Here is a 112,742-nt window from a genome sequence, read left to right on the forward strand (position 1 = left end):
GCCACACCGCGCTCGGCGGCATGTCACCAGCAGACCTCGTGCCCAACCTCCGTGGACAGAACAGCTAGCGGAGGCTGTTCAGGCGTAGGACCAGCCGGACCAGGCGGTGATCTCGATCAGGATGATCGGCCCGCGCGGCGGATCGGCTCGGTACTGGCTGTAGCGCATGCTCAGCGCGACGAGCGCACCGTCGCGGCCGTTGCCGTTGTCGAGGATGATCGCCCGGCCGTCGGCGCGGGCCCACCAGAGTTGCGTCCAGTCCTCGTCGTAGTGGTCGCACATGAGCGACACCAGCGGGTTCTCTGCGATGTTGCGCAGCCGCCGCAATGCGAGGGTGGTCTTCGGCTTCTGGTCGACGGCGATCACGATGCGGTCGGTGCCGGACGACGTCACGAGTGCGAACGTCACGGGGACCAGGTGCGGCTGACCGTCGGTGCCGGTCGTGGCAAGGTGGGCGACCCGAGCCGCCACCATCCGCTGCCTGCACGTTTCCGGCGTCAGCCGCACGACGCATCACCCCGGGGTCGAGGCTACCGGTGCGGCATCAGAGCAGCAGCGGTCCCGAGGTCGCGATGATCGGCACGACTCCGACCAGCACGAACGCCGGCAGGAAGCAGAGCCCCAGCGGCGCGGCGGCCCGAGCGCCCAAGGACCGGGCACGCGCCTCTCCGGCCCATCGGGCAGCATCGCGGGCGTCGGCGGCAACACGCTCCAGAACCGGCGACGGCGACGTTCCTCTCGTCATTGCCGCTGTGAGGGCTCTGGCCAGCGGCCGGACCGCCGGCTCGGCCGCGAGGCCGGACCAGGCCCGGTCCGGTTCGACGCCGACGCTGGCCGCCGCCGCGGCGTCGATGAGCGCGCGGCCGAGTGGTCCACCGATCGCCGCTCCGACGGACTCAGCAGCCGCCGCGGGCGGGCAACCGGCCGACAGCGCCGCCGTCATGAGGTCCGCAGCGAGCGGCAGCATCGCGACGATCCGTTCTCGGTCGCGCTTCCGAGACGCCGGTTCGAGCCGGCCCAGCCCGACCCAGGCCGCCGCAACGACGCCGGCACCGAGGACGAGTCCGGTCGCGTCGCCGAACACCAAGAACGCGGCGACGCCAGCAACCGTGGCCGCAAATCCACGACTCGTGTTGGAGACCGTGGCCGGGCCGGGAGCTTCGGGACCACCGACCCTCCCGTGGCCTTCCGCCCCGCCCCGTGGGCGCGAGCGGCCAGACCGACCGGGTTCTGTGGTACCCGCCCGCGACCTGGTCCAGCGCTGCTCACGTTGGCGCAGAACGGTACGGAGCCGGACCACTCCGGGCGCGGGCGCGAACGCCACGGCGGCTGCGAGCGCGGCGCACAGGATGGACAACAGCGTCACGGTCGGCTCACCGGCCTCGCCTCGGGCGCACGCGGAGACGACGCACGGCTCGCGGCCGCCGGCAAGCCGTGCCCAGCGCCGTCACGGCTCCCACGTCGACCTCGTCTGCCGCGACACCCGGTCGACCCAGAACAGCCCGGCCGCGACGAACAGCACGGCGAGCACCAGGCAGGCGAGCCCGTATGGCGTCCCGGTCAGGAAGCCGACCGCGGCGCCGTCACCCGCCGAGAACAGCAGCAATGTCACCGCTGGCAGGCACGCCATCAGCCGTGCCGTCGCCCGGACGGAGGCCAGCTGCGCATCGGACTCGCGCCGGACGGTCGCCTCGGCGCGTACCGAGTCGGCCACCGCGACGAGCGCCGAGGACGGTGCCGCACCCGTACGCTCCGACACCTCCCAGGCCGCCGCGACCGCGTGCAGCGCGCCAGCTCCCGGCAGTACGCCGGTGACTCGCAGGGCGTCCGAGGGATCGCCGCCGAGCGCAGCACGTCCCGCCGCGGGGCCGAACAGTTCGGGCCACTCGTCGGCGACCGCGCTCAGCGCCCGGGCAGGCGGAACACCCGAGGCGAGCTCACCCGCGAGCGCCACGCAGCCTTCTGCGACGTCGGATTCACGATGTCGCCGGGCCAGTCGCTGCCGCCGACGCCGCAGCCACACCCGTCCGAGCGGGACGGCGAGCAGACCGGCCACCAGCCCAGCCGATCCCGCGACCATGAGGCCGGTTGCCCCGGTCACGATCGCCCCGCCGATGAGTAGTACTCGCGGCGAGAGCCGCCGCAACGCACCCACAGGACGACCCGCGGGCCGGCCGAGCCGCGTCTCCAGCAATGACGGACGCCCGGCCCACACGACCGCCGCCAACCCGCCCAGCACGATCGCCAGCAGCCCCGTCACGGCTCCCACCCCCGCCCCGCGAGCAGATCGGCCAGCACACCGAACCCCGGACCGCGCGCCACCGCACCGTCGCCGTCCACCCGGAAGGCCGCCGCCGTCGCCAGCCCACCGCCACCCGGACCACCCTCGCCGCCGGCCGCACCCACCCCACCCGCACCGTCACCGCCGACCACGTCGACCTGCACCACTCGGCGCCGGCCGTCGTCGTCTCGGATGAGGTGAACCACGACATCGAGAGCCGCCCGTGCCTGTGCGTGCACCGCCGCCCGGCCCAGTCCGGCAGCCAGCCCGAGCGCCTCCAGCCGCGCCGGCACGTCCGCCGTCGAGTTGGCGTGCAGCGTGCCGCACCCGCCCTCGTGACCCGTGTTCAGCGCAGCCAGCAGGTCGACGACCTCGGCACCGCGGACCTCGCCGACAACGATCCGGTCGGGCCGCATCCGCAGCGCCTGCCGGACCAGCACGTCGAGTCCGATGCGACCGGCGCCTTCGACATTGGCCGCCCGTGCCTCGAGCCGGACCACGTGCGGGTGATCAGGACGCAACTCGCCGGCATCCTCGACGAGCACGATGCGCTCGCGTGGATCGCAGGCGCCGAGCAACGCCTCGAGCACCGTGGTCTTGCCGGAGCCCGTCCGACCCGTGATCAGGAACGCCAGCCGGGCCTGCACGAGCGCCGTCAGCCAGGGCTCCAGTGCGCCGGGGACCGTGCCCGCGGCGACGAGGTCGGCGAGGCTCAAGGCGCGCCCGGATGGGACCCGCAGCGAGATGACCGTGCCGTCCGGCGCGACCGGCGGGACGACGGCGTGCAGCCGCACGCCACCGGCCAACCGGGCGTCGACATACGGGACCGCATCGTCGAGCCGGCGGCCGGCCGAGGCGGCGAGCCGAACCGCGAGCCGCCGCACTGCGGTCTCGTCCCGGAACCGCGCGGGCTCGCGCCGCAAGCCGTCACCGTCGTCGATCCAGACCTCGTCCGGCGCATTGACGAGCACGTCCGTCACGCCGGGACGGCGCAGCAGCGGATCGAGCGGACCGGCGCCGATGATCTCGGCCCGCAGCGCCTCGGTGACCTCCAGCACCGCGGCGTCGCCGAGCACGGCGCCCTCGGAGCGCAGCAGTGCGGCGACCCGAGCGGGCGTTGGCGCCTCAGCGGCCTGCGCGAGGGTGCCCCGGATCCGGTCGAGCAGCGTTTCGTCGAACCTCATGCGCCGACCAGCCGATGGTCGCGCAGGAGCGATTCCAGTAGCCGGCCGCACCCTTGGACCAGTGGCCCCTTGTTGTCCAGGCCGGGCGATTCGCCGCGATCGAGCTGCGTGCCGAGCCGGTACTCGGCGGGCAGATGCTGGGCGAACGGCAGCCCGAGCGCCATCGCGACGTCCGGCCCACGCAGCCCGGAGGACGACGGTCCACGCGTCACCACACGCACGTCGGCGGCGAGCGTGGTGAGGCTCGCCGCGACCCGCGTGGCCGACGCGACCGCCCGCACCTCGGCCGGCACGACCAGGAGCACGGAAGCACACAGTCCGATGGCGTACTCGGCGGCAGCATCGGGCCAGCGCGGCAGATCGAGCACGACCAGGTCGGCGGCCCGTTTGGCGGCGGCCAGGACCACGTCAGCGGCGTCGGGCGCGAGCGTCAGCAGGTCGCCGCGATCCCAGGACAGGACGGCCAGCCCGTGGCGTCCGGGCAGTTCTGACCGCAGCGCCCGAGCGCCGAGCCGGCCCTTGCTGTCGGCGAGGTCGGGCCAGCGCAGGCCGGTGACGTCCTCGGCGCCGAGGACGAGGTCGAGGCCGCCGCCGAGGGGATCGAGGTCGGCCAGGATGACCGCCATCCCCTGCCGGCTTGCCGTCACCGCCAGGCCAGTGGCCAGCACGGATGCGCCAGCTCCGCCGCGACCACCCATGACGCCGACCACCAGCGCCTCCCCGTCGCCGCCCTCGGCCGCGTCGGCGAACCGGCCCGCCAGCCAGGGTTCGCCCGCCGGGAAGAACAGCACCTGTTCGGCCCCGATGGCGACGCCGCGCCGCCAGATACCGGCGTCGTCCTCGTGATCGCCGATCAGGATGACGCCCGGCCGACGTGGCAGCGACATCGCCGCGACCGCGTCGGCCTCGTCGTCGCCGACGACCACCAGTGGGACGTGTGACCAGCGTGATCGTGCAGATTCGGGGCGGTCGACGACCTCGAGCTCGACGGAAGCGGCGGCCGCGAGCCGCAGCAGATCGTCGAGGACGGCATCGTTGCGGGTGATGACCAGCGGCCGTGGTGGCGGCGGCACGTCGATCGGCCTGGCCGGGCGGCGGCGGGGGTGGGTGGCGGTGCGGGACACGGGGACCTCCGGGGATGGGTGCGGAACTCCCTTCCACCCTTGCTGTCGCGAGCGGTTCGTTCGCGGGCCGATTCGCCGAATGTGGACAACTCGGCGAATCCGCTGGGCTTGTGGACAACTGCTTGTCTGGGTGTGGGTCGCAGCCGCCGATCGGGAGGCCCTTGGCGCTGGTAACGGGCGGTGGGCGGTACGGCCGACAGCCGCAAGTCGACGGCGGACCGCTCAACGGCGCGGCCATCGATTGGGCGGAAGCCCCGCGCCCCGGCGCGTCGCGGCCAGCCAAGGGCGGGAACGGCGGCGGGCTGGGCGGGCTAGTGGGGTCGCCGACCGCGCCAACGCGTGTGGAGGTGGCGGACGACCTGACTCGTCCGGAGCACCGACGCCGCCAACGTCAGGTGCCCGGCGCCACCACCTCATGTGCCCGGCGCCCTCCAGCGCCCGGCCCAGCAGGCAACCGAGCGGCCGAGTGATCCGGAAACCGTCCCCCTCGCCCGAGGGTGGGTGACCGGCACCGGAAAAAAGACACGGCCCCTGCCGGGTGGGAGGCAGGAGCCGTGCGGACCCGGCCAGGGGGGCGGGCCGGGTCAAAAGGCGGCGGGGGGGTGCCGCCAGAACGCATCGTCCCCAACGGCGGCTGGGGCCAAACCCACGCGACGACTTTTAATCCGCGCCCGCCACGGAGTCGCCTGGGGCGCGGCTCCGGGCACACGCGGATATCCTCGTTACTCGTGGACAACGACGACCGCCCTCCGACCGCGGCGTTCTTCGACCTCGATAAGACGATCATCGCGAAGTCGAGCACGCTGGCCTTCTCCAAGAGCTTCTACCAGGGCGGTCTGATCAACCGTCGAGCTGTGCTGCGCAGCGCGTACGCCCAGTTCGTCTATCTGGTGGGCGGCGCCGACCACGACCAGATGGAGCGCATGCGCGAATACCTGTCCGGCCTGGTCACCGGCTGGGACGTGCAGGTGGTCAAGGACATCGTGGCCGAGACGCTGCACACGATCGTCGACCCGATCGTCTACGACGAGGCGGTCACGCTGATCGAGGAGCACCACCTGGCCGGCCGCGAGGTCGTCGTGGTGTCGTCGAGCGGCGCGGAGGTGGTCGAGCCGATCGGCGACATGCTGGGGGCCGACCGCGTCATCGCGACCCGCATGGTCGTGGGCGACGACGGGAAGTACACCGGCGAGATCGACTTCTACGCGTACGGCGACAACAAGGCCGAGGCGGTCCGCGAGCTGGCCAAGGACAAGGGCTACGACCTCAGCCGCAGCTACGCGTACACGGACTCGGCGACCGACCTGCCGATGCTGGAGGCGGTCGGCCACCCGTACGCCGTCAACCCCGACCGCGCGCTGCGCCGTGCCGCCGCCGACAACGGCTGGCCGGTGCTGGTGTTCTCGAAGCCGGTCGCGCTGCGCCAGCGGGCGTCGATCCGGGACGCGCCGAAGCCGGCCATCGCGGCGGCGGCGATCAGCGCGGGGGCGGCGGCCGCGGGGCTGGCCTGGTACGCCGTCCGGCGGCGCCGCTCCTGAGACCTGTGGATTGACGGAATCGGCTGGGACCTGCTGCCCCTCGGGCTAGACGAGAGCCGCGCGGCCGTCCTCCGTTGCCGCGGCGTCCCCCGCGGGTCCTCAGCACGCTGGACGTCAAGCAGTCGGCGAGCGCGATGACGGCCGGCGCGGCCGTGACGCCGCGTCGGCAAAGAAGGGCAGCGCCCGCCGAGCACCAGCGTGCACCACGGCCGCAAGTCCGCCGACGGCCCGCCTCCGGGCCGAGGCCCCCGCCGAAAGCCCGCCCGCCCCCGCCGCCCCGCAAGCGACCAGCCGACCACCGCGTCAGCACATCTCCCCGATCGACCGGCCAACGTGCGCCGAGGCGACCGATCAGCCGCCGAGTTCGTGGCCCTTCTCGCGGTAGTACGACGCCTCGTCGTCGCGGCCGAGCTCGTAGAGGACCTCGCCGAGACGGGCGATGGCGGGACCGTGGCCGGCGTCGGCGGCGCGGCGGTAGAACCGTTCCGCGGAGTCGTACTCCTGCCGCTCCACATAAGAGTCGGCCAGGAACATCCAGTTGGAGATGTTGCCGGCGGACGGGTCGGTGACCTGCGTGGAGTCGACTGTCTGGCCCGTACTAACCACCGGCTGCTGCGCCAGTGCCCGCGATCCGACCACGAGCGCCCCGGAGACGACACCACAGACGGCGAGGATCGTCGCCGACGCGGCGGTGGAGATCTCGACGTCCATGGCTATCGCCACGATCAGGGCAGCGAGCAGCACCACGACGCCGGCCAGAACGAACCACATGACGTATCTGAGCCGGTTCCCCCGGTTCACCATAATTTCCGATCATGGCCTCGATGAGCAGACCTCGCAAACGGAACGAACCGTGACCGCCGCGTGATGTCCCGATGACCAGGTAGCGGGACACAATCGGTTCATGCAGCCCGACGACGAGAGCGACGTGCCACTTGAGCTGGGCACTGTCGGTCCGACGCCCGTCGCCGACACCCCGGAGACGGACCGTCCGACGCCGCGATGGAGGGTCTGGAGCGGGCTGGGCGCGGCGCTGATCGTCGGCGCCGTCCTGGGCGTCGTCGCCAACAACGCGCGCAACGACGCCGCCGAGTACGCCGAGGTCGACCTGGTCCGCGGCTCGGTGGACGCCGAGTTCGGCTCGCCGCTGTCATCGAACTCGCAGCGGCTGTACGTCAACCTGATCAACACCGGCCCGCGTGAACTGGAGATCCTCTCCGTCGACGTCGAGGGGTTCACGTCGCTGGACGACCCCGAGGGCGGCGGATCCGTCACCGCGGCGCCGGGCGAGTGGGTCCGCGTCGGCGCGGTGGTCGAGGCGGACTGCGGCACCCGTCCGCCGGGAACGCTGCAGGTCCGCGTCCGCACGGCCTCCGGCGAGCAGACGGTCGTCGTGACCGGTCAGCCCGGCGACGACCAGCTGATCTGGGCCTGGCAGGGCGGATGTGAAACGGCCGACGGCACCGGCGTCTACGTCGGCGACACCCGGACCGTCTCGGCCGACGCGAGCGGTGCGCGCATCGTCCTGCCGGTGTCCAACGGCAGCGAGGAGCCGCTCACCGTCACCGCGCTGGAGACGACGACCCCCGGCTTCACGATGAGCACCGATCCGCTGCCGATCGACATCGGGGCCGGAGAGACCGTGCAGGTCGAAACCGTATGGACGGTGACCGACTGCGACGGCGCCGCACAGTTCGCCGAGGCGACCGTCGCCGTCAACATCCGCAACGAGAGCATGGACACCCGCGTCTCGCAGCCGCTGGGCAACCCGACACTGATCGAGCTGGTCCGCCTGGCGGTCCGCGTCTGCGAAACGTAAAGATCTGCCCGTTGCCCTATCGCGGAGCCCTCGCGATGGCCTAGAAACGAAGTATGGACCGCAAGGTCCACAGCACGGCGGAGGGAACCCACGCGGCGATCAACCCATGTACGGGCAGTCGTCCCCGGGAATGCCGGGGCGACGGACGAAAAGCACGCACTGGTAACCCGTCTCAGCTGTGTCAGCGGCGGCGCCCTACCTCACGCGGGGCGCCGCTCGCATGTGCGTGACGCCACTCCCGCGCGTCTGACACCACCGGGCCAACGCGGCGCCGCCGCTCGACATCGTTCGACCGCGACGCGCCTCCACCGCTGCACGCCGCCCGGCCCTGCGCGCGACCCATTCGGCCGGTCTGACGCCGCAAGCCGGGCCTGTCGCAGCCGCGCCGCCGCCGATCAGGTCAGCCCGCCTCGGACACCGCCGTCCGCACCCGTTCGGCCAGCGTGAGCCCCACCTCGGCGCCGCGCGCGTAGGCGTCCGCACACTGACGAATCCAGGCGCCGACGCCGTCGGGCGCGCCACTCGCGTACGCCTGTGCCACCGGTTCGTACGCCCGCTCCAACGCGCGATGCCCGGCCTCCGGCACGCTCACAGCCTTGGTGTCGACGCCCAGCGACACCAGGACGACGCGTTCGGCGGCCCGCGCGACTACGCCGTCCGCAGCGCCGAACGGACGCATCGCGAGCAGCTCACCGTGCACCAGCGCCGCGACCACGACGCCCGGCGCCTCGGTCGGTGCCGTCGCGAGCCGCAGCAACTGGTCCAGCCGTGCGGCGTCGACGGTGGCGAGTGGCCGGCCCAACTGCGACGCATCGGTGACGAGATCGCGCGCCGCCAGCATGTGCAACCGGGCCAGGGCCTGCCGTGGCGACCGTCCCCACACCTGGGCCAGTTCGGGCACGGCCGCCGTGACCCGCAGCGCGCCCTGCAGGACGGGATCGTCGACGGCCTCGGGGTCGCCGCCGTCGAGGGCCGCCGACGCCTGGGCGCCGTGGAGCGCGGACAGCGCCGCCACCCGTCCGGCGTCGCGGCGCATGACGGGATGCCGGAGCAGGGCGTCGACAGAGCTACGGGCCTGCGCGGCAGCCGCGCCGACGCCGGTCAGGGTGAGCACCCCCGCGAGCGGATCGTCCATGCCGTCAGCCTAGCCAGAAAACCCCATTGACAAAAATCTACTTTACATACAAGAATCTCTTCACATGAAGGACGTGCTGTACCTCGACGAGGTCGACAGAGCCGAAGCGCTGATGAAGCCGCAGCGCGTCGAAGTGCTGCGCCAGCTCGCCGAGCCGCACTCGTGCACCGAGGTCGCGAAGGCGCTCGGCCAGACGCCGCAGTGGGTCTATTACCACGTGAAGCGCCTGGTCGACGCCGGCCTGGCCACCCGCGTGAGCGAGCGTCGGGTGCGCGGCATCAACGAGGGCGTGTACCAGGCGACGGCGCGGTCGTACTGGCTGTCGCCGCGGCTGGTCGGCCGGCTCGGGCCACGCCGCGCCCGCGACGCGCTCAGCCTCGGCTACCTGCTCGACCTCATGGAGGACGTGCAGGACGACGTCGCGACCATCGCCGAGCTCGCCGGCAGCCCGGCCGCGCCGGAACTGCCGTCGATCGGCGTGTCCGGCGAGATCCGCGTGCGCCCCGACCGGCGCCAGGAGTTCCTCGCCGACCTCCAGTCCACCCTTCAGGACCTCTTCACCCGCTACGGCGGCGCCGAGGGCGACGAGTTCCGCCTCGCGGTCGCGCTGTACCCACGCCTCGTCAAGGAGACCCCACGATGACCCCGCCCACCCTGTTGCGCGCCCGCGCGCAGGCCCCGCTGGCCACGGTCCACCGCGCGCTCACCGACGCCGATGCCCTGCGCAGCTGGCTGGCCGAGCATGCTGACGTCGACCCCGTGCGGCAGCGGTACGTGTTCTGGGGCCGCTACACGCCCGACGGCGCCGACCCTCGGCAGCGCCTCGTCCACCTCGACGACACCACCATCCGGTTCATCTGGCCACTCGGCGACGAGGACACGACGACGGAGATCTCGCTGGCCGAGGACGGGCCGGACGCCACGCTCATCACGCTCACGCAGAGCCATGTGCCGCCGTGGAGCGTCGCCCTGGCCGAGACGCACATCCGCGGCATGCTCCCGACGTTCTGGGCGCTCTCGATCGCCAACCTCATCGACTTCGTCGAGGGCCGCGACCTCACCCCGAAGTGCGACTTCACCACGCTGCGCATGCGCGGCGAGGTGACCATCGGCGCGACGCCCGGCGAGGTCTACGACTCGCTGATCGATCCCGAGAAGTACCGCCAGTGGTTCGGCGCGAACGTCGACATCGAACAGCGTGTCGGCGGCCGGTTCGCGATGGGCAGCTTCGACCTCGACGACGAGCCGGCGATCATCGCCGAGCTGGAACCCGACCGCAAGGTGGTGCTCGAGTGGCCGTCGCTGGTCGCCACCTGGGAGCTCGAAGGCACCGACGGCGGCACTCGGCTGACGTTTGTGAACAGCGGCTTCGACGAGAAGCACCCGCCGTACGGCGGCTGGCTCGGCTGGCTCGGCGGCGTCGCGGCGCTGCGCCGCTATCACGAGGTGCGGCCTGACGTCATCTGGGTCGACATCCGCCTGCCCGGTCTCCCCGACGGCATGCTGGCGGACTGAGCCATGACCACCACCGACGTCGCGCCTCGGGCCGGTCGCCGCGAGTACGCCGGGCTGGCCGTCCTCACGCTGCCCACCACCCTCGTATCGCTGGACATGAGCGTGCTGTACCTGGCGCTGCCGCATCTCGGCGCCGACCTCGGCGCGAGCAGCCTGCAGCAGCTGTGGATCACCGACGTGTACGGGTTCATGGTCGCCGGGCTGCTGATCACGATGGGCACCATCGGCGACCGCATCGGCCGGCGCCGGCTGCTGCTCATCGGTGCCGCCGCGTTCACCGTCGCGTCGGTCGTGGCTGCCTACTCCACCAGCGCCGAGATGCTCATCGTCAGCCGCGCGCTCCTGGGTGTCGCCGGCGCGACTCTGATGCCGTCGACGCTGACCCTGATCAGCACGATGTTCCGCGACCCACGCCAGCACGGCATGGCCATCGCGATCTGGATGGCCTGCTTCATGGGCGGCCTGGCGCTCGGCCCGATCATCGGCGGCGTGTTGCTGGAGCATTTCTGGTGGGGTTCGGTGTTCCTGCTCGGCGTGCCGGTGATGCTGCTGCTCCTGGCCACCGGGCCGGCGGTGCTGCCGGAGTACCGCAACCCGGTGGGCGGGCGGCTCGACCCGGCCAGCGTGGCGCTCTGCCTGGGGACCGTGCTGCCGCTGGTCTACGGGCTGAAGGAGATCTCCCGCGACGGTGTCAGGGTGCTGCCCGCGGTGGCGGTCGTCGTCGGGCTGCTGGCCGGACGCTGGTTCGTCCGGCGACAGCGGCGACTGGCCGAGCCGATGCTCGACCTACGGTTGTTCGGCAATCGGACGTTCACCGCCGGGCTGACCATCTCGACGATCGCCGGGGTCATGGCCGGCAGCCAGCTGTTCGTCTACCTGTACCTCCAACTGGTGGCCGGCCTGTCGCCGCTCGACGCCGCGCTGTGGCTGCTGCCGTCGGCGCTGGTGACGATCGTCAGCCTGCAGGTCGCGCCGCTGCTGGCCCGGCGGTTCGCGCCGGCACGGGTCATGGCGGCCGGTCTGGTGCTCGTCGCCGCGGGATACGTCCTGCTCACCCGGGTCGATGGATCCGGCTCGCTCGGGCTGCTGATCACCGGTCTCGTGGTGACGGCGGTCGGCATCGGGCCGATGGCCGGGCTCAGCATGGGGCTGGCGCTCGGCTCCGTCCGGCCCGAGCAGGCCGGCTCCGCGGCGGCCATGTCCGAGACGGCGGGCGAGTTCGGCATCGCCGCCGGGGTCGCCGTCATGGGGGTCATCGGCACCGCGATCTACCGCCACGGCGCCGACGCCGACCAGCTGCCCGCGCCCGGCGGCGACCTGGCCGCCGGCGTACGCGACGCGCTGGCCGGCGCACTCAACGGCACGGCCACCGTGAGCGCGGTGATCGCCGTAGGCCTCGGCGTGCTCGCGCTGGCCGGCCTACGCCACGTCCGGCCGGTCGGCGCCGAGGAGTCGACGTGACCCCAGGCGGCGCGAGCCTGAGCGACCCTGCGCCCATTCAGCGGAGTACCGGCACGGGGCAATCGGCCGGACGACGCCAGGCTGGACCACCGGCGCACCCACGACAAGGCGCCGGTATGGGCCGAGCGACCGGACGACGCGAGCCCGAGCGGCCGGCACCCTTACGACAGAGCACCGGCACGGGTCAGCGACCCAGCCCGACGCGAACCCGAGCGACCGCCACGGGTCAGCGACCCAGCCCGACGCGAACCCGAGCGACCGCCACACGCACGACGAGGCACCGGCATGGGCCGAGCGACTGGACGACGCGCGGCCCGGGCGACCCGGCGGCCCCCGACGGGCCGCCGGCATGGAGTCAGCGACCCGGCGACGCGAGTCCGGGAGACCGGCGCCCACACGACGGAGCGCCGGCATGGGCAAGGGATCCTGCGACGCGAGCGCGGACCAGGGCAGCAGCGTGAGCACCACGGTGTGGTCGTCCGCGGCGTGGCTGACGGAGGCGACCGGCTGGCTCGACGACCGGCTCGCCGAGGCAGGCCGGGTCCGCACCGGTCCAGTGAGCCGGCCGCACCTGCGCCCATGGGGCACGGTCCTCACGGCGCCGACCGACCACGGCCCGGTCTGGCTCAAGGCGCCGGGCCCGGAGACGGCCTTCGAGGTGCCGTTGTACGGGCTGCTGGCGCGAGTCGTGCCTGACCACGTGCTGGTGCCGATCGCCGCCGACGCAGAGCACGGCAGGCTGCTGCTCCCCGACGGCGGCCCGCCCGTGGGCGACGGGCCGAAAGCCGAGGACCTGCCGGACGTGCTGGCGACGATCGTGCCGCAGTACGCCGCACTGCAGCGCGTCCTCGCCGGCCACGTCGACGACCTCGTCAGATTCGGCGTGGCCGACATGCGGCCGGCGACGTTGCCCGACCGGCTGGACGAGGCCGTCGATGCGATCGGGCGCTACCTCGGCCGGCACGCCTCCGACGACGACCGCGCCGCCCTGCGCCGGGTCGCCGCCGCCCGGCCAGCGGTCGTGGAGTGGTGCGATCGGCTGGCGGGCGGGGTTGCGCCGGCCAGCCTGGACCACAACGACCTGCACGTCTGGAACATCCTGACGACGCCGTCGGGCCGGCCTCGCTTCTACGACTGGGGCGACGCCGTCGTGGCGCACCCGTTCGCCAGCATGCTGGTGACGCTCGGCTTCCTGCGCTCCGAACTACGGCTCACCGACGACGACCCACGGCTGCTGCGGGTGCGCGACGCCTACCTCGCGGAGTTCGCCGACCTCGGCTCGCGGGCGGCGCTGGTGCCAGAGCTCGAACTGGCCTGCCGCGTCGGCTCCATCGCGCGGTCGTTGGTGTGGCTGCGGGCGGTCCGGACGGAGGACTTCGAGCAGGCCGGCGCATTCGGCCGGGCGCCGTTGGAGACACTGGCCGCACTGTTGGCGGAGTCGCCGTTCGACCTCGGCTGACGCAGCGATCCGGCCCACCAGACCACGTTCACCGGACGACTCCGGCCAGGACGTTGCGCACCTCGGCACCGGACCAGCCGAGGCCGGCCGAACCCTTCGGGGTCGCCGGTGACGCTCGCCAGGCGACCGCGCTGGACGGCCACGTCTGCCGCCGTCGATCGAGCCATGACGCACCTCCTCCGGGCGCAGGTCGGCTGGCCGGCACCGTCCGCAGCACGGGCGGCGACGGCCAGGCATGGACTTGCAAAGCGGCTGGACACCCAGCGCCGCTCGGCGGACCGGCGCGACCGCTCAGCGGACCGGTCCTCGCGGGCCGGCGACGCCCAGCCACGGGCTTGCTCAGCGGCTGGACACCCAGCCGCCGCGACGCTGCGGCCCCCAGCCGGGACGCGCCGGCGGCCAATCGCGCCGCTCAGCGGACCGGTCCTCGCGGCCCGGCGACGCCCAGCCACGGGCTTGCTCAGCGGCTGGACACCCAGCCGCCGCGACGCTGCGGCCCCCAGCCGGGACGCGCCGGCGGCCAATCGCGCCGCTCAGCGGACCGGTCCTCGCGGCCCGGCGACGCCCAGCCACGGGCTTGCTCAGCGGCTGGACACCCAGCCGCCGCGACGCTGCGGCCCCCAGCCGGGACGCGCCGGCGGCCAATCGCGCCGCTCAGCGGACCGGTCCTCGCGGCCCGGCGACGCCCAGCCACGGCGGCTCGGCTCGTCCGAACCCGCCTGACTCGAACCGTCGCGGCCGAAATCGTCCCAGCCACGGCGGCTCGACCCGTCCCAGCGACCACCGGGCGGACCCCAGCCACGACGACCGGGCGAACCCCAGCCGGAAGCTCCCCAGCCGGACCGCGGGCCGCCGTCGTGCCCGTACCAGTGCCGACGCCGTCCGGGCGGCCCGCCGAACAGGAACAGCAGTCCGAACACGAACAGCAGCCACGGCGCCGTCCAGACGATGAGGAACAGCAGCCCGCCGAACGCCATCATCGCCACGGGCGCCAGGAGCAGCAACCGGGGCAACGACCGCGGCCCACGCGCCCGCGGCTCCGGCGACGAACCGGCCCGGACGGCGATCGGCTGCGGCAGGTCGGTGAAGAGCTCGTCGAGGTCGTCGGCGTACCGCGCCGACCAGGCGCGGCCGGACCGCTCGTCGAACTCGTCCTTGGTGAGCCGGCCCGCGGCGAAGTGCTCGCCAAGGGCGGACACGGCGGCGTCGCGTTCGGCGTCGCCGACCCGGAAGGCCGGCCCGCTCATCGGGGGCCACCTTCCTGGTCGTCACCGTCGGCCAGGATGCCGTACAGCTTGCGCCGGGTGTCAGCCAGCACCTCGCGGGCGCGGGCCTGCTGGTCGGCGCTGCCCGTGGCCATGATCTGCCACAACGCCTGTGCCGTCTGGCCGACGAGCGGACGCAGCCCGGCCGCGTCGTCGTCCTCGGCGTTGGCCGACATCGACTCCCACGGCGCGTTGACCTCGGCCTCGTGCTCTTGGACGTACGTCTCGCCCTCGGAGGTCAGCCGGAACGTGCGCCGGCCGCTTGCCTCGTCGGCCTGGATGAGCCCCTCGTCCTCGAGCTGCTGCAGCGTCGGGTAGATCGAGCCGGGGCTCGGCTTCCATGCGCCGCCGCTGCGCTCGGCGATCTCCTGGATCATCTGGTAACCGTTCATCGGCCGGTCGGCCAGCACGCCCAGGATCGCCGCGCGGATGTCGCCACGGCGCGCCTTCGGGCCTCGCCGCGCCCAAGGCGGCCCACCCCACGGGCCACCGCCCCACGGCGGTCCACCCCAGGAGCCGCGGCCCCCTCCGAACATGTCCCATGGCCCGGAGCCGTGTCCTCCGCGTCGTCCGTGCATCGCCCTCACCCACTCTTCCGTTGAACGGTCGCGATACTTAGACGATATATCGCGATCGTTCAGGCGACAACCCCTTGGGCGGAGTTACGCTCACGAGGTGACGACCGACGAGTTCCATCTGCGCGCCAGTTCCTTCGGCGGGGTCGCCGACGTCTACGAACGCGCCCGGCCCGGCTACCCGGACGACGCGGTGCGCTGGCTGACCGGCGAGCGGCCCGTGCGGGTCCTCGACCTCGGCGCCGGGACCGGCAAGCTGACCAGGTCACTCGTCGCCGCCGGACACCAGGTCGTCGCGGTCGACCCGTCCGAGCCGATGCTCACCCAACTGCGGACGGCGCTCCCCGAGGTCGACGCGCGGGCCGGGACGGCGGAGCGGCTGCCGCTCGATGACGCGTCGGTCGACGTCGTGACGGCGGGCCAGGCGTACCACTGGTTCGACCCGGCGACGGCGCTACCCGAGATCGCCCGCGTGCTGCGTCCGGGCGGACGGCTCGGGCTGGTGTGGAACCTGCGCGACGACTCCGTCGGCTGGGTCGACGAGCTGTGGTCGATGTTCGGCGACCACGAGGGCCGCCGCGCCGACGACCCGCAGGTCATCCGGCCGTTCGGGCCGATCGAGCAGCGGACGTTCCGGCACGAGCAGCGACTGGACCGCGACGGCCTGCTCGGCCTCATCGCGTCGCGCTCGTATGTCGCGATCCTCGCCACGCCCGAACGCGAGACGCTGCTGGCCCGGGTCGGCGCACTCTACGACCGCGTCGCCGGCCCCGGCGGCGTCGTGCTGCCGTACCGGACGCACTGCTACCGCTCGACCCGCGCCTGACGGAGTTCGCGGCGGCCGCACCCACGCCGGACGAGGCATCCGGCACACCGCATCCGCGCCAAGACAACGCGACCTGCGGGGACATTCCACGCCGGACACGGACGGACGGGGTGGATTCGCGCGGCCCGGGTAGGTAAGGCTAGCCTCTGCTCATGCCCGCACCCGCCGTCGCCCGGCCGCCCGAGCCGTCCGGCAGCAGCACCGCCGCGACCGGCTCCGGCTCCGGCAGCACCGCCCGGGACGGCTCCGGCAGCACCGCCCGGGAGAGCGCCCGCGCCGCCGGCACGACCGGTTCCGGCAGCGCAGCGACCGGCACCGCCGATCCGACCAGCGCCGCCTCCACGACCGACGACGCCGCGAGGGCGGCCGCCGGGCTGGTGCGCACGACCCGCGGCCGCCTGCTGTGGCTGGGCGTCTGCGTGGTCGTGCTGGCCGTGACCTGCCTGGCCAGCATCGCGATCGGTGCGAAGTACATCCCGCTGGACGAGGTCGTGCGGGCGCTGTTCGACTCCGGAGACGCGAATAACCAGGTCATCGTCGGAGACATGCGGGTCAACCGGACGCTGCTCGGCGTGATCTGCGGCATCGCGCTCGGCCTGGCCGGCACGCTCATGCAGGCGCTCACCCGCAACCCGCTGGCCGACCCCGGCATCCTCGGCGTCAACGCCGGTGCCGCGTTCGCCGTCGTGCTCGGCGTGACGCTGTTCGGCTCGATGAGCCTGTACGGCTACATCTGGTTCGCGTTCGGCGGCGCGGCGCTGGCCAGCGTCGTCGTCTATGCGCTGGCCTCGCTGGGACGGGGGCAGGCGTCGCCGGTGCGGCTGGCGCTGTCCGGCATCGCGCTGGCGGCGGTGCTGCTCGGGTTCACCCAGGCGATGGTGATCATGGACCCGGAGGTGCTCGACGTCTACCGGTTCTGGCAGGTCGGGTCGCTGGCCGGGCGCGACGTCGAGACCGTCGGGTCGGTGCTGCCTTTCATCGTGGTCGGAGTGCTGCTGGCGCTGGGACTGGCCCGCACTCTGGACGCGATGGCGCTCGGCGACGACACCGCGGCGGCGCTCGGCGTGAACGTGCTGCTGGCCCGCGTGATCGGCGTGCTGGCGGTGACGCTGCTGTGCGGCGCGGCGACCGCGGCGATGGGCCCGGTCGCGTTCGTCGGGCTGATCGTGCCGCACATCGTGCGCGCGTTCACCGGACCCGACCAACGCTGGATCCTGCCGTTCTGTCTGGTCGTCTCGCCGATCCTGCTGCTGGCGTCGGACATCGTCGGCCGGGTGGTGCTGTCGACCGGCGAGCTGCAGGTCGGCATCGTCACGACGGTCATCGGCGGGCCGGTGCTGATCGCGCTGGTGCGCCGCCGCCGGATGGTGGCCTCGTGACCGCCCCGACGACGCCCGCCCCGGCCGACGCGGGCCGGGCGACCCGGCGGATCACGGTCGCGCCGACCGACCTGTCGCCCACCGGCTACGTGCTGCGCGGGCCGGGCGAGTTGTCCGTCCGCTTCGACCGCCGCGTCGTACTGATGTGCGGGCTACTCGTCGCGCTGCTGATCGCGGTGTTCCTGACGTCGCTTGCGGTCGGCGACTTCACCATCTCGCCGGGCGACGTGGTCCGGACGTTGTTCGGCAACCCGCCGGACCCGCTGGCCGACTTCATCGTCAACGGCCGCCGGCTGCCACGCGTGCTGGTGGCGTTCCTGGTCGGCGGCGCGCTGGGCGCGTCCGGCGCGGTGTTCCAGAGCCTCTCGCGCAACCCGCTGGGCAGCCCGGACGTGATCGGCTTCACCTCCGGCGCGTCGGCCGGCGCGGTGTTCGTAATCCTGGTGACGGGCGGCAGCATGCTGCAGGTCGCCGGCGGCGCCGTCATCGGCGGGCTGGCCACCGCGATCGCCGTCTACCTGCTGGCGTACAAGCGCGGCGTCCAGGGCTTCCGGCTGATCCTCGTCGGCATCGCCGCCGGCGCCATGCTGACGTCGGCGGTCCACTACATGTTGATGCGCGCGGAGCTGATCCAGGCGGCCAGCGCGCAGATCTGGCTCACCGGCTCGCTGAACACCCGGGCCTGGGACCACGTCATCGCCGTCGGCGTCGGCGTCGCGCTGGTCACGCCGATGCTCGCCGTCCTGTCGCGGCCGATGCGGCTGATCGAGATGGGCGACGAGGCGGCGACGGGCCTCGGTGTCAACGCGGAGCGGACGCGGCTGGGCATGCTGCTCGCCGCGACGGTGCTCGCGGCCATCGCCGTCGCGGCGGCGGGGCCGATCGCGTTCATCGCGCTGTCGGCACCACACCTGGCCCGGCGGCTGACCGGGGCGTCCGGCGCGGCGACCGGCGCGGCCGCGCTGATGGGCGCCGCACTGCTGGGCGTCAGTGACCTCGTCGCCCAATGGGTGCTGCCGACACCGCTGCCGGTCGGCGTGGTGACGGTGTGCATCGGCGGCGTGTACCTCGTCTGGCTCCTCGCGCGAGAAGGGCGGCGCAACCATGTCTGAACCCCGGCTGCACGGGAACGACCTCACGCTCGCGTACGACGAGCGGGTCATCTCCCGCGAGCTGTCCGTGTCGATCCCGGACGGGTCGTTCACGGTCATCGTCGGGCCGAACGCGTGTGGCAAGTCGACGCTGCTGCGCGCACTCGCCCGCATGCTCAAGCCGTCGGCCGGCGCCGTGCACCTGGACGGCCAGCTGATCACCCAGTACTCGACGAAGGAGGCGGCGCGCCGGCTCGGGCTGCTGCCGCAGTCGTCGATCGCGCCCGAGGGCATCACCGTCGCCGACCTCGTCTCGCGCGGCCGGTACCCGCACCAGCGGCTGTTCCGGCAGTGGTCCGCGGCCGACACCGAGGCGGTCGCGGACGCGATGGCGAACACCGGCATCACCGACCTGCGGCACCGCCGGGTGGACGAGTTGTCCGGCGGGCAGCGGCAGCGGGTCTGGCTGGCGATGGTGCTGGCGCAACAGACGCCGATCCTGCTGCTGGACGAGCCGACGACGTTCCTCGACATCGCGCACCAGATCGAGGTGCTCGACCTCTGCCACGACCTGCACGTGTCGCACGGCCGCACGCTGGTCGCCGTCCTGCACGACCTCAACCACGCCTGCCGCTACGCGACCCACCTGATCGCGATGCGCGACGGCGAGATCGTCGCCGAGGGCGCGCCGTCGGCCATTGTCGACGAGACGCTGGTGCGCGACGTGTTCGGGCTGGCCTGCCGCATCATCGACGACCCCGAGACCGGGACGCCGCTGGTCATCCCCGCCGCGAAGCAGCGGGTCGTCACCACCGCGTGAGCTCGGCGGCCGCTGAGCGGCCCGGGGGGTCGTCGCCGCCCCAGTAGGGTCCGGTGCATGGAGCAGCCGGTCATCGTCGTCGCCGTGGCGGTCGTCGCGGTGTCGCTGGCCGCCGTGCTGCTGACCCGGCTGGTTCGCTCGCGGCTGGTGCTGGGCACCACCGAGGACCAGACGACGTACCGGATCCTGCACACGACGAGCCTCGCCTCACCGGAGCTGCGGGCCGGGCTGGCCGCGGGCGCCGACAAGGCGGTCCGGCACCTGCGCGAGCTACTGGCGACGCCCGCCATGGCGCTCACGGACGGTGACGACGTCGTGACGTGGGACGGCGCCGGCGCGAACCAGCACGTGCACGACGTCCGGCGGCATGCGGCCCGCGCGCTCGACGGCAACACCGACGTCCTCGGCCCGCCCGTCGTGGAGTGCGACCGGCTCGACTGCCCCATCCGGCACGCCGTCGCCGCCGCCCTGACGACCGACGAGCGGGTGGCCGGCGCGCTGATCGCGTACACATCGACGAGGCCGTCCGCCGGGCTCGTCCGCGCCGTCGAGGAGGTCGCCCGGTTCGTGTCCGGTCAGCTGGAGCTGGCCGAGTTCGACCGCGAGCGGGCCAAGCTGGCCGAGGCGGAGATCCGGGCGCTGCGGGCGCAGATCTCACCGCACTTCATCTACAACGCGCTCGGCGCCATCGCGTCGTACGTCCGCACCGACCCCGAGCACGCCCGCGAGCTGTTGCTGGAGTTCGCCGACTTCACCCGGTACTCGTTCCGGCGGCACGGCGACTTCACGACGCTGGCCGAGGAACTGCGCTCGATCGAGCGGTACCTGACGCTGGAGAAGGCGCGCTTCGGCGACCGGCTCTCGGTGACGCTGCGGGTCGCGCCCGAGGTGCTGCCCGTCGCCGTCCCGTTCCTGTGCCTGCAGCCGCTGGTCGAGAACGCCGTCCGGCACGGGCTGGAGGGCCACGCCGACCCCGGCCACATCACGATCATCGCCGAGGACGCCGGCAACGAGGCCCTGATCAGCATCGACGACGACGGCGTCGGCATGGACCCGGAGCTGGCCCGCGGCCTGCTCACCGGCGACGCCGGCGACCGGGTCGGCCTCGGCAACGTCGACGAGCGGCTGCGCGCCGTCTTCGGCGACGAGTACGGCCTGGTCATCGAGACCGCGCACGGCGCCGGGACGAAGGTCAGCCTGCGAGTGCCCAAGTACCGCCCCGGCGTGCACGCGACCTAGCGTCCGGTGGACGCACACGCATCATGCGACGCAATCTATACACGTGACCATGGAGAAGCGCCTCGCCAAGAGCGAGGTCTGGCAGGCTCGCATCCCCACCAAGCTGGCTCGCGATCTGGAGCAGGACGCCGAAGTGTTCGGCTTGAACGGCCGCAGCGAGATCGTCCGCGAAGCCCTAACCATGCTGCACCGGCGCGCGGATGAGCAGCGCATGGCCGACGGGATCGCCGAGTACTACGGCGGGAAGCAGGCTCCGCTGCCCGCCGGCATCGACCGCTGATGTCGGGCTGGCTCCCCAAGCGCGGGGAGATCTGGGACGCGGACATAGCCGTGGTCGGCGTGCACTCCGCGGTCGTGCTCTCGGCCGCCGGCCTCAACGAGCGACTCGGGCACCTCACGGTCGTCCCGATCACCGGCACCCGCGGCCCCGCCGTGACGCATGTCCGTCTCGACAAGGCCGGGCTGACCGGTTCTCAGCCATCCTATGCCGACGCGACCTACCTGCGGCAGGTGAAGAAGGAGCAGTTCATCGAGCGGCGAGGGCTGTGTTCGGAGGAGGAGATGTACCGCATCGAGAGCCTGGTCCGGGTGTACCTCGGCCTGTAACCTCGCCGCCATGCTCAGCGTTCTGGCGGTCGATGACGAGCCACCGGCGCTGGCCGAGCTCGCCTACCTGCTGGAGCAGAACGAGCACGTCGGCCAGGTGCTGACGGCCGGTGACGGTGCGGCGGCGCTGCGTCTGCTCGAGCAGCAGCACGTCGACACCGTCTTCCTCGACATCCGGATGCCCGGCCTGTCCGGCCTCGACCTCGCCCGCGTGCTGGCCCGGTTCCGCCGTCCGCCCGCCGTCGTCTTCGTCACGGCGTACGACGACCACGCCGTGGCCGCGTTCGACCTCAACGCCGTCGACTACGTGATGAAGCCGTACCGGCGCGAGCGGCTGTTCGAGGCGATCCGGCGGGCGACGGACGCGGTGAGTGACGCGCGGGCGGCCGGCGACGACGGGGACGACGAGACCATCTCGGTCGAGCTGGGCGGCGTCACCCGGTTCATCCGGCGCAGCGAGGTCGCCTACGTCAGCGCTCAGGGCGACTACGCGCGGCTGCACACCGCCGACGGCGGCAGCCACCTGCTGCGGATGCCGCTCGCGACGCTGGAGGACCGCTGGGCGCCGGTCGGGTTCGTCCGCATCCACCGCAGCTACCTGGTCGCGCTGACGTCCATCGAGGAGCTGCGCGCCGACGCCGGGCGGTACACCGTCGTCATCGGCGACACCACGCTGCCGGTGAGCCGCCGGCACACGCGTGAGCTGCGTGACCGGCTGGTCCGGCGGGCCGGCGGAACCCGATGACCGAGCGCGTCACCGTCACCGGACCGCGGCGGCGCCGGCCACCGGCCCGCCGTCGCGCCGTCACCGCGGAGATCGACGCGCAGACGCAGCTCGGCGAGGTGTACATGCGGGCGCTGCTGCGCGCCCAGCTGCGGCTCAGCCTGGCCGTCGCCGGCGTCGTGCTGGGGCTGCTGGCGACGCTGCCGCTGCTGTTCGCCGTCGCCCCGCGGGTCAACGCGATCGAGCTGGCCGGCGTGCCGCTGCCGTGGCTGGTCCTCGGCGGTCTGGTCTACCCGGCACTGGTCGCGGCCGCCTGGTTCTACATCCGCGCGGCCGAACGGGTCGAGCGCGACTTCGGCGACATGGTGAACCGCCGGTGAGCACGACCGCGGGCATCGTCGCGGTCGTCCTGACGGCGGTCGCGACGGTGCTGATCGGCATCTACGGCGTCCGCGCGGCGCGCACGACCAGCGACTTCTACGTCGCTTCCCGCACGGTGACGCCGTGGTGGAACGCGTCGGCGATCGGCGGCGAGTACCTGTCCGCGGCGTCGTTCCTGGGCGTGGCCGGGCTGGTGCTGGCGTACGGGACCGACATGCTGTGGTTCCCGGTCGGCTACACCGCCGGGTACCTCATGCTGCTGGTGCTGGTGGCGGCGCCGCTGCGGCGATCCGGGGCGTACACGCTGCCCGACTTCGCCGAGGCGCGGCTGGAGTCGGCGGCGGCGCGGCGAGTGGCCAGCATCCTCGTCGTCACGATCGGCTGGCTGTACCTGCTGCCGCAGTTCCAGGCCGCCGGGCTGACGCTGCGCACCGTCACCGGGGCGCCGCAGTGGGCCGGTCCCGTCGTCGTCGCGGTCGTCGTGCTGGTGAGCGTGCTCGGCGGCGGCATGCGCAGCATCACGTTCGTCCAGGCGTTCCAGTACTGGCTGAAGCTGACCGCGCTGCTGGTGCCGGTGATCTTCCTGCTGCTGGTGTGGTCCGGCGACGGACGGCCCGAGCTGGCGGCCCCGGGCGAGCCGGTGTTCGAGCAGCCGACGTCGGTCGAGGTCACCATCGACGTGACGGTGGACGTGCCGTCGCGGGTGGTGGTGACGGCGGACGGGTCACCGCTGGTGCTCGAGGAGGGGTCGCACGACATCGAGGCCGGGACCGTGCTGGACTTCCCGGCCGGCGCGCCGATCCCGCACGCGTCGTCGCTGACACCGATGACCGGCGAGGCGTGGGCGCTGCCGCTGACCTCGGGCGGCGACCATCCGCTGTACGGGACGTACTCGCTGATCATCGCGCTGTTCTTCGGCACGATGGGGCTGCCGCACGTGCTGGTGCGGTTCTACACCAACCCCGACGGACGGGCCGCGCGGCGGACGACGCTGGCGGTGCTCGGGCTGCTGGGCGTGTTCTACGTGCTGCCCGGGTTGTACGGCGCGCTGGGCCGGTTGTACACGCCGGAGCTGCTGCTGACCGGGCGGACGGACGCCGTCGTGCTGGTGCTGCCCGGGCGGCTGATCGACGGGGTGGCGGGCGAGGCGCTGTCGATGCTCGTGACGGCGGGCGCGTTCGCGGCGTTCCTGTCGACGTCGTCGGGGCTGACGGTGTCGGTGGCCGGCGTGCTGTCGCAGGACCTGCTGCACGCGCGGGTCCGCAACCCCGTCACCGGGTTCCGGCTGGGCGCGTTCCTGGCGCTACTGGTCCCGATCGGGCTCGCGTTGACCAGCCCGTTCCTCGGGATCGCCGACGTGGTCGGCCTCGCCTTCGCCGTCGCGGCGTCGTCGTTCTGCCCACTGCTGCTGCTCGGCATCTGGTGGCGGCGGCTGACCTGGCCGGGCGCCGTGGCGGGGTTGCTGGTCGGCGGCGGCGCCTCCACCGTCGCCGTCGTCGTGACGATCCTCGGCGGGCCGCAGTCCGGGTGGATCGGCGCCCTCCTCGCCCAGCCGGCCGCCTGGACGATGCCGCTCGCCTTCCTCGTCATGATCGCCGTGTCGCTGGCGACGCGGCAGCACATGGCGCCGGGCGTCAACCGCACCATGGTCCGCCTGCACACCCCCGAGAACCTCGACCTCAACCGCGGCGACTGGGACCCCGAGGACCGCTGGCGCACGTGACGCCGGTCAGCTTTGTCCGGCCGCGCGCCGACTCGAGCAGTCGCGCGGCGGCGCGTGCCGCCTTCCTGACATCGGCCGCGCTTGCGCCCAGGTGGCTGTAGCCGGCCTTCGTCTTCATCGACAGGAGCGCGGCGAGGTGCCCGCTCGACCCGGAGTCGGCGGCCTTCAGCAGTCCGATCGCCTCGGCATGGTTCTCCCCCGTCGAATGCTGCCCGAGCCGCGCACAGCAGATGACGTCCGACGCGGCGATACCCGCATGCACGTAGAGCGTGACGACAGCATCGTTCAACTGCTCGATGTCGTCGAGCAGTTCGATGTCGTCGGCTGCTTGGAGGAAGCATCGCGGCCGAGCACGAACGTGTTCCCATCGCTCAGACCGTCCCCGGTCGCAGTCGCCTGCCCAGCCAGGATCGATCGCCTGCGATGGTCAAACCCGTCCGCAGGACCTCGCGTAGCACGGGCTCGCCTCGCGACGGGCCCAGTTCGGCGACGGTGTACTCCAGCGGCCTGACGTCATTGCCCGTCCACCCCACGACCGATTCGACGAGGTCGCCCACCTGCTGCTCCCAGATCGTCTCGTCGGTGTCATTCGCGCGGACCAGTAGCAGGTCGATGTCGCTGTCCGGTCTCATCTCGCCCCGACCGGCCGAGCCGAACACGGCGGCATACACGGGCCGCTGTTCCCAACCGGCGAGCTTCTGTTCGATCCGGCTCAGGAAGGTGCTTCGCAGGTTCGCCAGGCCGATGATGTGTTGTGCCGCGAGGTGGTGGTGGTTCAGCCGGTAACTGACCGCCGGCCCGACCCGTTCCGCCGCGACGACCCCTTGCTCGGTCAGCCGGTGCAGGACCTTGCGGATGCCTTCCGCAGACCCTCGGCCCAGCACTCGCCCGAGTTGCCCGGTGGTGAAGGCGCGGTCGGCCAGGGCGAGAGCCGTCAGCACCGGGCCGTCGAGGGTCGGCGTCACCACGGCCAGCGGCTGCGACAACTGCATGAGGTCCTCCGTGTGCCAACTATTGTTGCTCCACACCAACAATAGTACAGTTATCCCCACTATTGTTCGCCTAGCGGCGTGGATCCGGACGACCGTTCGTCGCAGCTCATCGACCGTTCGTCGCAGGGCGTGGACCCGCACGCCGCAGGCTCGAACCGCTCACCGCACGCCTCCGTGCGGCATCTCCCGAGGCCGGAGCGCGCCGCCCTACCGTGGCGCCCCACAACCGGATCACTGTGAGCCGGACCACATGACGACGAGGAGGTCGGAGCGTGGCCAGTCTCGAGACACCCCCGCCCGAACGCGCCCTGCCCACCGCCGACGAATACGAGCGCATGCAGGCCAGCCCGGAGTTCGCCGAGCTGCGCCGGCGGTTCCGCAACTTCGCGTTCCCCATGACCGCGGCCTTCCTGGCCTGGTACCTGCTGTACGTGCTGCTGTCGACGTACGCAGTCGACTTCATGTCGCAGCGGGTGGTCGGCAACATCAATGTCGGCCTGCTGTTCGGTCTCGGCCAGTTCGCGTCGACGTTCCTGATCACGTGGCTGTACGTCCGGCACGCCAACCGGAACCTGGACCCGATCGCCAAGCAGATCCGTGACGAGCTGGAGGGGGCGCGCTGATGGAGACCCATGTCGGCAGTCCCGGCGTCAACATCACGATCTTCGCGCTGTTCGTCGCGGTCACGCTGGTCATCGTGCTGCGGGCGTCGAAGAACAACAAGACCGCGGCGGACTTCTACGCCGGCGGCCGGGCGTTCACCGGCCAGCAGAACGGCATCGCGATCGCCGGTGACTACCTGTCCGCCGCGTCGTTCCTCGGCATCGCCGGGGCCATCGCCATCTACGGCTACGACGGCTTCCTGTACTCCATCGGCTTCCTGGTGGCGTGGCTGGTCGCGCTGCTGCTGGTCGCCGAGCTGCTGCGGAACACCGGCCGGTTCACGATGGCGGACGTGCTGTCGTTCCGGATGCGGCAGCGCCCGGTGCGGATGGCGGCCGCGACGTCGACGCTCGCGGTGTCGTTCTTCTACCTGCTGGCCCAGATGGCCGGCGCCGGCGGCCTCGTCGCGCTGCTGCTGGGCGTGACCGACCGCGGCGGGCAGGGCGTCGTCATCGCCGTCGTGGGTGCGCTGATGGTGTTCTACGTCCTGGTGGGCGGCATGAAGGGCACCACCTGGGTGCAGATCGTCAAGGCGGTGCTGCTGATCACCGGCGCGTTCGTCATGACGATCTGGGTGCTGGCGCAGCACGACTTCAACCTGTCGCAGCTGCTCGGCGCGGCCGTCGACAGCGCGGGCGGCGCCGCCGGCCTGCTGGACCCGATGAACCAGTACGGCGCGTCCGACACGTCGAAGCTGGACTTCATCTCGCTGGCGCTGGCCCTGGTGCTCGGCACCGCCGGCCTGCCGCACGTCCTGATGCGCTTCTACACGGTGCCGACGGCGCGCGACGCCCGGCACAGCGTGACGTGGGCGATCGCGCTGATCGGGCTGTTCTACCTGCTGACGCTGGTGCTCGGGTACGGCGCGGGCGCGCTGGTCGGCCCGGAGGAGATCCTGGGCGCACCGGGCGGCGTGAACTCCGCGGCCCCGCTGCTGGCCTACGAGCTGGGCGGGACAATCCTGCTCGGCGTCATCGCGGCCGTTGCGTTCGCGACCATCCTCGCCGTCGTGGCGGGCCTGACGATCACCGCGTCGGCCTCGTTCGCGCACGACGTGTACGCCAACGTCATCAAGAAGGGCGAGGTGGAGCCGAACGACGAGGTGCGGGTCGCCCGCATCACCGCCGTCGTCATCGGCGCGGTGGCCATCGTCGGCGGCATCTTCGCCAACGGCCAGAACATCGCGTTCCTCGTGGCGCTCGCGTTCGCCGTCGCCGCCAGCGCGAACCTGCCGGTGATCCTGTACTCGCTGTTCTGGCGGCGGTTCAACACCCGGGGCGCGGTGTGGAGCATCTACGGCGGCCTGGCCACGGCGGTGACGCTGATCGTGTTCTCGCCGGTGGTGTCGGGCAAGCCGGTGAACCCGGCGACCGGCCGCAGCCCGTCGATGCTGCAGGACGTCGACTTCCACTGGTTCCCGCTCGACAACCCCGGCATCATCTCGATCCCGGCCGGATTCTTGTTCGGTTTCCTGGGCGCCCGGCTGTCCAAGGAATACAACAAGGCCAAGTACGCCGAGATGGAAGTCCGGTCCCTGACCGGCGCCGGGGCCGAGAGGGCCACCTCCGCGCACTGACACCGGAGCGCGCTGCCGCCGACCCTTGTCGTCCTTGCCCAGCAGGGCCATGCGATGGTGAGGTTAGACGGCAGCGCGCCCCGATGCGCCGCCGGGCAGTCGCGGTTGCCCAGGATCACTGACACGAGGAGCAGACCGAACGTGACCAATGACGCTCTCTCCAATCTGCTACACGAGGACCGGAGCTTTCCCCCGTCCGCGGAGTTCGCCGCTCAGGCCAACGCCAAAGCAGACCTGTACGAGGAGGCCGCGGCGGACCGCCTGGCGTTCTGGGAGCGCCAGGCTCGTGAGCTGCTGAGCTGGGACACCGAGTGGTCCCAGGTCCTCGACTGGAGCAACCCGCCGTTCGCGAAGTGGTTCGTCGGCGGCAAGCTCAACGTCGCCTACAACTGCGTCGACCGGCACGTCGAGGCCGGCCACGGCGACCGCGTCGCCATCTACTGGGAGGGCGAGCCCGGCGACAGCCGCACGCTGACCTACGCCGACCTGCAGCGCGAGGTCTCCAAGGCCGCCAACGCGCTGACGGAGCTGGGCGTCGGCCACGGCGACCGGGTCGCGATCTACCTGCCGATGATCCCCGAGGCGGCCATCGCGATGCTGGCCTGCGCCCGCATCGGCGCCATCCACTCGGTGGTGTTCGGCGGGTTCTCGGCCGAGGCGCTGCGCAGCCGCATCGAGGACGCGCAGGCCAAGCTGGTCATCACGGCCGACGGCGGGTTCCGGCGGGGTAAGCCGTCGGCGCTGAAGCCGGCCGTCGACGAAGCCGTCGCGAAGTCGCCGTCCATCGAGAAGGTGCTGGTCGTGCGGCGCACCGAGCAGGAGGTCGCCTGGGACGACAGCCACGACGTGTGGTGGCACGACATCGTCGACCGCCAGTCCGGCCAGCACGACCCGCAGCCGCACGACGCCGAGGACACGCTGTACATCCTGTACACGTCCGGCACCACCGGGAAGCCCAAGGGCATCAAGCACACGTCGGCCGGCTACCTGCTGCAGTCGGCGTATACCCACCTCAACGTCTTCGACCTCAAGCCCGAGACGGACGTGTACTGGTGCACGGCCGACGTCGGCTGGGTCACCGGGCACAGCTACATCGTCTACGGGCCGCTGGCCAACGGCGCCACGCAGGTGATGTACGAGGGCACGCCCGACTTCCCCGAGGCCGGCCGCTGGTGGGACATCGTCGAGAAGTACAAGGTCAGCATCCTGTACACCGCACCGACGGCCATCCGCACGTTCATGAAGCAGGGCGACGAGATCCCCGGCCGCCGCGACCTCTCGTCGCTGCGCGTCCTGGGCAGCGTCGGCGAGCCGATCAACCCGGAGGCGTGGATCTGGTACCGCCGCGTCATCGGCGGCGACAGCACCCCCGTCGTCGACACGTGGTGGCAGACCGAGACCGGCGCCATGATGATCAGCCCGCTGCCCGGCGTCACCGCCGCCAAGCCGGGCTCGGCGCAGACGCCGCTGCCGGGCATCGTGGCCGACGTGGTCGACGACGCCGGCAACGTGGTGCCCGACGGCCACGGCGGCTACCTCGTGCTCACCGAGCCGTGGCCGTCCATGCTGCGCACCATCTGGGGCGACGACCAGCGCTTCATCGACACCTACTGGTCGCGCTTCGAGGGCAGCTACTTCGCCGGCGACGGTGCCAAGAAGGACGACGACGGCGACATCTGGCTGCTCGGCCGCGTCGATGACGTCATGAACGTGTCGGGCCACCGCATCTCCACGACGGAGGTCGAGTCGGCGCTGGTGTCGCATCCGAAGGTGGCCGAGTCCGCCGTCGTCGGCGCCACCGACCCGACCACCGGCCAGGGCATCGTCGCGTTCGTCATCCTGCGCACCGCCGCGGGCGACGGCGGCGCCGACGTCGTCCAGGAGCTGCGCAACCACGTGGCCAAGGAGATCGGCCCGATCGCCAAGCCGCGGCAGATCATGATCGTGGCGGAGCTGCCGAAGACCCGGTCCGGCAAGATCATGCGCCGCCTGCTGCGCGACGTCGCCGAGAACCGCGAGCTGGGCGACGTCCAGACGCTGGCCGACCCGACGGTGATGAACCTCATCAGCGACGGCCTGTCGAAGGACTCGTCCGAGGACTGACGCCGCGACGTCCTGCCCCCGCGAGGTTCATCGCGGGGGCAGGAACAGCGTGCCGCGGGCGCCGGCGCGAACGGTGCGGGTCGCGACGGTGGCCCAGGCGGCGAGGAGAAGGACGAACAGCGCGACGGCGGCGACGGTCAACGCCGTCGAGTTCAGGCGCAGGGCCAGGGTGCTGGCCGCGGTGACGCAGGTGCCGACCGGGAAGGTGAAGCTCCACCAGGTCAGCGCGAATGGCAGCTCCGACCGGGCGGCGCGCAGGGTCAGCGCCGCGGCGAGCGCGAGCCACAGCATCGCGAACCCCCAGGCGGGCAGGCCGTACAGGACCCCGAAGACCTCCGCGCCGGTGGCGTACGGACGGGGCAGCGCGGCGGCCGCGACGTCGCCGAGCAGGTTCGCGGCGGTCACCGACTGTCCCAGCGGGCCGAGCACGATCCACAGGGTCGGCGCCATGACCGCCGCGCCCGCGCCGTGGTGCATCAGCCGGGCCCAGATCTGGGTGATGAGGACGAGGCCGGCGATCAGGCTGGCGCCGAACATCGCGTAGCAGGCGACGAGCAGGGTGAGCCGGGGCTGGCCGGCCGGCACGTGCGGGATCAGCGCGGCTCCGGTGGCGGCGGAGACCATCGGCGGGACCACCGGCATGAGCCACCCCCCGAAGGCGGCGTCTGCCGTGACGGTGTGCCCGGTCATCGCGCGGTAGGGAATCCAGACGGACGTGAGCAGCCCCAGCAGGGTGCCGGCGGACCACAGCGCGACCGCGACGGCGACCGACGCCTGGTGGCCGATCCAGTCCCGTCCCAGCGCCAGAGTGCCGGCGCCCACGGTGAGCAGCGCCATCGCCGGGGCACCCCAGAAGTGCGCCAGCACGGGGTTCGCGGCGTGGCCCTTGGCGCGGTCGCGGTGCCGGGTCCAGTGCACGGCCCAGGCCGCGGTGAGCACCAGCAGCCAGGCCGCGGCGAGCGCCCACACCACCGTCGCGGCCGGGCGTAGTCCCGGCGGCTGCACCGGCAGGCCGGCCGCGGCGACGGCCACGATGCCGGTGCCCATGACCGAGGCGAACCAGTTCGGGCCGAGGTGCTCGAACACCCGGGCGGGGTGGTCGAGCTCGCGCAGCAGGCCGAGGGGCCGGCGGGGGCCGGCCGGCCAGCGAGTCCCGGTGGTGCCGTCGGCCGTCATGGTCCCACCGTCACGCAGCACGCGGCCGCCCGGTAGAGCCGGATCGCCGATGGCCTCATAGGCTCGCCTTATGCCGTTGTCTCCCCGCGTGAGCGATCTCGCGACCTTCGACCTGCTGCTGTCGGTGGCCCGCCTGGGTAGCGTCGGAGCCGCCGCGCGGGCGCACGACGTGACGCAGCCGGCGGCCAGCGCGCGCCTGAGCCATCTGGAGCGCAAGCTCGGACTGCGCCTGCTGGACCGCTCCGCGCGCGGGTCCCGCCTGACCGAGCACGGGGCGCTGGTGGCGGACTGGGCCCGTGCGGCCGTCGACGCCGCCGCGGCCATGGACGCCGGCCTGCGGTCGTTGCGCGTCGGCGCGCACAGCCGGCTGCGGGTGGCTGCCAGCCTGACCGTCGCCGAGTACCTGCTTCCGCACTGGCTGGTGGCCCTGCAGGCAGCCGCGCCGGACATCGCCGTGGCGCTGGTCGCGGGCAACTCCGACGACGTCGCCCGGGCCGTGCTGGACGACGAGGTCGAGCTCGGGTTCGTCGAAGGCCCGCAGGTCCCCGCCGGGCTGACCAGCCGGCGGGTCGCCCGGGACGAGCTGACGGTGATCGTCGCGCCCGGCCACCCGTGGGCCCGGCGCCGGTCCGGCATCACACCGGCGGAGCTCGCCGCCACGCCGCTGGTCAGCCGGGAACGCGGCTCCGGCACGCGCCGCCACCTCGAGCGCGCCGTCGGCTCGGCGACGGACGTCGCGGTGGCACCGCCGCTGCTGGAGCTCCCGTCCACCACGGCGATCAAGACCGCCGTCGCGGAGGGCGTCGCTCCCGCCGTCCTCAGCTCGCTGGCCGTGGCCGCGGACCTCGCCGCTCGCACCGTCGTGGCGGTCCCCGTCCGGGACCTCGACCTCACCCGCGACCTGCGCATGGTCCACCGCCGCGGGCGCCGGCTGATCGGACCGGCGCTGGAGTTGTCGGCCATCGCCCATCGCGGGGTCCGCGCCCGCCCGCGCTGACGGCTCACGCGTTCCTGGCCGCCACCTCGAGGGCGACGGAGCGGAGGGCGGCGCGCAAGGAGACGGGCTCGAGCACCTCGACGCCGGTCATCAGGGCGAACAGCTGGGAGGCGGCGACCTGCTCGGACTCGGTCCACAGGTCGGTCTCGGACCAGCCGTCCGCGTCAGGGTCGGACGCGGCGTCGCGGGCGCGCGTCGCCGCCAGGGCGCCGACCGCCGTGTGCAGCCGCCGCAGCGCCGGCGCGGACAGCCGGACGCGGCACCGGTACCGCAGCAGCGACCGGTCGAACTGCGCCGACGACGCCGCCCACCAGCCGCCGAGGTCGAAGTCGTCCGGGCGCCAGGCGGCGTCGGGCCGCACGGCGGCGGCGTCGATGCGGCTCACGCGGTACGTACGCACCTGCTCCCGGTGCGCCGCGACGAGGTACCAGGTGCCGGCCTTGAGCACGAGGCCGAGCGGGTCGAGCAGCCGCGACACCGTCCGGTCGGAGCGCCGGTACGAGACGTCGAGCTGGCGGCCGGACCACACCGCGTCGGACACCGTGGCCAACGCCTCCGGCGGCGCGACCTCGCCGAACCAGCCGGGCGCGTCGACGTGGAAGCGCTCGCGCAGGCGGGCGGCGCGGCCGCGCAACTCGGGCGGCAGCATCGCGATGACCTTCGTCTGCGCCGCGACGAGAACCGTGCCCAGCCCGAGATCCGCCACCGCGCTCGGGACGCCGCCGACGAACAGCGCGGCCGCCTCGTCGCCGGTGAGACCGTCGAGCGTCGTGCGCCAGCCCTCGACCAGCCTGACGCCGCCGCCCGGCCCCGACTCCGTCCACAGCGGGACGCCGGAGGCCTGGAGCGCCGCGATGTCGCGGTACACCGTGCGGACCGACACCTCGAGCTCGTCGGCCACCTCGGCCGCCGTCATGGTGCGCCGCTGCTGCAGCAGCAGCATCATCGCCATCAACCTGCTGGCTCTCACGGGATCGAACCTACGCCAGAACACTGACAGCGGATGTCAGCAATGGACCGGCAGCATAAGGGTTATGACGACCTGGAAGCAGTTCGACGACGAAGTACCCGAGCTGGCGGCGATCGTGCGCACACAACTCACGGCCACCAAGCACCATGTCCTCGCGACACTGCGAGCGGACGGCTCGCCGCGGGTCTGCGGCACCGAGGTCGCCTTCGACGGCGACCATCTCACGCTGGGCTCGATGCCCGAGGCCCGCAAGGCGCACGACCTGCAGCGCGACCCGCGCTACGCGGTGCACAACAACCCCGGCGACGGATCGATGACGGTGCCGGACGTGAAGATCTCCGGCCGAGCGGTCGAGGTCGTCGGCGCGGAGATGGAGGCGTACCGCACCGCGCGCGAGGGCGCCGTGCCGCCGGGACCGTTCCACCTGTTCCGGCTGGGCATCGACGAGGTGGTGCTGGCCGGCCTGAACGACACCCGCACGGGCATGGCGATCACGCTCTGGCGGCCCGGACAACCGGTACAGACATTCGCCCGCGGCTGAAGGGGCGCCGCGGACCCGCTAAAATGTCCATCGGTGTGCCGGGAAGTCTGGTCGGCGTGACATCGCCATGCCCACCACCAGATGAGGTGACGCCGTGCCCCGCCGTCTGTTCGCCCGCTCCACCTGGCCCGAGGCCCAGTACGTCGCGTCCGTGCTGCGCAGCGAGACCACCGGCGGGTTCCTCATGCTGGTGGCCGCTGCCACCGCCATCGTCTGGGCGAACATCGGCACCGACTCCTACGAGGCGCTGAGCACGGCGACCATCGGCCCGTCGGCGCTGCACCTCGACCTCGACCTCGCGACATGGGCGGCCGACGGCCTGCTGGCGATCTTCTTCCTGGTCGCCGGGCTGGAGCTGAAGCGCGAGCTGGTCGTCGGCAGCCTGCGCCGGCCGGCCGAGGCGGCGCTGCCGATCATCGCGGCGGTCTGCGGCATGGCCGGCCCGATCCTCGTGTACGTCATCGTCAACGGCATCGGCGGCGGCCCGATGACGGGCTGGGCGGTGCCGACGGCCACCGACATCGCGTTCGCGCTGGCCGTGCTGGCCGTCATCGGGTCACGGCTGCCGTCGGCGCTGCGGGCGTTCCTGCTGACGCTGGCCGTCGTCGACGATCTGCTGGCGATCCTGCTGATCGCGATCTTCTTCACCACCGACCTGCGCATCTGGCCGCTGCTGGGCGCCGCCGCCATTCTGGTCGCATACGACCTCATGCAGCGCCGCGACATCACCGCCTGGTGGCTGTACGTGCCGATGGGCGTGGTCGCGTGGACGCTCATGCACGAGAGCGGCGTGCATGCCACCGTCGTCGGCGTCGCGTTCGGCCTGCTGACCCGCGCGCACCGCAAGGAGGGCGAGGCGCAGGCCCCGGCCGAGCGCATCGAGCACCGCGTGCGGCCGTTCTCCGCCGTGTTCTGCGTGCCGATCTTCGCGCTGTTCGCCGCGGGCGTCACGATCTCGTCGGACTCCCTGCGCGAGGTGTTCACGCAGCCCGTGGCGCTGGGCGTCGCGCTCGGACTGGTCGTCGGCAAGGCCGTCGGCATCTTCGGCGGCACCTACCTCACCGCGCGGTTCACCCGGGCCGAGCTCAGCAACGACCTGACTTGGGGCGACGTATTCGGCCTCGCGACCATCGCGGGCATCGGCTTCACCGTGTCGCTGCTGATCGGCGAGCTGGCCTTCCGCGACGACGCGCACAACGCGGAGCTGGTCAAGATGGCGGTGCTGGTCGGTTCGCTGCTGGCGGCGGTGCTGGCCACCATCGTGCTCGGGCGGCGCAACGTCATCTACAAGCGGCTGGCCGAGGAGGAGTCGCGCGACGACGATCACGACGGCATCCCGGACGTCTACCAGGCCGAGGAGCGGGGTACTCAGCCGTGACCCGTCGGCCCGTCTAGGCGCCCATGCCTGCCGACCTGCTCTAGAGTCGAAGTCGAGGCCACGCCGGCAGCCCGCCGCCGGGGCCGACGTGATTCGTGACTACTGCGACGAGGGGGTTCCGGATGGCCGCGCGGGCAACCAGTGAGGCCGACGGCTCGGCCTCCATCGGCCAGCTCGTGGCCTCCATCAAGGACGACCTCACCGGGCTGGTCCGGGACGAGATCGAGCTGGCGAAGGCCGAGCTGAAGCAGGACGCCAAGGAGGCCGGACTCGGTGTCGGCCTGATCGCGGCGGCCGCGCTCCTCGGCCTGCTGATGGCGATCCTCGGCTCGTTCGCCCTGGTATACGGCGTCCACGCGCTCGGACTCGGCCTCGGCTGGTCGTTCCTCGTGGTCACCGGGTTCTACCTACTCGTCGCACTCCTCCTGCTGCTGGTGGCCCGGGGCCGATTCGGCAGGATCTCCAAGGCCGAGCGGACGAAGACCACCGCCCGCGCGGCCGCCCACGCTCTGAAGAGGTCCAGCAACAGCACGTGATCACCAACGACGCACATCGCCAGACGGTCGAGATCCCCGGCCCCTGGACGCATCGGACCGTCGCCGCCAACGGCGCGCAGTTCCATGCGGCGGAGATGGGGGACGGCCCCCTCGTCCTGCTCCTGCACGGGTTCCCGGAGTTCTGGTGGGCCTGGCGGCACCAGCTGCCCGCGCTCGCCGCGGCCGGCTGGCGCGCCGTCGCCCTCGACCTGCGCGGCACCGGTGGCAGCGACAAGACCCCGCGCGGGTACGACGCGTTCACCTTCGCCGCCGACATCACCAGCGCGATCCTCTCGCTCGGCGAGCGCCGCGCGGTGCTCGTCGGGCACGGCTGGGGCGCCTACGGTGCGTGGACGGCGGCGGCGATGCGGCCCGCGCACGTCGACGCGCTCGCCGTGCTGTCGATGCCGCATCCGCTGGTCCTGCGCCGGCACCTGCTGAAGGGCCGGCTCCGGCGCAGCGGCTCGCTGGCCTGGGTGCAGACCCCGATGGCGCCGGAGCGGCGGCTCATCGCCGACGACGGCGCGCACGTCGAGACGCTGCTGCGGCGCTGGTCGGCACCGGGGTCGACGTTCCCCGACGACGAAGCGTCGCGCCACTACCGCGCGGCCATGCAGCTGTGGCCGGCCCCGCACTGCGCGCTGGAGTACCAGCGCTGGCTGTTCCGCTCGCTGTTCCGCGGCGACGGCCGCCGGTTCGCCAAGCGCGTCCAGGACCCGCTCACCATGCCGGTGCTGCAGGTACACGGCGTCCAGGACTCCAATTTCGACATCGAGCTGGCGGCGGCGTCGCGCGAGCTGGTGGCCGGCGAATACCACTGGCTGTCGCTGGAGGCGGCCGGGCACTTCCCGCACGAGGAGACGCCGGACGCCGTCACCGACGCGCTGCTGGACTGGCTGGAGAAGCAGCGCGACCGGACCGACTGACCGTATGATCGTCGACGTTCGTGTCGCTGCGAGGAGCTGAGAGGACGTGGGGTTGATGTCGGCGCGCCAGGCCGCGGCCTGACTTCACCCTGACCTCAGTCACCCGAACACGAACGGGATTCCTTTCTATGCACTCGCAGTGGATCACGCGCGCCGAAACCGGCGCCGACATCGCGGCCATCCGCGACATCACCATCGCGGCGTTCGACCGCCCGGCCGAGGCCGACCTCGTCGACGCGCTCCGCGCCGACGTGTCGTGGATCGACGGCCTGTCGATCGTCGCGGCCGCACCCGACGGCCCCGTCGTCGGGCACGCCCTGCTCACCCGCTGCCACATCGGCGACACTCCGGCGCTCTGCCTCGGGCCGTGCTCGGTGCGGCCGGGGCAGCAGAAGTCCGGGGCCGGCTCGGCCGCCATCCGGGCCGCGCTGCGGGCCGCCCACCAGCACGGCGAACGCTTCGTCACGGTGCTCGGGCACCCGGAGTACTACCCGCGGCTCGGCTTCGAGCGCGCCTCGGCGCACGGCATCGGGGCGGGCTTCGACGTGCCCGACGACGCACTGATGGCGCTCACGCTGGACGACGCGCACCCGCTGCCGTCCGGCACCATCCGGTACGCCGCACCGTTCGGCGTCTAGACCGACCGGCCGGCGCGGAGGGTGTGTCTCCCGGGTCTCGGCCGCGCAGTAGGCCATGGACCCGGGAGACCCACCCTAGGTGCAGGAGCCGGTCGACACCGGCTCCGTCGCCTCGGCCGCGCCGGCGGCGACGTCGGCGAACTCGCTCGGCGCCAGCGCGTAGCCGGTGTCGGGATCGGTCAGCGACGCCGCGAACACCACGCCCAGCACGGTGCCGTCGGGCGAGATGAGCGGGCCGCCGGAGTTGCCCGGCCGGATGCTGCCGCGCAGCGAGACGACCTCACGGGTGATGGTGTTCTCGTCGTAGATGTCGTGCCCGATCAGCTCGTGGACGTCGCGGACGCGGACCTCCTCGCTGCGCAGCGGGCCGTTGTTCGGGTAGCCGATGACGGCGGCGTCGTCGCCGTTGCCGGGGTCGTCGGAGGCCATGGTGAGCTGGTCGAGCGGCAGCCCGGGGACGGCGAGCACGGCGAGGTCGGTCTCGGGGTCGAACGCCACCACCTGGGCGGCCAGCGGGTCGCCGTCGGGGAAGGTGACGACCGGCTCGCGGACACCGGCCACCACGTGGGCGTTGGTGAGGATGCGCTCGGGCGCGACCACGAAGCCGCTGCCGGTGATGACCCGCTCGCAGGCGTCGGCCCGGCCGGTGATCTGGACGACGCTCTCGGCCGCCGTGCGCACCTCCGGGTCGCGGCGCAGCAGGCTGCCGGGCGGGCCGACGTCGATGATCGGCTCGGCCGCCCACGGGACCACGACCTGCGGGAACCCACCGGCCGCGACGACGTCCTCGAAGGCGTCGCGCAGGCTGTCGGGCGAGATCGGGACGGCTTGGTCGACCAGGTGCAGCAGCCGCGACTCGCGGACGCCGGGCGACGCGTACGGAACCGCCGCGGTGGAGATGGCCAGCCCGACGGCCCAGGCGGCCAGCAGCAGGCCGGCCACGCCGAGGACGGCGCCACCGGCGGCGTCGAACTTCTTCGCCGGCTGCGACGACACCTTCGACCGCACCCAGCCGCCGGCCCAGGCCAGCACGCCCTGCCCGATCGACGCGACGCCGAGCACCAGCAGGACGGCCAGCACCGACACCCCGAGCCCGGGGTCGAAACTGCCGAGGACCAGCGGCACCAGCAGCAGCCCGGCGACCGCGCCGCCGACGAAGCCGACGAACGACAGCAGGCCGACGACGAAGCCATGGGTCCAGCCGGTGTAGCCGACGACGACCGCCAGGATGATGATGATGAGGTCGACGGCGTTCAAGCCCAGCGTCACGACCCACCTCGACCTTCACGGCTCAGGCCCGCCCCCGTGGGCAGCGGCTCGACCAGAGTACGATCCCACGGCTCGGCGATTCCGGCCGCATCGAACAAGGCGGACAGAACCCCCGCGGTGAACCCCCAGATGAGCAGGCCGCCGGCGCGGAACGCGGGCCCGGACTGGCCGGACGGGTAGCGCAGTTGGAGCCGGTGGGCGGGGTCGGTGAGCTCGCTGACCGGGATGCGTTGCACCGACGCCACCTCGCCGGGATCGGCGACGCGCACCTCGCACGGTTCGCGCCACCACGCCAGCACCGGCGTGACCGAGTAGTTCGAGACGGAGATCCACAGCGGCGGCAACGTGGCGACGACCTCGACGCCGGCGGGGTCGACACCGGTTTCCTCGGCGCACTCGCGCAGCGCCGTGCCGACCGGGCCGGCGTCGCCGGGCTCGGCGCCACCGCCGGGGAACGCCGCCTGACCCGCGTGGGTACGCAGCCCGGCCGCCCGCTCGATCAGCAGGACGTCGAGCCGGCCGTCGGTCTCGCCGAACAGCAGCAGGACCGCGGACTCGCGCGCGGTGTCGTCAGGGGCGGACCAGCGGCCGGCGTGGTCGGCCCACACGCCGGTGGCGGCGTCGGCGACGCGCCGCAGCCATGGTGGCGGGCCGTCGGCAATCGTCATGCACGCGGCCCTTCACGGACCAACTTGGCGGCCACCTTGGGGTCGGTAGGGCCCTCGCCGTAGGCCGGGCACAGCCGGGCCAGCGGGCACGCCCCGCAGGCCGGACGGCGAGCGTGGCAGCGGCGGCGTCCGTGCCAGATGACGCGGTGCGACAGCATGGTCCATTCGCTCTTCGGGAACAGCGCGCCGATCTCGGCCTCGACCTTGTCGGGGTCGGTCTGGGTGGTCCAGCCGAACCGGCGCACCAGCCGCCCGAAGTGGGTGTCGACGGTGATGCCGGGGACGTCGAACGCGTTGCCGAGCACGACGTTGGCGGTCTTGCGGCCGACGCCGGGCAGCGTGACGAGGTCCTTCAGCGTGCCGGGCACCTCGCCGCCGAAGCGCTCGACCAGCGCCTGCGACAGCCCGAGGATGGACTGGGTCTTGGCCCGGAAGAACCCGGTGGGCTGGATGATCTTCTCGACGTCGTCGCGCTCGGCGGCCGCCAGCGCGACGGCGTCGGGGTAGCGCGCGAACAGCGTGGGCGTGACACCGTTGACCCGGACGTCGGTGGTCTGCGCCGACAGCACCGTGGCGATCAGCAGCTCGAACGGTGTGGTGAAATCGAGCTCGCAGTGCGCGTCGGGATACAGGGCGTCGAGCTCGCGGTTGATCTTGCGGGCCCGCCGCGTGCGGGCGAGCGGGGATTCGGTAGCGGCCATCGACACCACTTCACTCTACGGTCTGGGACCGACAGGCCGACGTTTGCGCGGGGAAACGCTGCTGTGGGGGCGAATGGTCCGCCATGATGGCCCCACGGCACAATGGGTTGCGGCCGACGTGACGCGAAACACCAGACCGTTGACCGCGCGTGGCTCGACGGCAGGGAGGATCTGGCAGTGGTTGACGACGTTCTACGGAGCGCTCTTCTGTTCCGCGAACTCGACGACGAAGCGGCCGGCGCGCTACGTGCGTCGATGACCGAAGTGCACCTGAGCCGGGGCGAAACCCTGTTCCGTGAGGGCGACGAGGGCGACCGCGTGTACGTCGTGACCGAGGGCAAGATCAAGCTCGGCCGTACGGCCCCCGACGGCCGCGAGAACCTGCTGGCGCTGCTGGGCCCGGGTCAGATGTTCGGCGAGCTGTCGCTGTTCGACCCCGGCCCGCGCTCGGCCACGGCCACGGCCGTCACCGACACCACGCTGTGGAGCCTCAGCCACAACGACCTCACGCCCTGGCTGACGGGGCGGCCCGAGGTGGCCCGTGGCCTGCTGCTGCAGTTGGCGTCGCGGCTGCGCCGGTCCAACGACATCCAGACCGACCTCGTCTTCTCCGACGTGCCGGGCCGGGTGGCCAAGCAGCTGCTGGACCTCTCGACCCGGTTCGGCGTGCCCTCCGAGGAGGGCATGCGGGTGGTCCACGACCTCACGCAGGAAGAGCTGGCCCAGCTGGTCGGCGCGTCCCGCGAGACGGTGAACAAGGCGCTGGCCGACTTCGTGTCGCGCGGCTGGCTGCGGCTCGAGCAGCGCTCGGTCGTCGTCCTCGACGTCGACCGGCTGCGCCGCCGGGCCCGCTGAGGTCGTCCGCTCAGCCGAGCGCGCGCAGGTAGACGAGCGTGGCTTCGACAGTGCGCTCGGCGGCCGGCCAGAGCGCGCGATCGACGTCGGCGTAGACCACCTCGACGACGTCGCGGGCGGTCCGCGCGCCGCCGGCCAGCGCGGCCCGGACCTGCTCGATCCGCTGCAGCCGATGCGCCACGTACTCGTCGACGACGCCCACGGCGCCGGCCCGCAGCGGGCCGTGTCCGGGCAGCAGCAGCGCGTCGCCCGGCACGGCGGTGCGCAGCAGCTCCAGCGACGCCAGATAGTCGCCGAGGTCGCCGTCGGGGTGCGACACGATCGTGGTGCCGCGGCCGAGGACGGTGTCGCCGCTGAACAGCAGCACCGACTCGCCGTCGTCGGCGACGAACGAGACGGAGTCGGCGGTGTGGCCGGGCGTGTCCAGGACGGTGAGGCCGAAGTCGTCCAGCCGCTGCCCGTGCGGCGGCAGCTCGGCGTCGGCGCCGCTGGCGGCGGGGTCGCGGGCCAGCACCGGCGCGCCGCCGGTCAGGTCGCGGAACAGGTCGACGCCGCCGCAGTGGTCGGGGTGGTGGTGGGTGATCAGCCCGACCGACACCGGGCCGAGCGACATGAGCGCGTCGAGGTGCTCCTCCAGCCACGGACCGGGGTCGATGACGACGTTGCCGTCGCCGGTCCGCAGCACGTAGGTGTTGGTGCCGTCGAGGGTCATCGGGCCGGGGTTGTCCGCCCGCACCAGCCGGCACCACATCGGCAGCGCCACGTCGGTCACTGAACGTCTCCTGGGTCGTCGCCGGGGAAGTCGGGGTCGCCGGGCAGCAGCGCCCACACCCGCTCGCCGTCGTCGAGCCAGCCGGGGATGACGGTGTCGACGGCCCGGCCGGCTCCAGCGGCCAGCGCCTCGGCCGTCGTCGCGAACCCGGTGAGCGAGGCCAGCACGACCGCCGTCGGCGGCAGCATGACCCACTCGCCGGCGTCGCCGCGGGCCAGCGCGTCGGCCGGCCGCACCCACTCCACCGCCGACGCCTCGCCGGACACGTCGGCGGTCTCCTGGCCGGACGGCAGCGCCGCCAGATAGAACCAGGTGTCGTAGCGGCGTTCCTCGAACCTCGGCGTGACCCAGCGCGCCCACGGCACGAGCTCGCCGGGCGTCAGCACGACGCCGGTCTCCTCGTGCGTCTCACGGATCGCCGCCCGGACGAACGCCTCGTCCGCGTCGGCGCCGTCGGCCGGGTCGACCTTGCCGCCGGGGAACGCCAGCATGCCCGCGGCGAAGGCCATACCGACATGCCGGACGTGCACGTACGCCTCCACCCCGGCGGCGGTGTCGCGCAGCAGCACGACCGTCGACGCCGGGCGGGCCGGGACGACCGGCAGGGTCCCGGCGGCGAAGGCCCGGGCCCGCTCCGCGATCGGAGCGGGCAGGGCACGCCGGTCCGTCAGCCCACCTCGACGATCATCTCGACCTCGACCGGCGCGTCCAGCGGCAGCACCGTCAGGCCGACCGCGCTGCGGGCGTGCTGGCCGAGGTCGCCGAAGACCTTGCCGAGCAGCTCGCTGGCGCCGTTGATCACCTGCGGCTGGCCGGTGAAGTCCGGCGACGACGCGACGAAGCCGAGCACCTTCACCACGCGCGTGACGGCGGACAGGTCGCCGACCTCGGCGCGGACGGCGGCCAGCGCGTTGAGGGCGCACTGCTGAGCACACTCGTACGCCTGCTCCGGCGTGACCTCGGCGCCGACCTTGCCCTTGTGCAGCAGCTCGCCGTCGCGGAACGGCACCTGGCCGGACGTGTACACGAACGAGCCGCTGCGCACGGCCGGCACGTACGCCGCGACCGGCTTGATGACGTCGGGCAGGCTCAGGCCGAGTGCGGCCAGCCGCTCTTCCGGGGTGCCCGTCATTCCGCCCTCTCCCGCTTGAAGTAAGCCACCACGTTCTCGGGGTTCATGCCGGGGACGATCTGGACCAGCTCCCAGCCGTCCTCGCCCCAGTTGTCCAGGATCTGCTTGGTCGCGTGCACCAGTACCGGTGCGGTCGCGTACTCCCACTTGGCCATGGGCGCGAGCCTAGCTGGGCCGCTGCTGGGCCCAGCGCGACCCCTGGCCGAGGTGCTCGTCGAAGACCAGCCAGGTGCGGGTGCTCTGCACGCCGGCGACGTCCTGGATGTGTTCGAGCACGACGTGGCGCAGCTCGCTGTTGTTGGGCGCGCGGACCAGCGCGAGCACGTCGAAGTCGCCGCCGACCAGAGCGAAGTGCTCGACGTACGGCAGCGAGCCGAGCGCGGCCGACACCTCGCGCCAGGCGTTCTGCTGGATCGACAGCATGACGTAGGCGCTGGTGGCCAGCCCCGCCCGTTCGGGATTCACCTGGGCGGAGAAGCCGGTGATGACGCCGTCGGCGAGCAGGCGGTCGACCCGCGCGTAGGCGTTGGCGCGCGACACGTGGGCGCGTTCGGCCAGCTGCCGGATGGACAGCCGGCCCTGGTCGACGAGCTCGGCGAGGATGCGGCGGTCGACGTCGTCGAGATCGCGGGCAGACGAACGGCCGGTATTCCAGGTGTGACCGCCATCACTAGGAGACGTTTGGTCGCTCATGAGCGTTCCTCACTGCCAACTGTCACGGCTTTCGGCCGTTTGTAGAGATGACCATCTCACGAGGAGCACTATCTGGGGATAGAGCGTCCGCCTGCCGAAGAGGTGACTGAGCCATGACCACGCAGGCCGAACACCGGATGCCCCCGGCCTCGCCGCCCGCCGAGGCCGGCCTGCTGCCGTCCGCCGAACCGGTCCGGTTCCTCGACGACGACGGCGCCGCCGCACCGGGCGACGCCCACGGCCGGTACGAACGGCCGCCCAGCGAGCTGCTGCGCCGCGCCTACGACGCGATGGTGCTCGGCCGCCGGTTCGACGCCCAGGCCACCGCGCTGACGAAGCAGGGCCGCCTCGCCGTCTACCCGTCCAGCCGCGGCCAGGAGGCGGGCGAGATCGGCGCCGTCCTCGCGCTGCGCGAGACCGACTGGCTGTTCCCGACCTACCGCGACTCGATGGCGCTGATCGCCCGCGGCATCGACCCGGTCGAGGCGCTGACGCTGCTGCGCGGCAGCTGGCACTGCGGCTACGACCCGATGGCGACCCGGACGGCGCCGCAGTGCACGCCGCTCGCGACGCACGCGCCGCACGCCGTCGGGGTCGCCTATGCCGCCCGCCGGCGCGGCGAGGACACCGTCGCGCTGGTGCTGATCGGCGACGGCGGCACCAGCGAGGGCGACTTCCACGAGGCGCTCAACTTCGCCGCCGTCTTCCACGCGCCGGTCGTGTTCCTGGTGCAGAACAACGGGTTCGCGATCTCCGTCCCACTGTCGCGGCAGACGGCGGCGCCGTCGCTGGCGCACAAGGGCGTCGGCTACGGCGTGCGCAGCGAGCGGGTCGACGGCAACGACCCGCTGGCCGTCCTCGCCGTACTTAACGACGCCGTCGAGTCCGCGCGCGCGGGCGGCGGGCCGGTGCTCGTCGAGGCGCACACGTACCGCGTCGAGCCGCACACCAACGCCGACGACGACGGCCGCTACCGCGACCACGACGAGGTCGAGACGTGGAAGCGGCGCGACCCGATCGCGCGGCTCGAGGCGCACCTGCGCGCGGCCGGTGAGCTGACCGACGACGACGTCGCGGCGGCGCGGTCGGCGGCCGAGGAGTACGCGGCGGACGTCCGGAAGCGGCTCGGCGAGGAAGCGACCGGCGACCCGGCCGAGCTGTTCGCCCACGTCTACGCGTCGCCGACGCCGCAGCTGCGGGAGCAGGCGGCGTGGCTGGCGGAGGAGCTGGCGCGATGACGGTGACGATGGGCAAGGCGCTCAACGCGGCACTGCGCGACGCGATGCGCGAGGACGAGACCGTGCTCATGTTCGGCGAGGACGTCGGCCCGCTCGGCGGCGTCTTCCGCGTCACCGACGGCCTGACCGCCGAGTTCGGCGAGGACCGCTGTTTCGACACCCCGCTGGCCGAGGCCGGCATCGTCGGCCTGGCCGTCGGCATGGCGATGAACGGCTTCCGGCCCGTCGTCGAGATGCAGTTCGACGCGTTCGCCTACCCGGCGTTCGAGCAGATCGCCTCGCACGTCGCGAAGATGCGCAACCGCACCCGCGGCGCCGTCGGCCTGCCGATGGTCATCCGGGTCCCGTACGCGGGCGGCATCGGCGGCGTCGAGCATCACTCCGACTCCTCCGAGGCGTACTACGCGCACACGCCCGGCCTCAAGGTCGTCACGCCGGCCACCGTCGCCGACGCCTACTCGTTGCTGCGTGAGGCGATCGCCGACCCCGACCCGGTCGTGTTCATGGAGCCCAAGAAGCTGTACTGGGCCAAGGACGAGGTGTCGCTGCCGGTGCGGACGTCACCGTTCGGGACCGCGGAGGTGCGGCGGCCCGGGACCGACGCGACGCTGGTGGCGTACGGGCCGGCGGTGCCGGTCGCACTGGAGGCGGCCGCTGCGGCAGAGGCCGAGGGACGCTCGCTGGAGGTCGTGGACCTGCGGACGCTGGTGCCGTTCGACGACGCGACGGTCGCGTCGTCCGTGCGCAGGACCGGGCGGTGCGTCGTCGTCGCCGAGGCGACCGGGTTCGCCAGCGTGTCCGCCGAGATCGCGGCGAGAGTGCAGGAACGCTGCTTCCACTCGCTGTGGGCGCCGGTGCTGCGGGTGACCGGCTGGGACGTGCCGTTCCCGCCGCCGGTGCTGGAGAAGTACCAGCTGCCCGGCGTCGACCGCGTCCTCGACACCGTCGAGCGGCTGCAATTCGACGACGCGCCGGACCCGCGCTTCCTGGTGGCGCGATGACGGACTATCCGATCCCCGGTGAGGAGCGCACGTTCCGGCTCCCCGACCTCGGCGAAGGGTTGACCGAGGCCGAGATCGTCGCCTGGCGGGTCGCGGTCGGCGATCTCGTCGATGTCGACGACGTGGTGGTGGACGTCGAGACCGCGAAGGCGACGGTCGAGGTGCCGTGCCCGCACGCGGGGCGGGTGGTCACGCTGCACGGCGCCGCGGGATCGACGATCGAGGTCGGCGCGCCGCTCATCACCGTCGCCGGACCCGACGCGCCTGCTGGGGTGGGGGCTGCCGGCGGCGCCGCGAGTGGTGCGGCGGCCGATGGAGTGGTGGGTGGGACGGGCGGCGCCGCGAGTGGTCCGGCGGCCGATGATGCGGCGGAGTCGGGCGCGGTGTTGGTCGGCTACGGCACCGGGAACGCGACGTTGGCCCGGCGGGCACGCGCGCGAACGGCGACGGTTTCGGCCGACGCGGCGACGGTTTCGGCCGAGGTGACACCCCGCCCGGCCGGGAGGGCCCCCACCCTACGGGCGGGCACCGACAACCTCGAACGCGCGACAACCGGCGACCCGGCGGCCAGCGGCCCAGCCACAACCCGCGACCCGGCCACAACCCGCGACCCGGCGACCAGCGGCCCAGCCACAACCGGCGACCCGGCCACAGCCGGCGGCGCGCCACGGGTGCTCTCGCCGGTCGTGCGCCGGCTGGCTCGCGACCACGGCGTCGATGTGCGGGTGGTCAGCGGCTCGGGTCCCGGCGGCGTGATCCTCCGCCGCGACGTCGAGATTGCCGCGGCGAACGGGACGGCGACAGCGAGCGGCGCGGCCACGGGCGACGTCGCCCCGGCGGCACTCCAAGCGCCACCACAGCGGACCCCGCAGCCGATTCCGTCAGACCAGAGAGAACCCCTGCGGGGAGTGCGCCGCGCCGTCGCGGAGAAGCTGGCGCGCAGCCGACGCGAGATCCCCGACGCCACCACGTGGGTGGACGTCGACGCGACGGCGCTGATGGAGGCGCGCAACGCGCTGCGGGCGGCCGCGCCGGACCGTCCGGTCGGGCTGCTGGCGCTGCTCGGACGCATCACGGTCGCCGCGCTGGCCCGCTTCCCCGAGCTCAACGCCTCCGTCGAGCACGACGGCGACGACCTCGTGCTGGTCCGCCACGGCACGGTGGGCCTCGGCTTCGCCGCGCAGACCGACCGCGGCCTCGTCGTCCCCGTCGTCCACGACGCTCAGGACCTGACGACGGCCGAGCTGGCCGCGGAGCTGGCCCGCCTCACCGACGCCGCCCGCGCCGGCACGCTCACCCCGGCGGACCTCACCGGCGGCACCGTCACCCTCAACAACTACGGCGTCTTCGGCGTCGACGGCTCGACCCCGATCATCAACCACCCCGAGGCGGCGCTGCTCGGCGTCGGGCGCATCGTCGACAAGCCCTGGGTGGTCGACGGCGAGCTGGCGGTCCGCAAGGTCACCCAGCTCTCGCTCAGCTTCGACCACCGCGTCTGCGACGGCGGCGTCGCCGGCGGCTTCCTCCGCTACGTCGCCGACCGGGTGGAGTCGCCGCTCGGGCTACTCCTCGACCTCTGACGTCAGTCCTGATGATCAGTGTGCTCGGCGCGGTGCTGCCGCCAGCGCTCGATCATCAGCGGGAGTTCCCCCCGCATGAACTGCATGTAGTCGATGGTCTCGGTGATCCGCCGCGCGCCGCGGCCGTCGCCCAGAGCGTCGATGCCCTCGGAGAGGACGCCGATGTAGCGGAGCAGCAGCGGCTCGCGCTGCATGATGATGTGCGCCCAGACGTCGTCGTCGTAGATGCGGTAGTGGTCGGCCCGCGACCCCGGCTCGCGCTCGCGGGCCAGCAGGCCGGCCTGGACCAGGGCGCGCACGGCGCCGGAGATGGCGGCCGGGCTGACCCGCAGACCCTCGGCCAGCTCGGACGCGGTGTAGCGCTCGGCGTCTTCGGCCAGCACGTAGGCGAACACCCGCGCCGGCATGCGGGGAAGTCCGGACTCGGTGAGCACCAGGGCGAACTGCTCGACGAACCGCAGCAGGGCGTCCTGGTCGTCGTCCGCGGCCGGACTGGTCATCGGGGCGTCCTCCTTCACAGCGAGACCATCATACGTTCAGCTATTTCACAACTTCGTGAATGCACGCTAGGTTGTCCTGCAGGCGGGGGTGCCGAGGCCGCACGCCCCGGCGAACCACCGTATTCTCAGTGGAGCCGTGGGCGTTGCGGTCGAGCCGCGTCACGGCCCCGGATTGGGGGACGGCGGTGAGTAGCACGGGTTTCGCGGTGGCCTTCGCCGCCGGCGCCGCGAGCCTGCACGCACTGGCCGCCCTCGGCATGGTCGCCCAGCGCCGCTGGTGGTATCCCACCGTGCTCACCGTCGCCGCGTCCGGGCTCCATGTGGGCGCGCTGCACTTCGGCCCGCTGACGCTGGTCCAGCCGCTGGGCGTGCTCAGCCTCGCGTTCGCGCTGGTGCTCTCGTGGGCGCTGACGCGGCGCCGGGTCACGCCGCGCGAGTGGCGCGGCATGGCGCTGTGCATGGCCGGCCTCGCCGGCCTGTTGCTGCTGGCCGCGCCGACGCGACCACGCAGCGAGCTGACCTCCACGCAGATCCTGCTCCTCACCCTCGCCGTCGTCGGGCTGATCTCGGTCGCCGTCGCGGGCGCCGCCCGGCTCCGGCTGCGGCCGGTCCGGCGCAGCCTGCTGTTCGCGCTCGCCGCCGGCGCGACGTTCGGGGTCTCGTCGGCGCTGACCCAGACGGTGACGATCCGGGTCAGCGACGCCGGCATGTCCGCCGCCCTGCAGCCGGCCAGCGCGGTGGTGCTGGTGCTGGCGGCGACGGGGCTGCTGGTGGCCCGCCGGGCGTACCGCGGCGGGCTCGGCGCCCCGCTGGCCACCGCGACCATCGTCAACCCGGTGGCGGCCTCGGCCATCGGCATCGGGCTGCTCGGCGAGCGGTTCACCGGCGGGCCGGTCGAGGTGACGCTGTCCGTGGCGGCCGCGCTGACCGCCGCGGCCGGGGTGGTGCTGCTGGCCCGCGGTAGCCGCGCGCCGCTCACTCGCCCGACACGGCCCGCGCAGGTTCCGGCGACGCCGTGACCTCAGCCCGGTGCGCCCGCCACCGCGCCGTCAGGGTGCCGATCTGCGAGTACATGAAGCGGTAGAACTCGCGCGTCTCACCGACCCGCCGGCGACCGGGCCCCGGCTCCAGGACGTCCAGGCCGTTGGTGAGCTGTACGTCGATGTGGCGGAACATCGGCTCCTGCCGGTCGATGATCGTCGACCACACGTCGTCGCTGTAGACGCGGTAGTGATCCGAACGGTCGCCCGCCACCCGCTCGCGCACCAGGACCCCCATGTCGATCAGCGGACGCACCGCCCCCGAGATGGCGGCCGGGCTGACCTGCAGGCCGTCGGCCAGCTGGGTGGCGGTGTGCGAGTCGGCGTCGGAGGCCAGCACGTAGGCGAACACACGGGCCGGCATGCGCTGCATGCCGGCGTCGTTCAGCACCATGGCGAACTGCTCGACGAACCGGCTGCGTGCGCGCTCGCGATCGTCAGCGGACACTCCGCACCACCCCCTGTGCACCCGACCATAACGGACTTAAATCAATTCACAAAACTGTGAAGAGTGTGTAGTGTCGCCAGCATGACAACTGCGATCGACGTCGCCGGCGTCGTGAAGACCTTCGGGACGGTCCGCGCCCTCGACGGGCTCGACCTTCGGGTCTCCACCGGCGAGGTCCACGGTTTCCTCGGCCCCAACGGGGCCGGCAAGTCGACGACGATCCGCGTCCTGCTGGGGCTGCTGCGGGCCGACTCCGGCACCGCACGGCTGCTCGGCGGCGACCCCTGGGACGACGCCGTCTCGCTGCACCGGCGGCTGGCCTACGTCCCGGGCGACGTGAACCTCTGGCCCAACCTCACCGGCGGCGAGGCCATCGACCTGCTCGGCCGGCTCCGCGGCGGACTGGAGGAGAAGCGCCGTCAGAACCTCCTCGAGCGGTTCGACCTCGACCCCACGAAGAAGGGCCGCACCTACTCGAAGGGCAACCGGCAGAAGGTCGCGCTGGTCGCGGCGCTCGCCTCCGACGTCGAGCTGCTCATCCTCGACGAGCCCACGTCCGGCCTCGACCCGCTGATGGAGTCCGTGTTCCAGGACTGCATCGACGAGTGGAAGGACGACGGCAAGACGGTGCTGCTGTCCAGCCACATCCTGGCCGAGGTCGAGAAGCTGTGCGACCGCGTCAGCATCATCCGCACCGGAAAGATCGTCGAGAGCGGCACGCTGGCCGAGCTGCGCCACCTCACCCGCACGTCCATCCACGCCGAGACCGAGCGGTCCGTCACCGGCATCGACCAGCTGCCCGGCATCCACGACCTCGTCGTCGAGGACCACCGCGTCACCTTCGACGTCGACACCGCCAAGCTCGACGGGGCCGTCCGGCACCTGAGCGGGTTCGGCATCCAGACCCTGACCAGCCAGCCGCCCACGCTGGAAGAGCTGTTCCTGCGCCACTACGGCGACGAGCTGGCCGCCGAGGGCGTCACGGCCGAGGCGGGTGCCCCGTCGTGAGCGTCACCACCGCCGAGCGGCCCCACCAGCACGCCGCCCAGCGGCGTCAAGGCGGGTCCACGCTCACCGGCACGGCGACGATGATCCGGTTCATCCTGCGCCGCGACCGCGTCCGGCTGCCCATCTGGATCGGCGCCATCATCCTCGGCGTCGTCGGCAGCCTGCCATCCTTCACCGAGACCTACCCGACGGCGGCCGACCGCCAGGCCCGCGCCGACCTGCTCGACAACCCCGCCACCATCGCCCTGACCGGGCCCGCGTACGGCACCGACAACTACACGTTCGGCGCCATGACGGCGAACGAGCTGCTCGGTTTCGTCGCCATCACCATGGCACTGATGAGCATCCTGCTGATGGTCCGGCACCTCCGGGCCGAGGAGGAGACCGGCCGCACCGAGCTGCTCCGGGCCGGAGTCCTCGGCCGGCATGCCTGCACCACGGCCGCGTTCACGGTCGCGGCCGGGGCGAACCTGCTGATCGGCCTGCTGCTCGGCCTGCTGATGCCGAGCGCCCTGGACGAGCTGTCCACGTCCAGCTCGCTGCTGTTCGGGGCCGCCGTCGCCTCGGTCGGCCTCGTCTTCACCGGCGTCGGCGCGCTCACGGCGCAGGTCACCGAGCACGCCCGGGCCGCCACGGGGCTCGCCGCCGCCGCGCTGGGCGTGGCGTTCGCGCTGCGCGCCATCGGCGACGTCGGCACCGAGTGGCTGTCCTGGCTGTCGCCCATCGGCTGGGCGCAGCGCACCCGGGTCTACGTCGACGACCGCTGGTGGCCGCTGCTGCTCTCGGTCGCCCTCACCGTCATCCTGATGGCCGTCACCTACGCCACCACCAGCCGCCGCGACGTCGGCGCCGGCCTGGTGCAGCCGAGCCCGGGCAGCCCGCGCGCCGGGAGGAACCTGTCGTCGCCGCTTGGCCTGGCCGTCCGGCTGCAGCGCGGCGGCCTCATCGGCTGGGCGGTGGGCCTGCTGGTGTTCGGGGTCGCCTACGGGAGCCTCGCCCCGTCGATCGAGGAGTTCGTCTCCGACAACTCCAGCATCCAGGACTTCCTGGGCGACGCCGGCAGCCTGATCGACGGCTTCATGGCCATGGTCGTGATGATGATGGCCCTGCTCGCGACCGCCTACGGCCTGGCGTCGCTGCTGCGGCTGCGCGGCGAGGAGACCTCCGGCCGCGCCGAACCGGTGCTGGCCACGGCGGTCTCGCGCACCCGGTTCGCGGCCAGTCACCTGATCGTCGCGCTCGGCGGCAGCCTGCTGCTCATGCTGGTGGGCGGGCTCGGCCTGGGCATCACGGGGGCCATCGCGCTCGACGACGGCAGCATGGTCGGCAAGCTGTTCGGGGCCGCGCTGGCGCACGTCGTGGGCATCTGGCTGGTGATCGCGATCGTCGTCGCGCTGTTCGGGTGGGCACCTCAGCTGGTGCACCTCGGCTGGGTGGTGCTGACCTTCGGCGTCGTGGTCGGTGTGCTGGGCGGATTCTTCCAGTTCCCCGACTGGGTGACGAAGATCTCGCCCTTCCACGCCGCATCTACTCTTCCAGGAGGAGACCTCGGCACGGTAGCGGTTGTCATAATGGGTGTGCTAGCGGTCGCCCTTGTCTGGATAGGTCTGCTCGGCTTCCGCCGGCGTGACCTGACGACGACCTGAACCGGTACTGGGGGAACCAGGGTGGCACATCCGTCGCTCGTGGACGAGCCGGCGCGGGAGACGCCCGCGTCGGCCCGTCCGCGCACCCCGTCCGAGCTGTTCCGATGGGTAGTGCGCCACATCCGCACACCGCGACGCCCCATCCTCATCGTCGAGCTCGGCGTCCTCGCCGTGGTCTACGCGGTGTACTCCGTCATCCGCAACAGTGTGCCCGATGACCGCGCGCGGGCCGTGGCCAACAGCGTCCGCATCTGGGACACCGAGCAGAGCATGAGCATCGACTTCGAGCTCTGGCTGAACCACACCGTGCACGCCGTGCAGTGGCTGACCGTCACCGTCAACTACTTCTACGTGTCCCTGCACTTCGTGGTCACCGGTGCGGTGCTGATCTGGCTGTTCGTCTGCCATCCCGGCCGCTACCGGGCGTCCCGCACGGTGCTGGCGTTCACCACCGTCCTGGCGCTGTTCGGGTACTACCTGTTCCCGCTCGCGCCGCCGCGGCTGCTGCCGTCCGGCACGTTCTACGACACCGTCGCCATCCACCAGACCGTCGGCGCGCTGACGTCCGGCGACCTGCAGAGCCTGTCGAACCAGTACGCCGCCATGCCGTCCATGCACGCCGGCTGGTCGATGTGGTGCGGCATCACCCTGTTCATGTTCGCCCGGAGGAAGTGGCTGCGCGTCCTCGGCGTGCTGTATCCGCTGGCCACGGTGCTGGTCATCACGGCCACCGGCAACCACTACGTGCTCGACGCGGTCGGCGGCTGGCTCACGCTGGCGGCCGGGTTCGGGCTGCAGCGGCTGCTGCACGGCCGCTCGATCCGAACCTTCACGCAGCACGTCCCCGCGGTTCCGTAGGCTCTGGGGGTATGGGCGACTGGGAGGGCGTGCGGCTGCACGTCGTCACCGGGAAAGGTGGCACCGGCAAGACGACCGTGGCGGGGGCACTGGCCATGGCGCTGGCGGCCGGCGGCCGCCGCGTGCTCATCGCCGAGGTCGAGGAGCGGCAGGGCCTGGCCCAGCTGTTCGACGTGCCGCCACTGGCGTACGAGGAGCAGCGGGTGGCCTCCGCGTCCGGCGGTGGTGAGGTGTACGCGCTGGCCATCGACGCCCGCGAGGCCATGCACGAGTACCTCACGATGTTCTACCGGCTGGGCCGGGCCGGCCGCGCGCTCGACAAGCTCGGCTTCGTCGACTTCGCCACCACCATCGCGCCGGGCCTGCGCGACGTCCTGCTCACCGGCAAGGCATACGAGGCGACCCGGCGGCGCACCGGCGACCACTTCGCCTACGACGCCGTCGTGCTCGACGCGCCGCCCACCGGCCGGGTGGTCCGGTTCCTCGACGTCACCACGTCGGTGTCGTCGCTGGCCCGGGTCGGCCCGATCAACCGGCAGGCCAACTCCATCACCGACCTCATCCACAGCCCGCGCACGGCCGTGCACGTCGTGACGCTGCTCGAGGACATGCCCGTGCAGGAGACCGCCGACGCCGTCGCCCAGTTGGAGGCCGCGCATATTCCGGTGGGCGCCGTCATCGTCAACCAGGTCCGGCCGCCGCACCTCGCCGCGCGGTCGCTTCCCGCCGCCCGTCGCCGCCGGCTCGACCACGACGAGGTGCTGGCCGGGCTGCGCGCGGCCGGGCTGCCCGCCACCGACGCCGTCGTCGGCCTGCTCACCGGCGAGGCCGCCGACCACGCCGAGCGCGCGGCGCTCGAGAAGACGCAACGCGCGCTGGTCGACGACCTCGGCCGGCCCGTCTACGAGCTGCCGCGCGTCGCCGACGGCGTCGACCCCACCGCCCTCTACGAGCTGGCCGACACGCTGGCCGAGCAGGGTGCCGTGTGAACCCCGGACCACGGGCCGCCAAGCCGCCGCACTTCGACGTCGACCGCCTGATCGACGACCGCCGCATCCGCATCGTCGTCACCTGCGGCTCCGGCGGCGTCGGCAAGACCACGACGGCGGCGGCCATCGCGCTGCGCGCCGCCGAGCGGGGCCGCAAGGCCGTCGTCCTGACCATCGACCCGGCGCGGCGGCTGGCGCAGTCGATGGGGCTGTCCGAGCTCGACAACACCCCACGCGCCGTCAAGGGGGTCGACGGTGCGGCCGGCGGCAGTCTCGACGCGATGATGCTGGACATGAAGCGCACGTTCGACGAGGTGGTCGAGGAACACACCACGCCGGACCGCGCCAAGCAGATCCTGGCCAACCCGTTCTACCAGGCGCTGTCGTCGTCGTTCGCGGGGACGCAGGAGTACATGGCGATGGAGAAGCTGGGCCAGCTGCGGGCCCGGGCCGACTGGGACCTCATCGTCGTCGACACCCCGCCGGCGCGGTCGGCGCTGGACTTCCTCGACGCGCCGGAGCGGCTCGGCTCGTTCCTCGACGGACGGCTGATCCGGCTGCTCGGCGGCACGGCGCGGGCCGGCGGGCGGACGTACCTCAAGCTGCTGCACGCCGGGTTCAACGTCGTCACGTCGGCGCTCACCAAGATCCTCGGCGGCGAGTTGCTGCGGGACGTGTCCACCTTCGTCAACGCGCTCGACACCATGTTCGGCGGTTTCCGCGAGCGGGCGGAGCAGACGTACGCGCTGCTCAAGCGCCCGGAGACGGCCTTCGTCGTCGTCGCGGCCCCCGAGCACGACGCCCTGCGCGAGGCGTCCTACTTCGTCGACCGCCTCGGCCGCGACGCGATGCCGCTGGCCGGCCTCCTGCTCAACCGGGTGCACGCCTCCGACGCGGCGGGCATCGGCGCGGAGCAGGCGGTCGCCGCGGCCGAGCGGCTGGAGTCGTCCGGCTCGCACGCGCTGACGGCGGCCCTGCTGCGCCTGCACGCCGACCGCCTCAAGCTGGCCGCCCGCGACGAGCGGATCGGCGAACGGTTCAGCGGGGCGCACCCGGACGTCCCGGTCACCCGCATCCCCGCCCTGGCCGGCGACATCCACGACCTCGACGGCCTACGCCAGATCGGTGCCCTCTTCGACGCCCGCTGACGGCGCCGCCGCTGTCCTGCCGCCACTGATACCGGACCACGCCGACGAACGTCGCGACGAGCAGGATCAGGGCGATCAGGAGGCCCGCCAGGACCCGGCCTAGGGCTCGTATCGTCCCGGTGGCCATGACGGGCGCCTGCCGCGGCTGCCGGTCGCGCTACTGCGCCGGTTCGACCTCGCCCGGCAACAGCTCGCCGGGGGTGAATCCGTCGCGCCAGCCATCCTCGCCGCCGCCTTCACCGTCTTCGTCGCCGAAGACCGGCGGTTCGGTGGGCACGCCGGCGGTGAAGTCGTCAGAGGGCTCTTCCGGCTCGCCGTTGCTGACCGTGATCGCGATGCTCGAACCCGAGCCGACCTCGGCGCCGGCACCAGGTTCGGTGCTGACGACGAGGCCTTCCTGTAAGTCCGAGTTCACCTCGCCGGCCACCGAGGCGCTGAGGCCCGCCTCCTGGAGCGTCTGGATGGCCTCGTCGGAGCCCATGCCGCGCACGTCGGGCACCGGGACGGTGACGCCCTGGATGGTCTCGGGGTCAGGCGCGGTGAACGAGACCTTCTCGGCGCCGTCGAGCGCGCGGTCCATCATCGACTTCCAGATGGGACCGGGGATGCAGCCACCGCATGCCTCGGGGATCTCCTCGCCGTTGAAGGTGCGGCCGTCGAGCGATTGCAGCTTGCCGTCGACGTCGGCGACGGCCACGGCGGTGGACAGCTGCGGCGTGTAGCCGACGAACCAGACCGCGATGGCGCCGTTCGTCGTACCGGTCTTGCCGGCGGCGATGCGGCCGTCGGCGAGGCGCATCTTGTTGCCGGTGGCGCCGGGGTTGTGGACGACACCCTGCAGGACCGAGTTGACGGCGTCGGCGACCTCGGGCTTGACGACCTGCTCGCAGGTCGGCTGGGTGTGGTCGACCAGGACGTTGCCGGCGGCGTCGGTGACCCGGACGACGGACGTGGTCGGGCAGTGCGCGCCGCGGTTGGCGAACATCGCGTAGCCCGCCGCCATGGACAGCGGCGACACCTCGTTGGCGCCCAGGGTGAACGACGGCACCTGGCTCAGCGGCTGCACCTCGCCGTTCTCGTCGAGGTCGGCACGCATGATGCCGGCGCCCTGCGCGATCGTGACCGGCAGGCACAGCCCGGTGCGCTGCTCGAGCTGGGCGAAGAAGGTGTTGACCGAGCGCTCGGTGCCGGTGCGCAAGTTGAACGTGCCACTGCCGGTGGAGTTCTTCGGCGACCAGGTCTCGCTGCTGCGGATGCGGCCGTCGCAGGTGCTGAAGGAGTTCACACGCAGACTGACCGACGGCGGGGAGTTGATCGAGGTGTTGAGCGGGATGCCTTGGTCGATGGCGGCCGCGAGCACGAAGGTCTTCATGCTGGATCCCGGCTGCATGCCGTTGCCGCCGCCCATGACCTCGTCGACGGCGTAGTTGATATTGCTGACGCCGTCGCCCTCGACGCCATAGGTGCGGGAGTTGGTCATGGCCCGGATGTAGCCGTTGTTGGGCTGCACCGTGGCCAGCGAGCCGATGGCGGTGTCGGTGGGCGCGATGCGGTCGGAGACCGCGGCCTGGGCCGCCTGCTGCGCGGCCTGGCTGAGGGTGGTCTCGACCCGCAGGCCGCCGCGCTCGAGCATGGCCGCACGATCGTCGCGGGTCTCACCGAGCTCCGGCATGGTGAGCAACTCCTGGCGCACGTAGTCGCAGAAGTAGCCGGCGTCGGCCGACACGCAGCCGTTGGGCGTGGCGCTGAGGACCAGCCCGAGGTCGGTCGCGCGTGCCTCGGCGGCCTCCTGCTCGGTGATGCGCCCGGTGGCGGCCATGCGGTTGAGGACGACGTTGCGGCGGCCGAGCGCGGCCTCGGGGTCGTTGGTGGGGTCGTAGGCGTTCGGTTGCTGGACGATGCCGGCCAGCAGCGCCGCCTGCGGCAGCGTCAGCTCGGCGGCCGAGGTGGAGAAGTACGTGCGCGCCGCCGCCTCGATGCCGTACGAGCGGGCGCCGAAGAAGGCGATGTTGAGGTAGCGCGAGAGGATCTCGTCCTTGCTGAGCTCCTGCTCGACCTGGACGGCCATGCGCAGCTCTTCCAGCTTCCGGCGGTAGCCCTTGGTGCCGGAAGCGGCCTGGACCTCCTGGACCTCCTCGGGCGTGGTGGCCTGCGAGACGCGCACCTGCTTGACGTACTGCTGGGTGAGCGTGGAGCCACCGCCCTGGGTGGAGCCGGCCTCGACGTTACGCAGCAGGGCGCGCAGCGTGCCCTGGATGTCGATGGGGCCGCGCTCGTAGAAGCGGTCGTCCTCGATGGCGAGGATGGCGTCCTTCATGATCGGCGAGATGGCGTCGAGCCCGATCTGGACGCGGTTCTCCTCGAAGAAGGTGGCCAGCTGCTGGCCGTCGGCGTCGTACATGTACGACGTCTGGGCCATGGGGCCGGGCTCGAGGTCGGCCGGCATGGCGGCGAAGGTGTCGGCACTCTCACGCGCGGTGAGGCCCAGGCCCGCGACCACGGGCAGGGCAAGGCCAGCGAGCAGGACGCCGCATAGCGCAGCGACGCCCGCAACAAGGAGCACACGGCGTACCGTGGCTACCACGGCCGAGGGACGTATCGCCATGGACGGCAAGCTTACGTGCTTATGCCACACTGGCTCTCACCGAGTGTCCGCGCGCCGTGAAGTACCAGAGTTTCGCGGCCCCCACCATCGGCCAACCGGTTGATATTAGTTTCGGTCAATCAGGGTCTGGTCATGACCCTCGTGTTTGCATAGCGTCACGTCATCGGGGTGAACTAGAGAGGGTTTGGTGTGTTCACCGAGTTGACGGGGGTGACAGCCGGATGACGTGGATCGATGACTGGACCAGCCTGGCGGCGTGCCGGAGCAGCGAGCCAGACGAGCTGTTCGTGCAGGGCGCGGCGCAGAACCGGGCCAAGGCGGTGTGCCTCGGCTGCCCAGTGCGCACCGAGTGCCTGGCCGACGCGCTGGACAACCGCACTGAGTTCGGCATCTGGGGCGGCATGACGGAGCGAGAGCGGCGCGCCCTCCTCCGCCGTCGGCCCGAGGTCGACTCGTGGCGTGGGCTGCTCGAGGCCGCACGCGACGATTACGCCGTCAAGGCGGGCTGACACCACTCACAGAACGCTGAGGCCCCGGGCGTCGAGCCCGGGGCCAGCGTATGTTCAGGCCCGGTAGTCGCCGACGAGCGTCCGGTGCCACCACGCGCCGGTGTCGCGGCGTTCCCGCCGGTCGGTGAACCGGTACCGGTAGAGCCTCACCCGCACGTGCGCGGGCGGCAGGTGCGGGAACGGGTTGTGCCGCAGCAGCGCCACCAGGTCCGGGTCGTTGTCGCGCAGTTTCGCCAGCAGCGCCGGGAACCACGGCTGGGCGTAGCCCGGCGAGATCGCGGCGAACCACATCAGCCAGTCCAGCCGCAGATGGTACGGCGCCACCTGCGGCGGCCGCCGCCGCACGTCGCCCGGCTTGGCGCGGAACCCGTACTCCTGCCAGACGGTGTCCGGGCCGGGCACCGGGTCGGCGGTCCCCTCGATGACGATCTCGCGCCGGACCCGCGTGATGCTGCCGAACGCGCCGTACGTGTTCGCCAGCAGCAGCGGGTTGAAGCTGGTGTTCATCACCTGCCCGCGGGAGAGCAGGTTCCGCACCGGCCAGTAGCTCAGCACCGCCAGCACCGCGGCCAGCGCGACGACGGCGACGGCGTACCAGGCGGGCGGGTCGTCCAGCCCGGCCGGCGCGTCGACCGGCAGCAGTGCGCCCCACAGCCCGCCGCCGGCCGCCGTCGTCGCCACCACCATCGTCAGCACGTTGAGCCAGGCGAAGTTGCCGCTCAGCAGCAGCCAGCCCTGCGTCAAGATGACGACGACGGCGGCGACGCTGCGCACCGGCTGCGGCGCGAACAGCAGGAACGGGACGACCAGCTGGGTGACGTGGTTCGCCGCCGCCTCCGCTCGGTGCGCCCACCGCGGCAGCCGGTGGAACCACCAGCTCAGCGGGTTCGGCAGCGGCTGCGTCTCGTGGTGGTAGTACAGGCAGGTCAGGTCGCGCCAGCAGCGGTCGCCGCGTAGCTTGATCAGCCCGGCGCCGAACTCCAGCCGGAACAGCACCCACCACAGCGCGACCAGCACCAGCAGCGGCGGCGCCAGGTCCGCCGGCCCGAGGAAGATCGCCAGGAACCCGGCCTCGCACAGCAGCGACTCCCAGCCGAAGCCGTACCAGACCTGCCCCACCTGCACGATCGACAGGTACAACGCCCACGGCACCGCCCAGGCGAGCAGGTTCGCCCACACCGGCAGGCCGTCGGCCAGCCCGAGCGCCAGCCCGGCCGACCACGCCACGCCCAGCCACCCGACGGCGGCGAAGAAGCGGTCGGAGTAGTGCCACTGGAACAGGCTCGGCGCCCGCCGGAACGGCACCCGCGCCACGTAGCGCGGCACCGGCGTCAGGCCGTGCTCGCCGATCAGAGCCCGGAACTGGCGGACGGCACCGACGAACGCCAGCAGGTACACGACGGCCAGAGCCCGCTGGAACACCAGCCGGCTCAGCCAGTAGCCCTCGGCGGAGAACCAGTCCATGTCACCGTAGGGATGCCCGGCGACGGGCCGGTCAAACCCCTGGCAGCATGGACGCGTGGCCGACCTCGACTTCGCGGGCGCGCTGGTCTACGCGATCCCGCTGCGCACCCGGTTCCGCGGCATCACCGTCCGCGAGGGCATGCTGATCGAGGGCCCGGCCGGCTGGGGCGAGTTCTGCCCGTTCGCCGACTACGACGACGCCGAGTCCGTGCCCTGGCTGCTGGCCGCCGTCGAGCAGGCGACGCGGCCGCCGCCGGCGCCGGTGCGCTCGCGGATCCCGGTGAACTGCACGGTCCCGGCGGTCGGTCCGGAGCGGGCGCACGAGCTGGTCGCGGCGTCGGGGTGCACGACGGCGAAGGTGAAGGTCGCCGACCACGCGGACTCCCTGGCCGAGGACGTGGCCCGGGTCGAGGCGGTACGCGCGGCGCTGGGTCCGGCGGGACGGGTCCGGGTCGACGCCAACGCGGCGTGGGACGTGGCGACGGCGGTGCGGTCGCTGCGGCTGCTGGATGGGGCGGCGGGTGGGCTGGAGTACGCGGAGCAGCCGTGCCGGACACTGGACGAGCTGGCGGCGGTGCGGCGGGCGGTGGACGTGCCCATCGCGGCCGACGAGTCGATCCGCCGCGCCGACGACCCGCTCCGCGTCGCCGTCGCGGGCGCCGCCGACATCGCCGTCATCAAGGGGACGCCGCTGGGCGGGGTGCGGCGGGCGCTGCGGGTCGCCGAGGCGGCCGGCCTGCCGTGCGTCGTGTCGTCGGCGCTGGAGACCAGCGTCGGGCTGGCCGGCCAGCTGGCGCTCGCGGCGGCGCTGCCGTCCCTTCCCTATGCCTGCGGGCTCGGCACCCTCTCGCTGTTCACCGGCGACCTGGTCGGCGACGGCGTCAGCCTGCGGCCCGTGGGCGGGTCGCTCCCCGTCCCGCCGGTCCCGCCGTCACCAGACCCGGAGAAGGCAGCCGAGTTCCGCCACCCCGACCCAGAACGGGAGCGGTGGTGGCGGAACCGGCTGTCGGGGGTCCGGGCGCTGGCCGGGCCGGGCTGATCATCCCCCGAGGGCGGCGTGGCCCTGGCCGAAGAAGCCGTCCGGGTCGTAGGCCGCCTTGACGGTGCACAGCCGGGCGTAGTCGGCCGGGGTGTAGGCGGCCGACGTCCGGGTGGTGTCGGCGAGGAAGTTGAGGAACGCGCCGCCGATGCCGTGCGGGCGCAGCCGGTCCACGAACTCGGGCGTCGGCCGGTCGAGGATGACGCTGAACGGCACGCCGCGGTGGCTGACCGGACCGGCGTCAGGTCCGGGACGGGCGGTGGCGCCGCCGTAGTTGCGGATCTCCACCGCCGAGCCGGCCTCGGCCGCCGCGACCACGGTGTCGACGACCTCGTCGCCGACGGCCGGGAGAAAGTCGAAGAACCGGGCCGGGGTGCCGCCCATCGCGGCGTCGGCGTACTCCATGCTCCGGTAGCCGTCGACCAGCGCCGGACCGGCGGCCAGCCGCAGCGGACGGAGCAGCCGCTCGGCGTCGTCGGCGCGGCCGGTGTAGAGGGCCTTGACGCCGAGCGCGCGGCGGCCGCGCAGTTCGGCCGGCATCGCCTCGACGTCCGGGATGGTCGTCAGCACGACGGCCGAGCTCATCTCGTCCGGCGCGGCGGCGGCCCAGTCGCGGTAGACCCGCAGCGCGTCGCCGGCGCGGGACACGTCGAACCACGAGATGCCGCCGTAGACCTGCGCCACCGGGTAGACCCGGAACTCCAGCGACGTCACGACGCCGAAGCCGCCGCCACCGCCGCGGATCGCCCAGAACAGGTCCGGGTGCCGGTCGGGGCCGACGGTGAGCAGCTCGCCGTCCGCGGTCACGATGTCGGCGGAGAGGACGCTGTCCGCGGCGAAGCCGTGCTTGCGGGCCAGCCAGCCCATGCCGCCGCCGAGCGTGTAGCCGGTGACGCCCACCGCCGGCGACGAGCCGGACAGCGGCGCCAGCCCGAACGGCCGGGTCGCGGCCAGCACGTCGCCCCACACCGTGCCGGGACGCACGCGGACGACCTGCCGGGCCGGGTCGACGAAGACCGACGACATCGCCGTCGTCTTCAGCAGCAGCCCGTCGTCGTTGGGGACGTAGGTGCCGTGGCCGGTCGCCTGGACCGAGAACGGCAGCCCGTGCTCGCGGGCCGCACGCACCGCGGCCTGCACGTCCGCCGTCGACCGCGCCTCGACGACGACATCCGGCCGCGGGTCGAGCGTGGGCAGCAGCGGCTTGCGGTGCGCGTCGTACCCGGCGTCGCCCGGCTCGTGGACCGTGCCCGCGATGGCGCCGCGCAGGGCGGTGGCGGCGGTGGTCTGCTGGTGCTGGATCGTGATGGTCATCGTCGTCTCCTCTGGGCGTCTCACCCGGTACGTCGATGCCTGTGGCGAGTTCTCGACATCCGCGGCGAACTTTTTTGCGATGACTTCACGATCGGCCCGCGAGGTGGGTCCGGACATCCGTGGAGAGCACGGATCGACCACGGAAAGCGCTCAGTGGGCTAGGGGGTGGCTGACGGATATTGGTGGATGCGGGCGGCGTCCAGGGGCCGGTCCAGCAAGGCGGAGGAGGAGGTCGATGCGGTGCCATCGACCGACGACGACAACGCAGCTGGTCGGTTCCTGGACGCCGATCCGCGCCGCCGAAGATCCGTCAGCCACCCCCTAGCAGCAGGCTGCGCTCCCACTGGTAGCGGCAGGCGGCCGCGTCGAGCGTCTCGGCGGCCGCGAGGACGCCGTCGCGGTCGCCGGCGGCCAGCGCGGCGGCGCGGTCGACGATCGCGGCCGCGACGACGTTGTCGGTGGTGAACGGGCGGGCGCGGGCGATCCGCTCACCGGCGTCGGGTAGCTCGGCCAGCACGGCGGCCTCCGCCCAGAGCGCCGCGTACCAGGGTCGCCAGATCAGCTCGAACCAGCTGCGGAACTCCTCCGGCGGACGGTGCAGGACGGCGACCGCGTCGGCCGGGCGGTCCAGGTGCAGCGCCTCGAGGGCGGCGAAGAAGCTCTCGACGGAACGCTGGTCGTGCGGCCGCCGCTCGGCCGAGCCGATGCCCACCTCGACGTCGCGCCAGACGGCCTGTACGGCGGCGTCGCCGCGGGCACCGTGCACGGCGCCGAGCGCGGCCGCGACCCGGCGTAGCGACGGGATGCGCGGCCGCCCGGCCCGCTCCCAGCTCTCCCGGAACAGCTCACCGACGCCGACCGCCTCGGCCCAGTCGCCCGTCAGCACCATGACGACGATCAGCCGGGCGGCGCCGGCGTGCGCCACCTCGCGCTGCGACGGCAGGTCGCGCAGCGTCTCGGCGGCCTGCCGGGCCTGCCGGAGGTCGCCCGCCGCGATCGCCGACTCCGCCGCCATCCCGTAGGCGTCGGACAGCTCGAAGCCCAACTCCGGGTCGGGCGGACCGGCCAGCAGGGCGGTCCGGCGCAGCGCGCTCTCCAGGGCGGCGCGGGCCTCGCCGCGGGCGAGGCGCAGGCCGGTCAGCTGGTCGAGGGCGGCGCTCTCGACGACCGGGTCGCCGCTCTCGCGGGCCAGCTCGATCGCCCGCTCTGTGGAGGCGACGGCGCCCGGCTGGTCGTCGACGGCGGCGAACGCCTCGACGACGGCGCAGCGGGCCCGGGTGCCGGGATCGTCGGCGAGCGTCCGGGCGGTGGCCAGCCAGCCGGCGGCGGTCGCGGCGGGCGGGACCTCGGCCAGGATGCCGGCGGAGCGGTGCACCAGCTCGGCGGCGTGGGCGTACTGGTGGGCGGCGAGGACGTGATCGCCGGCGCCCTGCGCGGCCTCGGCGGCGGCGAGGTGCAGCCGCAGGGCGTCGGCGCCGGCCAGCCGGGACCGCGCCGACCCGGCTGCCAGCCGCAGCGCGGCGGCCGCGGCGGCGCCGTCCGGGGTGAGCGCGGCGGCCTGCTCGAACCGGCGCTGCGCCTCCGCCGGCAGCCCGCGCCGGTGACACAACCGGCCGACGAGCAGCGCCGTCTCCGCGGCCGACGGGCCATCGTGGGTGACGATCCAGGCGAGGGCCGCGTGCAGGTCGTCGGCGAGACGATCGACGTGAGCGCGCCAGCCGGAGGTGGCCGGGTCCGCGGCCAGCAGCGCGGTCCCCTCGGCGGTGCACCAACGCAGGTGCGCCTCGTGCACCTGCGCCGTCTCACCGGCGTCGGCGAGCAGCTCCGCGCCGTACTGCCGGATCGTCTCCAGCGCCTGGTACCGCGTCCCGTCCCCGCCGGCCACGGGCACCAGCAGGCTGTCGTCGGCCAGGGCGGCCAGCACCGCGGCGGAGCCCCCGGCCACCGCGGCGGCATCGGCGGCGCGGAACGGCGCCGCGAACACCGACACCCGCCGCAGCACCGTCCGCCCGGACTCGTCGAGGAGGTCGTGGCTCCAGTCCAGCGCCGACCGCAGCGACCCGTGCCGCCCGCCGCCGCGGCGCGCGCCGTCGAGCAGCCGGAGCCGGTCGCCCAGCCCGCTCTCCAGCCCGTCCAGCCCGACGGCCGGCAGCCGGGCCGCGGCCAGTTCGATCGCCAGCGGGTTCCCGTCGAGCGCCGCGCAGATCGCCGCCACGCGCGCCTCCGACCCGGACGGCAGCGGGGCACCGGCCGCCCGCGCCCGCGCACCGAACAGCGTCACCGCGTCGGCACCGAGGCCGCCGACCGGCACCACCCACTCGAACGGCAGCAGCAGCCGCGACCGGCTGGTCGCCAGCACCGTCAGCCCGGGCGCCGCGGCCAGCAGCGGCTCGACGAACCCGGCGACGCCGTCGAGCAGGTGCTCGCAGTTGTCCAGGACGAGCAGCGCGGACCGCCCGCGGGCCCACCCGGCCACCGTCTCCGGCACGCCGCGGCCGGGCTGCTCGCCCAGGCCCAGCGCCGCCGCGACCGCGGCCGGGACCGCGTCGCCGTCGGGCACGGGGACGAGGTCGGTGTACCAGGCGCCGCCGGAGAACCGGTCCGCAACGTCGGCCGCGACGGCCAGCGCGAGCCGGGTCTTCCCGACGCCGCCGGGGCCGACCGCCACCACCAGCCGCTGCTCCGTGACGGCGGACAGCAGCGCGGCCCGCTCGGCCTCCCGCCCGACGAACGAAGTCAGCGGCGCGGGCAGCGCCGGCGCGGCGGCACCGGCCGACACCACGGACGGCGCCAGCGCGGCCAGCGCGCGCCGGTCGCTCGCGCCGAACTTGCGCAGCAGCGCCGACACGTGGCTCTCGACGGTGCGCACGGAGATGACGAACCGGGCGGCGATCTCGGCGTTCGTCAGGTGCTCGCCGAGCGCCGCGAGCACCTCAGCCTCGCGCGCCGAGATCTCCGGAGCCGCCACCCGGCCATTGTGGCGCAGCCGCCCCATAGAGTCGGGGAGATGACGCCGCACCCCGACATCGAGGCGATCGTCTTCGACATCCTCGGCACCATGGTCGACGAGCCCGGCGGTATCCGGCGGGCCCTCCGCACGGCACGACCCGACGCCGACGACGCGGCGGCCGCCGACCGGTGGGCCGTACACGTCGACGAGCAGCAGCGCGAGATCGTCGCAGGCCGCCGGCCGTACGCCGCCAGCACCGTCATCGACGGCGAGGCGGCCGCCGCCGCGACCGGAACCGCCGACGGCGCCGACGCCGTCGCGGCCGACGCGCTCCGGCTGGAGCCGTGGCCCGACTCCGTCGCCGCGCTGGACCGCCTCGCCGCCCGGTACCCCGTCATCGGCCTGTCGAACGCCAGCCCGGCAGCGCTGACCCGCATCAGCGCGCACGCCGGGCTGCGCTGGCACCAGCTGCTCTCCGGCGAGGACGTCCGGACCTACAAGCCCGACCCCGAGGTGTATCGGCTGGCGATCAGGGCCACCGGCGCCGCGCCGGAGCGCCTGCTCATGGTCGCCGCCCACGCCTGGGACCTGCGCGGCGCCCAGGCCGTCGGCATGCGCACCGCCTACGTGGCCCGCCCGGTCGGCGACCCGCCCGCGCCCTCGGATTCCTTCGACCTGACCGCGACCGGCCTGGACGACCTCGCGACCCAGCTGGGCGCCTAGCTCCGCTTGGTCTCCGAAACTCCGACACTTGAGCCGAGTTTGAAGCCGGTGGCGGCGCCTCGCCGGCCCGGCGCAACGGTGTGGGATGGCTGCGTGATCGATGTGAGAACGCTGTCGTGTCCGCGACAGTGATGCCGCGTCGTTTCCGCAGCGATCTCACATCCATCTCGGCGGCGACTGTGCGCCCCGAGCGCGTCACTGGGTGGGATCACTGTGCTTGCTGGGTGGCGTTGCTGTCGTCAGAGCAACAGTGATCCACCCCACCTGGCGCAGCGATCTCACACAGTGGCGTGGGGATCGCGCAAAGGGGACGCGCGGCCACGGTTCCGCCCGTTTGCGTACCTCACCCACCGGTTCGGCGGTCCGAGGCCAACCTCGCTGGCTGAGTGAGTCCGATTGATCTTCAGCGGTCGTACGCGGGGTGAGGCCACCGTCGCCGGGGACGGCAATCTCACCCATCGATGGTGCGCGCCCAACCGCGGCCGTTGCTGCCGGGAGGGACCGCGGTCGGCCGGCCGGTCTTCGCGCCGGTCTACTCGGTCGGCCGGGCTCGCGTTGGCCGGCCGGCCGTGCGCCGGGTTCCGTGCCGTTCGCCGTGGTCCGCACGTTGGCCGTCCCCCTGGCGCCCATTTTCTCAGCCGCGTGACCACGCCTCAAGCGGACCCATGGGCGCTTCGCGCGGGCGGGGTCCGCTTGACCCGCGGTCCCGCGGCCAAGAACGGGCACCTATCAGGGGGACGGGGAAAGACTGGGCACACCTCGATGCCCGCTGCCTTGGTCCCGGCCAGCTGTGGCCGCCACCGCCGTGGGGTAGCGGCACGGCTTCACCCGCGCCGGATGCACCTCACCCGCGAAAGCACCGCATGGCCGCCGAAGACGACGCTCATCCGGCGCTGCGGCGGGTGACGTGCTCCCCACGCGAGTGACGTCGACGATCTGGGCCGTCTTCGATAGCCAGAATCGTCCAACGGCACCCGTAACACGACTCCCGCCATCGAAGACGATGGCGGGAATCGAGGACGACCAAACGGTGCACCGGGCGGGCTGTGCCCGCACTTCCCCCGTCCCCCTGATAGCTGCCCGTACTTGGCCGCGCGCGTGCGGGTCAAACGGACCTTCGCCGGCGCGAATCGCCCCACAAGTCCGCTTGAGGCGCACGTGCGCGGCTAAAGAAAATGGGCAGCAGGGGGACGGCCCACTGCCGCACAACGGCCAACGCGGCGAGCAGCCCGGCCAACGCACCGCACCCGCGCCAGCCGGCATCGCCGACGAGACGTCCACCCGATCAGTCGAACCCATTATCTAGCCGCGTGGGGCCGTGCTCGCCCGGGTGATCAGGCTGGTGGCCAGCTCGATCCGCAGCGGCTGGTCGGTGCCGGGCGGGTCGAGGACGGTGCGGATGGCGATGCGGGCCATCTCCATCAGCGGCTGCCGCACCGTGGTGAGCGCCGGCGACACCCACTCGCACAGCGCGACGTCGTCGAAGCCGACGACGCTGAGGTGGTCGGGGAGGCGCAGCCCGCGCCGGTGCGCCTCGGCGTAGACGCCGGTGGCCTGCAGGTCCGAGCCGGCGAAGATGGCCGTCGGCGGGTCGGGCAGGTCCAGCAGGGCGCGGGCCTGAGCCGCACCTCCGCCCGGGCGGAAGTCGCCGTAGCGGACCAGCGCGTCGTCGGACGGCAGCCCGGCCCGGCCGAGCGCCGCGCGGTAGCCCTCGACCCGCTGCTGGCTGCAGACCAGTTCCGGCGGGCCGGTGATGACGCCGATGCGCCGGTGCCCGAGCCCGATCAGGTGCTCCGTGGCGGCCAGCGCGCCGGCCCAGTTCGTGACGCCGACGGTGGGGATGGCGGGGTCGAACCCGCCGACCGGGTCGACCAGCACGAACGGGATGCCGGCCGCGGTCAGCCGGCGAGCGCCACCGGCCGGCAGCGGCGCCAGCGCGAGCAGGACGCCGTCGGAGCGGCGGGCGGTGACGCGGTCGAGCCAGCTCGCGTCGTCGCGGCCCTCGGTGGCGGTGACGACGATGGCGGCGCCGGCCCGGCGCGCCTCCTGCTCGGCCCCGCGCAGCACGTCCATCGACCACGGCGTGTTCAGCTCGGAGATGACGAGGTCGATGAGGCCGGTCCGCTCCTCGACCCGGGTGCCACGACGTTCGTAGCCGCGGGCGTCGAGCAGGTCCTGGACGCGGGCGCGGGTGGCCGGCGCGACCTCGGTCCGGCCGTTGAGCACCTTGCTGACCGTCGCCTCGGAGACGCCGGCCTCGCGGGCGATCTCCGCGATCGTCACCCGGGTGGTCGTCACCGCGCCGCACGCAGCCTGACGTCGTCGCGCGCGCCGACCAGCCACGACATCGCCTCGACGCCTTCGACGACGGGGTTGGCCAGCGCACCGACGCCGCCGGCCTCGATGCGCACGACGTCGCCGGCCCGCAGTGTCCACGGCGCGGCCGGGACCAGGCAGGTGCCGGTGGACAGCACGGCGCCGTCGGGGAAGACGTCGGCACGCACCAGGAACGACACCAGCTCGTCGAACCGGCGGCGCAGCTGCGACGTGCTCGCCGTGCCGGACCAGTCGTCCGCGCCGTCCCGGGTGATCGACATGGACACCGGCAGCGCGTACGGGTCGGGTACCTCCCACGCCGGCCGGACGCCGGGGCCGACGGCGCACGCGCCGAGGTAGGCCTTGGCCTGCGGGAGGTAGAGCGGGTTCTCGCCCTCGATGGTGCGCGACGAGACGTCGTTGCAGACGGTGTACCCGGCGATCTCGCCGTGCGCGGTGACGACGACCGCGACCTCGGGTTCCGGGACGTCGAGGCGGGAGTCGGCGCGGACGGCGATGGGCTCGCCGTCGCCGACCACCCGCCACGCGACCGACTTGAAGAACAGCTCCGGGCGCTCGGCGTCGTAGACCTGCTCGTAGACCGACGCGGCCCGCTCGCTCTCCTCGACCCGCGCCTCCTCAGACACCTTGTACGTGACGCCGCAGGCCCACACCTCGGTGTCGTCGTCGACGGGCGGCAGCAGCGACACGCCGGCGACGGGGAACGCCGGCCCGGACGCGCCCTCGACGACGGAGCGCAAGGACGCCAGGGGCAGCCGCCACAGCGCACCGAGCGACCCGACCCCGTCGAGCGTGGTGACGGTGTCGCCGTCGAGCACTCCGACGCTCGCGGCCGGGGACGACCGGGTGGCGAATCTGACCAGCAGCACAGCGACTCTCCATCCGACGACTGCCGAAAGTTTCGGCGCGACCACGGTAACGACCGTCACACACGCACGTCAACGGCCCGCCATCAACCCACGTCCAACCCTTGCGATCGTCGCCGACCCCGGCCTAATGTGGCGAGGTCGACCGGAAACTTTCGGCTGGAGGCCGCCGCATGAACGACTACACCCCCACCCGCGAGGACAGGTTCTCCTTCGGCCTCTGGACGGTCGGCTGGGAGGGCGTGGACGTCTTCGGCGGCGCCGTCCGGCCGCGGCTCGACCCCGCGCTCGCCGTGCACAAGCTGGCCGAGCTGGGCGCCTACGGCATCACGTTCCACGACAACGACGTCATCCCGTTCGGCGCGTCGCCGTCCGAGCGCGACGCCGCGCTGAAGCCGTTCCGCGCGGCCCTCGACGAGACCGGCCTGCAGGTCCCGATGGTCACCACGAACCTGTTCTCGCACCCGGTCTTCCGCGACGGCGGGTTCACCAACAACGACCGCGACGTGCGCCGCTTCGCCGTCCGCAAGGCCGCCGACCAGATCGACCTCGGCGCCGAGCTGGGCGCGAAGGTGTTCGTCGCCTGGGGCGGCCGCGAGGGCGCCGAGTCGGGCGCCGCCAAGGACATCAGGGCCGCGCTCGACCGCTACAAGGAGGCGTTCGACCTCCTCGGCCAGTACATCCTCGACCGCGGCTACGACCTGCGGGTCGCCATCGAGCCGAAGCCGAACGAGCCGCGCGGCGACATCCTGCTGCCGACCATCGGCCACGCCATCGCGTTCATCAACGAGCTCGAGCACCCCGAGCTGGTCGGCCTCAACCCCGAGGTGGGGCATGAGGAGATGGCCTCGATGAACTACGCGCACGGCATCGCCCAGGCGCTGTGGCACGGCAAGCTCTTCCACATCGACCTCAACGGCCAGACCGGCCCGCGCTACGACCAGGACTTCCGCTTCGGCGCCGGCAACGCCCGCGGCGCGTTCTGGACCGTCGACGTCATCGAGTCCGGCGGCTATGACGGCCCGCGGCACTTCGACTTCAAGCCGCCGCGCACCGAAGACATGGACGGCGTCTGGGCGTCGGCCGCGGGCTGCATGCGCAACTACCTGATCCTGCGCGACAAGACCGCCGCGTTCCGCGCCGACCCGGAGGTCCAGGAGGCGCTGGCCGCGGCCCGGCTGGACCAGTTGGCCACGCCGACCGCGGCGCCGGGCGAGACCGTCGACTCGCTGCGGGCCGACGCGTTCGACCCTGAGGAGGCGGCGCAGCGCGGCATGGCCTTCGAGCGGCTCGACCAGCTGGCCCTGGACTACTTGTACGGGGTGCGCTGAGATCGAGGGATGAGCTGGTTCCTGCTCGGCGCTCCATGGGACTGTTCCGCGTCCGGACGGGGTGAGGCGGCGGCGCCCGGCGCGTTGCGTGCCGCCGGGCTGGCGTCGCTGGTCGAGGCCGACCTCGGCGACGCCGACACCGTCATCGAGGGCGGCACGCGCGACCCGGAGACCGGCGTGCTGGCGCTGCCCGCGACGGTCGCGGCGGCCCGCGCGCTGACGGCGTCCCTGACGGCCGCGCTGCGGGCGCGGCCCGGGTCGCGGCCGCTGGTCGTGGGCGGCGACTGCAGCCTGCTGCTCGGCGTGATCCCGGCCCTGCTGACGGTGGCCGGGCCGGTCGGGCTCTGGTACGCCGACGGCCATCCGGACTACCTCGTCGGCGCGGCGTCCGACACCGGCGAGACCGCCGACATGGACCTCGCGATCCTCACCGGCGACGGCGCGCGGGAGCTGGTGTCGCTGGCCGGGACGGTCCCGATGGTCGAGCCGTCCGCCGTCGTCCTGCTCGGGCACCGCACCGCCGGTCTGGACCCGGCGTCGGCCGCCGAGGTCGGGCGGCTGCCCGCCGCGCTGCACCAGATTCCCGCGCCGGAGTTGCTGGCCCGCCCGGCGGCGGCCGGCCGCACGGCCCGCGACCTGGTCGACGGCGCCGCCTGGCTGCACATCGACCTCGACGTGCTCGACCCGGCGGCGCTGCCCGCGGTGACGTACCCGCAGCCCGGCGGCCCATCGTGGGAGCAGCTGGCCGTGGCGCTCGCCCCGCTGGTGGCGTCGCCGCGACTGCTCGGCGTCAGCGTCACCGATTTTCGCGCCGACCTCGACCCGAGCGGCGAACACGCCAAACGGATCGTGGCGTTGCTGCGCGGGATCGTACGATGAGCGCGAACCGCATGGAGTAGCTCAGTGGTAGATCGCCCGGCTGCTTACCGGGAGGGCGCAGGTTCGATTCCTGCCTCCATGTCCACCTCAGCCGACCCGGACGGAGTGCTCGTGGCCGACGAGCGGCAGCAGACCTCGTCCGGCTATGCCTTCGGCCAGCTCGAACGCGCTCTGCGCATGGCCGCCGAGCAGGACGACCCCGCGGCGCGCGAGCGGGCCCGGGCCAAGGCGGAGCGCTGGCGGGCGGTGATCGGCGGCATGGCCGGCGGCCGGCTGACCGTCGGGTCGCGCACGCCGGTCGCCGGCACTCCGGCCTGGGTGACGCTCGAGGTCGCGCACGGCGGCTTCGCGACCGGCCGGCTGCTGGCCGAGCTGCCGCTGAGCGACGACGAGGCCGCTCGGGTGGCCGGACTGCCGGCCGAGGCGCCCGGTGCGAACGACCGGGAACGGCTCAACCTCTGGTACCTCGGCGACGCCGGGCAGGCCGAGCTGCTGGCCGCGCTGGCGTCGGAGCGGTACCGCGTCGAGCTGCCCGAGGACGCCGCCCTGCCGACCGTCGCCTGGCTGCTCCGGCACGGCCACCACGAGGCGGCGCTGGACCTCGTCGCCGAGCTGCGGCCATGGCTGGGCCGGCTGCGCCTCACCCCGCCGCCGGCCCCCGGCGCCCGCCCGGTCACCGGCACGTCGGTGCACCTGGAGCCGGTGGGACGCGTCCGCGAAGGACTGCGCACGCGGGCGGTGCCAGAGCAGGTCACGGTCATGCGCGAGACGCTGGGGGTCTGGCATCCGCTGTACGACCGGCTGGTGGAACTCTGGGCCGAGACCGTCGACGGCGACCTCCCGGAGCTGACCGGTGACGGCGCCGTCCGCGGCGGCTGGCCGTGCCGGCGGTGGCCGGAGGACTGGGCGCCGCGACGGGAGCAATGGCTGGCCGACCACGCCGCGGCCACGCGCGAGCGCCCCGACGCGACCGCGCACCCCAGGAGCAACCTCGCCCGGCTGCACGCCGCCCTCGAACGCTGCCCCGACGGCAGCTCGCTGCTCACCGGCCGCGAGGTCGGCTGGATCCGGCGCGCGCTGGCCAACACGGTCACGGCGCACGGCGCGCCGGGGTCACCGCGGCGGGTCGCGCTGCGCGCCGTCCAGGCCGAGGTCGCCGACCGGCCGACGCACGCCGCCATCGCGCAGCTGCTGGCCGACCGGCTGGAGCCGTTCCCGGCCGACGGCGGGCTGCCCTCCATCGAGGCCGTCACGGCCGATGTCGCCGACGGGCAGCCGGTGCCGCGAGGGCTGGTCCAGCAGGTCGAGCGGGCGCTCGACGCTCCGGTGGACGTGCTGGTCGAGCACGGCGTCATCGGGTCCGGCGAGGTGCTCGCGGGCGTGCTGCCGCGCCTGACGTCACAGCTGCTGGCCGCCGGCCTGGACGACCCCGCGCTGCGACAGCTGTACGCAGCGACCTACGCCGCGTTCCGCCGCCGGCGCGGCCTGCTGCTGCTCGACCTCCAGCACCAGGTGCGATTCGGGGAACTGCCGTGGGCCGCCGCGCTCGACCCGCTGCGAACGCCGGTGAAGGGCGCCGCACGGGAGGCGCTACGGGAGACCAGCCGACTGGCGCTGACGGCGTACCCGCAGGCGATCCTGCCGAACCCGCTGGTGCGCGAGCTGACGGCGCTGGCCGCGGAGGCGAAGGTCGGCGTACCGCTGGTCGAGGAGGTCGCGGCCGACATCTTCATGGGCACGTTCAGCCGCAAGTGGCACGACGCCGCCGCCGTCACCAGCACCGCGCTGGCAGGCACGCTGTACGCCCACTACTACGACCTCCCCGACGCCGCCTACTGGGCCGCGCACACCCCGCCGCCGGAGCCGCCCGGCCCGCGCGACCCGAACGCCGTGCCGGTGACGGCGGCCGCGCTCGGCAGGCTCTGCGTCGAGCGGGCGGCCGAGGCCCGAACGAGCACCGAGCGCAACCCGGTCGCCGTCAGCGGCACCATGATCGAGCAGAGCCAGATCCTCACCACGCACAACCTCGCGGCGTTAGTGCACGTGCTGGACCTGCGCGACGAGCTGCGGCCGGTCGCGCCGGACCTGACCGGCCGGGTGTTCCACTGGGTGGTTCGCCGGCTGACCCAGCCTTCGGCCCACCGGCACGCCGCACTGATCGCCGTCAAGAACGTCGCCTACGCCTGGCGCCAGGCGATCTTCTTCGCGTCGTTGTGCGACGACGGCGAGCAGCACGCCGCCGTCGAACGGCTGCGCTCGTTCGTCGAGGACGCCCGGCTGACGCGGTTCCACCCGGCCGTCGACGGGCTCGCCCACGTGGTCGCCGGCGGGCGGTTCCAGCCGAACGGGACGGCGCCCGGCGGCGGGCGGCGGCTGCTCGGCTGGGCCGCCGGCCCGCACTGGTACCTGGCGCCGTAACCCCGGGACACACGCCGGGAGCACGTCACTCGCATGAGTGCCGCGCGGCCGTCGTGGCAGCGGGATGTGTCACCTGATCGTTCCGGTGAGGATGATCGGGTGACCTGGACACCGGACGACCGTACGTTTGGTCACCTGATCGTCTCCACGATGTGGGCACGAAACGATCAGGTGAACTTCCTGGCGCGAAACGTGCCGGTACGTCACCTGATCATTTCCAGGGAGCGCCCTGTCAGGGCAGCGCGGCCGGGTCGAATCCGCGCGCCGCGATGACGTCGTGGCACGTGAACTGGACGTTGGGGTGGTGCTAGCTCGATCAACGATCGGGTCGAGATGGCCGTGAGCTTCCACGTGGTCGCCGTGACGACACCAGGCCTCCACATGGCTATGGGGTTGGTCGACGCCGGCCTCACCCGGCAGCGGCCCGGGCCAGGGCGTCGAGGCCGCGGGCGACGTCGGTGTCGTCGGTCGACCAGTTGCTCACCGAGATCCGCAGCACCTCGCGCCCACGCCACCGCGAGCCGGTCATCCAGACGGTGCCGTCGGCCATCAGCCGCCGGCCGACCTCGCGGGTGCGTTCGTCATCGCCGAAGGCAAGGCAGACCTGGGTGAACACGACGTCGTTGAGCACCTCCGCGCCGGGGATCGCCCGCGCCCCGTCGGCGAAGGCGGCCGCGTGCCGGCACAGGCGGTCGACCAGCTCGGCCAGCCCGGACCGGCCGAGCGAGCGCAACGCCGCCCACACCGGCACCGACCGCGCCCGCCGCGACAGCTCCGGCACCCGCTCGTACGGCTCGAGGTAGGTCGCGTCGGTGACCAGGTAGTCCGCGTGGTAGCTCATGGCCGACCGCAGCGCCGCGGGGTCGCGGACCGCGACGATGCCGCTGTCGTACGGCACGTTGAGCGTCTTGTGCGCGTCGGTCGCCCACGAGTCGGCGGTCTCGGCGCCGGCGAGCAGCGCGCGGGTCCGTGGTGACGCGCCCGCCCACAGCCCGAACGCGCCGTCCACATGGACCCAGGCGCCGACGGCGTGAGCCGCCGGTATCGCCGACGCGAACGGGTCGAAGCCGCCGGAGTGGATGTTGCCGGCCTGCAGGCAGACGATCGTCGGCCCACCCGAACCGGCGCCCAGCGCCGCCACCAGCGCGTCCGCCCGCACCCGGCCCTGGTCGTCGACGGCGACGGCTTCGGGCGCGCCGAGCCCGAGGTAGCGCAGCGCCGAGTCGACGGAGTCGTGCCGTTCCCGGCCCACCAGCACCCGGACCCGTGGCGCCCCGGCCAGGCCGTGCTCGCCGACGTCCCAGCCGGCCCGGGCGAGGACGAAGTCGCGCGCTGCCGCCAGGCCGGCGAAGTTCGCCATGGTCGCGCCGGTGACGAACCCGACGCCCGCGCCAGCCGGCAGCCCCAGCAGGTCGAGCAGCCAGGCCGCCGCGATGTCGTCGACGGCCGTGCCGGCCGGGCTCGCGGCGCGCAGGGCGGCGTTCTGGTCCCACGCGCTGACCAGCCAGTCCGCGGCCAACGCGGCCGGCAGCGTGCCGCCGATGACGAACCCGAAGAACCGGCCCGACGGCGTCGCCACCAGGCCCGGCTCCGCGGCGTCGGCGAGCAGCCGCACCACGTCGGCCGGGTCGCTGGGACCGCTGGGCAGTTCGGTGCCGAGCGCCGCCCGGACGTCGTCCGCACTCGCCGTGGCGCGCACGGTCCGCTCGCCCAGCCCCGCCAGCCAGGCCCGGGCTCGGTCGCCGGCCACATCCAGCGCGGCGTCGAAATCCTCTCGGGCAGCACTCATGTCGAACCCCCTGCCGCGGAACACGACAATTCAGTCACCATCATGATCTTCTCATTCCGCAACCGCGGCGATACGCTCCGTGATCAAGGGGGCGTTATGCAGGGCACCTGGGTGAAAGCCGAAGCGCCGGACGCGACGACCGCACTGCGCCACGCGATCACCCAAGTGCCCGTTCCCGGTGCGCCGCCACCCTCCGCACTGGACGAGGCGGAAGTCGGATTGTCGTTCCTCGACCTGGCGTTGGAACAGAACCACGTCCGCCGCATCACCGAACGGCTGGCGTTGGTCGAACACCTGGCACCGGAATGCACGACCGAGATCGATGTCAGTCTCGGGCTGCTCGACCAGGAGCAGCGCATCGCCTGCGAGTCCTTCCAGCAACTGCGTCAGCGCAACCCGGCGAAAAGCCGCGACGAGCAGGGCCTCTGGGTGCCGGTCGCCCGGCTCCCACGCCAGTTCAGCTTCCCCATCGACGTGCGCGACTACGACGGCTCCCGGGTGCCGCGGCTGGCCCAGCTCGAGCTGGCCGGGCCGGTGGCCGCGGGTCTCTACCAGTTGCTCCGGAACGCGCTCGGCAGTCACCCGGACGCCAAGCTCACCGACAGCGACCTGGCGGATTTCCTGTACACGACCGGTGAGCCGAGATGGCTCGTGCAATCGGCATTGACCATGCTGATCTCCAGCCGGTCGCAGGCGACTCCGCCGAACACCGGCGCGTCCACGAACAGTCACGGACATCGGCACACGGCTCTGCGGATCCTCGCCGGCTATGAGGACACCTTGCGGCAATTCTTCCATCTCCTCGGCGTCGCTCTGAACGAATACCTGCTGGTCGTGAATCTCGATGAGGGTCGCGACAATCACCTCCTCAGCTACGACGTCCCGCTACTGCGGAAACCGGTGCGCGGCCGGCCGCTCAACGCGCGCGGCGTCTACGTCGTGCGCTACCAGACCGAGGTACCCAGCAGCCTGCGCTCGTATCACCTCGTCGCGGCGACGGAGCAGTCGCTGCAGATCTCGGACATGTATCTCACGTCGATGGCCGGCACGGACGACGTCGATCGAATCCAGCGCGACCTCGGCTACCTGGCCACCCTGGTCGACCCGGCCGGCGGCCAGAACGTCGTGCCGAGAAGCATGGTGGAGCACGAGCTCGAGACGACCGTCGGCGCGCTGGCCGAGCTCACCCGCCGGCGGCGCTGGGAGGCCGCCGAGGCCGGGATCCCGTGGCCGATCGAGAGCCTGCGTGCCACCGAGACCCTCGCCGCCGCCTGGCACACCAGGTCCGGGCCGTTCCTCGACAACGCCCGGGTCGTCGCGGACCGACTGCGGCGCGCCGCGACGGAGATCACGACGCAACAGCTGGGCTCGGACTACTTCCAGACCGACGTGGTCTCGGCGTCGCGGAACCATGCGTACTGGCGCCGGCTGGAGGAGCCGGTCGCGACGACGGAGCGCACGCAGATCGAGGTCGGGATCCTCGTCCAGGACGCGACCCGGTCCGGCCCGCGCGCCCTGCTCGCCTACGCCGGCACGGTCCTGGTCCTGTCCTACGCGACGATCGCACTGCTCGCCGGCGAGTTCTGGTGGCCGTTCCGGGACCGCCCCGGCCTGCGGGGCGGCATCGAGCGGGACGCGCTCGTGGCCGTGCTGCTGCTGGTCCCCGGGTTCCTCTACACCCGCCTGCAGCTGCCGCCCCGGCACTCGATCGCGGCCAGGGTCCGGGAACGGTCCCGGTACCTGGCCTACGCCACCATCGCCGTCGCCATCGCGGAGGCGCTCACGATCGCCGCGGTGACCTCGGACGACACCCTGGTGGTCGTCTTCTCGATCGGCGTGGCCTGTCTGGCCGTCCTCGTGGTGCTCAGCATCGTGGTGGACCTGCCGCGCCGCGAGCTGCGCCTGACGACGCCGACGGTGCCGACGTGGGCGCGGCGGCAGGGCTGGGGAAGCACCTACACGCCCGACGTCGAGTTCGCCGCCCTGGGGGTGATGAGGAACCATGGATTCGAAGGGAGCACCGGCTCCGGAGCACGAGATTCCGCTGCCCGACTCCGTCTATCGCTCCGGCGTGCGCGCCGTTCAGGTCAACTTCCAGGTGCACCATCTGCGTGATCGGCCCGGTTACCTGCTGCCCGTCCTCCGGACTCCACGCCAGCCGTTCAGCCTGGACGAGACGCTGAGCGCCAGCCTGAACGGCGCCGCCGTGGTCGCGGGCACGCGCCGCGGCCCGCTCGCGCCCACCCTGTGGACGAGTCACCAGGGCCGCGCGGTGCCGGTGCGGATCTCCGTGCACCGCAAGCAGCCCGGCACGCTGGTCTTCGTCGGCTCGGCCCGGCCGAACCCGAGCTTCCTCTACGAGGACACCGAACGGTTCGAGCTGCTGATCGTCATCGATCCGGACCGGTCGACGACGCGGCTGACGGACACTCGCGCCATCGTCGAAGCGCTCAGCGTCATCGCACGGTCGGCCGTCGAGGACGCCGACGCGCCGATCCTGTCGCTCCAGTGCCCGGTCCAGCTGCCCGTCGCCGACGCCTCGGGTGACCCCGCCGCGGAGCGCCTGGAGTCGTGGCCGGAGCCGTCCCGCGTCGCCATCCGCGCCATGCTCGCGCTGCGGAACGCCAGCAGCGAGCTGCGCTGCCGGGTCGTGGCCCGGATCGCGCGGCGGTGCCGTGCGAACGGGTTCGGTCTCTGGATCAGCGATCTGCGCACCGGCCACGGACCGGGCAACTGGATCAACCTCGTCGCCGTCGACGACGCGGCCGCCGCCCGGTTCCGGAAGACGGTCGACGCCGGCACCGACGAGGACGTCGACTTCGTCGTGCCGGTGACGTTGGTCGGCCCGGCCCGCGTCGGCACCACCAACGCCGTCCTCTCCTACCTGGCGCAGTGCGACGGCATCGGCGTCGCCGCTTGCGCGATCTCGGCCCTCGACGACCTCGCCTTCATCCACCTCCAGCTGGCCCGGTCGAACTCGCGTTTCGACGAACCGCTGCCCAGCCACGAGCAGTGGTTGGAGTTCAACGAGACGGCGGCGGCCGAGCGGTCGCTGGAGATCCGGCTGCACGACCTGGTCACCAGGCTGGGCGGACGGCCGGCCGCCGTCAGTGAGCTGGACGGGCAGCGCGACGAGTTGTCGCCCAACAGCCGGGTCGGCCTGAAGATGACGGACTACCAGCTGCTGGCCGGGCCGACCATCCGGACCAGTCGCGGAGCGGACGACCGGAAGGCGCTCTGGTTCTCCTGGCGGCAGGACTCCGAGCAGGAGCTGTCCCACGTCCTCGACGCTCTCGCCGAGGCGGTCCGCCTGAGCGGCATGTCCTCGGCCGACGACTTCGGGCCGGACGGGTTCAACATCGACTACCTCGTGTGCCGGCGGATCCGGGGCACGAGCTTCCGCGCCAAGGGGAAGCTCATCATCGACCGCCGCACCGCCAAGGGCAGCGTCACGCCGTCACCGCACGAACCGGCCGAGACACGGCTCAGCGTGCGGCTGGAGGACGCGTGGCGCGACCTGCTCGACCACCGGCGTATCGGCGGCATCCAGGACATCTCCGTCGCGTGGCGCGAGTACTACCTCAGCGGCCGGCGGCGCTGAGCCCGTCGTCCAGCGCGGCGAGGTGCGACGCCACCGGGCCGGCGGTGAGGACGCCGCTGCCCGCCCCGGCCAGCTCGCCGGCCGCCGGCGCCAGGGCGGCCCGGGCCCGGGCCGCCAGCGCATGGTCGCCCACGGCCAGCGCGGCCCGTCCGGTCAAGCACCAGGTCGCCTCCAGCAGCAGGTCACGCGGCGGCTCCGGCACCACCCGCAGCGCCGCGGCGGCGTCGTCGCGGCGGCCGCGGGTCACCAGCAGCAGCGGCCGCACCCACGGTGCATACGGGCCCCAGTCGGTGTCGTCGGCGAACACCAGCGGCCGGTCGTGCCAGACCCGCAGGCAGAGCAGCGCCAGCGGCAGCAGCCCGCGCTCCAGGCCGGGCATGCCGGCGCCCTCCAGCCGGGCCGCCGCCGCGCGGTAGGCGGCCTCGGCGTCACCGGCGGCCGCGGCGCCGCCCACCGATGCCAGCCGGACCGCCCGGTACCAGCGGGTGAACACGTCGACCAGCGGCCGCTCGTGCCGACGGCCCAGCTCGTCGGCCGCGGCGGCGTGCTCGTCGGCGGCCGCGAAGTCGCCCAGCGCGGCTCGCGCCTGCATGCGCACCAGCCGGCCGAGGATCTCGACCTCCGGCAACCCCTGGGCCGAGGCCAGCGTCACCAGCTCGGCCCCGATGGCGTCCCGCGACGGCGCCAGTCCGGCCCGCTGGAACGTCTGCAGGAAGGTCGCGTTCAGCGCGAACGCCAGCAGCGCGGGGTCGTGCAGGCGACGGGCGATGCGCTCGGCCTCGGCGGCGGCCTCGGCCGGACGGGGCGAGCCGGACCCGCGCGACTCCATCGCGACGGTCGCCAGCAGCCGGGCGCGGGTCGCGGGCGGGGCGGGCGGCGGCAGCGCGGCCAGCGTGCGCTCGGCCGCCGCGACGACGCGGGCGGAGCGGTCCGGATGGTCCGACCGGGTCCAGACGCCGGGCACGTCGTAGCTGCCGATGACCCGCGCCGTCAGCTCCGGGTCGCCCAGTTGCTCGGCGGCGGCGACGGCGGCCACCCGCTGTTCCTGCGCCGCCGCCAGCCCGTGCCCGCCGGTGAGCGCGAGCACCCGCAGCAGCCCGACGGTCGACTCCAGCCGCCCGGGCGCGCCCGCGGCCACCGTCTGGTCGTACGCCGCGGCGGCGTCGGCCCACACCCGCCCGACGGCGTCGACCGGCAGCTGCTGGCGGAGCAGGTCGGTCTCCAGCTGCCGCAGCCGCGGCCCGGGGTCGACGCCGAGCTGGTCGCCGAGCAGCGACCGGGCCCGCCGCAGCACGTCCAGCGCGTCGGCCTGGCGCCCGCTGCGATAGAGCGCGAGCGCCAGCAGCCGCCACGCGTCCTCGCGCCACGGATGCTCGGCGACGTGGGCGTCGAGGTCCGGTACGGCGTCGGCGGGCCGGCCCAGCGCCAGCAGCGCCTCGGCCCGCCGCTCGACCGCCGTCAGCCGCAGCTCGGTCAGCCGGGTCCGCTCCGGCGCCGCCCAAGCGGCCGCGGCGAAGTCGGCGTAGGCCGGGCCGCGCCACAGCGCGAGCGCGGCGTCCAGCAGCGGCAGCGCCTCGGCCGGCGCCGCACGGCCGGCCGCCTCGACCCCGGCCGCGAACCGCCACGCGTCGACGGCGTCCGCGGTGGCCCGCAGCGCATAGCCCGGTCCCTCGGTGACCAGCAAGGTCGCCGCCGAGCGCGGCGCGCGGTCCGGCTCCAGCGCCCGGCGTAGCGCGGCGACGAACGTGCGGACGGCGACGACGGCGCCGTCCGGCGGCGACTCCCACAGGTCGGCGACGATCCGCCGCACCGGGACGACCCGGCCGCGCGCCACGATCAGCCGGGCCAGCACCTCGCGGTGCCGCGGCCCCTTGAGGTCGACGTCGGCGCCCTGCGACCACGCCACCACCGGCCCGAGCACGCCGAACCGGGTGTTCATCGAACGCTCATCGGCGGGCCGGACGCTGGAAGACACACCCAAGGATCACCCAGAGGAGAGCCATGACGCCCACCATCCCGGACTTCGAGTACCGGCGAGTGCCCGGAGACGGCGACGTCGCGCTGAACGTCGCCGTCGGCGGCGCCGGCCGTCCGGTCGTGCTGCTGCACGGGTTCCCGCAGACCCACCTGATGTGGCGGCACGTCGCCGCCGACCTGGCCGCCGACCACACCGTCATCGTGCCCGACCTGCGCGGCTACGGTGGCAGCGACAAGCCCGGCGCGGACGACGACGCCAGCTACGCGAAGCGGACCATGGCCGCCGACGTCGTCGCGCTGGCCGCGAACCTCGGGCACGAGCGGTTCGCGCTGGCCGGCCACGACCGCGGCGCGCTGGTGGCGTTCCGCGCCGGTCTGGATCACCCCGGTCGCGTGACGCACCTCGCGATCCTCGACGTGCTGCCGACGCTGGACATGTGGGACGTGCTGCACGGCGCGTCCGCGGCGGTCGCGTTCCACCTGTACCTGATGGCGCAGCCGCCGGGCCTGCCGGAGCGGCTGATCGCCGGGGCGCCGGACGAGTTCTTCGGCTTCTTCCTGGACCAGTGGGGCGCCGATCCGGCCGCGATCCCGGCCGACGTGCGGGCCGAGTACCTGCGGGCCTGCGCGGCCGCCGTCCCGTCGATCGTGGCCGACTACCGCGCCTCCGCCGGCATCGACGTCGAGCACGACGCGGCGGACCGGGCGGCCGGCCGGCGACTGGCGATGCCGGTGACCGTCGTCCAGCAGGACTGGGGCGCGGCGCTCGGGTACGACGCGGCCGGGCTCTGGGGCGCGTGGGCGGCGGACCTGCGGCATGCCACCACGACCGCCGGTCATTTCATGGCCGAGCAGCACCCGGCCGCGATCATCACCGAACTGCGGGCGCTGCTGCGTCGCTGAGTCCGTCATGCCGGGCGCTACCGTGCCCGGCATGACAACCGACCTCTGCTGCCCCATCGTCGAGCTGCGGCAGTACACCGTGCACGCGGGCCGTCGCGACGACCTCGTCACGCTGTTCGACCGCGAGTTCGTCGAGACGCAGGAGGTGCTCGGCGCCCGGCTGATCGGCCAGTTCCGCGACCTCGACGCGCCCGGCCGGTTCGTCTGGATCCGCGGCTTCGCCGACATGGCGACGCGGCACGAGGCGCTGACGGCGTTCTACTCCGGCCCGGTGTGGGCCCGGCACGCCGCGGCCGCCAACGTCACGATGATCGACTCCGACGACGTCCACCTGCTGCATCCCGTCGACGCCGGGTCGGGCTTCCCGTTCCCCGGCGTCGGCGGCGCCGTCGTCCGGCCGCCAGCCACCGATTCGTCCGCACTCGTGGGCGTCGAGGTCTACCCCGTCGCCGGCGACCTCCGCGAGTTCGCCGAGTTCTTCACCGCCGAGGCCGAGCCCGCGCTGGGCGTCGGCCCGATCGCCCGCCTCGAGACCGACCCGTCGCCCAACACATATCCGGCGCTGCCCGTGCACGACGACGCCAACGCGTTCGTGTGGGTGGCGCGCTTCCCCGACGCCGACGCCTATGCGGCGCACCGGGCCGGGTGGGCCGAGCGGCCCGGCCTGCGTGCCGAGCTCCGGCGACGGCTGTCCGCGCCGCCCGTCGCGCTGCGGCTGGCGCCGACGCCGCGGTCGCTGCTGCGCTGACCCGCCGATTGGACCAGTTGCCGCCCACGTACATACAAAAGCCCGTGGCCTGCGGCATCGCCGCGGGCAACCGCCGAACCACTGGTCTACTCGGGCTTCGCCCGCGCTCTGGTGCAGTCCAGCCGCGCGGACTATAAAGGTGCGCACCTCACCTCTCGTCGAGGAGCTCACACCATGGCGAACGACGGCTTCGGGTCCGCGACCGGCAAGGTCGCACAGGTACGCGGCCGCCTGCTGGAGCTCATCGACCACGGAGACGAGGGTGTCGCACTCCCGTCGGAGCGCCGGCTGGCGCACGACTGGGGCGTGGCCCGCATGACCCTGCGGCGGGCCCTCGACGACCTGGCGACGGCTGGGTTCGTCGTACGCGAGCACGGCCGGGGCAACTTCGTCGCGCGACCGAAGTTGACCCGACGTCTCGCGATCACCTCGTTCTCGCAGGAGATGCGCAACCGCGGCCTGGTGCCGGGCAGCGTGACGCTGGAGTTCCGGCGGCTGCCGGCCGGGCCACGCCGGGCCCGGACGCTGCGCATCCCCGTCAACACGACGATCGTCCGGTTCACCCGGCTCCGCACCGCCGACGGCGACCCCATCGGCGTCGAGACCACCTGGGTGGCCGACGACGTCGTTCCTGGCCTGACGCCGGCGGATCTGAACGGGTCCTGGTACGACCTGCTCGCGGACCGCTACGGCATCCCGATCCTGACCGGCCGCACCACCATCGAGCCGACACTGCTCGACGAACGGATCGCCGCCGTGCTGCACACGGAACCGGGGCGACCGGCATTCCAGCTCGACGTCGTCACGTTCGGCGCGAACGGACGGGTCGTCGAGTGCGGCACCGACCTGTTCCGCGGCGACCGGTTCCAGTTGACCGCCGAGCTCCGGCCGGTGCCCGCCCCGGCACTGCGCCGGCACACGCGGCGTTCCGCCTGACCTTCCGCGCCGCCCACCCGGGCGGACCGATGAAAGCGAGCAACCCATGAGCGTACGAGCGCGCGCCCGCGCGGTCCTGATCCCGGCCGCGGCCGTGCTGGCGGTCGCCGCCGCCTGCGGCTCCGACGGCGGGTCGACCGGCGGCGGCGACACCATCGAGCTGACCTACTGGACGCACACCCATCCGCCGATGACGGAGCTGAACGAGCAGCTCATCGCGGAGTACGAGGAGGCGAACCCGAACGTCGACATCACCTACGAGACCATCCCGAACAACGACTTCGGCACCAAGATGCTGACGTCGCTGAGCAACGGGTCCGGGCCGGACATCATCAACATGGACGACAGCGCGCTGCGCGGCGAGTACATCCCGAAGGAACTGCTGGCGCCGATCGACCCGGCCGCGTTCGGGGTCGAGTCCGCCGAGGAGCTGGAGGCGCTCTACGTCGACGGCACGCTCGACGGCGCGAAGGGCGACGACGGCACCCTCTACGGCGTCCCCAGCGAGTTCAACGCGACCGCCTTCGCCATCAACACCCAGCACTTCGCCGACGCCGGGCTCGACCCGGCCAGCCCGCCGGAGACCTGGGACGACGTGTCCGAGTACGGCCAGCAGCTGGTCGCGGCCGGTCACGAGGGCTTCAACTTCGTCTACCTGCACTCCGGCTGGTACACCCAGCAGCTGCAGACGCTGCTGAACGAGACCGGCGGCTCGATCCTGAACGAGGACGGCACCGGCTCGGCGCTCACCGAACCCGAGTCGGTCGAGGCGCTGCAGATCTGGCACGACCTGATCCGCGAGGACCAGGTCGGCAACGCCGACACCGCCTCGCGTGAAGCGACGTCGCCGTTCGAGGACTTCGCCTCCGGCCGCCGGTCGATGACGATGATCTACCCGTGGGCGGTCGAGCAGATCGCGCAGGACAACCCCGACACGTTCGAGAACCTGGCGGTCGTCCCGCTCCCGCAGGTGGACCCGGCGAACCCGTCCGGACGCTGGTACGGCTACTACTTCGCGGTGAACAAGGCCTCCGAGCAGCAGGAGGAGGCGTGGAAGTTCATCGAGTACATGACCTCGCAGCACGAGCGCTGGCTCACCGACGTCAACTTCGTCCAGCCGCTGCAGGGCTGGGAGCAGTCCGAGGCGGCGGCGAACATCCCGTTCCTCGACGTCTGGTCACAGGCCTACCAGCAGGGCAAGTTCGACGAGGTCGGGCCGCACTGGAGCGAGGTGCAGGACGCGATCAAGGCGGCCGTCGAGCGGTCGGTCTTCGACGGCCAGCCACCGGCGGAGAGCCTCGAAGAAGCCTCCGAGTCGGTCGACCAGAGCGTCTCGAGCTAGTCCCGTGGCGTTGACCAGAACCGCTCCGGACCGGGCCCGCGGCGCGCGGGCCCGGCCGCCGGGCTCCGGCCGGCCCGGCTGGCGACGCCGCCGCGACGCCGTCGGGCTGGTGTTCGCGCTGCCGGCGCTGGCACTGTTCGCGGCGTTCGCCATCTACCCCATGCTGCGGGTGTTCCAGCTCAGCCTCTACGACTACAACCTGACCAGCGCACCGGTCTGGGTCGGGCTGGACAACTTCCGCTTCCTGTTCGGCGACGAGCGGTTCCTCGCCTCGCTGGGCGCGTCGCTGTTCTACGTCGTCGTCACGTACGGGCCGGCGGTGCTGCTGGCGCTGGTGCTGGCGCTCGGGCTGAACACCCGCATGCGCGGCAGCGCGTTCGTCCGGCTGCTGTACTTCGCGCCGGTCGCGACGTCCTGGGTGGCGGTGTCGGTGATCTGGCGCCTGGTGCTGCAGCCGGAGGGCCTGCTCAACCAGACGCTGAACACCGACATCCCGTGGCTGACGTCGTCGACATGGGCCAAGTGGGCGATCGCGATAGCGGCGGTCTGGAAGGAGGTCGGGTTCTTCCTGATCATCTTCCTGGCCGGGCTGCAGAACATCCCGAAGGACCTGCAGGAGGCGGCCGCCCTGGACGGCGCCGGGTCGCTGCGCCGGCTGCGCTACGTCACGCTGCCGCTGCTCAAGCCGATCACCGTCGTGGTCCTGGTGATGGCGGTGATCCGCGGCTTCCAGTCGTTCAGCCCGCAGGTCGTGCTCACCGGCGGCAGCTTCGGCACCGAGGTGATCAACCTGTTCGTGTACAAGACGGCCTTCGCCAGCGCCCGCATGGGCCGCGCCTCCGCCGTCGCCGTCCTCATGTTCGTCCTGCTGCTCGTGGTGACGTTCGTGCAGTTGCGCGCGCTGCGGAGGTCGGCATGAGCGCCGTGGTGGTCGCGGGTCCGGCGCCGCCGTCGCGGAAGCGGCGCCCGGTCGGCAAGGTCGTCGTGTTCGTGCTGCTGCTGGCCGGCGGCCTGGTGTTCGCGTCGGTGTTCGTCTACGCGGCGCTGTCGGCGGTGAAGCCGGCCGACGAGGTGCTGGCCAGCCCGATGCGGTGGCTGCCGACGCAGTGGCTGTGGGGTAACTTCACGCTGCCGTTCGAGCAGGCGCCGTTCGCGCGGTACTACCTCAACAGCACCGTCGTGGGCGTCGCGGTGACGCTGCTGAACGTCGTCACCTGCACGCTCGCCGGGTACAGCTTCTCCAAGTTCGCCTACCGCGGCCGCAACCTGCTGTTCTTCGTCGTGCTGGCGACGCTGATGGTGCCGCTCGAGGTCATCTACGTGCCGCTGTACGCGCTGGTCTTCGACCTCGGCTGGGTCAACAGCTTCGCCGGCCTGATCGTCCCGTCGGCCACCAGCGCGTTCGGGATCTTCCTCATGCGGCAGAGCATCGACGGGCTGCCGGACGAGCTGCTGGAGGCCGCGCGCATCGACGGCGCCGGCGAGCTGCGGATCCTGTGGAACGTCGTCGCGCCGATGATGGCTTCGCCGATGGCCGCGCTGGCGCTGTTCATCTTCATGACCAACTGGGACAGCCATCTGTGGCCGCTGCTGGTCGGCAACGACGAGGAGCACCGGACGCTGCCGGTCGGGCTGGCCGCGATGCAGGCCAACAACCTCGGCTCCGGCGGCATCCCGATGATGATGGCCGCCGCGCTGCTGGCGCTGCTGCCGACGCTGCTGCTGTTCCTCGTCCTCCAACGCAAGTTCGTCGAAGGGATCACGATGACGGCGGGGATCAAGTGAGCCTGGAACTGGCCGTCGACGGCGGGCAGACGAACCTGCGGATGGCGCTGGTGCGCGACGGTGTCGCCGTCGAGATCACGCACGCCGGCGGGTTCGCCTACAGCGCCGAGACCGACCTGCTGGACAGCGTCGCCAACGCGGTGACCGAGGCGTACGAGGGGCTCGGGTCGCCGGCCGGGGTGCGGCGGATCTGCCTCGGCCTGACGGCGGCGCCGCTGCAGCCGGACCGGCGGCGCCGGCTGGCGGCACGCATCCGGGACCGCCTCGGCGACCCGGAGGTGTGGCTCGGCCCGGACATGGTGACGGCGCACGCCGGGGCGCTCGGCGGCGCCGCCGGGGTGGTCACGACGGCCGGCACCGGTGTCGTCTGCCTGGGCATCGCCGCCGACGGCGGGACGCACCAGGCCGACGGCCACGGCTACCTGCTCGGCGACTCCGGCAGCGGGTTCTCGATCGGTCGGGCGGCGCTGCGGGCGGTGCTGGCCGCCCGGGACGGCCGCGGCCCGGCGACCGCGCTGACGGAGGCCGCGCAGGACGCGCTGGGCGACCTCGCCGGGCTGTCGCAGCGTGTCTACACCTCGCCGGCGCCGGTGCGGATGGTCGCCCGGTGCACGCCGTGGGTGGCCGCGGTCGCCCGGGACGGCGACCCGGTGGCCCGGGGCATCTGGGCCGACGCCGTCGACAGCCTGGTCGCGACGACGGCGGCCGTGCTGGCCCGCTCGTTCCCCTCCCCGGCGCGGGTCCCGGTGTCCTATGCCGGCGGCCTGTTCGCGATGGAGGACCTCGTGCGGCGGCCGTTCGCCGACGCCATCCGGGCCCGCTGCCCGGGCGTCGAGGTGCGCGAGCCGCTGGGCAACCCGCTCGACGGCGCTGTCCGGCTGCTGGCCGGGCTCGGCCCCTACACACCGCTGATGCTGACCGCCGGGAGTGACGCCCATGTCTGACGCCGTGTTCCCGTTCCGCTCGATCGTGGTCTCGTGCCAGGCCGCGCCAGCCAACCCGTTGCACGGTCCGGTCCCGATGACGTTGATGGCGCGGGCCGCCGAGGCCGGCGGCGCGGCCGGCATCCGGGCGAACGGCCCGGCCGACGTCGCCGCGATCAGCGCGGCGGTCTCGATCCCCGTCCTCGGCATCAACAAGACCGGCGACCGGGACGGCGTGTACATCACTCCGACGTTCGAGGCGGCCGAGGAGGTGGTGCGGGCCGGCGCGACGGTGGTGGCGCTGGACGGGACGCGGCGGCCACGTCCCGGCGGCGACCTCACCGAGCTGATCGCCGCCATCCACGACCGCCTGGGCGTGCCCGTCATGGCCGACGTCGACACGCTCGCCGCGGGCCGGTACGCGCGGGCGGCCGGCGCCGACCTCGTCGGCTCGACGTTGTCCGGCTACACCGGCGTCCCGCTGCACGGTGACGGGCCGGACCTCGCGCTGGTGCGGGCGCTGGCGGACGAGCTGGACTGCCCGATCGTCGCCGAGGGCCGATACTGGACCCGCGACGACGTCCTGGCCGGGTTCGCGGCCGGCGCGCACGCCGTCGTCGTCGGGACCGCGGTCACGAACCCGATGGCGATCACCCGGCGGCTGGTCGAGGCCGTGCGATGAGGGCCGGTCACGGGTCCGTGCCGCTGTCCGTCCCGGACGGGACGCCGCTGGGCGGGTACGCGGCGCGGGTGGCGCCGTCGGACGGGACGCTGGCGCCGCTGCGGGTCGACTGCGTGTCGATCGCCGCCGGCGCGGACCGATTCCTGCTCGTCGTCGCGGAGCTGGCCGGGGTCAACACTGATCTGGTCACGGAGATCCGGCGGCGGGTCGACGGCGAGGTCTGGATCTGCGCGACCCACACCCACTCCGGCCCCGACGTCGGCACCCGGGCCGGTGGCGGGACGACGCCGGACGCCTGGCTGACGGCCGTCGCCGACGCGGCGGCCGAAGCGGCCCGGCTCGCGGTGGCGAGCGAGGCCGAATGTGTCGCCAGCCATCACGACGGGATGCTCGACGGCGTCGGCTCCCGCCGCGGCGCCGACGACGGCGACCGGCGGGTACCGGTGGACGTGCTGCGGTTCGGTCCGGCCGGCGCGCCCCTGGGTGTGCTGGCCGTGGTGCCGGTCCACCCGACCGTCCTGCCGGCGTCGTCGTCGGTGGTCAGCGGGGACCTCACGGCGTGGATCCGGGACGAGCTGCGGTCCCGGCTCGGCGGGTCGCCGTGGGTGGTCGTCGCCACCGGAGCGGCCGGCGACGTCAGCACCCGCTGGACCCGCACCGCACAGACCGCGGACGAGGGGCGGCGGCTGGCCGGGCTGGCGGCGGACCAGCTGGCCACGCTGGTCGCCGCGCCGGGCCGGACCTGGAGCGCGGACGACGGGATCGGCGCGGCCCGGGCGACGCTGCCGCTGCCGGTCCGCCACGAGGACCGCGACCGGCTGGCCGGACTGCGCACGGAGTTCACCGACCGGCTGACTGGACTGGCCGACGGCGATCCGGCCGGCCGTGCCGCCGTCACCGCGCTGCAGGGCGTCGACGCGGCCGCCGGCCGATCCGGTGACGCGACGGTGCCGCTGGAGCTGGCCGCCGTGCGGCTCGGCGGGCTGACGCTGCACGGCATCGGCGGCGAGCCGTTCCTGTCCCTGCGCGACAGCGCGACGCCGTCGGTGCTCCTCGGGTACGCCAACGGCTACGCCGGGTACCTGCCCGCCGCCGCCGATTTCGCGACGCCCGGCTACGAGGTGCTGATCTCACCGTTCCGTCCCGACGCCGCCGAGCGCGCCGCCGGGGTGCTGCGCGACCTGTCCACCGATCCGACCCACGGAGGCTGACACGATGACCACCGACGCCGAGACGATCGATCAGAACGCCGCCGCGCGGATCCTGCTGGCCGCGGCCGACCGGCTGATCGCCACGCAGGCCGACGCGATCTCCGCGGCCGCCCGGCTGATCGCCGACGGACTGCGCGGCGGCGGGCTGATCCAGGCGTTCGCCACGGGACACTCCCGCTCCATCACCGCCGAGATCGTCGGCAGGGCCGGCGGGCTGGTCCCCGCGAACGCGCTGTCGATCAAGGACCTCGTCATGTACGGCGGTGCCGACCCACGCGAGATCCTCGACCCCACGGTCGAACGCGACCCGGCGCTGGCCCAGCGGATCCTCGACCTCGCCGAGCTGCACCCGAGCGACGTCTTCGTCATCACGTCGAACTCCGGCGGCAACGGCAGCGTCGTCGAGATGGCGCGGCTGGCCAAGGCCGGCGGGCACCCCGTCATCGCGATCACGTCGGCCGAGCAGAGCCGGCGGACCACGTCGCGGCACCCGTCCGGCCTGCGACTGTTCGAGCTGGCCGACGTGGTCATCGACAACGGGTCGGCGCGCGGCGACGCCGCGCTCGAGCTGCCCACCGGCGCCCGCATCACGCCGACGTCGTCGCTGACCGGCGTGCTGATCGCGCAGTTGCTGATCACCGAGGTGTGCGGGCTGCTTCTCGCGGCCGGCGCGGACGTGCCGGTGCTGGTGTCGGCGAACGTGCCGGAGGGCGACGCGCACAACGAGGAGTTGTTCGCCCGCTACGGCTCGCGGCTGCGCCCGTCCGAGCCGTGAGTGTGCGGCATCGAGGCACCGGCAGGCCGACGCGGTTTCACGTCCTATCCGAATAAGGAGAGGGATCACCATGCAGGAGCTCAGCAGGCGCGACATCTTGAGACTCACGGGAGCGGCCGGAGCAGCGGGCCTCATCGCTGACTCACCCATCGGCGAGTTGGTGGCTCCGGCGCAACCCGCCACCTCCGCGGCAGCGACGACGTCCTCATCGGCGGGGATCGGATCACGCGGCTACTACCTGACATTCTGCAGAATCCCCACCGTCACGTTCGAGACGTGGCGGTCGATCATCGACACCTTTGCCGACGATGGCATCGACCATGTGATCCTGTACCTGAGCGGCGCATTCAAGTCACGGAAGTACCCCATCACCTGGCAGTACAACAAGAACCACGAAAACGTCCGCAACGATTTCGTCGGGTCGCTGATCGACCATGCGCACAGCCGCGGCATCAAGATCCTGCTGGGCTTCACCCCGTACACCTACGACGGCACCAACCAATACGCACTCGAACGACCGGACCTCAAGGGGATACAGGCCAACGGGACCCTGGCCCGCATGCAGGGCATCCATTCCTGGGGCTACAATCTCGATCCCACCAAGGCGGACGCCAAGACGTTCATGCTCGAGTACGTACGCGAGCTGTACTTCGAGTTCTACCCGAACGCCGATGGGCTGCTGATCGAATCCTCGGACATCGACATCTGCCTCGGCGGCGACTGTGGTGGGCGCTCGCGCTATTACGAGATCGAGTACGAGTTCGTGCAGCAGATCTCCGAAGAGGTGTGGGCGCACGACCAGGACGCCGACATCCTGGTCTACCCACACTATTTCACCGGCGCTCCCAACGGGGCGGACATGCCCTACGACCCGCGCTGGGGTCTGTTCTTCACTCCATGGACAGTCGACCTGGAGTTGCTGAAGCGAGCGTCGTACGGGCACTATTTCGACCTCGACGTCCTCGACAAGTCGCCGCGGTTCACGCGGGCCAGCGTCAGGTACGCACGCGACAGCGGCTTCGTCGGATATCTCCCCTCGCACGAGTTCTTCACCTACGTGCCCGAACACGCGGAAATCGGCGACACCAGTGTCATCGGGCGGCAACTCCATCCGTTCGGAATCGAAGCCATCGGGCTGGACGAGAACCCCTATGTCGACCCACTCGTGGCCGTCAACCGCACGGCGTATCGCGAGTACTCCAACGATCCGGACCTTTCTGACGACGCCTTCCGTGCACGTCTCGGGCAGGCGGTCTTCGGTGACGGCGCAACTGATCAGAACATCGACGATCTGCTGTTCCTGCACGATGCGCACTACCTCGGCAGATCGTTGTTCTCGCCGGCCGCCCAGGCCGACCCACTCGTACTCCGGCACAACCTTGCCCGCGGGCTCACGAGCTCCGACGATCTGCGGCGCATTCAGGCTGGACTGGACACACTGCCGGCACTGACCCGTCGGCTGCGCAGCTCGCGCAATCCAGCGGTGCGCGGCCTGTCCCGCCACGCGGACCTCATCACCCGAAGGTGGGGCCCTGCGGATCGACAGCTGCTCGCGGCCCATCTCGGCGGCTAGGTGTACACCAGCTCAGGTCCAGGTGAGTGCGGACCGGGTTGCCCAGTTGACCTTCGGGTCCTCCGCGACATCCGGCAGTTCCTCTACCGGGCCGCCGGTGGTGGCGCCGCTCAGCGCGGCAGCACGGCGGCCGGCGCCAGCGCGTCGACGACGACCTCGGTGGCGGCGGCGATGAGTGCGGGGTCGGACTCCGCCTCTGGGTCGAGCCGGTTGGAGTAGACCGCCAGCACGATCGGCGCGGCGCCCGGTGGTTCGATGACGGCGACGTCGTTGCGCCCGCCGTGCGTCGCGGAGCCGGTCTTGTCCGCGACGACCCAGCCGTCCGGCACGCCGGCCCGGATCAACTCGTCGCCAGTGGTGTTGGCCCGCATGGTGTCGTGCAGCAACGTCCGGTCCTCCTCCGCCAGCAGGTCGCCGAGCAGCAGCCCTCGCACGTTCGCCGCCATCGCCCGCGGGGTCGTCGTGTCCCGCGTCTCGCCGGGCACCCAGTCGCTGAGGTCCGGCTCGATCCGGTCGAACGACGTCGTCTCGTCGCCGAAGCCGCGCACCGCCGCCTCCAGCCCGTCCGGCCCGCCGACCTGCTCGAACAGCAGGTTCGCCGCGGTGTTGTCGCTGACCGTGACGGCCGCTTGGATGACCTCCAGCAGAGTCAGCCCGGCGCCGACTGCCGGCTCGGTGACCGGCGACCAGCCGACCACCTCGGCGGCGTCGACCTCGATCAGCTGCTCGAGGTCCGCGGGCTCGGTGGCCAGCAGCACCGCCGCGGCGGACAGCATCTTGTGCGTCGACGCGAACGCGAACCGCTCGTCGGGACGGTGCTCGATGGTCCGGCCGGTCCCGGTGTCGATCGCGTAGACGCCGAGCCGGGCCGCGTAGTCGCCCTCCAACGCGGTCAGGGCGGCCGCGACCGCCGGATCCGTCGTCGGCGCGGTGGAGCTGCTCGGGGCGGCAGGGCTGGTCGCCGCCGGCGCCGGCGGAGCGTCGTCGGAGCCGCAGCCGGCGAGGAGCGCGGCGGTGACGGCGGCGAGGACCGGCAGGGTGGTGAGTCGCATGCGGCCAGCCTCGCCGCCGCACGTCATGCGCGCAAAGACGGATACGGGCGATTCCATGCTGATCCGGCATAGTACGGTCGCGGCATGGACCTCGTCGCCGCCTGCGCCGCGTTCGTCGCGGTGAGCGAGCGCGGCAGCTTCACCCAGGGCGCGGCCGCCATCGGCATCCCGCAGCCGGTCGCCAGCCGCCGGGTCGCCGCACTCGAACAGCACCTCGGCGGCGTCGTCTTCGACCGCACGACCCGCCGCGCCGCGCTCACCGACTTCGGCCGCACCATGCTGCCCGCCGCGCGCCGCGTCCTCGACGCCGCCGACGACCTGCGCGCCGGCGCCGCCCGGGCCGATACCGCGCCGGTCGGCCTCGCGCTGCCCGTCGACCTCCCGCTCGCCACGCTGGTCGACCTCGTCGCCGACGCCCGCGACGCCGGTGTCGCGCTGGTCGTCGAGCACGCCGAGCCGGACCGCCGGCGCGAGCTGGTCCGCGACCGCGCCGTCCGCGCCGCCGTGCTGCCGGTGCCCGAGCCGGAGGCGCGGTGGACGGTATCGCTCGGCCTGGCGACGCTGCGGCCGTCCGGCGCCCGGCGGGTGTTCCTCGCCTCCTTCCGGCCATCCCGCGACGCCGGTGTGCCCGACCGCCGCATCTGGCGGCGGCCCGAGGACGACGTGCCGCACGTCGGTGACGCGCTGACCCGGCTCGCCGTCGCCGGTGGGCTGCGCCCGTCCCAACTGCGGGTGGCGTCGCTGGCCGGCGCGGTGGCCGAGGTCATCCGCACCGACGACGCGCTGCTGTGCACGCCGCGCGAGGCGGACGCGTGCGGGCTGACGTGGCGGCCGATCGGCGACGCGCCGCTGGTCCGCGGGTACGCCGTCGCCGCCGCCTCGGTGCTCGACGCCGATCGCATCGCGACGACACTCGGGCCGCTGCTGGCCCGGTGCCTGGGCGCGTCGTGACCTCCCTGCGCGAGTGGCGCGACCACCTCGACGACGCCGGGCTGGCCGGCTCTTTCCTCGTCCGCGACCTCGACGACGGCGCCGAACTGGCCCTCGACGCCGACGTCGAGCTGCCGATCGCGTCGCTGGTCAAGCTGCCGCTGGCGCTCGCCACGCTGGACCGCGTCAGGCGCGGCGAGCTGGACGGCGCGGCGCCGGTCGAGGTCGCGCCCGGCCGCGTCGAGACCCCCGGACCGACCGGCATCACCCGGTTCCAGCACCCGGCCCGCGTCGCTGTCGCCGACCTCGTCTACCTGAGCACGTCGCTGAGCGACAGCGCCGCCACCGACGCGCTGTTCGACCTCACCCCGCCGTCGCAGGTGGCGGCGGTCCTGCGCGACCTCGGCGTCGACGGGTTCACGCTGCGGCACCGCATGGACGTGCTGATGGCGACTCCGGCCGAGGCGCTGGCCGGCGGGCTGCGGCACGACCTCGCCATCGGCACGACCGGGCCTGGCGGCGGCAGCCCGATCGCCGAGCTCGACGTCGCCCGGGCCAACACCGCGACGGCGCGGTCGCTGGCCGCGCTGCTGACCGCGGTGTGGAGCGGCGACGCGATCGACCCCGGCGTAGCGACGCGGCTGCGGCGGCTGCTGGCGGCGAACGTGCACCGCAACCGGCTCGCGCCGGAGTTCGTCAGCGACGCCTCGACGTGGTCGTCCAAGACCGGGACGCTGCTCAACCTGCGGCACGAGGCCGGCGTCGTCGAGCACGCCGACGGCGGCCGCTTCGTCGTGGTCGCGCTGACCCGGTCCCGCGTCGCGGCGGCGGCCCAGCCGGCCGCGGAGATCGCGATGGGCCGGGTCGCCCGCGGCCTGCACGATGAACTGCGTGGCCGCTGACCTCCGTCATGACCCCGCCCCTCGCCAAGTTGATCTTGGAGTAGCCGTGGAATCAATCGGGCATTTCGTGCGACAACTTCTCAGTTACTCCAAGATCAACTTGGCGAAGGGCTAGGTCCAGACCAGGGCGGAGCGCGCGGCCCAGTACGAGGTCGGGTCCTCGGCGAGGTCCGGGAGCTCCACGGGACCCGCCGAGAGCGCGGCGAGGTTGCTGCGCAGCTGCTCGACGGTGGTGGCGCCGCTCAGCGCGACGTCGGTGAACGGCTGGCGCAGCACGGCGGCCAGCGCCAGCGCGTCGGGGCTCGTTCCGGCCGCCTCCGCCGCCGCGCCGAACCGCGCGACGTCGCCGCGGCCGGTGAGCCGCCCGTTCGCCACGGCCTCCTTCACGACGACGTACCAGCCGGAGTCGTGGGCCCGGGTCAGCGCCGGCCCGGCCGACGGCTCCAGCAGGTTCCACGTCGCCTGGACCGCGCGGAACGGCGCCCGGCCGTCCGCCGTCAGGGCTAGCGCGCGCTCGATGACGGCGCCCTGGTCCGGGCCGCTGGCCGAGAACCCGACCGCGACGCCGTCACTCGCGAGCCCCGCCAGCGCGGCCAGCAGCCGGTCGTCGCCGAGGGCCGGGCTGTCCGAGGTCAGGCTGTGCACCAGGTACACGTCCGGCGGCCCGCCCAACGCGTCGAGCGTCTCCTGCCACTGCCGCTCGAACGTCGCCGTCGAGTGGTCCTTGATCTCGTGCACGTCGGCGTCGACGCGCCACTCGGCGGTGTAGGTGTAGCCCCACTTCGAGCCGACGGTCAGCTCGTCGCGGCGGCCCGGATGCGCCGCCAGCCACTCGCCGAGGAACCGCTCCGCCAGCCCGTACGAGCGCGCCGCGTCGACGTAGCGCACTCCCGCGGCCCACGCCGCGTCGAGCACCGCGTGGGTGCGCGCCCGCAGGTCGTCCACCGCCGCGCCGTCGCGGAAGTCGCCGCCGTGGCCGAGCGTGAGGTAGCCGGGCCGGCCCAGCGCGGCCAGCCCGAGCCCGATGCCGCGTGCCGCCGGCCGCGCCCCCTGCGTCGTCACCCGGCCAGCGTAGCGACGGCGGCGTCACACCGGCGTCAGCGGCAGCGCCACCTCGACCCGGGTGCCGTCGCCGGCCGGGCTGCTCACCACGATGCTGCCGCCGAGCGCCTCGACCCGGTCGTACAGGCCGGTCAGCCCGGTGCCGCCGGTCTGGATGGCGCCGCCGCGGCCGTCGTCGCTGACCAGCAGCCGCAGCTCGCCGTCACGCTCCTCGACGGCCAGCCGCGCGTGCGTCGCATCGGCGTGCTTGACGGTGTTGGTGAGCGCCTCAGAGGCCACGTAGTACGCCGCGACCTCCACCGCGTCGGCATAGCGATGGTCGAGGCGGAGCGTCAACTCGACCGGGACCGGCGAGCGGCGGGCCAGGGTGCGCAGCGCCGGGCCGAGCCCGCCCTCGGAGAGGATCGCCGGGTGGATGCCGCGCGACAGCTCGCGCAGCTCGTCCAGCACCGCCGTGACCTCGCCCGCGAGCCGGCCGAGGTCCGCGCTCAGGCCGGGCTGCTCGTCCGGGATCTCCGCCTGCACGTTGCGCAGTTCCAGCGCGAGGGAGACCAGCCGTTGCTGCGCGCCGTCGTGCAGGTCGCGCTCGAGGCGGCGGCGAGTGGCGTCGGCCGCGGCGATCACCCGGGCGCGCGACGCGGCCAGCTGCGCCCGGCTCTCGGTGTTGGCGATCGCGATGGCGACGATCTCCGTGAACGCGACCAGCCGTTCCTCGGTGTCCGGCGGCAGCGGCCCGGTCCGCGACGCCACGCCGATGCTCCCCCACAGCCGCGACTCCACGACGATCGGACTGGCCACCGTCGACGTGACGTCCTCGCCGGACAGGCTGGGCGGCTGCTCGCCGGTCTCGGCGTAGTCGATGCGGGCGGACCGCGCCGTGCGCAGCACCCGCTCGATCACGGACGGCGTCTCCGGCCGCCAGCGCGCGCCCGGCCCGCGGCGGGACGCGTCGCGCCAGCCCCGCGCCGCGAGATACGTCGCCGTCCCGTCGCTCTCGAACCGCAGCAGCGACGCGCAGTCCGCGCCCAGCAGCGCGCCGATCTGGGCGGCGACCGCCCGGACGACCGGGCTCGGGTCGGCGCCGCCGCGCGCCGCCAGCGTCGCCACCCGGCGCAGCACGGCCTGCTCGTCCGCATTCCGCAGCAACGCCTCGCTGGCCTCGGCATTCGTGACGGCCGTGGCCAGCAGCTCGGTGAAGTGCAGGATCCGTTCCTCGGTCTCCGGCGGGAACGCCCGCGGATTCCGTGCCGACACCACGACGACACCCCACAGCTCCCCGCCGGTGACGACCGGGCAACCGATGGACGAGCGGATGCCCAGCTCGCGGGCCAGCGGGCCGCCGGCGCCGTTGGTCGCCGCCGCACCGGAGACCCGGACCGGCGCGCCGGTCCGCAGCACATCCCGGGCGACGCGCGTCTCGTCCACCGGGACCCGCGAACCGACCGGCAATCGCGTCGGCAACCGGGTCCAGGCGGCCACCCGGACCACCGTCCCGCCGTCCTCGTAGCGCCCCAGCCGGGTGAGGTCGGCCCCGCAGAGCTCGCCGATCTCCCGGGTCACGGCCTCGAACAGCTCCGTGGCGGACACCCCTTTCGCCGCCAGCGTCGCGACCCGCCGCAGCGCCGACTGCTCGGCGGCGAGCTCCTCAGACCGCCGCACACTGCGTCGCAGCCCTGCCGCCAGCCCGGCCACCACCCCCGCCGTCGCCACGAACACGGCGAACGCCAACACGGCCGGCCCTTCGCTCTGCGGCGGCGCGATGAGCAGCACGAACGTGATGACGCTCAACGCCGACACCAGCGCCGCGAGGCCCACCCCCCACCAGAGCGCCACCGGCACGACGGCCAGCAGGTACAGGATCAGCAGCGCGCGCGTCGGGAGGTGCAGGTTCAGGATCGCGACCAGAGCGGTGACCAGGCCGACCAGCCCGACGCCGATCAGTGCCCCACCCGCCCACCGCCGCAGCGGCGGGCCGGTCAGCAGTTCTGACGCCTCACTGTTCTCCTGCCGCCACCACATCTCGCACGGCTCTCGCCGAAAGGTCGGCCTTCCAGACGAACCCGGCCGCAGGGCTGGCCGACACCAGCTCCGCGACGTCGTCTTCGCGGCGAGTCGAGATCAGGATCACGTGCGGGCCGGCGAACGGCTCGGCCGCGGCGATCCGGTGGACGAGGTCGAAGCCGCTCTCGGTGCCGAGGGCGATGTCAACCAGCACGACGTCCGGTCGAAGGGCGCCGATGAGCTCGAGTGCCTGTGTCGTCGTGGTCGCTGTCCCCACCACCTCCAGGCCGCCGCGTTCGAGGCTGGAACGCGCCACGGCCAGGAATCTCTCATTGTCATCAACGATGACACAGCGCCGTACCACCGCACCAGCATTGCACCAGAGCATGAGCCCGGCATTGCTGCTAACCGGAAACCCGGCCAGGGCCGAAGGTCCGCTCCGAATGGAACTCGCGCATCGCCGCGGCAGCGTCGCGCAGCCGCTGCGCAAGGTGCAGCGCCTGCTCGACGTCCAGGTCGTACTCCCCCACCTCGCCGCCGTCCCCGGCCAGCCGAACCCGCAGCAGACCGGTGTGGTGTTCGCCGTTCACGGTCGCCGACAAGCGTGGGTCGGCCGTGGGGACGGCGGCGAGCGGGCCGGCTTGGAGGGGGGCGCCGGCCGTGGGTGAGCCGGCGCGGGGGTGGCCGGCTCCGGGGTCGTGGCGCCAGGGGTCAGCGTCGGGGGAATCCGGCTTCCGGCCGGGCATCACGACATCATGGGGGCGATCCGGCCGGGCGTGGGTCGCGACGGCCGTCGCCGGGCCGTGGAAGACGTGGACCACGCGGCTCATCGGGACCTCCTCACACTCGAACGAACGCTTCCACCGAGCCTCGTCCCGGGCAGGCGGACGGCACATCGCGGCCAGCAGGAGTTCTGGGCTTGCAGCTAGCCGGTAGACGAGGCACCCGCTGCCCCTGACGACACCGCCGCCGGCTCGGCGCGATGCTGGCCAGAGGGGGTGAAAGGAGCCGAACATGCTGGCCCACCGTGAGGATGTCTCGACCCGCGATCTGCTGTCGATGCTCAACGTGCCGCTCGAAGCCGTGCCGGCGGTCGTGGAGGAGACCGGCCGGCTGCTGGCCGCGCGCCTCTCCGTCGCGTCCGCCGACGACGCTAGCGCTGCTCCAGAAAGGTGAGCACCGCCAGCACCCGCCGGTGATCGTCGTCGCCCTCCGGCAGGTCGAGCTTGGTGAGGATGCTGCGCACGTGCTTCTCGACGGTGCCCTCGGTCACCCACAGCCGGCGCGCCACGCCGGCGTTGGAGCGTCCCTCGGCGACCAGCGCCAGCACCTCCCGCTCGCGCCCCGTCAGCACGGCCAGCGGATCGTGCCGCCGGTTCGCGCCGACCAGCTCCTGCACCAGCGCCGGGTCGACGACGGTCGCGCCCTTGGCCACCCGCTCCACCGTGTCGACGAACTCGGCGACGTCCGTCACCCGGCTCTTCAGCAGGTAGCCGATGCCCTCGCCGCTGGCCAGCAACTGCATCGCGTGCTCCACCTCGACGTGCGCCGACAGCACCAGGATCGCCGTCGCCGGATGGTCGCGCCGGATCGCGTGCGCCGCCTCCAGCCCTTCGGTCCCGTGATCGGGCGGCATCCTGATGTCGACGACGACGAGGTCGGGCTCGCTGCCCGCCACCAGTGCCATGAGTTCCGGCGCGTCGCCCGCCTGACCCACGACCGCGAATCCGGAACGGTCGAACAGGCTGGCCAGCCCTTCGCGCAGGAGGATGTCGTCGTCGGCGATGACGACGCGTGTCCCGCCCGTTCCGGTCATCTTTGCCCCCCGGGCCCGCGCACGGACCCTCACCTCCAGTCTGACAGCGAACCGGCCGATGGGGCGTGCGGGTTTCCGGAGGGCTAGGCCTGGGTCAGGTCCTGGACGAAGACGACCGTGTTCCCGGCCGGGTCGGCCGCTTCGGCCGATTTCACGAACCCGTAGTCGGCGACCTCGCCCACGGCGACGCCGGCGGCCGCGCAGGCCGAGCGCTGCACGTCCAGGTCAGCGACGCCGACGACGACCGTGGTGCGCCCGGAGGCGGCGGGATCGACGGACACCTGGATCCACGCGTTCTCGGCGAGCTGCCACTCGGCGACGCCGTCCGTGGGCTCGATGTCGGGGCCGCGCCCGATCCACTTCTGGTACCAGGTGACGGCCGCCGGGTGATCGGTGACGGGCAGCACGCCGACGACACTGACGAGATTCGATTCCATGAGGTCTACCGTAGGGACGTCGGTGAACGCCGTCTTGGAGAAAAGTCCGCCCGCTCAGTCGGTCAGACTCGACGATTCCGGGAACGGGGTGGCGGCCAGGAACTGACGGGGCGAGACCCCCGCGAACTCCCGGAAATCCGCGTCCATGTGCGAGTGGTCGTAGTAGCCGTACGCGAGCGCCGTCTGGCTCAGGCTGTCGTCCGCGGCGGGAAGCGCGGCCGCCAGGCGGCGGAACCGGACGATCCGGGAGAACAGCTTGGGCTTCACGCCCACCTGGTGCTCGAACGAGGTGGCGAACCGCTTCGGGGAGGCGCCGACGCGCTCGATGAGGCCGGCGATGGGCGCCGTGCCGCCGGTCCGCTCGATCTCGGCGACGGCGTAGGCGACGCCCGGGTCCGTTCGCGGACCATCCCCGAGCCGATCCACGATCCAGCGCAGCACGAGGTGCAGGCGGGCCTCGTCGGAACCGGCCGCGGCGAGGCGCTCGGTGAGCCGGCGCGCCTCGCCGCCGCCGATGACGTCGTGCAGGTCGACGGCGGCGCCCGTCAGCTGCTGCTGAGGCAGGCCGAAGAGGGCGAGCGCGCCCGCGGGACGCAGGCGCACGCCGAGCAGGCGGGACCGCGCGGCGGACGTCTCGATCACCAGCGGCGCGACGAGGAGCCCAGTGAGGCATGCCGGCGGACAGGCGGCCGCGGGCTGTCCCTCGACGATGTGGAACGGCTCGGACGGCTCGTCCAGCCGCACGATCAGGTCGAGCTCGCCCGTCGGGTAGTAGCGCTCCCGCCGGCTGAGCCGCCCGTCGAACAGCCAGATGGACTCGACCAGCCCGGCGAGCGCGCTGGGCCGGCAGGTGAGCTGCGTCCACGCGCCCAGCTCCGACTCTTCACGCCGGGAGACGACGTCCATACGGGCAGGCTACCCGGCGTGTGCGGCCCTCCGGACGACTCGATGCTCGACTCCTGGATCCCCGTTCCCGCGCAGGGGTCGGGCGGGTGCGCCCGGTCGAGGCCCCGGCGGAGCCAGATCGGGTGGTCGCAGACGGTCGCGAACCGGACGTAGTCCGTGCCGAGCGCCGCCGCGACGCGGTGGTCGGCGTCCAGCCACCACGTCCCCAGGGCGTCCCAGCCGACGACCCAGGTCGGGGCGCGGCCCGGATCGGTCAGCGTCGCGGCGAGCAGGTCGAGCTGCGGGTCGATGGTCCGGATCGGGAGGCTCCACGCGTACGGGTAGACGGGGCGAAGGCCGGAGGCGTTCACGACGTTGGCATGGGTGTAGAGGACCACCACGGAGTCTCCGCGCCCCGCCGCCCGCGCCAGCCATTCGCCGGTGGCCTGCACGGTGTTCTCCCTGGTCACCTGGACGGCGGCGGCCGGAGAGGCGATCAGGGTCGCGACGACGGGCGCGACGACGAACAGCCGCACCAGCCAGCGGCCGCGGCCCGGCTGGACCGCGAGCACCCCGGCCGCCAGCGCCAGCATGGGGGCGATGCCGACCAGATAGTGCGGCGAGTAGTTCCCGCCGAGGGCCACGCCCGCGATCTCGACGAGCCCGCCGGCCACACACGCCAGGAACAGCGGCGAGCGCAGGCCGACGTGCCGGCGTCCCGCGACCAGAACGGCGACCGCGAGGGTGGCGATGCCGCTGAGCAGCGCGATTCCCAGCAACCCGCGCAGGCGGCTGTCCGGCCCGGCGTGCGCCCACTGCGCGATCACCATCGACGCGTCCACCCTGAATCCGTACATGGCGTAGACGAGGTCGCCGAGACCGGTGTGCGTGTACGCCCACCCGGCGGCGACCGACACCGGCAGCGCGAATCCGGCCCCCGCGGCGCCCGCGATGGCCAGCAACCGGCGGCGGCGCCGGCGCTGCGTCAGGCCCTCCGCGAGCCCGAGCACCAGGAGGAACACGGCCGCGTCCGCGAAGTTCTGCTTCGCCAGCAGGGCCGACGCGGCGGCGGCACCGGCCAGCGCGCCGAGCGCCAGCGCGGCCCGGTACGACACCCGTCCGCGGACCGCGTGGATCCCCGCGGCGACGCCGACCATCGTCCAGGTCGCCGCCACCAGTTCGCCGTTCAGCGCGAAGGTCTGCGTCAGCGGGGTGTTCATCAGGAAGAACGCCGCCCAGGCCGACCACACGGCGGCACGCGCCCCGCGGGCGGCCCAGCCGGCCCAGCCCGCGGCCAGGACGAAGGCCGCCGCCATCAGGCCCGCGACGATGCGGACCCCGTGCGGGCCCAGCAGGTTCGCGACCCAGAACGTGGCGATCAGCCCCGGCGGCCGGTCGACCCACTGCGGGCCGTACAGGTAGTCGCCGCCGCTGCTCCACCAGCGCGCCACCATCGCGAAGCCACCCTCGTCGGACAGCAGCGGGCCGGTCACGTAGAGCAGGTGCAGGGCGAGCGTGAGCAGGCAGGCGAGCGCGACGATCGGGCCGGCCGGACGCCTGACGCCGACGCTCTCGCGCGCCACCCCCGGCGTCACCTCGGCCGTGCCGACGACACGATCAGTGACCACGATGACCCCGATACCCACGGTAGCCGGACATGGGCGTCAGTCGTCCGGAGAAACGCCAGAGCCTCGTCTAGGCTCGGGGTATGCCGGACACGCAGTACGAAGACCTGCTCCGCCACGTGCTCGACACCGGTTGCCGCAAGGGCGACCGCACCGGTACGGGCACGCGGTCGGTCTTCGGGCACCAGCTGCGCTACCGGCTGTCCGACGGCTTCCCGCTGGTCACGACGAAGAAGGTGCACTTCCGCTCCATCGCGTACGAGCTGCTGTGGTTCCTGCGCGGCGACTCGAACGTCACCTGGCTGCGCGACAACGGCGTCACCATCTGGGACGAGTGGGCCGCGCCCGACGGCGACCTCGGCCCGGTCTACGGCGTGCAGTGGCGCTCCTGGCCGACCCCCGGCGGCGGGCACGTCGACCAGATCAGTGAGGTGCTGCGCACGCTGCGCGAGAACCCCGACTCGCGGCGCATCATCGTGTCGGCCTGGAACGTCGCCGACATCCCGCGCATGGCGCTGCCGCCGTGCCACGCGCTCTTCCAGTTCTACGTCGCCGACGGCGAGCTCTCCTGCCAGCTGTACCAGCGCAGCGCCGACCTCTTCCTCGGCGTGCCGTTCAACATCGCCAGCTACGCGCTGCTGACGCACCTGATCGCCGCCCAGGTGGGCCTCGGCGTCGGCGACTTCGTCTGGACCGGCGGCGACTGCCACATCTACGACAACCACGAGGAGCAGGTCCGCACCCAGCTCGCCCGCGAGGCGCGGCCGTTCCCCACGCTGGGCCTGAAGCCGGCGGACAGCCTGTTCGACTACACCTACGACCACTTCACCCTCGACGGCTACGACCCGCACCCCGGCATCAAGGCCCCGGTAGCGGTGTGATCGGGCTCGTCTGGGCACAGTCCGCCAACGGCGTCATCGGCCGCGACGGCACGCTGCCGTGGCACCTGCCTGAGGACATGAAGCACTTCCGCACCCTGACCGCGGGCGCGACCGTGCTGATGGGCCGTCGCACCTGGGAGTCGCTGCCGCCGCGGTTCCGGCCGCTGCCCGGCCGGCGCAACCTCGTGCTGTCGCGCACGCCGCAGGAGGGCGTCGAGACCTTCCCCGACCTGCCGCGGGCGCTCGCCGCGGCGTCCGGGGACGTATGGGTCATGGGCGGCGCGGCCGTGTACCGGGCGGCGCTGCCGTTGGCGGACCGCGTCGTGGTCACCGAGCTCCGCGAGCCCTTCGACGGCGACACCCACGCCCCGGACGTCGGCCGCCCGCCCGACTCCGTCGGCTCGTGGCAGGAGTCGTCGACCGGGCTGCACTACCGGTTCCTGACCTGGGGCTGAGGCCGGCCTCCGGCGGGGTGGAACGAGCAACGGCTGCGTGCTCGCGACTTTGGCGTACCTGCGGCCGTGATCGTCGGCATTCGAGGTTCGTGGGTACTCAGTTGTGGTAGAAGTACCAGCCGGTGCCCCAGCTTCCCCACTTCATCCAGCGGCAGGCCGTGGTCTCGTAGCCGGCGTTGATCTTCTGCGTGCGCATCATGTTGCATTGCGACTTGTACTTGTGTGGTCCTTTGATGCACGTCACGGGCCAGATGCCGCCAGGTGTCGACCAACACGCCGTACCCATCGGCGCTACCGTGGCATTCCGATCCAGCGCGTGCGCAGAGGCCGCTGCCGTCGCCGTCGGCCCCGCAGACGCCGCGACCGTCATCGGCGCGGCAAGAGCACCGAGCGTCACCGCCGCCGTGACTGCCAAGCGGGTCATCGTCTTCATGACTTCTCCTTCAGTGTGAACCCGTCATGATTCGCGTCGGAAACCTAGCGACGCGCGTTTCACAATTGCTTCATCCCGAGGAAGGCTGAGCAGCGTTCGGCGAGACCTGTGGGCAATTGGTCGCATCGCCGCGCAGCTCAGGGTCGGTTTTCGATGCCGGGACAGATGATGGCTTCTTTCGCCGGCGCGCGCTCCAGGCCACCCCGTCCGCCGGACTGTGACCTGCGATGACGCCCTTGTCGCTCGGTCACGTCCGCAGACCTAGAAATGTCATGGCGCGACTCGGCCAACGCCGTGTGACGGTTCAGGTAGACCATATGCTCGTCGGGCGGCCCTCGAAGAGGTACACATTGGTCCCGGGGCAGCTCATCGGCGGTCGACGTAGATGACTTCGATGGCGTTGTTCCCGTAGCCCAGGCGGTTCCAGGGTGGCACGTCGGGCTGGACGTTGCCGGCGGCGTCGGTCGCCCTGGCCCGCAGGGTGTGCCGGCCCACGCTGATCGATTCCCAGGTGAAGGTCCAGTCCTGCCAGTGGTAGTCGCCTCGGGCCGGTTCGAGTCGCGCGGGTTGCCAGTCGCCTTCTCCGGTGAGGCTGACGTCCACGCGGGTGATGGGGCCGGTGCCGGACCATGCCTTCCCGCGGACCGTGTAGGTATCGACGTCGACCGTTGCGCCGGGTGCCGGGTCGGTGATCCGGGCGCGGACCCGCATCAGCGAGACGGGCTCGTGGGGCCGGTCGGGCCATTGATACATGTAGTGACCGGTCTGGAACTCGCCGGTGTGGGGCTCGGTGAGGACGTCGATCCGTTTCAGCCACTTCACGGACGCGACGGCGTACCAGTGCGGGACGAGCAGCCGGAACGGGGCGCCGTGGTCGGGCCCGAGCGGCTGACCGTTCATCTCGTAGGCGATGAGGATCCCCGATGCCGGGTCCGTGGCCTGTGCGATCGGGAGGGAACGGGTGAAGGAGAGATTGTCCTGGTCGGTCTCGGGGAGGATGGCCTGGAGGTGGTACGGGCCGTGGTCGGCTCCTTGGGCGAGCACCTCGATCCCCTGCGCCGACGGCTCGGCCTCTGCCAGGACTTCGTGCAGGAGGGCACCGGTCCAGCGGGCTGTGGAGACGGCGAAGTCGCCCCAGGGCTCTCCGGTCGGTAGCGGCCTCATGTCCAGGCGCCCGTTTCCGGCGCACTCGAGGGTGACCGTGTGGTCGTGGGCCGGCATCGCGCGCAGGTCGTCGAGGGTCAGGGTCGTGGGGGCACCGACCGCGCCGCCGATCTCCAGGGTGCCGTCGTGTTCCGGCACGGCGAAGTTGCTGCGTATGTAGTGCAACTCGGTGGGAGTGATCTCGTCGATGAGTGCGGCCGGCGGTGCCTCGGCGTTGTAGGGCGCGGGGTTGATCATCACCAGCGCGGCGCGTCCCGCCTCGAGCTCATCGGAAATGGTCATGTCGTTCAGCCTCCTTGGGCTGGCGTGAGGGGCGCGTGGTACTCAAAAGTCGGAGTCGTTGAAGGTGGGTTCGCGGCCGTCGTTGAAGGCGCCGATGCCCTCGACGCGGTCCGGGTGGACCGCGGAGCGCCAGTGGGCGTCCATCATGATCGCGATCGCCTGCTCGATCGGCTGCCCTTCGCCCAGGTGCACCGCGCGCTTCACCGCCTGCACGGCGGTCGGGGAATTGCCGGCGATCTTGTCCGCGATGCGCTGTGCAGCGCTCATCAGCTGGCTGGGGTCGTGGAGCTCGTTGACCATGCCGAGCCGGTACGCCTCCTGGGCCGGGACCGGGTCACCGGTCATGAGCATCTGCAGGGCCTTGCCGCGCGGCAGGAGGCGGGGCAGCAGGGCGGGCGAGCCACCACCGGCTGCCAGGCCGAGCATGGCTTCGGGTTGGCCGAAGGTCGCGTCGGCCGCGGCGATGATGAAATCGGTGCTCTGGGCCAGCTCGCAGCCTCCGCCGTAGGCGAGACCGTTGACGGCGGCGAAGATCGGCTTGCGCAGCTGCCGGACCGTGTACAGGGTGCGGTCGAAGGCCTGGCGCTGGCGTAGCCAGTCCTCCTTGGTCATGGTCTTGCGTTGCCGCAGGTCGCTTCCGACGGAGAAGGCGCGGTCACCGGCTCCCGTCAGGATCACGACCCGGACGGCGGTACGGACCGCGAGGTCCTCGACGACCTCGGTCAGCCGGGCGCCCATCTCAGTGGTGATCGCGTTGTCGGCATGGGGCCGGTTCAGGGTGATTCGGGCGACCCGGCCGTCGGAGAAGTAGTCCAGGAGAACGGGCGGTTCGGTCTCTTCGACGTCGGGTGCCGGTGGGGCGAAGTCGAGCGCTGCCCAGCGGTCCGTGCTCGAGAAGCTCATCATGCTTCCTCTCTCGGGTGGCCTACCGTCAGGTGTCCAGCTCGGCGAGCCAGCGCAGCGCGCTCAGGCTCGGCGCGAAGCAGTACTCCCCGCCGCGGGTGACCACGAACGGCGGCAGATCCTGCAGCCTGCGGCGGATCGGTCGCTGCGGGATCGTGAAACTGCTCGAGTCGTCGTGAGGTCCGACGAGCGGGTCGGACTCCCGAGGGGCGCCGATGAAGATGCCGTCGTTGAGCCACTGAGTCTTCACGAACTCGAACTGTCGCCGGAGATGGGCGCCGGCGAAGACGAAGATGATTCCGCGGTCGATCCCGTCGTCCTCGGTCACGCCTTCGGGCAGCATCGGCCCGTAACTGGTGCCGCGCCGGATCATCCGGTGGAGCCGGACGTCCACGCTGCCCTCCTGGTCCAGTGCGTCACGAGGGTTGGCCCGACGGGCGTGAGCACCCACGGGGCACTTGAAGCCGCGAGGGTCGTCGCCGAAGGCGAAGTCGTTGTTGCGGTGCGGGTCGGAGCCGAGCTCGGGGTCGTCGTGATCGGGTGCGAGCGCGAGCGGGGCGCCGCTCTGCCAGCGGCCGACGATCTTCGCCCCGAGGACGTCTTCCTCCGCCCGGCTGGCTGACCTGGCGCGGAGGTAGCTCCGGTAGGCCGCCACCCTGGTGTGCAGCTTGCGGAACACGACGTAGGTGCCGTTGCGACCCAGGACCTCCGGGGCAGGCATGGGCGGCAGCTCGCCTGTCTCGTCGGGGTAGCCCAGGATGATCTCGCCGGCCTTGAGTGGCCGCTCACGGGGATTGGTCGAGGCTCGGCCGCTTCCCTCGACCGCTGGTTGGCCGATGCCGTCCTTGAAGCCGAACGACGTCCGCCCTGTTGCGAGTTGGTAGCAGTCCTGACGCCAGATCAGCTCGATCCCAGGGAGTTCGGCGTGGGCTGCGCGGGCCTTCTCCGCGACGGTGTGAAGTCGAGCCTCGTCGGAAGAGAGGACAGCGATGGCCACATGCACATCGGTGCTGCCGAGAGGTTCCTCCCACTGGTCGGGACCGCTTGCACCGGTGTCTCCCAGGATCTCGGCCCGGGCGGCCATCCCTTGCCGGAACTCGGGCGCGAAGCTGTCCAGGGACGTCTGGGGCACCCCGAGTGCCTCGAGCCCGTGGTAGGTGAAGGCGACCGTGAGCGAGGTCTCGTCCGCCGTACCGATGGTGCTTGCGGGGTCGACGATCCGGTGCAGTCGCCGCACCAGCTCGCGTCCGTCGGCGCGGTCACGGATGCAGAGCAGCAGGTAGACGCCGACGTAGGGCGAGGGCCGCTCGTACAGCGCGCCGGCCTGGATGTCGTCGAGCTCGAGGGACGCGCCCATTGTGCCATCCATCGAAGTCACCCGGTTTCCATGGTCAGTGATGCTCGGGGGGTTCGGGCGGGTTCGGGTTCGGCGCTGCCAGGTATGGAAAGCTGACCGTGCCCGGCCGGGTGGCGGAGTCGACCCCGTCGCGGATGGTGGGGCCGCGGCCCGCGTTGACGAGCTGGGTGAAGATCGTGTCCATGACGTCGTCGTTCAAGGTCCGGCCCCCACACGTCACGTGAGACTCGCCGCGCCGGGCAGCCAGTTCGATCTCGAGGAACGACCCTCGCTCGACATAGGGCTTGGTGACGTCGACGACCAGGTAGTCGGCGAGGATCAGATCGGTGAGCGGGTGACTGCCGTCCCCGTCGATGGGCCAGTCCATCGTGCCGTCGAGGCCGTCCCAGAATGCGAGGTTGGCGTCCAGCCGCGCTCGGTAGGCGCCGGCGTAGGAGTCTCCGAGGTGAAACGCGTCATCCATGTTGTACAGGTCGCGGATCTCGAGGTCCCGGTTCACCAGGTCGAAGTCCTTCGGGGCGAGCATCATGTTCTTCACCTCGGGGCGACCCACCCGTTCGATCCTGACGTTGAACTCACCGCGGGTCAGAGTCTCGGCGACAACGCCGACGAGCGTCCCGCCCGGCAGGAAACCGGTGTCGATCTCGACGACGATGCTCAGCACGTTCTTGCCGTCGAGGAAGATCGATCCGGAGTCGGTGAAAGCGAGCTTCCGGGTCGCAATGGTGGCCAGGGCGGCGCGGGCGTCCATGATGAACGGGTCCCACCGCACGCCGGCGAAGACCCGCATGCCGCGCCCCGCCCCGCCCTCCTCGGCGTTGACGCGGAAGGACGCCTGTTCCCCGTTGGGTATCAAACAGGTCCCCTGCTGCTCATGGTCCGGCTGGCCCGCGCCCGGGCCCGCGATCTGGTCCGACACGTGCTCCGGCGCGCCGAAGACGCAGTCGAGGACCAGCTCCTCGTCTCCTGGGACGAACTGCCAACCGGACCCTTCCCTCGTCGGCGGGGTGAGAGATCGCAGCCGGAAGCGATACATCAGCCCCGCGGAGAAGAGGTCCGAGGGCTTGGCCATCGGCAGCGTGTTCAGGACGAGGACGAGGCGCCCCGGGCTCTCGGGACTCGGGAACGCGTACACGTCCGTGATGTCCGCGATCGGATCGGCCAGGGCACGCGGCCCGGAGATGTGATCAGACATGACGGTGCCTCGTCCCACCCGCGCGGCTAGTCGGCGGCCTCGTCCAACAACGGCCGAAGGGCCGGGTGCTCGAGTATCTCGGCGGCCTGCGCGTGATCGAGCACCTGCTGGAACGCGCGGTTGACCCGCTGCGACTTCCGGATCTCCTTGACTGTCCCGCCGTAGTTGCGGGCATACGCGGCGGCCGTCTGCTCGGCGTCGAGGACGAAGGCTCGCACGGCCGCGACATCCGGCAGCCCGTCGTACCCCTCCACGTGACCGAAGATGGCGTCGAACAGCGCCAGCGTCGGCCCCGAGGTGAAGAAGTCCTCCATGTAGGCATCCCATGGACCGTCGAAGCTGGTGATGAACGCCAGGCGCGTGTCGTCGTCGAAGAGCACGAACCGCGCCTCGTGGATCGTCTGGATCGCCATCCCGTAGTCACCGGGCCGGTAACCGGGTGTGTCCTGCAGGCTGAGGAGCGCGGCCCGCAGAGGCGGCGCCTGGCCGTCCTTGACGCGGAAGAACAAGCTGAACTCGCTCGTCGGCCCGACGCTCAGGCCGGGCCGGGTGACTCCACTGTCCGGTGCGGCCATCGGTTGCCTCCCCCGCTCCCCCGGCTCGACCGGAGCACGCCGCGGATCAAGCCAGGTATCCAGAGCTGGAGCACTCCAGCCACCCGGACCATAGGTCCGGTTCCGGCGGGCCCGCCTCACCCACCATGGGTGAACTGCACTCAAGGCCGCCCCGATCCGACATGACCAGAACGTGTACGACAGCACCTTCGCCGGCTACCGGCACGGAATGACAGGTGCGCCTCCGCCCCAGCAGGCTCCGGAGTCGCTTCGAATCACTCATTGCGCGTGATGCCACGCCGTCCGGCCTGTGGTGACGATGTCGTAAGAAGGGCAGTCCGACCGTGGTGGAGGAATGATGGCCAGCGAGCCGAGAGCCAAGCGCAACGTCCATCGGCGGCCGTGGACGGTCGTTGCGGTCGTGATCGCGCTGTGGGTCCTGGCGGGGTGCGACTCCGCCGGGAACTCGTCGAGCACCGCCTCGCGCTGTCCGGGCCGTCAACGGCCTCATCGAGCGTGAGGTTCGTGCGTTCATCGCCTCGGACGAGTTCGCCGACTTATGGACTCGAGTCAACTCCCGAGCGCAGCAGGGCCCTGCAGCGGGTCCTGACCGGCGACAGTTCCGGGGCGGTCACGCTCGAGGGCGATCAGCCGGCGCACCTGCGGCACGCGCAGTTCGCGATCACGATGGAGATCTACACCGAGGTATCGTCAGCGGCGACCCGCGCCGGATTGAAGCGCCTGAGTGAGAGCTTGGAGGGGTGAGGCCGTTGCTGTACTTCGCTGCTGTACGCGGCCCATTCTGGCCAGCTCAGCTGACGTTTCTGCTGGTCGGGGTGACAGGATTTGAACCTGCGACCTCTTCGTCCCGAACAACGTAACCCCAAGGCTCTCACCTGGCAGCGATGGAATCGCTGCAGGTCAGCGACCTGACCTGACCCAGGGTCACCCGGCCTGACCGCGTCTGACCATCAAGATCATCCCATGGATATCCCATGATCTTGCTCCTCGGTCGAAGGTACCAAACCGTGCTTCAAGCACCTAGGTTTTGACTTCGACCATGGGTGCGATCTGTCCGGCGACGGGGGTCCATAGGTCGACTTCCACCTCTGGCGACTCGATACTCACAACAAGTGAGTAGTCGACACCTTGATCACTCTGGTCATAGTCACGCCGGTTCTTCCACCAGCCCGCGACTGGATAGACAGCGATAGCACCCTTGCTTGCGAGATCCGCCGCCGTGCCGGTCCAGATGTCGGTGTGCAGTGAGCCCGGGGCTTGCTGCTGGTTGCTCCCGAAGAGCCAACCTGTCTCGGTATCGAGAGTTGGAGGACGCTGCCCGTCGAGGCGGGCGCGCGTGTTGAGCCGTTGGCGGAAGGACTCGAGGCTCTCCTCGGGGCGCTTTGTTGCGAACCGCAGCCCATGCGATGGATAGATATATCTGCCCGTCCAGCCGCGACTGGACGGGTTCGGCTCGATGAAGTACGAGAGCGTCACACGGAGCTGGACCTGGGCTCCACCCAACGCCTCCAACTGCTCGATCGGCCACGGGAGCTGGTGGAGGTTCATCTCACGCACTTTGCCCGTGCTGCTGCCCTGCTCTCGCTCATACGGGTGTATCTGCGCCTCCGCTATGAGCGTCAGCGCGTCGGCTGCGCTGCGTAGCGCTCGGGTGGCGTCGGGCACGCCCATGCCGTACCGGCGCAAGAGGCTCACACGGCGGGCCCTGCTCGTCTCACCGCTGAAGCGGTCGCCCATGGCTTCGGTCCACTGTGCTGAATGGACGATCAGCGCGCGGACCGTCTCGGGCCGGAAGTCGGGGTAGGTCGCATAGACGTCGGCCGCGATGGCAGCCACCCGTGCCGTAGCTGCTGAGGTATCGCGTGTCGTGGTGAAGAACCCCTCACCGGGCCGTTGGAGTCTGGTCGTTAGCAGGGCCAGGTTCGGGGGCGTATCGACATCGGTCCGGTCCGGAGAGGCGGCGACATTGCCTCCGTTCGCGACCACGTCGGGCTTGAATGGCCACTTCTTGCGATCGAATACTACTGAGGTACGACTGACAGGCGAGAGCTCGCCGCGCTGCGCGATCGGTACGTAGCCTGCAAAGTGACCGGGCGCACCCGCCATGTCGTCATGCGCCGAGTATGCGCCGACTGTCAGGGCGTTCCAGGACTGGGCGGGGTCTTCGACTGGCTCAACGTCGCTACGGGCGAGATGGTCATCCGCGGCAATGATGCCTCCGATGTTTCCCGCAGAGATAACAAACAGTCGTGGTCGGCGCACCTCGTCGCGGTCAAGGTAGGTGAACTTGGGGTCGGTGTCGTCGATGGCTCTTCCGAATGCGAGGGCATCGATAGTGGCGGACCACGATGTGGGGCGACCGGCCTCAGGGCGCTCGGCAGGCTCAGACTCCGGGGAGCTCGTCACCGGGCGGGGAGCAGTCACGGCAAGCATGAACACCCGTGCGCGATGCGCCGCCTGAATCTCAGGGCGATCGACGGAGCGGGCTGTGACAGCACCGTAGAGGTCACGGTCGTTCTCGCCATGGTCGGGGAGAAGCTTCACGGACTCGAGGCGGTGACGTAGATGGACGGTATGCGTGTCCGTGATCGCGCCCTGCAGATCGCTGTAGAGCGCGAGCCCGGCCATCTCTGTGCCGTGTGGCTGGATAGGGCGGCCATGCCAACGTGCGTCCGCGACATGGACGTCGGCCGGCGCAATCGAGTCGGTGAGAAGCGGGTGACCGTCCTGCACGCCTGTGTCCAGGATGCACACTACGGGAGCGTCTTCTCCCGCAGCCCGAAGGCGCTGCCGAAGGTCCTCCACCCATTGCGCTTGCTCTGACGCCGGAGTCCGGTGAGGAAGCTCGCTACATCGTGCGGCCGTCGCAGCTCGGCGATGTCATCGAGCGACTCGAACGTCTCAGCGAGCTGGCCCGCGGTCGCACGAAGTAGCACAACGGTTCTGTCGCCAAAGCCGAGGTAGTGCTCGCTGGTGCGGAGTCCTTGTTGCTCGACGAACGCCGTGAACTGGTCAAGCTCGTGACCGTCTCGCTTCCGCAGCCAGACCTCCCACCATCGAGGTTCCGCATGGTCGTCGGGGAACAGCTCTTCGGGGTCTGTCCACAGCTCCCGAATCGTGGCTCGGCGAATCGACTGGATACCTTCTATCAACGCGGCGTGCCGGGCTTTGTCATTGGAAGCTGTTTCGACATACCGGGCGAGGCGCTGAAGGAAGTACTGCTTCTTGCCGTCGGGAACGAAGACGGTGGCCACCTGGACAGCGCCGTCCTCGGTCTGGGTCTCACGCACAGCGACCAGCTCAGGCTGGGCGCCGCTGCTTGTGGGTCGAGACTCTCCAGCGCCAGTTCAAACCCTGGGAACGACACGAAGGTGATGTATGTCCCCTCCGTCTCGGCTTCGGCACTCGTCGGAGTGAGTGCTTCCTCAAGTTCCCTGGTGAGCCGGCGGCCATGTTGCGTCCGGTTCCCGGTGAATCCTTCCTTCTCGCTGCCACCTCCGCTGCTCGCAAGCGTGAATGGCTCTGGCCTTGGTGGGGTTGGTACAACGATGTGCGGCCGGTCGCGTTCAGCCATGCTGCCTACGCGCTCGCCACGGATCGCGGAGGACTCGTTCGTGGCCGCCCTTCGAGCGCGGCCACAAGATCACCAGAGAGGATTCGAGTTCGCCCGGACAGGACAGTGCGCTTGGCAGCGTTCTCGGCCGCTGTCGCGACCTCCGCGTGGCTGAGGCCCCGCGCAGCAGTGATCACGCGCCCCCAACTCAGGTTGCCGGTCTGGAAGGTTGCGAGCCGGTTCTTGATCACGGCACGCACGCTGTCGTCGTCGGGGAGCGCAAAGTCCATGACTGTGTCAAACCGGCGGAAGAGCGCGTTGTCGAGCAACTGTGGATGATTGGTGGCGGCGATAACAATGCTCTCGG

108 protein-coding genes and 1 tRNA gene (1 of these 109 running past the window's edge) are annotated in these 112,742 nt (G+C 72.5%); 60 read left to right on the forward strand and 49 right to left on the reverse strand.

Annotation, left to right across the window (positions count from 1 at the left end):
• Positions 1-78 precede the first annotated feature (78 nt).
• From ACW62_RS25095 to ssd, 5 genes are all read right to left on the reverse strand, one after another.
• Positions 79-507, reverse strand: a complete 429-nt coding sequence (locus ACW62_RS25095) for a TIGR03668 family PPOX class F420-dependent oxidoreductase (protein ID WP_053206857.1) — start codon at positions 505-507, stop codon at positions 79-81.
• Positions 508-544: 37 nt separating this feature from the next.
• The gene (locus ACW62_RS25100; RefSeq protein ID WP_157574964.1) at positions 545-1,366 is read right to left on the reverse strand and encodes a type II secretion system F family protein; all 822 of its coding nucleotides are present in this window, start codon (positions 1,364-1,366) and stop codon (positions 545-547) included.
• Positions 1,367-1,447: 81 nt separating this feature from the next.
• Entirely contained in the window at positions 1,448-2,260 is an 813-nt protein-coding gene (locus ACW62_RS25105) for a type II secretion system F family protein (RefSeq protein ID WP_157574965.1), read from the reverse strand.
• On the reverse strand, positions 2,257-3,465 hold the full coding sequence (locus ACW62_RS25110; protein WP_053206860.1) for a TadA family conjugal transfer-associated ATPase: 1,209 nt from the start codon (positions 3,463-3,465) through the stop codon (positions 2,257-2,259). Before ACW62_RS25110 ends, ACW62_RS25105 begins: the two co-directional genes overlap by 4 nt.
• A complete protein-coding gene (gene ssd, locus ACW62_RS25115; RefSeq protein ID WP_083460153.1) occupies positions 3,462-4,589 on the reverse strand; it encodes a septum site-determining protein Ssd in 1,128 nt (375 codons plus the stop codon). The genes ACW62_RS25110 and ssd overlap by 4 nt, the downstream gene beginning before the upstream one ends.
• A gap of 728 nt (positions 4,590-5,317) precedes the next feature.
• Here ssd and ACW62_RS25120 point away from each other — a divergent pair.
• On the forward strand, positions 5,318-6,127 hold the full coding sequence (locus tag ACW62_RS25120) for an HAD family hydrolase (protein ID WP_205629587.1): 810 nt from the start codon (positions 5,318-5,320) through the stop codon (positions 6,125-6,127).
• Positions 6,128-6,478: 351 nt separating this feature from the next.
• On the opposite strand, the gene ACW62_RS25125 is transcribed toward ACW62_RS25120, so the two are convergent.
• The gene (locus ACW62_RS25125) at positions 6,479-6,931 is read right to left on the reverse strand and encodes a tetratricopeptide repeat protein (RefSeq protein ID WP_053206861.1); all 453 of its coding nucleotides are present in this window, start codon (positions 6,929-6,931) and stop codon (positions 6,479-6,481) included.
• A gap of 100 nt (positions 6,932-7,031) precedes the next feature.
• On the opposite strand from ACW62_RS25125, the gene ACW62_RS25130 reads away from it, so the two are divergent.
• On the forward strand, positions 7,032-7,946 hold the full coding sequence (locus ACW62_RS25130) for a hypothetical protein (protein WP_053206862.1): 915 nt from the start codon (positions 7,032-7,034) through the stop codon (positions 7,944-7,946).
• A gap of 400 nt (positions 7,947-8,346) precedes the next feature.
• Here ACW62_RS25130 and ACW62_RS25135 read toward each other — a convergent pair whose 3' ends face one another.
• A complete protein-coding gene (locus ACW62_RS25135; protein ID WP_053206863.1) occupies positions 8,347-9,081 on the reverse strand; it encodes a Fic family protein in 735 nt (244 codons plus the stop codon).
• Between the two features lie 64 nt (positions 9,082-9,145).
• On the opposite strand from ACW62_RS25135, the gene ACW62_RS25140 reads away from it, so the two are divergent.
• The 4 genes from ACW62_RS25140 (at position 9,146) to ACW62_RS25155 (ending at position 13,516) form a co-directional block, all read left to right on the forward strand.
• Complete coding sequence (locus ACW62_RS25140; protein WP_053206864.1) at positions 9,146-9,724, forward strand: winged helix-turn-helix domain-containing protein; 579 nt, start codon at positions 9,146-9,148, stop codon at positions 9,722-9,724.
• Entirely contained in the window at positions 9,721-10,596 is an 876-nt protein-coding gene (locus tag ACW62_RS25145) for an SRPBCC family protein (RefSeq protein ID WP_053206865.1), read from the forward strand. Before ACW62_RS25140 ends, ACW62_RS25145 begins: the two co-directional genes overlap by 4 nt.
• 3 nt (positions 10,597-10,599) lie before the next feature.
• A complete protein-coding gene (locus tag ACW62_RS25150; protein WP_053206866.1) occupies positions 10,600-12,057 on the forward strand; it encodes an MFS transporter in 1,458 nt (485 codons plus the stop codon).
• Positions 12,058-12,469: 412 nt separating this feature from the next.
• Positions 12,470-13,516: a phosphotransferase gene (locus ACW62_RS25155; RefSeq protein ID WP_053206867.1), complete on the forward strand. Its 1,047-nt coding sequence runs from the start codon at positions 12,470-12,472 to the stop codon at positions 13,514-13,516.
• 581 nt (positions 13,517-14,097) lie between these two features.
• Here ACW62_RS25155 and ACW62_RS25160 read toward each other — a convergent pair.
• Together ACW62_RS25160 and ACW62_RS25165 are read right to left on the reverse strand one after the other, a co-directional pair.
• Complete coding sequence (locus tag ACW62_RS25160) at positions 14,098-14,763, reverse strand: DUF1707 SHOCT-like domain-containing protein (protein WP_053206868.1); 666 nt, start codon at positions 14,761-14,763, stop codon at positions 14,098-14,100.
• Positions 14,760-15,191 (reverse strand): PadR family transcriptional regulator, encoded by a 432-nt coding sequence (locus ACW62_RS25165; RefSeq protein WP_240477414.1) that lies wholly within the window; start codon positions 15,189-15,191, stop codon positions 14,760-14,762. The genes ACW62_RS25160 and ACW62_RS25165 overlap by 4 nt, the downstream gene beginning before the upstream one ends.
• A gap of 265 nt (positions 15,192-15,456) precedes the next feature.
• Between ACW62_RS25165 and ACW62_RS25170 the strand changes: the two genes are divergently transcribed.
• The 10 genes from ACW62_RS25170 (at position 15,457) to ACW62_RS25215 (ending at position 24,145) form a co-directional block, all read left to right on the forward strand.
• Positions 15,457-16,182, forward strand: coding sequence for a class I SAM-dependent methyltransferase (locus ACW62_RS25170; RefSeq protein ID WP_240477415.1), 726 nt, complete (start codon positions 15,457-15,459; stop codon positions 16,180-16,182).
• Positions 16,183-16,334: 152 nt separating this feature from the next.
• On the forward strand, positions 16,335-17,561 hold the full coding sequence (locus ACW62_RS25175) for a FecCD family ABC transporter permease (RefSeq protein WP_083460155.1): 1,227 nt from the start codon (positions 16,335-16,337) through the stop codon (positions 17,559-17,561).
• The gene (locus ACW62_RS25180) at positions 17,558-18,673 is read left to right on the forward strand and encodes a FecCD family ABC transporter permease (RefSeq protein ID WP_240477416.1); all 1,116 of its coding nucleotides are present in this window, start codon (positions 17,558-17,560) and stop codon (positions 18,671-18,673) included. Before ACW62_RS25175 ends, ACW62_RS25180 begins: the two co-directional genes overlap by 4 nt.
• Positions 18,666-19,472, forward strand: coding sequence for an ABC transporter ATP-binding protein (locus tag ACW62_RS25185; RefSeq protein WP_053206870.1), 807 nt, complete (start codon positions 18,666-18,668; stop codon positions 19,470-19,472). Before ACW62_RS25180 ends, ACW62_RS25185 begins: the two co-directional genes overlap by 8 nt.
• 57 nt (positions 19,473-19,529) lie before the next feature.
• On the forward strand, positions 19,530-20,711 hold the full coding sequence (locus ACW62_RS25190; RefSeq protein ID WP_053206871.1) for a sensor histidine kinase: 1,182 nt from the start codon (positions 19,530-19,532) through the stop codon (positions 20,709-20,711).
• Between the two features lie 43 nt (positions 20,712-20,754).
• Positions 20,755-20,991 carry a hypothetical protein gene (locus ACW62_RS25195; protein WP_053206872.1) on the forward strand — a complete coding sequence of 79 codons (237 nt, stop codon included), beginning with the start codon at positions 20,755-20,757 and terminating at the stop codon, positions 20,989-20,991.
• Positions 20,991-21,317 carry a type II toxin-antitoxin system PemK/MazF family toxin gene (locus ACW62_RS25200; RefSeq protein WP_053206873.1) on the forward strand — a complete coding sequence of 109 codons (327 nt, stop codon included), beginning with the start codon at positions 20,991-20,993 and terminating at the stop codon, positions 21,315-21,317. The genes ACW62_RS25195 and ACW62_RS25200 overlap by 1 nt, the downstream gene beginning before the upstream one ends.
• A 10-nt stretch (positions 21,318-21,327) precedes the next feature.
• Positions 21,328-22,062 (forward strand): LytR/AlgR family response regulator transcription factor, encoded by a 735-nt coding sequence (locus ACW62_RS25205; protein ID WP_053206874.1) that lies wholly within the window; start codon positions 21,328-21,330, stop codon positions 22,060-22,062.
• Positions 22,059-22,421, forward strand: coding sequence for a hypothetical protein (locus ACW62_RS25210; RefSeq protein WP_053206875.1), 363 nt, complete (start codon positions 22,059-22,061; stop codon positions 22,419-22,421). Before ACW62_RS25205 ends, ACW62_RS25210 begins: the two co-directional genes overlap by 4 nt.
• Positions 22,418-24,145, forward strand: coding sequence for a sodium/solute symporter (locus tag ACW62_RS25215; protein WP_053206876.1), 1,728 nt, complete (start codon positions 22,418-22,420; stop codon positions 24,143-24,145). Before ACW62_RS25210 ends, ACW62_RS25215 begins: the two co-directional genes overlap by 4 nt.
• Here ACW62_RS25215 and ACW62_RS25220 read toward each other — a convergent pair.
• Both ACW62_RS25220 and ACW62_RS25225 read right to left on the reverse strand, forming a co-directional pair.
• Positions 24,102-24,434 (reverse strand): hypothetical protein, encoded by a 333-nt coding sequence (locus tag ACW62_RS25220; RefSeq protein WP_205629588.1) that lies wholly within the window; start codon positions 24,432-24,434, stop codon positions 24,102-24,104. The genes ACW62_RS25215 and ACW62_RS25220 overlap by 44 nt on opposite strands.
• An 82-nt stretch (positions 24,435-24,516) precedes the next feature.
• Positions 24,517-25,137 (reverse strand): nucleotidyltransferase domain-containing protein, encoded by a 621-nt coding sequence (locus ACW62_RS25225; RefSeq protein WP_053206877.1) that lies wholly within the window; start codon positions 25,135-25,137, stop codon positions 24,517-24,519.
• Positions 25,138-25,472: 335 nt separating this feature from the next.
• Between ACW62_RS25225 and ACW62_RS25230 the strand changes: the two genes are divergently transcribed.
• The 3 genes from ACW62_RS25230 to acs all read left to right on the forward strand — a co-directional run bounded on the left by ACW62_RS25230 (position 25,473) and on the right by acs (position 29,479).
• Positions 25,473-25,760 (forward strand): DUF485 domain-containing protein, encoded by a 288-nt coding sequence (locus ACW62_RS25230; protein ID WP_083460167.1) that lies wholly within the window; start codon positions 25,473-25,475, stop codon positions 25,758-25,760.
• Entirely contained in the window at positions 25,760-27,376 is a 1,617-nt protein-coding gene (locus ACW62_RS25235; protein WP_053206879.1) for a solute symporter family protein, read from the forward strand. Before ACW62_RS25230 ends, ACW62_RS25235 begins: the two co-directional genes overlap by 1 nt.
• A gap of 141 nt (positions 27,377-27,517) precedes the next feature.
• A complete protein-coding gene (acs, locus tag ACW62_RS25240; protein ID WP_053206880.1) occupies positions 27,518-29,479 on the forward strand; it encodes an acetate--CoA ligase in 1,962 nt (653 codons plus the stop codon).
• A gap of 27 nt (positions 29,480-29,506) precedes the next feature.
• Here acs and ACW62_RS25245 read toward each other — a convergent pair whose 3' ends face one another.
• Positions 29,507-30,655 (reverse strand): TDT family transporter, encoded by a 1,149-nt coding sequence (locus ACW62_RS25245; protein ID WP_053206956.1) that lies wholly within the window; start codon positions 30,653-30,655, stop codon positions 29,507-29,509.
• 70 nt (positions 30,656-30,725) lie between these two features.
• Here ACW62_RS25245 and ACW62_RS25250 point away from each other — a divergent pair, with 70 nt between their 5' ends.
• Positions 30,726-31,652, forward strand: a complete 927-nt coding sequence (locus ACW62_RS25250) for a LysR family transcriptional regulator (RefSeq protein WP_053206881.1) — start codon at positions 30,726-30,728, stop codon at positions 31,650-31,652.
• Positions 31,653-31,656: 4 nt separating this feature from the next.
• Here the strand turns inward: ACW62_RS25250 and ACW62_RS25255 are convergent, their stop codons facing one another.
• Positions 31,657-32,622, reverse strand: coding sequence for a helix-turn-helix transcriptional regulator (locus ACW62_RS25255; RefSeq protein ID WP_053206882.1), 966 nt, complete (start codon positions 32,620-32,622; stop codon positions 31,657-31,659).
• A gap of 64 nt (positions 32,623-32,686) precedes the next feature.
• On the opposite strand from ACW62_RS25255, the gene ACW62_RS25260 reads away from it, so the two are divergent.
• From ACW62_RS25260 to ACW62_RS25280, 5 genes are all read left to right on the forward strand, one after another.
• Positions 32,687-33,163 (forward strand): pyridoxamine 5'-phosphate oxidase family protein, encoded by a 477-nt coding sequence (locus tag ACW62_RS25260; protein ID WP_053206883.1) that lies wholly within the window; start codon positions 32,687-32,689, stop codon positions 33,161-33,163.
• Between the two features lie 94 nt (positions 33,164-33,257).
• Positions 33,258-34,541, forward strand: a complete 1,284-nt coding sequence (gene nhaA, locus ACW62_RS25265) for a Na+/H+ antiporter NhaA (protein ID WP_053206884.1) — start codon at positions 33,258-33,260, stop codon at positions 34,539-34,541.
• A gap of 122 nt (positions 34,542-34,663) precedes the next feature.
• Positions 34,664-35,077 carry a phage holin family protein gene (locus ACW62_RS25270; protein ID WP_053206885.1) on the forward strand — a complete coding sequence of 138 codons (414 nt, stop codon included), beginning with the start codon at positions 34,664-34,666 and terminating at the stop codon, positions 35,075-35,077.
• Positions 35,074-36,003 carry an alpha/beta fold hydrolase gene (locus tag ACW62_RS25275; RefSeq protein ID WP_053206886.1) on the forward strand — a complete coding sequence of 310 codons (930 nt, stop codon included), beginning with the start codon at positions 35,074-35,076 and terminating at the stop codon, positions 36,001-36,003. Before ACW62_RS25270 ends, ACW62_RS25275 begins: the two co-directional genes overlap by 4 nt.
• A gap of 128 nt (positions 36,004-36,131) precedes the next feature.
• Positions 36,132-36,641 carry a GNAT family N-acetyltransferase gene (locus ACW62_RS25280; RefSeq protein ID WP_053206887.1) on the forward strand — a complete coding sequence of 170 codons (510 nt, stop codon included), beginning with the start codon at positions 36,132-36,134 and terminating at the stop codon, positions 36,639-36,641.
• 75 nt (positions 36,642-36,716) lie between these two features.
• Here the strand turns inward: ACW62_RS25280 and ACW62_RS25285 are convergent, their stop codons facing one another.
• Genes ACW62_RS25285 through nth form a run of 3 tightly spaced genes read right to left on the reverse strand, consistent with a single transcriptional unit; the run spans position 36,717 to position 39,279 of the window.
• Positions 36,717-37,910, reverse strand: a complete 1,194-nt coding sequence (locus ACW62_RS25285) for a MarP family serine protease (RefSeq protein ID WP_053206888.1) — start codon at positions 37,908-37,910, stop codon at positions 36,717-36,719.
• Entirely contained in the window at positions 37,907-38,578 is a 672-nt protein-coding gene (locus tag ACW62_RS25290) for an NUDIX hydrolase (RefSeq protein WP_053206889.1), read from the reverse strand. The genes ACW62_RS25285 and ACW62_RS25290 overlap by 4 nt, the downstream gene beginning before the upstream one ends.
• Positions 38,575-39,279 carry an endonuclease III gene (gene nth, locus ACW62_RS25295; protein WP_053206957.1) on the reverse strand — a complete coding sequence of 235 codons (705 nt, stop codon included), beginning with the start codon at positions 39,277-39,279 and terminating at the stop codon, positions 38,575-38,577. The genes ACW62_RS25290 and nth overlap by 4 nt, the downstream gene beginning before the upstream one ends.
• A 177-nt stretch (positions 39,280-39,456) precedes the next feature.
• Here nth and ACW62_RS25300 point away from each other — a divergent pair, with 177 nt between their 5' ends.
• Positions 39,457-40,134 (forward strand): Crp/Fnr family transcriptional regulator, encoded by a 678-nt coding sequence (locus tag ACW62_RS25300; RefSeq protein ID WP_053206890.1) that lies wholly within the window; start codon positions 39,457-39,459, stop codon positions 40,132-40,134.
• A 10-nt stretch (positions 40,135-40,144) separates the two neighbouring features.
• Here ACW62_RS25300 and ACW62_RS25305 read toward each other — a convergent pair whose 3' ends face one another.
• The 5 genes from ACW62_RS25305 to ACW62_RS25320 form a co-directional block, all read right to left on the reverse strand.
• Positions 40,145-40,885: an MBL fold metallo-hydrolase gene (locus ACW62_RS25305; RefSeq protein ID WP_053206958.1), complete on the reverse strand. Its 741-nt coding sequence runs from the start codon at positions 40,883-40,885 to the stop codon at positions 40,145-40,147.
• Between the two features lie 17 nt (positions 40,886-40,902).
• Positions 40,903-41,475, reverse strand: coding sequence for an NUDIX hydrolase (locus ACW62_RS25310; RefSeq protein WP_053206891.1), 573 nt, complete (start codon positions 41,473-41,475; stop codon positions 40,903-40,905).
• Positions 41,476-41,573: 98 nt separating this feature from the next.
• On the reverse strand, positions 41,574-42,038 hold the full coding sequence (locus ACW62_RS25315) for a RidA family protein (protein WP_053206892.1): 465 nt from the start codon (positions 42,036-42,038) through the stop codon (positions 41,574-41,576).
• Positions 42,035-42,193 (reverse strand): Sp36 family protein, encoded by a 159-nt coding sequence (locus tag ACW62_RS34330; protein ID WP_157574966.1) that lies wholly within the window; start codon positions 42,191-42,193, stop codon positions 42,035-42,037. Before ACW62_RS34330 ends, ACW62_RS25315 begins: the two co-directional genes overlap by 4 nt.
• A 10-nt stretch (positions 42,194-42,203) precedes the next feature.
• On the reverse strand, positions 42,204-42,731 hold the full coding sequence (locus ACW62_RS25320) for an Lrp/AsnC family transcriptional regulator (protein WP_053206893.1): 528 nt from the start codon (positions 42,729-42,731) through the stop codon (positions 42,204-42,206).
• A 113-nt stretch (positions 42,732-42,844) separates the two neighbouring features.
• On the opposite strand from ACW62_RS25320, the gene pdhA reads away from it, so the two are divergent.
• The 3 genes from pdhA to ACW62_RS25335 are packed head-to-tail and all read left to right on the forward strand — an operon-like array spanning position 42,845 to position 46,550.
• Positions 42,845-43,969 carry a pyruvate dehydrogenase (acetyl-transferring) E1 component subunit alpha gene (pdhA, locus tag ACW62_RS25325; RefSeq protein WP_053206894.1) on the forward strand — a complete coding sequence of 375 codons (1,125 nt, stop codon included), beginning with the start codon at positions 42,845-42,847 and terminating at the stop codon, positions 43,967-43,969.
• Complete coding sequence (locus ACW62_RS25330; protein WP_053206895.1) at positions 43,966-44,970, forward strand: alpha-ketoacid dehydrogenase subunit beta; 1,005 nt, start codon at positions 43,966-43,968, stop codon at positions 44,968-44,970. Before pdhA ends, ACW62_RS25330 begins: the two co-directional genes overlap by 4 nt.
• A complete protein-coding gene (locus ACW62_RS25335) occupies positions 44,967-46,550 on the forward strand; it encodes a dihydrolipoamide acetyltransferase family protein (protein ID WP_053206896.1) in 1,584 nt (527 codons plus the stop codon). Before ACW62_RS25330 ends, ACW62_RS25335 begins: the two co-directional genes overlap by 4 nt.
• A gap of 2 nt (positions 46,551-46,552) precedes the next feature.
• On the opposite strand, the gene ACW62_RS25340 is transcribed toward ACW62_RS25335, so the two are convergent.
• On the reverse strand, positions 46,553-47,050 hold the full coding sequence (locus ACW62_RS25340) for a GbsR/MarR family transcriptional regulator (protein WP_053206959.1): 498 nt from the start codon (positions 47,048-47,050) through the stop codon (positions 46,553-46,555).
• Positions 47,051-47,235: 185 nt separating this feature from the next.
• Here ACW62_RS25340 and ACW62_RS25345 point away from each other — a divergent pair, with 185 nt between their 5' ends.
• Entirely contained in the window at positions 47,236-48,069 is an 834-nt protein-coding gene (locus ACW62_RS25345; protein WP_157574967.1) for a DMT family transporter, read from the forward strand.
• Here the strand turns inward: ACW62_RS25345 and ACW62_RS25350 are convergent.
• Positions 48,026-48,538 carry a GbsR/MarR family transcriptional regulator gene (locus ACW62_RS25350; RefSeq protein ID WP_053206898.1) on the reverse strand — a complete coding sequence of 171 codons (513 nt, stop codon included), beginning with the start codon at positions 48,536-48,538 and terminating at the stop codon, positions 48,026-48,028. The two genes, ACW62_RS25345 and ACW62_RS25350, sit on opposite strands and share 44 nt — an antisense overlap.
• An 81-nt stretch (positions 48,539-48,619) precedes the next feature.
• Between ACW62_RS25350 and ACW62_RS25355 the strand changes: the two genes are divergently transcribed.
• The 5 genes from ACW62_RS25355 to bagB are packed head-to-tail and all read left to right on the forward strand — an operon-like array spanning position 48,620 to position 54,187.
• Entirely contained in the window at positions 48,620-49,546 is a 927-nt protein-coding gene (locus ACW62_RS25355) for an ABC transporter ATP-binding protein (RefSeq protein ID WP_053206899.1), read from the forward strand.
• The gene (locus ACW62_RS25360; protein ID WP_053206900.1) at positions 49,543-51,192 is read left to right on the forward strand and encodes an ABC transporter permease; all 1,650 of its coding nucleotides are present in this window, start codon (positions 49,543-49,545) and stop codon (positions 51,190-51,192) included. Before ACW62_RS25355 ends, ACW62_RS25360 begins: the two co-directional genes overlap by 4 nt.
• Positions 51,193-51,213: 21 nt before the next feature.
• The gene (locus tag ACW62_RS25365) at positions 51,214-52,050 is read left to right on the forward strand and encodes a phosphatase PAP2 family protein (protein WP_053206901.1); all 837 of its coding nucleotides are present in this window, start codon (positions 51,214-51,216) and stop codon (positions 52,048-52,050) included.
• An 11-nt stretch (positions 52,051-52,061) separates the two neighbouring features.
• Positions 52,062-53,039: an ATPase BagA gene (gene bagA / locus ACW62_RS35390; RefSeq protein ID WP_053206902.1), complete on the forward strand. Its 978-nt coding sequence runs from the start codon at positions 52,062-52,064 to the stop codon at positions 53,037-53,039.
• A complete protein-coding gene (gene bagB, locus ACW62_RS25375; RefSeq protein WP_053206903.1) occupies positions 53,036-54,187 on the forward strand; it encodes an ArsA family ATPase in 1,152 nt (383 codons plus the stop codon). Before bagA ends, bagB begins: the two co-directional genes overlap by 4 nt.
• 157 nt (positions 54,188-54,344) lie before the next feature.
• Here the strand turns inward: bagB and ACW62_RS25380 are convergent, their stop codons facing one another.
• Entirely contained in the window at positions 54,345-56,750 is a 2,406-nt protein-coding gene (locus ACW62_RS25380; protein ID WP_169792122.1) for a transglycosylase domain-containing protein, read from the reverse strand.
• Positions 56,751-57,013: 263 nt separating this feature from the next.
• Here ACW62_RS25380 and ACW62_RS25385 point away from each other — a divergent pair, with 263 nt between their 5' ends.
• Entirely contained in the window at positions 57,014-57,301 is a 288-nt protein-coding gene (locus ACW62_RS25385) for a WhiB family transcriptional regulator (protein ID WP_053206905.1), read from the forward strand.
• A 54-nt stretch (positions 57,302-57,355) separates the two neighbouring features.
• Here the strand turns inward: ACW62_RS25385 and ACW62_RS25390 are convergent, their stop codons facing one another.
• Positions 57,356-58,765, reverse strand: a complete 1,410-nt coding sequence (locus ACW62_RS25390) for a lipase maturation factor family protein (RefSeq protein ID WP_053206906.1) — start codon at positions 58,763-58,765, stop codon at positions 57,356-57,358.
• 55 nt (positions 58,766-58,820) lie between these two features.
• On the opposite strand from ACW62_RS25390, the gene ACW62_RS25395 reads away from it, so the two are divergent.
• Positions 58,821-59,804, forward strand: coding sequence for an o-succinylbenzoate synthase (locus ACW62_RS25395; protein WP_053206907.1), 984 nt, complete (start codon positions 58,821-58,823; stop codon positions 59,802-59,804).
• Here the strand turns inward: ACW62_RS25395 and ACW62_RS25400 are convergent, their stop codons facing one another.
• Together ACW62_RS25400 and ACW62_RS25405 are read right to left on the reverse strand one after the other, a co-directional pair.
• On the reverse strand, positions 59,805-61,118 hold the full coding sequence (locus tag ACW62_RS25400) for an FAD-binding oxidoreductase (protein WP_083460159.1): 1,314 nt from the start codon (positions 61,116-61,118) through the stop codon (positions 59,805-59,807).
• A 310-nt stretch (positions 61,119-61,428) separates the two neighbouring features.
• Positions 61,429-64,086 carry an ATP-binding protein gene (locus ACW62_RS25405; RefSeq protein ID WP_205629592.1) on the reverse strand — a complete coding sequence of 886 codons (2,658 nt, stop codon included), beginning with the start codon at positions 64,084-64,086 and terminating at the stop codon, positions 61,429-61,431.
• A gap of 39 nt (positions 64,087-64,125) precedes the next feature.
• On the opposite strand from ACW62_RS25405, the gene ACW62_RS25410 reads away from it, so the two are divergent.
• On the forward strand, positions 64,126-64,791 hold the full coding sequence (locus ACW62_RS25410; RefSeq protein WP_053206909.1) for a haloacid dehalogenase type II: 666 nt from the start codon (positions 64,126-64,128) through the stop codon (positions 64,789-64,791).
• Positions 64,792-66,093: 1,302 nt separating this feature from the next.
• On the opposite strand, the gene ACW62_RS25415 is transcribed toward ACW62_RS25410, so the two are convergent.
• Positions 66,094-67,089 carry a LacI family DNA-binding transcriptional regulator gene (locus ACW62_RS25415; protein ID WP_053206910.1) on the reverse strand — a complete coding sequence of 332 codons (996 nt, stop codon included), beginning with the start codon at positions 67,087-67,089 and terminating at the stop codon, positions 66,094-66,096.
• Positions 67,086-67,997 carry a fumarylacetoacetate hydrolase family protein gene (locus tag ACW62_RS25420; protein WP_053206911.1) on the reverse strand — a complete coding sequence of 304 codons (912 nt, stop codon included), beginning with the start codon at positions 67,995-67,997 and terminating at the stop codon, positions 67,086-67,088. The genes ACW62_RS25415 and ACW62_RS25420 overlap by 4 nt, the downstream gene beginning before the upstream one ends.
• 170 nt (positions 67,998-68,167) lie before the next feature.
• Here ACW62_RS25420 and xylA point away from each other — a divergent pair, with 170 nt between their 5' ends.
• From xylA to ACW62_RS25440, 4 genes are all read left to right on the forward strand, one after another.
• Positions 68,168-69,325 (forward strand): xylose isomerase, encoded by a 1,158-nt coding sequence (xylA, locus tag ACW62_RS25425; protein WP_053206912.1) that lies wholly within the window; start codon positions 68,168-68,170, stop codon positions 69,323-69,325.
• Between the two features lie 9 nt (positions 69,326-69,334).
• Positions 69,335-70,204, forward strand: coding sequence for an arginase family protein (locus ACW62_RS25430; RefSeq protein ID WP_053206913.1), 870 nt, complete (start codon positions 69,335-69,337; stop codon positions 70,202-70,204).
• Positions 70,205-70,214: 10 nt separating this feature from the next.
• A tRNA-Ser gene (locus tag ACW62_RS25435) sits at positions 70,215-70,289 on the forward strand.
• Positions 70,283-72,622, forward strand: coding sequence for a hypothetical protein (locus ACW62_RS25440; protein WP_157574968.1), 2,340 nt, complete (start codon positions 70,283-70,285; stop codon positions 72,620-72,622). The genes ACW62_RS25435 and ACW62_RS25440 overlap by 7 nt, the downstream gene beginning before the upstream one ends.
• A gap of 409 nt (positions 72,623-73,031) precedes the next feature.
• On the opposite strand, the gene ACW62_RS25445 is transcribed toward ACW62_RS25440, so the two are convergent.
• Positions 73,032-74,411, reverse strand: a complete 1,380-nt coding sequence (locus ACW62_RS25445; RefSeq protein WP_053206962.1) for a pyridoxal phosphate-dependent decarboxylase family protein — start codon at positions 74,409-74,411, stop codon at positions 73,032-73,034.
• Positions 74,412-74,507: 96 nt separating this feature from the next.
• Here ACW62_RS25445 and ACW62_RS25450 point away from each other — a divergent pair, with 96 nt between their 5' ends.
• Together ACW62_RS25450 and ACW62_RS25455 are read left to right on the forward strand one after the other, a co-directional pair.
• The gene (locus tag ACW62_RS25450) at positions 74,508-76,526 is read left to right on the forward strand and encodes a hypothetical protein (RefSeq protein ID WP_157574969.1); all 2,019 of its coding nucleotides are present in this window, start codon (positions 74,508-74,510) and stop codon (positions 76,524-76,526) included.
• Positions 76,483-78,012, forward strand: a complete 1,530-nt coding sequence (locus ACW62_RS25455) for a hypothetical protein (RefSeq protein ID WP_053206915.1) — start codon at positions 76,483-76,485, stop codon at positions 78,010-78,012. Before ACW62_RS25450 ends, ACW62_RS25455 begins: the two co-directional genes overlap by 44 nt.
• Here ACW62_RS25455 and ACW62_RS25460 read toward each other — a convergent pair.
• The gene (locus tag ACW62_RS25460; RefSeq protein ID WP_053206916.1) at positions 77,993-79,951 is read right to left on the reverse strand and encodes an AfsR/SARP family transcriptional regulator; all 1,959 of its coding nucleotides are present in this window, start codon (positions 79,949-79,951) and stop codon (positions 77,993-77,995) included. The two genes, ACW62_RS25455 and ACW62_RS25460, sit on opposite strands and share 20 nt — an antisense overlap.
• 62 nt (positions 79,952-80,013) lie before the next feature.
• Here ACW62_RS25460 and ACW62_RS25465 point away from each other — a divergent pair, with 62 nt between their 5' ends.
• The 11 genes from ACW62_RS25465 to ACW62_RS25515 all read left to right on the forward strand — a co-directional run bounded on the left by ACW62_RS25465 (position 80,014) and on the right by ACW62_RS25515 (position 90,867).
• A complete protein-coding gene (locus tag ACW62_RS25465) occupies positions 80,014-80,892 on the forward strand; it encodes an alpha/beta fold hydrolase (RefSeq protein WP_053206917.1) in 879 nt (292 codons plus the stop codon).
• A 31-nt stretch (positions 80,893-80,923) separates the two neighbouring features.
• Entirely contained in the window at positions 80,924-81,640 is a 717-nt protein-coding gene (locus tag ACW62_RS25470; protein ID WP_053206918.1) for an NIPSNAP family protein, read from the forward strand.
• A 174-nt stretch (positions 81,641-81,814) separates the two neighbouring features.
• Positions 81,815-82,576, forward strand: a complete 762-nt coding sequence (locus tag ACW62_RS25475) for a GntR family transcriptional regulator (RefSeq protein ID WP_053206919.1) — start codon at positions 81,815-81,817, stop codon at positions 82,574-82,576.
• Positions 82,577-82,622: 46 nt separating this feature from the next.
• Positions 82,623-83,918, forward strand: coding sequence for an ABC transporter substrate-binding protein (locus tag ACW62_RS25480; protein ID WP_053206920.1), 1,296 nt, complete (start codon positions 82,623-82,625; stop codon positions 83,916-83,918).
• Between the two features lie 4 nt (positions 83,919-83,922).
• A complete protein-coding gene (locus ACW62_RS25485; protein ID WP_053206921.1) occupies positions 83,923-84,837 on the forward strand; it encodes a carbohydrate ABC transporter permease in 915 nt (304 codons plus the stop codon).
• Entirely contained in the window at positions 84,834-85,703 is an 870-nt protein-coding gene (locus ACW62_RS25490; RefSeq protein ID WP_053206922.1) for a carbohydrate ABC transporter permease, read from the forward strand. The genes ACW62_RS25485 and ACW62_RS25490 overlap by 4 nt, the downstream gene beginning before the upstream one ends.
• Positions 85,700-86,647 carry an N-acetylglucosamine kinase gene (locus ACW62_RS25495; RefSeq protein WP_053206923.1) on the forward strand — a complete coding sequence of 316 codons (948 nt, stop codon included), beginning with the start codon at positions 85,700-85,702 and terminating at the stop codon, positions 86,645-86,647. The genes ACW62_RS25490 and ACW62_RS25495 overlap by 4 nt, the downstream gene beginning before the upstream one ends.
• Entirely contained in the window at positions 86,640-87,308 is a 669-nt protein-coding gene (locus tag ACW62_RS25500; protein ID WP_053206924.1) for an N-acetylmannosamine-6-phosphate 2-epimerase, read from the forward strand. The genes ACW62_RS25495 and ACW62_RS25500 overlap by 8 nt, the downstream gene beginning before the upstream one ends.
• Positions 87,305-88,519: a hypothetical protein gene (locus ACW62_RS25505; RefSeq protein ID WP_157574970.1), complete on the forward strand. Its 1,215-nt coding sequence runs from the start codon at positions 87,305-87,307 to the stop codon at positions 88,517-88,519. Before ACW62_RS25500 ends, ACW62_RS25505 begins: the two co-directional genes overlap by 4 nt.
• Before the next feature lie 4 nt (positions 88,520-88,523).
• On the forward strand, positions 88,524-89,294 hold the full coding sequence (locus ACW62_RS25510) for a sugar isomerase domain-containing protein (protein WP_083460162.1): 771 nt from the start codon (positions 88,524-88,526) through the stop codon (positions 89,292-89,294).
• A 70-nt stretch (positions 89,295-89,364) separates the two neighbouring features.
• Positions 89,365-90,867: a hypothetical protein gene (locus tag ACW62_RS25515; protein WP_053206926.1), complete on the forward strand. Its 1,503-nt coding sequence runs from the start codon at positions 89,365-89,367 to the stop codon at positions 90,865-90,867.
• 110 nt (positions 90,868-90,977) lie between these two features.
• On the opposite strand, the gene bla is transcribed toward ACW62_RS25515, so the two are convergent.
• Positions 90,978-91,919 carry a class A beta-lactamase gene (gene bla, locus ACW62_RS25520; RefSeq protein WP_053206964.1) on the reverse strand — a complete coding sequence of 314 codons (942 nt, stop codon included), beginning with the start codon at positions 91,917-91,919 and terminating at the stop codon, positions 90,978-90,980.
• An 84-nt stretch (positions 91,920-92,003) separates the two neighbouring features.
• Between bla and ACW62_RS25525 the strand changes: the two genes are divergently transcribed.
• On the forward strand, positions 92,004-92,870 hold the full coding sequence (locus ACW62_RS25525) for a LysR family transcriptional regulator (protein WP_053206927.1): 867 nt from the start codon (positions 92,004-92,006) through the stop codon (positions 92,868-92,870).
• On the forward strand, positions 92,867-93,751 hold the full coding sequence (locus ACW62_RS25530; RefSeq protein ID WP_053206965.1) for a serine hydrolase: 885 nt from the start codon (positions 92,867-92,869) through the stop codon (positions 93,749-93,751). The genes ACW62_RS25525 and ACW62_RS25530 overlap by 4 nt, the downstream gene beginning before the upstream one ends.
• Before the next feature lie 111 nt (positions 93,752-93,862).
• Here the strand turns inward: ACW62_RS25530 and ACW62_RS25535 are convergent, their stop codons facing one another.
• Genes ACW62_RS25535 through ACW62_RS25550 form a run of 4 tightly spaced genes read right to left on the reverse strand, consistent with a single transcriptional unit; the run spans position 93,863 to position 97,644 of the window.
• The gene (locus ACW62_RS25535) at positions 93,863-94,813 is read right to left on the reverse strand and encodes an aldo/keto reductase (RefSeq protein WP_053206928.1); all 951 of its coding nucleotides are present in this window, start codon (positions 94,811-94,813) and stop codon (positions 93,863-93,865) included.
• 24 nt (positions 94,814-94,837) lie between these two features.
• The gene (locus ACW62_RS25540) at positions 94,838-96,832 is read right to left on the reverse strand and encodes a sensor histidine kinase (RefSeq protein WP_053206929.1); all 1,995 of its coding nucleotides are present in this window, start codon (positions 96,830-96,832) and stop codon (positions 94,838-94,840) included.
• Positions 96,807-97,202, reverse strand: coding sequence for a response regulator (locus ACW62_RS25545; RefSeq protein WP_053206930.1), 396 nt, complete (start codon positions 97,200-97,202; stop codon positions 96,807-96,809). Before ACW62_RS25545 ends, ACW62_RS25540 begins: the two co-directional genes overlap by 26 nt.
• A 16-nt stretch (positions 97,203-97,218) precedes the next feature.
• Positions 97,219-97,644, reverse strand: coding sequence for a hypothetical protein (locus tag ACW62_RS25550; RefSeq protein WP_053206931.1), 426 nt, complete (start codon positions 97,642-97,644; stop codon positions 97,219-97,221).
• A gap of 184 nt (positions 97,645-97,828) precedes the next feature.
• Between ACW62_RS25550 and ACW62_RS34335 the strand changes: the two genes are divergently transcribed.
• Positions 97,829-97,990, forward strand: coding sequence for a hypothetical protein (locus ACW62_RS34335; RefSeq protein ID WP_157574971.1), 162 nt, complete (start codon positions 97,829-97,831; stop codon positions 97,988-97,990).
• On the opposite strand, the gene ACW62_RS25555 is transcribed toward ACW62_RS34335, so the two are convergent.
• The 4 genes from ACW62_RS25555 to ACW62_RS35970 form a co-directional block, all read right to left on the reverse strand.
• Positions 97,968-98,630 (reverse strand): response regulator, encoded by a 663-nt coding sequence (locus tag ACW62_RS25555; protein ID WP_053206932.1) that lies wholly within the window; start codon positions 98,628-98,630, stop codon positions 97,968-97,970. The genes ACW62_RS34335 and ACW62_RS25555 overlap by 23 nt on opposite strands.
• 83 nt (positions 98,631-98,713) lie before the next feature.
• Positions 98,714-99,067, reverse strand: coding sequence for a VOC family protein (locus ACW62_RS25560; RefSeq protein ID WP_053206933.1), 354 nt, complete (start codon positions 99,065-99,067; stop codon positions 98,714-98,716).
• A 54-nt stretch (positions 99,068-99,121) separates the two neighbouring features.
• The gene (locus ACW62_RS33395; protein WP_338033155.1) at positions 99,122-99,892 is read right to left on the reverse strand and encodes a helix-turn-helix domain-containing protein; all 771 of its coding nucleotides are present in this window, start codon (positions 99,890-99,892) and stop codon (positions 99,122-99,124) included.
• The gene (locus ACW62_RS35970) at positions 99,814-101,580 is read right to left on the reverse strand and encodes a hypothetical protein (RefSeq protein ID WP_240477417.1); all 1,767 of its coding nucleotides are present in this window, start codon (positions 101,578-101,580) and stop codon (positions 99,814-99,816) included. Before ACW62_RS35970 ends, ACW62_RS33395 begins: the two co-directional genes overlap by 79 nt.
• Positions 101,581-101,660: 80 nt before the next feature.
• Here ACW62_RS35970 and ACW62_RS25570 point away from each other — a divergent pair, with 80 nt between their 5' ends.
• Together ACW62_RS25570 and ACW62_RS25575 are read left to right on the forward strand one after the other, a co-directional pair.
• Entirely contained in the window at positions 101,661-102,458 is a 798-nt protein-coding gene (locus ACW62_RS25570) for a thymidylate synthase (protein WP_053206935.1), read from the forward strand.
• Positions 102,455-102,913: a dihydrofolate reductase gene (locus ACW62_RS25575; RefSeq protein ID WP_053206936.1), complete on the forward strand. Its 459-nt coding sequence runs from the start codon at positions 102,455-102,457 to the stop codon at positions 102,911-102,913. Before ACW62_RS25570 ends, ACW62_RS25575 begins: the two co-directional genes overlap by 4 nt.
• 97 nt (positions 102,914-103,010) lie before the next feature.
• Here ACW62_RS25575 and ACW62_RS34340 read toward each other — a convergent pair whose 3' ends face one another.
• From ACW62_RS34340 to ACW62_RS25615, 9 genes are all read right to left on the reverse strand, one after another.
• Positions 103,011-103,346, reverse strand: coding sequence for a hypothetical protein (locus ACW62_RS34340; RefSeq protein WP_157574972.1), 336 nt, complete (start codon positions 103,344-103,346; stop codon positions 103,011-103,013).
• Between the two features lie 366 nt (positions 103,347-103,712).
• Positions 103,713-104,792, reverse strand: coding sequence for a sulfite oxidase (locus ACW62_RS25580; protein ID WP_053206937.1), 1,080 nt, complete (start codon positions 104,790-104,792; stop codon positions 103,713-103,715).
• A gap of 42 nt (positions 104,793-104,834) precedes the next feature.
• Positions 104,835-105,698, reverse strand: a complete 864-nt coding sequence (locus tag ACW62_RS25585; protein ID WP_083460164.1) for an enoyl-CoA hydratase-related protein — start codon at positions 105,696-105,698, stop codon at positions 104,835-104,837.
• A 25-nt stretch (positions 105,699-105,723) separates the two neighbouring features.
• Positions 105,724-107,052: a Dyp-type peroxidase gene (locus ACW62_RS25590; protein WP_157574973.1), complete on the reverse strand. Its 1,329-nt coding sequence runs from the start codon at positions 107,050-107,052 to the stop codon at positions 105,724-105,726.
• A 34-nt stretch (positions 107,053-107,086) separates the two neighbouring features.
• A complete protein-coding gene (locus ACW62_RS25595) occupies positions 107,087-108,247 on the reverse strand; it encodes a DUF4331 family protein (protein ID WP_053206940.1) in 1,161 nt (386 codons plus the stop codon).
• Positions 108,248-108,273: 26 nt separating this feature from the next.
• Positions 108,274-108,822: a hypothetical protein gene (locus ACW62_RS25600; RefSeq protein WP_053206941.1), complete on the reverse strand. Its 549-nt coding sequence runs from the start codon at positions 108,820-108,822 to the stop codon at positions 108,274-108,276.
• Between the two features lie 1,020 nt (positions 108,823-109,842).
• Positions 109,843-111,576: a S8 family peptidase gene (locus ACW62_RS25610; RefSeq protein ID WP_205629593.1), complete on the reverse strand. Its 1,734-nt coding sequence runs from the start codon at positions 111,574-111,576 to the stop codon at positions 109,843-109,845.
• Positions 111,576-112,112: a hypothetical protein gene (locus tag ACW62_RS35395; RefSeq protein WP_205629594.1), complete on the reverse strand. Its 537-nt coding sequence runs from the start codon at positions 112,110-112,112 to the stop codon at positions 111,576-111,578. The genes ACW62_RS25610 and ACW62_RS35395 overlap by 1 nt, the downstream gene beginning before the upstream one ends.
• Before the next feature lie 289 nt (positions 112,113-112,401).
• Positions 112,402-112,742, reverse strand: the 3' end of a protein-coding gene (locus ACW62_RS25615) for an AAA family ATPase (protein ID WP_053206943.1). 661 nt of this gene lie beyond the right edge of the window; 341 of the gene's 1,002 nt are visible here — the last part of the coding sequence; the start codon falls outside the window, past its right edge; the stop codon is at positions 112,402-112,404.

This window comes from Jiangella muralis (assembly GCF_001270745.1).
Lineage (GTDB): Bacteria > Actinomycetota > Actinomycetes > Jiangellales > Jiangellaceae > Jiangella > Jiangella muralis.

Excerpts from the sequence above, each read along its gene's own strand:
- ACW62_RS25490 (WP_053206922.1), top strand. The coding sequence starts at position 84,834 with ATGAGCGCCGTGGTGGTCGCGGGTCCGGCGCCGCCGTCGCGGAAGCGG.
- ACW62_RS25145 (WP_053206865.1), top strand. The coding sequence starts at position 9,721 with ATGACCCCGCCCACCCTGTTGCGCGCCCGCGCGCAGGCCCCGCTGGCC.
- ACW62_RS25260 (WP_053206883.1), top strand. The coding sequence starts at position 32,687 with ATGACGACCTGGAAGCAGTTCGACGACGAAGTACCCGAGCTGGCGGCG.
- ACW62_RS25330 (WP_053206895.1), top strand. The coding sequence starts at position 43,966 with ATGACGGTGACGATGGGCAAGGCGCTCAACGCGGCACTGCGCGACGCG.
- pdhA (WP_053206894.1), top strand. The coding sequence starts at position 42,845 with ATGACCACGCAGGCCGAACACCGGATGCCCCCGGCCTCGCCGCCCGCC.
- ACW62_RS25320 (WP_053206893.1), bottom strand. The coding sequence starts at position 42,731 with ATGAGCGACCAAACGTCTCCTAGTGATGGCGGTCACACCTGGAATACC.
- ACW62_RS25315 (WP_053206892.1), bottom strand. The coding sequence starts at position 42,038 with ATGACGGGCACCCCGGAAGAGCGGCTGGCCGCACTCGGCCTGAGCCTG.
- ACW62_RS25505 (WP_157574970.1), top strand. The coding sequence starts at position 87,305 with ATGAGGGCCGGTCACGGGTCCGTGCCGCTGTCCGTCCCGGACGGGACG.
- ACW62_RS25270 (WP_053206885.1), top strand. The coding sequence starts at position 34,664 with ATGGCCGCGCGGGCAACCAGTGAGGCCGACGGCTCGGCCTCCATCGGC.
- ACW62_RS25510 (WP_083460162.1), top strand. The coding sequence starts at position 88,524 with ATGACCACCGACGCCGAGACGATCGATCAGAACGCCGCCGCGCGGATC.
- ACW62_RS25340 (WP_053206959.1), bottom strand. The coding sequence starts at position 47,050 with ATGACCAGTCCGGCCGCGGACGACGACCAGGACGCCCTGCTGCGGTTC.
- ACW62_RS25400 (WP_083460159.1), bottom strand. The coding sequence starts at position 61,118 with ATGACCATCACGATCCAGCACCAGCAGACCACCGCCGCCACCGCCCTG.
- bla (WP_053206964.1), bottom strand. The coding sequence starts at position 91,919 with ATGCGACTCACCACCCTGCCGGTCCTCGCCGCCGTCACCGCCGCGCTC.
- ACW62_RS25440 (WP_157574968.1), top strand. The coding sequence starts at position 70,283 with ATGTCCACCTCAGCCGACCCGGACGGAGTGCTCGTGGCCGACGAGCGG.
- ACW62_RS25385 (WP_053206905.1), top strand. The coding sequence starts at position 57,014 with ATGACGTGGATCGATGACTGGACCAGCCTGGCGGCGTGCCGGAGCAGC.
- ACW62_RS25460 (WP_053206916.1), bottom strand. The coding sequence starts at position 79,951 with ATGAACACCCGGTTCGGCGTGCTCGGGCCGGTGGTGGCGTGGTCGCAG.
- ACW62_RS25445 (WP_053206962.1), bottom strand. The coding sequence starts at position 74,411 with ATGAGTGCTGCCCGAGAGGATTTCGACGCCGCGCTGGATGTGGCCGGC.
- ACW62_RS25555 (WP_053206932.1), bottom strand. The coding sequence starts at position 98,630 with ATGACCGGAACGGGCGGGACACGCGTCGTCATCGCCGACGACGACATC.
- ACW62_RS25475 (WP_053206919.1), top strand. The coding sequence starts at position 81,815 with ATGGCGAACGACGGCTTCGGGTCCGCGACCGGCAAGGTCGCACAGGTA.
- ACW62_RS25125 (WP_053206861.1), bottom strand. The coding sequence starts at position 6,931 with ATGGTGAACCGGGGGAACCGGCTCAGATACGTCATGTGGTTCGTTCTG.
- ACW62_RS25595 (WP_053206940.1), bottom strand. The coding sequence starts at position 108,247 with ATGTCTGATCACATCTCCGGGCCGCGTGCCCTGGCCGATCCGATCGCG.
- ACW62_RS25590 (WP_157574973.1), bottom strand. The coding sequence starts at position 107,052 with ATGGGCGCGTCCCTCGAGCTCGACGACATCCAGGCCGGCGCGCTGTAC.
- ACW62_RS25250 (WP_053206881.1), top strand. The coding sequence starts at position 30,726 with ATGCCGTTGTCTCCCCGCGTGAGCGATCTCGCGACCTTCGACCTGCTG.
- ACW62_RS25150 (WP_053206866.1), top strand. The coding sequence starts at position 10,600 with ATGACCACCACCGACGTCGCGCCTCGGGCCGGTCGCCGCGAGTACGCC.
- ACW62_RS25410 (WP_053206909.1), top strand. The coding sequence starts at position 64,126 with ATGACGCCGCACCCCGACATCGAGGCGATCGTCTTCGACATCCTCGGC.
- ACW62_RS25335 (WP_053206896.1), top strand. The coding sequence starts at position 44,967 with ATGACGGACTATCCGATCCCCGGTGAGGAGCGCACGTTCCGGCTCCCC.
- ACW62_RS25545 (WP_053206930.1), bottom strand. The coding sequence starts at position 97,202 with ATGCTCTGGTGCAATGCTGGTGCGGTGGTACGGCGCTGTGTCATCGTT.
- ACW62_RS25470 (WP_053206918.1), top strand. The coding sequence starts at position 80,924 with ATGACAACCGACCTCTGCTGCCCCATCGTCGAGCTGCGGCAGTACACC.
- ACW62_RS25580 (WP_053206937.1), bottom strand. The coding sequence starts at position 104,792 with ATGACCATTTCCGATGAGCTCGAGGCGGGACGCGCCGCGCTGGTGATG.
- ACW62_RS34335 (WP_157574971.1), top strand. The coding sequence starts at position 97,829 with ATGCTGGCCCACCGTGAGGATGTCTCGACCCGCGATCTGCTGTCGATG.
- ACW62_RS25200 (WP_053206873.1), top strand. The coding sequence starts at position 20,991 with ATGTCGGGCTGGCTCCCCAAGCGCGGGGAGATCTGGGACGCGGACATA.
- ACW62_RS25390 (WP_053206906.1), bottom strand. The coding sequence starts at position 58,765 with ATGGACTGGTTCTCCGCCGAGGGCTACTGGCTGAGCCGGCTGGTGTTC.
- ACW62_RS25225 (WP_053206877.1), bottom strand. The coding sequence starts at position 25,137 with ATGCAGTTGTCGCAGCCGCTGGCCGTGGTGACGCCGACCCTCGACGGC.
- ACW62_RS25155 (WP_053206867.1), top strand. The coding sequence starts at position 12,470 with ATGGGCAAGGGATCCTGCGACGCGAGCGCGGACCAGGGCAGCAGCGTG.
- ACW62_RS34340 (WP_157574972.1), bottom strand. The coding sequence starts at position 103,346 with ATGAAGACGATGACCCGCTTGGCAGTCACGGCGGCGGTGACGCTCGGT.
- ACW62_RS34330 (WP_157574966.1), bottom strand. The coding sequence starts at position 42,193 with ATGGCCAAGTGGGAGTACGCGACCGCACCGGTACTGGTGCACGCGACC.
- ACW62_RS25210 (WP_053206875.1), top strand. The coding sequence starts at position 22,059 with ATGACCGAGCGCGTCACCGTCACCGGACCGCGGCGGCGCCGGCCACCG.
- ACW62_RS25465 (WP_053206917.1), top strand. The coding sequence starts at position 80,014 with ATGACGCCCACCATCCCGGACTTCGAGTACCGGCGAGTGCCCGGAGAC.
- ACW62_RS25450 (WP_157574969.1), top strand. The coding sequence starts at position 74,508 with ATGCAGGGCACCTGGGTGAAAGCCGAAGCGCCGGACGCGACGACCGCA.
- ACW62_RS25135 (WP_053206863.1), bottom strand. The coding sequence starts at position 9,081 with ATGGACGATCCGCTCGCGGGGGTGCTCACCCTGACCGGCGTCGGCGCG.
- xylA (WP_053206912.1), top strand. The coding sequence starts at position 68,168 with ATGAACGACTACACCCCCACCCGCGAGGACAGGTTCTCCTTCGGCCTC.
- ACW62_RS25230 (WP_083460167.1), top strand. The coding sequence starts at position 25,473 with ATGCAGGCCAGCCCGGAGTTCGCCGAGCTGCGCCGGCGGTTCCGCAAC.
- ACW62_RS25560 (WP_053206933.1), bottom strand. The coding sequence starts at position 99,067 with ATGGAATCGAATCTCGTCAGTGTCGTCGGCGTGCTGCCCGTCACCGAT.
- ACW62_RS25235 (WP_053206879.1), top strand. The coding sequence starts at position 25,760 with ATGGAGACCCATGTCGGCAGTCCCGGCGTCAACATCACGATCTTCGCG.
- ACW62_RS25480 (WP_053206920.1), top strand. The coding sequence starts at position 82,623 with ATGAGCGTACGAGCGCGCGCCCGCGCGGTCCTGATCCCGGCCGCGGCC.
- ACW62_RS25280 (WP_053206887.1), top strand. The coding sequence starts at position 36,132 with ATGCACTCGCAGTGGATCACGCGCGCCGAAACCGGCGCCGACATCGCG.
- ACW62_RS25160 (WP_053206868.1), bottom strand. The coding sequence starts at position 14,763 with ATGAGCGGGCCGGCCTTCCGGGTCGGCGACGCCGAACGCGACGCCGCC.
- ACW62_RS25355 (WP_053206899.1), top strand. The coding sequence starts at position 48,620 with ATGACAACTGCGATCGACGTCGCCGGCGTCGTGAAGACCTTCGGGACG.
- ACW62_RS25205 (WP_053206874.1), top strand. The coding sequence starts at position 21,328 with ATGCTCAGCGTTCTGGCGGTCGATGACGAGCCACCGGCGCTGGCCGAG.
- ACW62_RS25525 (WP_053206927.1), top strand. The coding sequence starts at position 92,004 with ATGGACCTCGTCGCCGCCTGCGCCGCGTTCGTCGCGGTGAGCGAGCGC.
- bagA (WP_053206902.1), top strand. The coding sequence starts at position 52,062 with ATGGGCGACTGGGAGGGCGTGCGGCTGCACGTCGTCACCGGGAAAGGT.
- ACW62_RS25130 (WP_053206862.1), top strand. The coding sequence starts at position 7,032 with ATGCAGCCCGACGACGAGAGCGACGTGCCACTTGAGCTGGGCACTGTC.
- ACW62_RS25245 (WP_053206956.1), bottom strand. The coding sequence starts at position 30,655 with ATGACGGCCGACGGCACCACCGGGACTCGCTGGCCGGCCGGCCCCCGC.
- ACW62_RS25550 (WP_053206931.1), bottom strand. The coding sequence starts at position 97,644 with ATGAGCCGCGTGGTCCACGTCTTCCACGGCCCGGCGACGGCCGTCGCG.
- ACW62_RS25305 (WP_053206958.1), bottom strand. The coding sequence starts at position 40,885 with ATGTGGTGCCGGCTGGTGCGGGCGGACAACCCCGGCCCGATGACCCTC.
- ACW62_RS25570 (WP_053206935.1), top strand. The coding sequence starts at position 101,661 with ATGCCGGACACGCAGTACGAAGACCTGCTCCGCCACGTGCTCGACACC.
- ACW62_RS25110 (WP_053206860.1), bottom strand. The coding sequence starts at position 3,465 with ATGAGGTTCGACGAAACGCTGCTCGACCGGATCCGGGGCACCCTCGCG.
- ACW62_RS25185 (WP_053206870.1), top strand. The coding sequence starts at position 18,666 with ATGTCTGAACCCCGGCTGCACGGGAACGACCTCACGCTCGCGTACGAC.
- ACW62_RS25140 (WP_053206864.1), top strand. The coding sequence starts at position 9,146 with ATGAAGGACGTGCTGTACCTCGACGAGGTCGACAGAGCCGAAGCGCTG.
- ACW62_RS25290 (WP_053206889.1), bottom strand. The coding sequence starts at position 38,578 with ATGACGATTGCCGACGGCCCGCCACCATGGCTGCGGCGCGTCGCCGAC.
- ACW62_RS25500 (WP_053206924.1), top strand. The coding sequence starts at position 86,640 with ATGTCTGACGCCGTGTTCCCGTTCCGCTCGATCGTGGTCTCGTGCCAG.
- ACW62_RS25540 (WP_053206929.1), bottom strand. The coding sequence starts at position 96,832 with ATGTGGTGGCGGCAGGAGAACAGTGAGGCGTCAGAACTGCTGACCGGC.
- ACW62_RS25585 (WP_083460164.1), bottom strand. The coding sequence starts at position 105,698 with ATGATGAGCTTCTCGAGCACGGACCGCTGGGCAGCGCTCGACTTCGCC.
- ACW62_RS25600 (WP_053206941.1), bottom strand. The coding sequence starts at position 108,822 with ATGGCCGCACCGGACAGTGGAGTCACCCGGCCCGGCCTGAGCGTCGGG.
- ACW62_RS25190 (WP_053206871.1), top strand. The coding sequence starts at position 19,530 with ATGGAGCAGCCGGTCATCGTCGTCGCCGTGGCGGTCGTCGCGGTGTCG.
- ACW62_RS25515 (WP_053206926.1), top strand. The coding sequence starts at position 89,365 with ATGCAGGAGCTCAGCAGGCGCGACATCTTGAGACTCACGGGAGCGGCC.
- nth (WP_053206957.1), bottom strand. The coding sequence starts at position 39,279 with ATGGCCGCTACCGAATCCCCGCTCGCCCGCACGCGGCGGGCCCGCAAG.
- ACW62_RS25175 (WP_083460155.1), top strand. The coding sequence starts at position 16,335 with ATGCCCGCACCCGCCGTCGCCCGGCCGCCCGAGCCGTCCGGCAGCAGC.
- ACW62_RS25430 (WP_053206913.1), top strand. The coding sequence starts at position 69,335 with ATGAGCTGGTTCCTGCTCGGCGCTCCATGGGACTGTTCCGCGTCCGGA.